Source organism: Janthinobacterium sp. GW823-FHT01H08 (assembly GCF_058797855.1).
Map to the genome: position 1 here is coordinate 1,540,568 of NZ_CM179504.1, position 115,343 is coordinate 1,655,910.

A 115,343-nucleotide genomic window follows, 5' to 3' on the forward strand; every position below is an offset into this window, starting at 1 on the left:
GACGGCTCGCGCGAGGAACAAGAGCATCTGAAATCCTTCGATCCAACAGATAAACAGGCTGAAGTGATGGTGTTTGGCGTGATAGAGCCGCGGTACATCCTTGGTGCTGCTTTCCAGACACAGGCTCTCTTGGATCAATATCGAGATGCTTTTGCCGAGCGTAAACTTTACCATCATCGCGGCGATACAGGACTGTTTGCATCGAGAAGCTACCGCCGCAAGTACCAGTGAGATGTCTGATGGCTGAACGTCCAATTTTTATTCCCGTTCTCGACGGCGATACGCTCGTCCGTACTACCTATGTCTCCTTTCAATGGAGTCCGGGTATGTCTGCAAGTCAACGTCAGAAGTCGTCAGATTCGCTTCAGGAAGCGGCACTATGTTTGCCAGGAATTTCTAGAGTGTTGGAAGTGTCGAGTAAGTCACGCGTGGAGTTAGGTGTTGCACTTAGCGCGTTTAACTTAACGTTTCGGACAGTGAAGAGAAATCAGGTTTTCTGCGTGGAGTGTGCTTATCAGGGAAGTAAGGTATTTGAGTTTGGTGGGCCGTATCGCGATCTATTTTTCATGACGGCAAGGGAAGCCAAGCGTGATTCACGGTTGACTACTTCAGGACGCCTCACCGGCTTTCAGTTTTTTGGAGCGGACTGGAAGCTTGAGCCAAGGACGGCTTTCTACGATTGGTTGTACCTCAATGCTTTGGCAAAACATCCTGAACTAAACGAGAGTCTCACAAGCTATACGGCTTTCACTGACATTGAGTTCAATCCGGAACGATCTGTAAATTGCCAAGCATACTCTGTAGCACTTTATGTCTCCTTGCGGCAGCGAGGGCTGCTTGACGAAGCGCTAGCATCACAGGATGCTTTTCTGACTCATGTGCAGCACCGGTCTGTTAGTAATGCGCGTAGCGAGTTGGTGGCACATCAGGGCCAGCTTTTAGAGAATTCGTAGACATGGGGTTGTACTGATTGTTAAGGTACGCACTGATGTGAATTGTTTGGAGAAGTGCTTTACCTAAAAGCAAGCCAGAACAGCGCCAGTAAGAATCGGTGGCAGGGCTGAAGCAGGAACTTGTGACTGGTCCGCTGAGTCAACGGAAGCAACTAAATGCTCTGACTGCACTAAGGACTTGGTGCTCCAACGCACACGTACTTCAGATTCAGGCTCGACCAGTTGGATGGGCGAGCCTGATGAAGTGCGAAGAACTTAACCCTTAGCTTGCTTGTTTAGAAATTTCTGCAATTTCTTTAGGCGCGAAAGGTATTTCTCTGCGGCGTCTCGAGATAGCCAAGGGGCCGTACCATCGTTATACAAGTACCCGTCGCTCTGAGGGCGATGTGCGATTTCGAGTAACTCGACTTCAGTGAGATGGGTATTGAGATGCTGATACTCTTCGTAATTGACCCACGCGCTGCCACCTTTCCCAACAGGCTTGTAGCGGCGATTCACCAGTATCTGGGTCTCTCCGTTTAGTTCACTGGCCTCATATGGAAGCCAGTGACGCATCTCCCAGTATACGACTGCGGCGGAGTGTACATGGAATCGTGGTACCTGAAGCGCTGAAGTCATGTAGTCGACGGCAAAGTCCACTGCGTTGGATGCCGAGCCGAACTCATCCCATATGTCTATTGCCAGGCGTTCTGCTTCCTCATGGCGGCCGACAAAACGGTCTAGTGGTTCCTTGACCTTTTTAAAGGCGGCACGCATCGCCTCGTTTGTACGGGAGAAGCGGAAGTACTTTGGAGCGGGTGTGGTTTGCTCAGGTAATGCTGCGTGCTTCATTAGCAAGGACCAGTTACTGAATCCGTATGAATGGGCGATGCTATCTAAAGCTTTTGCGCGAACAATGTCGTTGTTTCGGGCAGTGATTTTTGCTTGAAGTTTGAGATGCTCAATCTGAGCAGGGGTAAACGAGGTGGGCATAACGCTCTCCGTAAAAAGTTACAGCTACCAGACTTCAGCGCGCCCACACACCAAAAAAGTAGCAGGGACTTTTTCGGAAAACTCGTACTACACACGTTGCCAGAACTGCGCTTCGCCACGGTGAGCGTGCAAGCCGACGTGTACCGGCTTGGTTTGACTATACGCTATCCGGTTGAGCGATGCAACTTTGGCGGAGCGTGTAGGCATGATGCCGCTGGAAGCGGCGCGTCCGCTTCTTGCAAATGATTAGCATTTTTGAGTGTTGCACGACCGTTGAGCCAGCACTTCGAGTCGCTCCCGGTGGGGACCGTAGTTTCGTTTGTCACCAACAAATTTTCACAGGACGGCTTGGTGCTCTTATAGCAGATGCGTGAGCGAAATATTGTGGAATAATACTGTTTCCATTTTGCATTTCGTCGGTACTTTTTTATGCCAATTTGCAATACGAATTGTACCTAAAGGCCATATGCAAAAGTTCGATTCCGGCAAGCGCCAGTTGGGCTTTGTGCATGCCGACGTTTTTTCTGAAATGTTAGGTCTTATGATGGCTAGGGATTGAACCTCGATGAACGGTAGAGGTCCAACCAGCAGGACAGAGACTATTGGGGCTTCTTAATTGATTTTATGCAAATCGCGAAGACGGACGGATCGATATCGCGGATGAGTTTTGTTATAAAAAATACCATTTTTTAGACCATGCTCCGCTGTATAAATTCGCAGAGAGCCTTTACCTATAAGGGTCTTGCACCGATCCGAATCCCCCTCTCAAAAAAGAAAAAGCTACCTTCGGGTAGCTTTTTCTTTTTTCGTCTATACGCGGGGAGAAGCACTTCGTTCCTCAGGCGCAGGGCAGTGCGCTTCGAATCGACCGACTGCTGTCGCTGCGCTGAAGCCCAGCGCATTAGTGGTTCTAATCAATTTTGTGAATGAGCATGCTTTTACGGCGCCTAGCGTATCAGTTCGTGTCCAAATGGCAGACCTGACCCTGCGTCCTTCGCAGCATGAGCGACGCAACTGCCGAGACAACGCTGACGATGCCTGTCATCAAGAATGCGAACCGGTAACCCGCAAGTTCGGCCGCCTGGGGGAGTTGCCCCGTGGCCAATTGCGTCGCCATTACTGAATGGGCGACGGCACCTAGTACTGCTATGCCCACGGCTCCACCTAGCTGGCGTGCAGTGTTCTTTAGTCCTGCTGCAAGACCCGAGTCTTTCCGTGGAACGCCTGCAAGAACTGCTTGCGTGGCACTCATCATCACCAAGCCGTTGCCAGCGCCGACCAGCAATGTAGGCAGCAGAAATTCGCTGACCTGTAATGGATGAACAGGTAGCCAATTGAGCCAGATCAGCCCTGTTGCCGACACGAGGCTGCCAATGAAGGGCAAATGTTTAAAGCCAGCGTCCCGCAAATAGCGTGATGCGATCGATGCGATAGCCAGCGCCGAAGCCATTGGCAGTAAAGCCAGTCCGGTGTCGAGCGGACTGCGCCCGTCGATCCGCTGCAGCGCCTGCGACAGAAAGAACATCGACACCGTGAGAACCGCGCCGAGGCTCAACACCATAGCCATTCCGATCGTTACGTTTCGCAGGCGAAATATTTCGAAATTGATCAGGGGCTGGGCCGAACGGCGTTCAGCTGCGATGAAGGCGACGAACATGATCAGCGCGGTAGCCAAGGCACTGAGCACGGTACTGGATGTCCAGCCTGCATGTACCGATTCTGATATCGCATAGAGAAACGAGGCCAACGCCAGGGTGACAGTGGACGCTCCCAGAACATCGAGCTTCGCCCGGGCGTCGTCCGTGAGCTGTGGTCGCAGACAGCCGGCAACAACCGCAGCCAGGACGATACCGACAGGTATGTTGACGAACATCACCCAGCGCCAGCTGGCTAGGCTCGTCAGCAAGCCGCCAATGACCACGCCAAAGGCGGAGCCCATCGCGGCGCAGGCCGCCCACAGGCCGATCGCTCGTTCCTGACTCGACCCCTTGGGATGGGCGGCGACGATGACTGCCAGCGGTGAGGTCGCCAGTACCGACGCGCCCAAACCCTGCATTGCGCGCGATGCCAGCAGCATGCTCCCGGAAGTCGCAAAGCCACCTGCCAGGCTGGCTCCAGTGAACAGCGTCAAACCCCACAACAGAAGGCGCCGGCGCCCATAGATGTCGCTGGCGCGTGCAGCGAGCAACATGAAGCCACCCAGCAACAGCAGGTAGATGTCGACTACCCACTGCAATTGGACAGGTGACAGACCCAGGTCATCGCGCATCGCCGGTAGCGCGACGTTCACGATGGCACCGTCCACCACGACCATGAAGGCACACACGCAGGCGACGAAGGTAGCAATCCAGGTCGATACGCCACTGCGCAGCAGCGGTGGCGGCATCGCCGGTACGGAAGATATAGACATTTGTTGACCTTTCAGCACGATGACGGCGGCGACTGCCGCCTAAAAGTTTGGTAGGAGCCAAGTATGCTGAACAGCATGAAAAGTCATATAACGGTAAATGGACTTAAAATGGTGATAAATGGCCAAACTGAATCCTGAGCATGAGCAACCGGAAGACGACTTCAGCGAGTGGTCGGATGGCCCTCGTCTGATCGCCTTGTTGGGGAATGACGATCAGGCCAGCGAGTACCGCCTCGGAACACGCGAGTACGGTTTGCATCACCATCATCGAGGGCAGGTGTTCTGCGTAGAAGCCGGGCTCATCCATGTGCGGACAGCTCACGGGTCGTGGTTGCTCCCGCCGAACCGGGCCGGCTGGATGCCCCCAGGGGTACCGCATCAAGTACGTGTCAGCGGTGCTCTTGCCGGCTGGAGCGTGTTCATCACGCCGAAATCCAGTGCGTGCTTGCCGAGCCAGCCTTGCGTGATCGGCATCACCGAGGTGTTGCGCGCATTGGTGCGCCGGGCCGCCGAATGGGACCAGTCCGCTCAGCTGGCACTGGACCAAGAGCACATCGTTACCGTCATCCTTGACGAAATCCGTCGCGCGCCGCATGAGTCGCTGCACTTGCCAATGCCGACAAATGCTCGGCTGGAGCGCATCGCTCGGGCGATCCTGGACGATCCCGGTTCGATTCGAACATTGGAAGCTTGGGCAGATTGGGGCGCGATGTCGGCTCGAACGCTGCGCCGTCAGATGCAGGCTGAAACAGGCCTGAGCTTTGCCCAATGGCGCCAGCAGGCACAACTCACGCACGCCCTGGAAATGCTGGCGCGTGGAGACTCGGTCACGCATGTTGCCGACACGCTGGGCTATGCCTCACCGAGCAACTTCATCGCCATGTTTCGCCGTTCCTTCGGCGACTCCCCGGCACGATACTTTGCGGCGCGTTCTGTTGGCGGCAGTTGAAGCACTGACATCAATCGGCTGCCTCCCATCATTGAGATCGGGCAGGCACGCGCTTGGACGATGCGTACACGCTGGCAGCATCTTTAAAAATGACAGCGGGGATATTCATGCCTGTTTTCTCATGCAATATTGGTCGAACTCGGCAGCTCGGAGGAGAGGTGCTGCTCTCTGCAACATCGGTCCAGGCCGCATGAAGCATGGGTTGTTGAATTAGGTAAGTCCGTTTCTATTGACCTATCACATACCTTGCCGCGGGTGTTGAGCATACCTTTCAGTGTATGAATTGTGCTGCGCCCACGTAGCAGTACTCATTGCCATTTCCCTTATTTGCAAGAAGAATTCTATTTTAGTTATGTGGGGTAGACGTCGGTGATCTATCCCTGTTTGTGATGTGGGAGGGCCTTCTTGATGTCATCGTTGATGATGCCGAGGTTCGAACACATAACAACAAGGAACGGGTGCAGCCATGGATGTATGGAAAGCGATAACCTATGTGAGTTCGCCTCTGACGCTCGTAGCATTCCTTGCTGCCGTTGTGGCATGGGTTTATGTCACCCAGCTTAAACGTACTGAGGTACTAATCAATAGCGCCAAAGAATCTGACAGGCGCATATTGCTCGAAGGCGTGCTGGAGGTGCTTCGTGTCAATGTGGACAAATTACCTCTGGCGCGGCGATTTGAGATTGCTACACAGCTTCTGCACGGAAGGGCACTTAAACTCAAACTGGCATTTGCTGCGTTCATGGTGGTGGCGTTTGGAATGCTTGCTTTGTCAGCTTTCGCCATTTATCAATTACCAGCGGAACAATCTATCAAGGATCTGCTGGAGGGGCAGCAAAAGCTAGAGGCAGTGGCTGCACTGAAGAGACATCAGATATATCCTATTTCTGATACTGATTTGCCTCGTGCCCTGAGCGAGCTAGTAAAACTTGACAAGAATGAGTTGAAGTTGGGGATACTTGAGAGAACGCAGAAAATGCAGGAAAAAATTGACGCAGCTCCATCTGTCGCCGAACTACGGAGACGGGCGGAGCGAACGGAGGCTCCCTTTGAACGTCTGGGCCTCAAGCTATGGGCAGGCGTTCCCAAAATAGGTCCAGATCAGCCACGTCGGTTTTATGTCAATGTACCAATAGGTGCAGACTATGCATGGAAAAGGCTGAGGATTATCAATCCAGCCACAAATGAGGAAATCAGGGTGATTGCACGCCCAGTGATAGATGATCAGATTCGAGACGTTGATATTCACCTTAATTATCAACAAGCCGCACAGCTTTTTGGTACGCAGATTTCTGAAAGAAAGAAGGAATTATGGGCGCAGGTGCTGGGGCCGGGTCAGCTTTATGATCCAAGTTGTGAACCAGCTCGCAAGCCGGCGGAAAAGAGGCGGTTGGCACAATGTGATCCTGAAGAGTCACCTGACTATTTTGTTATGTTAAAGTCCCGGCCATAAGCATGTCGTGCTGAGTCTGCTCGAGCGTGACACTACAGCCATATCTTCGGGAGCAAGGTACGCGCAAATACATAATCTGTTTTGTCGACGATATGCGGCTTACCGAAGTCCTGTACAACCCATGTACTGCACAGCGACGCGGGATGCGTAATTCACGGACGCTGTCACCACTGTGATTCCCCCGCAAACCTTATCCCATCTCAAACCCCGCACAGTTTCCCGCATGTATCGTAAGCCTCTCCCCGCCCCCCCCCCCCCCGGAGAGTCCCGTGCCCTATGCCTACACCAAAGTCGACGATCTGGAAAAAACCACCATGGTTGGCAACCACCAATGCGTCGCGCTGGTCCGCCACTACGCGGGTGCGCCTGCCACATTGGCCTGGAAGCAGGGCGAGGCAGTGCTGGGAAATCGTTTGCTGCGCAAGGGCACGGCCATTGCCATATTCGTCAACGGCAAGCATGCGAATCATCAACAAGGCAATCACGCGGCCCTGTATATGGGACAGACGCTGGACGGTATCCTCGTCATGGACCAGTGGGCGGGCAAGCGCCCGGGCATCGTGACGTCGCGCACCTTGCTTGCCAAAGGCCAGTACAAGAATGGCTTGCATATCGACCCCAGCAACAATCCGATGCTTTTTTCGTCATCGAATAAGGGAGCATCGATGCAACATCGACGTTTGTTGACCGGCGCCGCCTGCTGCCTATTCCCTGTGTTCGCGCAGGCTGCGATGCCCGCCGCTCATGCCTGCCCGGACAGCGTGCCCGAGGCGTCGATCAGCCTGAACGCCGTGCCGGCCGGCTGGACGCCGTATATCGGCGGCCCCCTCTACCTGAGCGCCGCAGCGCCGATTGACGGCGTGCCGGCGCGCAGGGGGCAGCTCGTGCCCAGCGGGGAGCGCACAAAGCAAGGGAGAACGACGCTCAGCTACCGGCTGGAAGGCCCCTACCCAGACGGCAAGTGGCTGCAATGCAGCTATGGCGTGCATGGTGAAGTCACGCTGTCGCGGAGGATGGACGACAGTGTCAGCCTGTGCGAGTTCACCTACAGGAAAGGCCGCAAGGCCGGGCAGAACGAGATCGATATCGATTGCCGGTAAGTGAGTTGGTATCAGCGGTACTGCCGGGTGAATCGCAGGCCGTTGCAATCAGTGCCTGCGCCTGTGCATGTCGGCTTACGCGTTCCGCTAAGCCGACCTACGCAACTGCCGCCCGCCGGCGGGCCAGACGCAAAAAAGCCCGCCGAAGCGGGCCTTGTCACTCTACAGTCAAGCCAAAAGCTCAGAACTGGTTCATGGTGTTGTCTTTACCAGCCGCCTTGAGCGCCGCTTCGCCGCTGAAGTAATCCTTGTGATCGTCGCCGATGTCCGAGCCGGACATGTTTTGATGTTTCACGCAGGCGATGCCCTGGCGGATTTCCTTGCGCTGCACGCCGGCTACGTAGCCCAGCATGCCCTGGTCGCCGAAGTATTCCTTGGCCAGGTTGTCGGTCGACAAGGCGGCCGTGTGGTAGGTCGGCAGGGTGATCAGGTGGTGGAAGATGCCGGCTTCGCGAGCCGAGTCGGCCTGGAAGGTGCGGATCTTCTCGTCGGCCTGGACTGCCAGTTCCGTCTGGTCGTATTCCACGCTCATCAGCTGGGCACGGTCGTAGGCGGACACGTCCTTGCCTGCGGCTTTCATGCCATCGAAGATTTGCTGGCGGAAGTTCAGGGTCCAGTTGAACGACGGGCTGTTGTTGTACACCAGCTTGGCGTTCGGGATGACCTTGCGGATTTCGCTGACCATGCCGCCGATTTGTGCGATATGCGGTTTTTCCGTTTCGATCCACAGCAGGTCGGCGCCGTTTTGCAGCGAGGTGATGCAATCGAGCACGCAACGCTCTTCGCCGGAACCGGCGCGGAACTGGAACAGGTTGCTCGGCAGGCGTTTTGGACGCAGCAGCTTGCCTTCGCGCTTGATGATGACGTCGCCATTGCCCAGCGCGTCGGCCGACACTTCTTCGCAGTCGAGGAAGGAGTTGTATTGGTCGCCCAGGTCGCCTGGTTCAGTCGTCACGGCGATCTGCTTGGTCAAGCCGGCGCCCAGCGAGTCGGTGCGGGCGACGATGATGCCGTCGTCCACGCCCAGTTCCAGGAAGGCGTAGCGGATGGCGCGGATCTTGGCCAGGAAGTCTTCGTGCGGTACCGTGACTTTACCGTCCTGGTGGCCGCATTGTTTCTCGTCGGACACCTGGTTTTCGATCTGGATGCAGCAGGCGCCCGCTTCGATGAATTGTTTCGCCAGCAAATAGGTGGCTTCGGCATTGCCGAAACCGGCGTCGATGTCGGCGATGATGGGCACGACGTGGGTGACATGGCCGTCGATCTTGGCCTGGATCGCTTGCTTTTCAGCACCTTGGGCCGCATCCAGCTGGCGGAACAGGCCGCCCAGTTCGCGGGCATCGGCCTGGCGCAGGAAGGTGTAGAGTTCGCGGATCAAGCTGGTGACGGCGGTTTTTTCATGCATCGACTGGTCTGGCAGCGGGCCGAACTCGGAGCGCAGGGCGGCGACCATCCAGCCGGACAGGTAGAGGTAGCGGCGGTCGGTGCTGTTGAAGTGTTTCTTGATCGAGATCATCTTCTGTTGACCGATGAAACCGTGCCAGCAACCGAGCGACTGGGTGTACTTGGATGGGTCCGCATCGTAGGCAGCCATGTCGTTGCGCATGATCTTCGCCGTGTACTTGGCGATGTCCAGGCCGGTCTTGAACTTGTTCTGGGCGCGCATGCGGGCGGCGGACTCGGGATTGATGGCGTTCCATGCGCTGCCTTGTTGGTCTTTCAAACCAGCAACAGCTTTGATGTCGTCTTGATATTGGGACATGTGAATCTCCTAAAAAGAAAAGCTATGTTTGAGAAAATCGCCGAGTGCGCCACAACGTCTTGTCGAAGCAAACTGCATGACTAAATAGTAGGCCGATTCGCGCCGATCTTCAAGTCTTATATAAGACATATAACTTAAATTAAGTCTTTGTTTTTCAACGGCTTAATTATTATTTTTCATGATGTGAAATGAATTTTCAAAAAGTGAGAGGATTTATTGCTGAGTCTGCTGTTCGGAATTCCGCGATGTGAAACGTCTTTTCAGAATTTGGTGCAGCGCGACAAAATCTGGGCGAAAAAAAAGCCACCCGAAGGTGGCCTTGGCCGCTGGCGGTTGATTTAGCGTCCCACGGTCTGCCGCTGATCCTTGATGAACAGCGCCGTCAACATGCCGATCACGCACACGCCGATCACGTAATAGGCGGGACCCAGTACATTGTTCTTCAGCATCAGGGTCACGACCACGGGCGTCAGGCCGCCGAAAATCGCATACGACAAGTTGTAGGAAAACGACAGTCCCGAGAAGCGCACCTGGGCCGGGAACGCCTGCACCAGCACGTAGGGCACGGCGCCGACGACGCCGACGAACAGGCCCGTCATCGCGTACAGGGGCAGCAGCAGGTCGGGGCGGCTGCCGACGGTGGTGTAGAAGATATAGGTACTGATGGCCAGCAGCACGGAACCGGTGAAGATCACGCGCTTGCCGCCCAGGCGGTCGGCCAGCATGCCGGCGATGATGCAGCCGAAGGCCAGGCACAGGGTGGCCACGGTATTGGCGACCAGGGTGGTGCGCGGGGCGATGTGGTGGATCTTTTGCAGCAGGGCAGGCGTCATCAAGATGACGACGACGATGCCGGCCGACAGCATCCACGTCAGCAGCATCGACACGGCGACGGCGCCGCGGTGGCTGCGCAGCACGGATTTCAGGGGCATTTCCGTGGCCAGCGCCTTGCGCTGCTGCATTTCCGCAAAAACAGGGGTTTCATGCAGCCAGCGGCGCAAATACATGGCGCCGAAGCCGAAGATGCCGCCCAGCAAGAACGGATAGCGCCAGGCGCCCTCGGCGATTTCTGCCGGCGTGTAGACGGTATTCAATCCCGTCGCGACGAGCGAGCCGAGCAGGATGCCCACCGTCAGGCCGGCCGTCAGCACGCCGCAGGCAAAGCCCGTGTAGCGGCTCGGCACGTGTTCCGAGACAAACACCCAGGCGCCCGGCACTTCGCCGCCCACGGCCGCGCCCTGGAAGATGCGCATCAGGAGCAGCAGCAGCGGCGCGGCCAGGCCGATGCTGGCGTAGGTCGGCAGCAGGCCGATCAGCAGGGTCGGCACGGCCATCATCAGGATGGACAAGGTGAACATGCGCTTGCGGCCGAGCAAGTCGCCGAAGTGGGCCATGACGATGCCGCCCAGCGGACGCACGACGTAGCCGGCGGCGAAGATGCCGAAGGTTTGCAGCAAGCGCAGCCATTCTGGCATTTCCGGCGGGAAGAACAACTGGCCGATGGCGTTGGCAAAGAAGACGAAGATGATGAAATCGTAAAATTCCAGCGCGCCGCCGAGGGCGGCCAGCGACAGGGTTTTGTAGTCTTGTTTGGTGAGGGGACGGCTTGCGGCGTGGATGGCGGCGGTGTTGGAAGTAGGCATGTGTCTCGTTCTTGTGTGTTATCGGAGATTGCCAGATCTAGCATACGCATTTCCGCCGCGTGAGTAAACGCGGGGCGTACGGGGACCAGCCTCAGCTGTGCTTAATACAACGCCGCTATCATCGGCGTTGACTTCATTGGAAAGGACACAGTATGCATATCATGATCGTGGGCGCCAGCCGGGGCCTGGGACGCGCACTGGTGGACGGTTTGCTTGCTGACGGCCACGCCGTCATTGGCGTATCGCGCCAGCAACCCGCCGACTTGCCTGCCGGCCAGGGCACGCGGCTGCAATGGATCGCGGCGGACCTGGCCGCACCCGCGGAGGCCGTCGAACGCATCGCCCGCGAAGCGCCCGCTGTGTTGGACGCGGTGATCTATAACCTGGGCGTGTGGGAAGAAAAAGCCTTCAGCGATGACTACGCTTTCCTCGGCGATGCGGACGATACTATCGTCGACATGGTCAATACCAACATCACGTCAACGATATTGCTGCTCAAGCGGCTGGTGCCGCGCTTGCTGCCCAGCAGCAAGCCGCAGCTGATCCTCACGGGATCGACGTCAGGCTTGCGCCAGAGCGGCCGCCCGGAAGTGACGTTCAGCGCCTCGAAATTCGCCCTGAACGGCATCGCCGATGCCTTGCGCGAAGGTTTCCGTGCACAGGGACTGGCCGTGACGGCGCTGCAGCTCGGCTATCTGAATACCTACGATGGCTTGTCCGTGCCGCTGGCGGACGCCGCCGCGCGGGGCGAAGGCGAGCTGATCCCCGTGCATGACGTCGTCGCCGTCGTGCGCATGCTGCTGAACCTGTCGAGTGCCTCGTTCGTGCGCGAACTGGTGCTGCCGGCGCTGCGCGACGAGCGTTTTTAGCCGCTAGGCATCGTCGCCGTAGACTTCGGACCAGCCGAGACGCTCTTCCAGCCACTCGTCCGCTTCGGACGAGTCCATGTGCAGCAGCAGGGCGCCCAGCCGCAAGTTGCCCTTGGCCAGGGCCAGCACGGCGAACACGGATTCCAGCATGACGGGGTCCAGCTGGCCCTGCAGGTCGCGCGCGGCGATGGCGGGCAACTGCGCCCAGGCCGCCTGATAGCTGGCGGCCAGCCAGTCCGGCAGCGGCGGATTGTGCTTGCGGTGGCGTTCCAGCTCGATCAGGGTGATGAGCGCATAGAAATCTTCCGCGCGGGACGGTGCGTTGCCCAGCAGGTGGACGAGCTGGGGCACGGCCGCATACGAGGCGACGCCCACGTCGCCCTGGTGGTGCAGCTCTTCCCACAGCTCATGCCAGACGTCCTCGCCTGCCTGCATGGCCTTGAGCGCCCCGGCCACGTCGTAGGGCATGCGGTAGCCGCCTTCCAGGGTGGGCCAGATGGGATCGTCGAGTGATAACAGCATGGGTTTCCTTGATGATTGGGGAACGCTCGCCTGAGCAAACGCGCACTATACAAGCACTAAGCAAGCACCCGGCGCACGCAGCGCGCGTAGCCGTCAAACGCGCGCGCGTTCTGGTAGGCGACGCCCGTGTCGAAATCCTTGCACCAGGCTTCGTCCTCGATGTCGCCAGGCTCGCTTGACCAGTGCCAGTTCGGCCGGAACACCTCTTTCAATGTCGCATACAGCAAGGTCTGCTCGCGCCGATCCGGCAGGCTGTGGCCCAGGCTGGCAGCCCAGTTGGATGCGGCTTGCCAGGAATGGTTCTCCTGCTCGTACTCGTCCGGCAGCAGCACCAGGTGGTAATCGGGCGCGCCATCCCAGCCGAGGATCAGGCCGGCATAGCGTTCGCCCGGCTGCAGGGCGATGGGCGCGTCGGCCGATGGCGCCAATGTGACCCGGCGCACGGCGCAGGCGCGGCCTGAATAAGTCTTGCGATAGTTGTACTGGGTGCCGTTGTCGAAATCGTGGCTCCACGCCATGCGGGGCAGGATGGCGTCCGCTTCCGACGACCAGTACCAGGCATCCGGGAAGGCGTGGCCCAGGTTGGCGTGCAGCAAGGCCAGTTCGCTGCGCGTCGGCAGGCAGGCGCCGCGCGCCGCGGCCCAGTCCAGCGCGGCTTGCCAGGGCAGGGCATCGGCCTCGCCGGGCAGCAGGAACAACTGGTAGCCGGCGGCACCGTCCTGGCCAGGCATCACGCCCGCGTAGTGCTCGCCTGCAGCGGCGCCCAGCACGCCCGGGCAATGCTCAAACCAGCCATCGTCTTCTTCCGTGGCAATAAATGCCGCGATCAGCGCTTGCTGCGCGGGCGGCGCGGCGGCCAGCAGGGTGTTGAAGCAGGTGATGGCCGAGGCGTTGGGCGTGCCGGCGCCGTTGGCGATACCGACGAGAAAGTCACCGGCCCAGTCGGGCAGGGTGGCGATCAGGCGCGGCAGTTCGTGCAGCAGGGCGGTGCAATACGCCGTCTCGCCGAAACGCCAGGCGGCGCGGTTGGCCGTCTGGTAGGCGCCGTAATCGTGCTCGGCCTGCACGGATTGCACAATCGCCAGCGCGTAGTGCGCGCCTTCCTTGCCCGTCAGCGCATCGAGCATGGCGCAGTAGCGCTGGAAGCGCCGCTGCGCTTCATCGGACGGTGTGGAGGTATCGTCATCCTGGATAATGTTGCCCACAATTAGTAATTCGGCTTTCCAGAGTTCAAAGGCAGTTGGCATGGCTGTGGCTGGCGAGAGTGGCGTCGGCCATGATTATGCCCCGACCATTGGTGTTTCAGCGTGCTGATTGAACATGCTACAGTCCGCCTTTGCCGCCAGCCTGGTGCGGCTTTGCCTGGATCATGATTGATGCCCACCTGGACTTCCCCGCCCCAACTCGTCGCCCTTGCCGCCTTGTATGCGCAGGCGCAGGCCCATCCTGAAACGATCAGCGACGCGGCCTTCCTCGAGGCCGTCAAGGCTGCCCACTGGCCCACCAATTGCTGGAGTTACGTGGAAGCATCGTTTGCCATCATCGCGCCAGCCTGCCTGCTGCGTCCGCATCTGAGCGCCGGGCTGATCGTATTCCCCATCGATGCCATGATCGCGGGCGGCCTGGACGATGCGGGGCAAGTCATCGCGATTGGCCGGGCCTGCGCGACGCGCGACGCGCCGTACGTGGAGGTGAGCGAGGAGGGCAAGCGCTGGCTGACGCAGGTGTGGCCGGGACTGGGGGCGGTGGTCGAGAACGTGTTCCAGTCCAGGCTGCAGGCGGCGCTGGCCGATGACGATGATGATGAATAAGCGATGAACAAGCGATCAACAAACGCCGACGCTTGACGCCGAAAGCCCGTTTACGTTAGGGTATACGTAACTACTTACCTATATTCTGCTAACATGTCCTCCAACCTGCAAACCTATGGCTCGCTGATGCTGGCCAGCCGCCTGCGCCGTCTTTCCGATCAATTGTATGCGGGCGTTGATACCAGCTATCTGGCGGCCGGCGTCGAGCTGACGTCGCGTTGTTTTCCCTTGTTATTGCTGCTGCGCGACAATGGCCCCACGGCGATCACGGCCCTGGCCGCGCAGATCGGGCAGACACATCCGGTGGTGGTGCAGCTGGGACGCAAGCTGCTCGATGCCGGCGTGGTGGCGGAGCTGCCGGATGCCAAGGACGAGCGGCGCCGCCTGCTGGCGCTGTCCGACGCGGGGCAAGCCTTGCTGCGCGACATGGCGCCCCTGTGGGACGACGTGCGCGCCGCCGTCGATACGGTATTCGAGCAAGGCACGCCGCAGCTGATGGCCAGCCTGGACCGGGCCGAAGCGTGCTTGCAGGCGCAGGGTTTCGGCGAGACGATCGCCGCGTGCCGGCGCCAGCGCGAGCGGGCGGCCGTGGAAATCATCGACTACGACGCCGATTACGCGGCCGACTTCAAGCGCCTGAATATCGCCTGGCTGGAACGCTACTTTTATGTCGAGGCGCTCGACGACAAGGTGCTGTCCGATCCGCAACGCTCGATCCTCGACGATGGCGGGCAGATTTTCCTCGCGCGTTTGGACGGCAAGATCGTCGGCACCTGCGCCCTGATCCGTGCCGGCGGAGACAGCATCGAGCTGTCGAAGATGGCCGTCACGCCCGAATGCCAGGGCCTGGGCATTGCGCGCCGGCTGATCGAACGGGCCTTCGACGCCTTCGAGGCCAGCGGCGCCAAGCTGCTGTTCCTCGAGTCGAACAGCAAGCTGGCGCCCGCCATCCGCCTGTACGAAAGCAGCGGTTTTACCCATGTGGCGCGGCCCGCCGGCGACGCGCATTACCAGCGCGCCGACGTCTACATGGAGTGGCAAGGCAGGTAGCACACGCCAGGGCGCCACGCGGCGCTCCCCATCGGCCGTCTCCCGCGTTACAATACGTGCTCCCATAACGGAACCACGGTTCCACTATCGAGAGACGCCGACGCCGCATGCCTTCCTTTCCGATGCCCTTCCCGCAGATGATCGTTCCCCCGGAGCCCACTCAGGCGCGCAGCAAGCAGGCGTTCGAGCGCCTGCTGCTGGTGGGCGAACAGTTGCTGGCGGAAAACCGTTTCGATGAAATCGGCGTGGCCGACCTGGCCCGGTTGGCGGAAACCTCGGTCGGTACCTTTTACCGTTTATTGGGCGACAAGGACACCCTGAGCCGCTTGCTGCTGCAGCGCTTTTTTTCCGACATGGTGGAAAAGGTCGAGACCCTGACGGAACTGCGCCAGTGGGAAGGGCGCAGCCTGGAAGACTTCATCCGCGCCATGGTGGCCATGTTCGTGGCCGTGAATGGCGGGCGCAGCGGCGTCTTGCGGGCCTTGATCACGCGTGCGTCGCAGGATGCGCAATTTCGCGACAGGGTGCACCAGATCAATCATCTGATCTCGCAACGCACGGTCGCCGTGCTGGCCAGCAAGTCGTCCAGCATCCGCCACCCGAACCCCACGCAGGCGATGATGGTCGTGCCGCCCGTGCTGCTGGGCATCCTGAACCAGCATACCTTGACGGGTTCGCTGTCCTTTTTGTCGGGCGCGGCACTCGAGGATGAGCTGGTGCGTGTTGCTTTAAATTACCTGACCTAAGATATTTAGCGATTTAACTTGAAATCGGAATTCGGATTCCGTATTATGTTTTCCAACAGCAGGAAAACATATTCCTGCACCTGAACACAAAGCATGTTCAACAGCAAGGAGACAGAATGCGGCGTCACACGACATCCGATGTTCCATTGCATTACCTCGACCTGGGCAGGGAGCAGGGCGATCCTGCGCAGTCAGAGCCTATTTTTCTGTTGCACGGTCTCGGTTCTTGCGCCGAAGACTGGCGTCCGCAGATCGATGCCCTCGGCAGCAGCTTTCGCCTGATCGTGCCCGACCTGCGTGGCCATGGCGCCAGTCCCGCGCCAAACGGCGACTGGCAGATCGGCGACTTCGCCAACGACCTTTTCAATTTGATGGACCAGCTCGACGTGCCGCGCGCGCACATCGTCGGCTTTTCCCTGGGCGGCATGGTGGGCCTGGAAATGGCCAACCGCGCCCCGGGCCGGGTGGCCAGCTTGTGCCTGATCAATTCTCAACCATTTCAGGGCAGCAAGCCGGCAGCGCTGCTGTTTGCCTACTGGCTGCGGCGCACGGTGATCGCCACCTTCGGCCTGAAAGCCATGGGCAAGATCATCGGCAAGAAACTGTTCCCCGAGCCGGCCCAGCAAGCGTTGGTCGAGCGCTTCGCCACGCAGATGGCGGGCATGGACAAGCGTGCCTACCTGGCCGCGCTCGATGCCATTTTCCACTGGGATATCGACATCCATTTCCAGGCCCTGGCCATGCCCGTCTTCATCATGGCGGCCGACCAGGATTACACGCCCGTCGCCAGCAAGCGGGCCTTTGCCGCACAGTTTCAGCAGTGCGAGATCGAGATCATCGCGAACTCGCGCCATGCCACGCCCCTGGACCAGGCGCAGCGTGTGAATACCTTGTTGCAGTCCTTCCTCGCCACACATTCAAAATAAACAGGCCACTCGCCGCACGGGCAGGGGCCGGGAAACAGTCATCGCAGGGCAGGTGCACGCTTCACGCGCGCGGGTACCGTGACGTCTTGCGATCCTGATATCCGGCCGTCTTCCCTGGTGGTAAGCAAGCCTGACATTGGAGACGCTATGAAACTTGCTTTGAAATTGATGCCCGCCGCCCTCGCCGTTGCCGGCGCCTTTGCCACCCAGGCCCAGGCGCAGGAGGCCACCCAGGCCACTGCCGCCAGCGCCCAGGAAGCCAGCGACGCAAAAGAACGCATGGAAACCGTGACGGTCTCTGCCCGCCGCCGCGAAGAACGGCTGCAGGACGTGCCGCTGGCCGTCACGGCGTTTTCCGCCAAGGCCCTGGAACGGGCGAATATCCAGAACCTGGCCGACTTGCAGGAGCGCGTGCCGAACCTGACCGTGTACGCTTCGCGCGGCACGAATACCACCCTGACCGCGTTTATCCGCGGCGTGGGCCAGGCCGACCCCGTCTGGGGCGTGGACCCGGGCGTGGGCATTTATTTTGACGACGTCTACATGGCCCGTCCGCAAGGCGCGCTGCTCGACGTGTTCGACGTGCAGCGCATCGAAGTGCTGCGCGGCCCGCAAGGCACCTTATACGGCAAGAACACCATCGGCGGCGCCATCAAGTACATTTCGCGCCCCCTGGCGAAGGAAAACGGTGCCTCGGCGGAAGTGGGCATCGGTAATTACAACCAGCGCAACTTCAAGGCTGCCTTCAACCTGGCCAACGAGAGCGGCACCTGGCGCGCGCGCCTGGCCGCTGCCAAGCTGGACCGCGACGGTTTCGGCCGCAACACCTTTAACGGCGAACAGGTCAGCGACCAGGACAGCACGGCCGCGCGCCTGTCCGTCGGCTACTTTCCGCAGGACATACCGCTCACCGTCGTGCTGAGCCTGGACGCCACGGACGATAAGTCCGGTGTGCGCGGCTTCCAGCGCATGGGCGTGAGCGCGTTTGACCCGCTCAAGCGTCCCGCCAGCACCAGTGCGTACGATATCCAGAGCGGCATGCCGGGCAACAACTTCACGCACAACCGGGGCGGTTCGCTGGTGGCCAACTACACCTTGTCGAACGACTGGTCCGTGAAAGTGATCGGCGCCAAGCGGCGCAGCACGTCCGAGCAAACCATCGACTTCGACGGCTTGCCGCAGCCGATTGCCGACGTGTTCGGCGATTCGCGCGACGAACAGAAAAGCCTGGAATTGCAGGCCTCGTACAGCGGCGACTACGGCGCCGGCGTGATCGGCCTGTACCGCTTCGAAGGCACGGCCGGCGGCGGCATCTACAACAACTTCCTGGGGCGCCAGTTTACGACCGCCGTCAGCACGGTGGAGACGGACAGCACGGCGCTGTACACGGACTGGACCTGGCCGTTGGGCAAGGTGTGGAGCATCAATGCGGGCTTGCGCCACACGCGCGAGGAAAAGCGCGCCATCGTGCTCAACCGCGCTTTTGCCGATGTGGGCTTCACGCGGCCCATCCAGACGGCGGCCGACTTCGACAAGTCCTTGTCCGTCAGCAATACCTCGCCGAAAATTTCCGTGCGCTATGAAGCGTCGAAGACGACGAATTTCTACAGCAACCTGTCGCGCGGCTTCAAGTCGGGCGGCTACAACGTGCGCGCCAACAACCTGGTGGTGCCCGATTCCGCGCGGCCCTACAAGGATGAAAAACTCGACGCGCTGGAGGTGGGCATGAAGTATGCGGCGCCCGACGACACCTTCGACGCCAACGTGGCCTTGTTCTACAACCGCTACAAGGATATTCAATTGTCCGTCTTCACCAGCTATGTGCAGCCGGGCGGCGTGCCGGGCTTCTATGGCGACTTCACGAATGCGGGCAAGGGCACCGTGAAAGGCGCGGAGTTCGAATTCTCGTGGCGGCCGAACCGCCAGTGGGAAGTCAACGGTTTTCTCGCCCTGCTTGATGCCAACTATGACGAGTTCATGAGCGGCGGCAAGAACATTGCGGATACGCAAAAGTTCAGCAATACGCCAGCCCGGCAAGTGGGCTTGAACGTGACGCGCACGGACCGCGACGTGTTCGGCGGTGCCTTGCGCAGCATGGTCGGCTATGGCTATCGCAGCAAGGTCTACCCGACGACGGACTTGAGCGAAACCCTGGCGCAGGGCGGCTACAGCATCTGGACGGCCGGCGTCGTGTGGGAAGCGCCAAAGAACTGGACCTTCAGCTTGCATGGCAGCAACCTGGGCAACAAGCGCTACCGCACGGATGGCTACAACATTCCCGCCGTGTTCATCCTCGACGGTTTCTATGGACCGCCGCGCCAGATCATCGCCAAGGCCGGTTACAAATTTTAGAGTTCTTCACTGCCGGGGCTGGACCCGCTGGGTCCGGCCTCGCGGGTCGGAAGTGCCGGCTTGACGGGCGTCAAGCCGGGTCGTTGTCGCTGTTTTCGTCGTGAATAATAATCAGGAGACTGGCATGGCACATCTGCATCAGCAACTGCGTCACTTGTTATCTGCACTCATCGCCGCCTGCGGCTTGCTGGCCGCGCTGCCGGCTTCCGCCGGGCAGTGGGACTTCGGCCTGTACGCGAGCCTGTGGGGCTCGCGCGAATACCAGGTCTGGCTGCCGAGCAATTACAATCCGAACACGCCGCTGCCCGTGGTGCTGATGCTGCACGGCTGCGGTTCGGAACCGAACAGCATGGCTGCCGTCAGCCGCTACAACCAGCTGGCCGACAGTGAAAACTTCATCGTCGTCTATCCGCGCCAGAACGTCACGGCCAACCCCATGCGCTGCTGGAACTTCATGTTGCCCTTGAACCAGGAGCGGGGCACGGGCGAGCCGGCCGTGCTGATGGGTATCTTGAACAAGGTCAAGAGCAAATATGCGGTGCAGGACAGCCGCGTGTACGTGACGGGCATCTCGGCCGGCGGCGCCATGGCGTCCATCATGGCCGCCTGTTATTCCGACGTGTTCGCTGCCGTGATGGTGCATTCGGGCGGCATGTACAAGGGCGCCACCGGCCTGGTCACGGCGGCTGATTCGCTGTTCAACGGCAGCTCCTTCGACCCGAAAGTGCGCGGCAAGGATGCCTGGCGCTGCTCCGGTTCGCCGCGCCGGCTGATGCCGACGATGGTGTTCCACGGCACTTCCGACATCGTCGTCAATCCCGTCAACGGCGAACAGACCATCGAGCAATTCCTGCAGACCAGCGATTACGGCGACGATGGCCTCGACAATGACAGCGTGCGCTACCGTGCCGACAGCATCGTGCGCCAGACGGTGCCGTACGGCCGCAGCTATTCCATCGACACCTACCTGCACAACGGCGCCGTCATCGCGCAAAAGTACACGATCGAGGGCATGAACCACGCGTGGAGCGGCGGTCCTCCCGGCTGGCCATTCAGCGACGAGCTGGGCCCGGACGCCACCGTGATCAGCTGGAATTTCTTCAAGAATTACCAGCGCTGATGCTGTAAGGAACTAGCAGCTTGTACAATGGGGCGCAGCAATTGCGCCCCATTTTTATGCCCGTGAAAGATCCCATGCCTGCTTGCCGCCTGCCGTCCTGTCTTGCCGTTGTATTGCTGTCCGCTTGCGCCGGCACCGGCCCGTCCGCGCCATCGGCGGCCGACCTGCAAGCGTTCGAGCGTGCCGCCCAGCAAGACAGCATGCGCAGCGAGTTCGACTGGAACGTGCGTTATGCGCCCATCGCGCCCAGGGACGCCAGCGTGGCGCAACTGCAGGCCATCGCCACGGCGCGCCTGGCGGCCCTGCAGCTGGCGCCCGCCTGGACTCTGGCCATGCCCGGCAGCGAGGCGCACGCCTTTACGGACTCGGCGCAGGACCGTGCCGGGCTGCAATTGTTGCTCAGCATCGTCTTGCCGGCCATGGAGCGCTACCCGGCCGGCGTCTTCGCGCGCACGGGCTTGCGCCACGTCGTGCTGGTGAAGGACTTGAGCGTGGACGGCCAGCGCCGCCTGGCCATGCCGGCGCCGGACATCGACAGCGTCGTCTACGCCGACAACCTGCTGGCCGCCCTGTGTCCATCCGGCATGGAGCTGCGCGTGCACCACGAGTATTACCACTTCATCGAATACCGGCTGTTCAACGATTTCTATTACCGCGACCCCGCCTGGCTGGCCCTGAACCCGCCCGGCACAGCCTATGGCCAGGGCGGCGCCACGGCCTACGGCAAGGGTTTCCAGAACCTGGGCCACCCGCAGCCCGGGCTGGTGAGCCTGTACGCCGCCTACGGCCCCGAGGAAGACAAGGCGGAGGTGTTCGGCTGGATGATGGCGCCGGCGTATGCGTTGCGGCTGGAACAGTGGACGGCGTTTGATCCCACCCTGCTGGCGAAGCGGCAAAGATTGATGGAAGTATTGGGAACCTTGGAGAATTCTTACTAAATATCAAGTATTTCCTTGCCGTCCCATGGCATTGTCGTTTCTCCAGCTTGATTAAATGCAAGTAAGAATGAGGAGAACGCCATGGACGGTGATGAGTCGATATCGGGTGGCGAACGTCCCTTGCGCCTGCGCCTGGGCGTATCCCCAAAGGTGCCCGCCGGTGCGCTGATACCGCAGCGCGTCGCCGGAAGCGAGGCCATCTGTGGCGGGATCGAATACCGTGTGCTGTGCGTCTCGACGCATGCGGATTTGCCGCTGAGCAGTTTCATCGCCTTGCCCGCCGCTATCGATATCGTCACCGACCAGGGGAAGTTGCGCAGCATCTGCGGCCTCGTCACGCAAGCGAGTGCCGGTGACAGCGATGGCGCGCTGGCCAGCTATCAGCTGGTGCTGACGGACGCCTTCGCCATCATGGAAAAGCGCAGCAATACGCGTGTTTTCCGGCGCCTGACGGATATCGAGATCATCAAGATCCTGCTCGACGAATGGATACGCAGCAATTCCGTGCTGGGGCATGCCTTCCAGTATGTGTTTGCCGATTTCTTCGAGGCACAGACGTATCCACAGCGCGAATTTGTCATGCAGCACAATGAGTCCGATGCGGCCTTCGTCCGGCGCCTGCTCAAGCGCAGCGGCGTCGCCTGGTTTTTTCGAGCGGAAGGCAATGCGGATGCGCATGCCGAGCCGGCACATACCCTGGTGCTGTTCAACCATGCCGATGGCTTGCGGAAAAACATGGCCGATACCGTGCGCTATCACGCGGACCGCGCGACGGAACAGCGCGACACCCTGACGTCGTGGAACGAAGTCCGCAAGTTGCAGGCGGGCAAGGTGACGCGCCATAGCTGGAATGAGGAACATCCACGCGCGCGGCCGTTCATGACTGCCGACGCCATGGGGCAGGGCCGGCAAGGCATGCATGGCAATGCCGTTGCCGCCAGCCTCGATGATTACCGCGTGCTGCCGCCACGTGCGGGGAGCGATCATGATGCCTTGTGCCAGTTGGGCATGCTAGCCATGCAGCAGCATGACTACGAAAGCCATTGTTTTCATGCCGAGGGCAGCGTGCGCGACCTGTGTCCGGGCGAATACTTTAGCCTGGCCGAACATCCCGATATCGACGCACTTCCGCCGGCCGAGCGCGATTTTGTCGTGACGGCGCTACAGGTGGCGGCGCAGAATAATTTACCCCGGGAACTGGCCGCCAGGGTGGCGCGTTTGTTCGCGCGCAATCGCTGGCTGGCCGATGATGCATCGCTGCCGCAGCGCGAACTGGCGACGGCGGTGGACGATGGCCCCTTGCGCATGCATATCGAATTGAGCGCTGTGCGGCGCGGCGTGGCCATCGTTCCGGCCTACGACACGCGCATCGACCTGCCGCCAGTTACCATGCAAAGCGCCGTGGTGGTGGGGCCGGCGAATGAAGAGGTTCATTGCGACGCCATGGGCCGGGTCAAGGTGCGCTTTCCCGCCACGCGCAAGGTGGACCATGAGCATGCAGGCGGCACGGGCGCTTCCGACACGGATGCCGATTCGGCCTGGGTAAGAGTCGCGTCGAGCTGGGCGGGAAGCGGGCCTGGCAGCATGCAGCAGTGCGGCTATCTGGGCTTGCCCCGCGTGGGCAGCGAAGTCCTGCTGGCTTTCCTCGGCGGCGACCCGGACCGGCCCATCATCGTGGGACAGCTGTACAACCACAGTGCGTTGCCGATCGCATTGAGCAAGGCGGGCGACTTGCCCGGCAACCGTTATTTGTCCGGCATCAAGAGCCGCGAGATCAAGGGCACACGTGGCAACCAGCTGCGTTTCGATGATGTGCATGGGCAAATCAATGCCCAGCTTGCCAGCGACCATGGCTCCACCCAGCTCAACCTGGGCTGGCTGACGCAGGACCGGCGCAATGGCCAGGGAGAGGCGCGCGGCGAGGGCGCCGAGCTGCGTACCGATGAGCAACTGGCGATGCGGGCGGGCAAGGGCATGCTGATTTCGGCCTGGAAGCGCCTGAACGGCGACGGCGGGCACATGGCACGCAGCGAATATCTGGGGCTGATGGAAAATTGCCTGGAATTGTTTCGCTCGCTGGGCAGCTATGCTGCCACGCATCAGGCGCTGGAGAATACGGATGAAGCGCAGCAGGAGCTGCAGCACAGCTTGAAAAGCTGGGAAGGCGGCAGCAATACGCAGCCCCGTGCCGAGCTGGGCGGTGCGGCGGCGATTGCCGTCACGGCGCCGGCCGGCATCAGCTTTGCCAGTTCGAAGGCCATCATCAGCTATGCCGTCAGCAATATCGATACGGTGGCGCAGCAGCATCTGCAAGCGGTGGCGGGCCAGCGCTACAGTGTGAACGCAGGCAAGGGCATTTCGCTGTTTGCCCATGCGGACGGCATCCGCGCCATCGCCCACCATGGCAAGTTCCTGCTGCAAAGCCAGCATGACGACATGGACCTCAACGCGGCGAAAAATTTGAAGCTCACCGCCAGCGAGGGCAAGCTGACGGGCATGGCCGATGAAATCGTGCTGATTTCCAAGCATGGTGCTTTCATCCGCATCGCCGATGGCATCACCTTCGGCAGCAAGTCACCGCTGAACTTCAATGCGCCCAACTTCGTCTTCAATGACCCGCAAAGCATGGTAGTGCAATTACCAAGCTTTGCCGAGGGCAAGGCCGACCAGCAATTCATTTTTCAATATGAGGGCGACGACAGTCCCGCCGATGGCGTGCCGCCAGCTCCCCAGCTGGCGCCGCAAGCCCAGTTTGCCGTGAAGCTGGAAGATGGCTCGTCGGCCGATGGCCGCAGCGACGGGGACGGCAAGACGGAGGTGCTGGAGCGCGCGGCCATGCACCTGGCCGCCATCGAAGTGTTCAACAACAAGGATTGATGACGCCAGGAGAATGCAATGGGCAGCTATCCGAAAGTGCCGTACGTGGTGGGCGAAGACGTGACGCTCCTGCATTGCGAACGCAGCGTCTGCAAGAAGGTGAAAATACGCCGCAACTTGCCGGGCAATATCATCGTTATTCACGGCGTCAACGATGTGGGCGTCAGCTACAAGGCGGTGGAGCATGGCTTGTGCGAGGGATTGACGCAAAGGCTGGGCCGCGGCTTTACGCCAGCTTCTTACCGCATGCCTGTGGCGGCGGACAAGGACAGGCTGGAAGACGATCCCGACGCCGTGTTCTTCAAGCGCACTATCGCCAAGGATACCAACAGCCCCGTGATCCCGTTTTACTGGGGCTACCGTGAAGTGGGAGTGAAATGCAAAACGATCAACGGCCAGTTTGTTGACCGCTACGGCAACCGCCTCGACAAGGACCTGTCCAAGGAAGGCGGTCCCTTCGGCAACGCCACCAGCAGCTTGCCCGACATGTGGCGTCCGGGTATCTATGCGCCTGCGGATCCCATGGGCGATGCCTTGCGTCCATTGAGGACGGCGCCTGGCCGCATGTACATGGTATTGGCGGCCCAGCGTCTGGCCGCGCTCATTTCCATGATCCGCGATTATGATGCTGACGATACTGTCAGCATCGTCGCGCACAGCCAGGGTTGCCTGCTGTCGCTGCTGGCCCAAGCCATGCTGATGGAAAAGGGGCTGGCGCCGGCCGATAATTTGATACTCACGCATCCGCCGTACAGCCTGGTGGACAGCCTGCCTCTGCTGATGCGAGGCGCGGCCTGGTTCGACGGCGGCGAGGATGCGGCGATGAAGCCTTATTACCATTTGCTCAGTGGTGCGCAGACCATGGGAGCGCGCCTGAAGACTTTGGCGAATATCGTGGCCGGTGTGGCAAAGGGCACTGGCCAGGCCTGCCAGCCGCCGTTTGCCGACTTGAAGAAGGACGAACATCGTGGCATGGTCGGCAGCCGCTGGCAGAGTGCCGACGACCGCGACAATCGCCGCAAAGTTTATCTGTATTTTTGTCCCGAAGACATGACGGTGGCACTGGATAATATCCAGGGCATGGGGTGGGATGGCGTACCGGATTATGCATCGGGAAGTGAACTCATGGAGGAAGAGGAAACTTCCAGCATTGATGGAAACAGCGTTTTTACTGGACATACCCGCATCGTGGAACGCGAGCAGGTACGCAATGCGCTGGCGGAACTGGGCGGCAGATTTTATCAGCGGATATTCAGCAACAAGACCAGGCTGGATCCGGCCACTGGAAAGACCACGGTGTCGTTGGTAGGCAAGCCGCCGCCTTTTGACTTTCCACTGCGTCTTACAACAGAAAGCGAACAGGCACACGTTGATGTTTCATTACGAAAATATCGTGCGCAACACAAGGCGGTGGCTTGGCCTATCAATACCAGGTTGAGCAAGACGGAACAGCGTAATGGCATACGCACCATCACTGGCGAAGCATTGAAACAGCCGGTGCCGGCCGATTTGCGCGGCACCTCGCAAATCGATTCGCCCAATATTCCCAAAACTTCGATGATGCGAAACCGTAAACCTGAAGATCAGGGACCTGTGGAAGAAGTCGATCCCTGCGATGCATCAGTAGCACTTACCAGCGGAAGCGGCCTGTACACAAGCGTCGAGGATCGCCCGGATCCGGCCGGCTATCGCCGCTTTCCAGAGCGCGATGAAGCCATACGCGGGGCCGAATTAGCCTTGATGACGACTGCCTATAACAAGGAAAAGAAACTCGATGGCAAAGGGCCGCTCGATCAACGCAACGTCATTGCAGCCACCCGCTACACGGACGGAAATGTCTTGGCAACCATCCAGGAAAGCCCGAATGAGGCCCGCTTGCGCTGGCAGCGGGAGGTCAGCGCCAAGTCTTTTCATAGTTCTATTATCGGTAGCGCGAAGAATCATAGTCAAGTGACCGCGTATGACGTGGCGATTGGCAGCGGCAAGGCTAGTTCGGATCCGCAGTTTTATGCGTATTTATGTGCGGTGGCGGATTGGCGGGTGAAGAGATTACAGACGAAAGAAAAACCTAGAAAGGGAATACTTCTGGAGGAGATCTTTCTTGCTGATTTTGCAGCATATTTAAGTGCTGAATCACCGTGGCGACGAACAGTTATTGACGGCAATATCAAGTATTACAACACGGGAATTTTGCCTGCAGGATTGCCCTTGCTAACAGGGGCGTTGTGGAAAATTGTAGTGTCACAAACCAAAAACATAAAAGTAGTGAGCGAAAAAAAAGCAAAATAAATGGTTGTCGAACTTCGCCAGTAGCAATTTTCTCGGATCGACTACCGTTTCTCCAGAACTGCATACCCATAGGTGATAGATATGATGACGCTTCGGTGGTTGGGAATATCGATAGTTATTGTCGTTTTATTTTTTGGTTTGTTATGGCTCAGTGCCTTATCGAAGAGCCAGGCACGTGAAATTGCGTTACAGGTGACGGCGCAACAGCTAAAAATACCTGTGGAATCAGAGCGAGAATATGTGTTGGAAGTGATCGGATTTGGTGTGACGCTCGATAAATACCGGCAGGGTAAATTATGGGAAGCCTTGCGAAAGGGAAGTGCTTATACCAGCATACGTGAGCAAGATCCGAAAAAATATCCCTGGACTGGATATGACAAGGATGGAGATGGCGGTAGTAGGGCCTGCGATGCATTGGAAAACGGTGCAAATCTCACTCCCTTGTATTGGGGCTTGCCATCGTTTTATGCTGGCTCGCCGATACTTAATCCCGCCGCGCAACCCAGTGCGGATGAACCGATGGCCGGTCTGGTAGCGGGCGCAAGCACGACGGGTTTATCCTTTCATTTTTTTTCAATTGCACCTTGGAAGTTAGACGAGAGACCGGATCGTTTGTTGATAGATGTTTTTGATTTTTTTGATCGTCATCCTGACGTCCCCTATGTGTTGGTGCATTCCGAAGACAGCCCAGGAACCCGCGATGGCGGGCGCAAGCCAGGAGATAAGAAGACGCTGGTTGATGGCTACTATATCCCCGAAATGCCTGATGCCACAACCGTGTTTATCCTGGCTCGTAGGAAGAGGGTGGAATTTTTGCGTCCATATGTGTGGGAAGACCCCGAGAATAAGTTTGTGCAAGAGAAATTCAGGTCTATGTACTATGATTTGAAAAATTCTCTGGCAAAACAGGACAAAAAACTGGATGAAAACTCCTTTTCTATGCCCCGCCAACCCACCGTCGCCGAATGGCTCGGCGCTGCCGCCTCTTTCGCCCAGCGGCCCGATATCCGTGGCGTCGGCTTGCACACCTTCGATAAACTCAATCCCTGGGAAAATCGTCCGCCGCGCGACTGGAAGCCGACGCCGTGGTTCCCCATTCCGTGGAACCGGGAACAGATGGAAACCTTCGACCGATTGCCTTCGTTTGGATTCGTGCACAGGCCCGTGTTCGTCAAGTTCGCGGATGAGGAAGGCAAGCCCGTCACGCGGCGCGATGCGCGCCAGAATATTTTTAACGCCGGCTGGCGGCAAGCGCTGCAGACCTTGCCGGAAGCCGAGCGCGGCAAGGGGCCTGCGCGCATCGTGGCCGGCACGGGAAACCAGCCGGAGCAGTTACTGATGTTGGAAAGCATGCTGCATGACTATGCGGCACAGGGTGGCCCCGAAATCGACAGCAGCAAGAGCGCGCAGTTCATCAATACTGATCTTCGCCTGGGCAACACGGGCGCGGCCACGTGGTTCATGCAGATGGCCATCGGCGTGATGGGCAGCTACCGCGATGGCGGCGCCAGTGCGGCGATTAATTTACGCGACAGTAACGAGGCCAGCATTATTTTTATTACGCCACCATCGGATGCCAAACGTCAGCAGCAGGATGCCAATGTTGATATCTTCCGCAGCCGCATCACGCCGGCCGTCGATCCGGCCAACTACGTGGCGCCATCGGTGGAAGCCATCCTGGAAAGCTCGGCGGGCAAGTAGAACGGGAGGTAGCATGCGCAAAGTCATCCGTTTGGGCGACGCAACGTCGCATGGCGGCAAGGTGCTCAGTTGTGCCGCCACGCACTTCACGGTCAATGGTATCGCTGTCGCCTGCGTCGGGGACTTGTGCAGTTGCCCCATCAAGGGGCACCAAGGCTGCAAGATTGCCAGCGGCTCGTCCCGGCATAGCATCAACGGCATCGCCATCGCCTTCGAAGGCGACACCACCACCTGCGGCGCCAAGCTGCTGGCTGGCGGCGTCAACTTCCACACGTCCTGATGCCGCGTCCTCCCGGTATTTCCTGCTAACTATATAATCGGCGCTTGGGCGATACCCGCCTCTGAACGTCGATTGAAGGAATGCCATGCCAGGATATTTCGTGCGCCCCTTGGCGCTGTGTGTAATGTCGGCCGCGTGCCTCTCTGCCAGTGCCGCCGAGGCGGTGGCGGTGGATGCGCAGCAGCGCGCGTCCTTGCTGGAGTTTTATGCGCAGCAATATCCGGGCGAGCCGGCCACGCGCACCGTGTTCGAGAGCGTGCCCGTGGTCGGCGGCCGCGGCCGCGAAGTGGTGGGCAGCGTGGAAACGCCGCCGTATCGCGGCCATGGCGTGCTGTGCCGGACGCAGCGTACCAAGTTCGTGCTGCACGGCGAAGGCAAGCAGGCGCGCTGGCAGGAGGCGGGCATGGAGTATTACGCCTGGCTCGACCGTGGCACCTGCCGCGCGGTGGCCGAACCCGTGCGCATGCTGCAACGGATTCCCGATGTGGAACTGGAAGGCGTGTTGCTGTACCAGAAGCCGTTGCTGGAGCGGGCGCGATTATTGATGGCGGGTAACACGGCCTGCGCGCCGCTACGGGCGCTGAAATTTACGCTGGCAGCCGTCGACGTGGGCGCCGCCACGCCGCGCGCCGAAGAGCGCTACGCGCTGGTGTTCAAGAGCGACCGCGACAGCTACACCCGCGTCTGGCTGCGCAAGAGCGGCGCCCAGTATGACGCCTGGAATGTGACTTGCCCGCCGGTGCTGTAAGCTGCGCTCCCTCGATTTATTTTTTGACTATTGCAACCATGAACGAAAATTCCACTTCCGCCCGCAGCTGGGGCACCATCGTCACGCATAGCGACGAGATGGCCATCATCTACCGCTATGTCGACACCTTCCATGACGACTGGGACCTGTCGTCGCAGCCGGACCGCATCATCATCGCCTGGCGTTATGAAGATGAAACGGGCATGCCCGCGCCGAACGAGCGCGAGCACATGGAGGAGCTGGAAGCGGCGCTGGCGCCCGTGGTGGAAGAAGACGGCTTCGCCACCCTGGCGCTGGTGTCGACGGGCGAAAACTTGCGTGAATGGATTTATTACACGCAGTCGGGCGAAGAATTCTTCAATCGCCTGAACACGGCGCTGGCGCCGCGTCCAAAGTTCCCGATTGAAATCCGCAGCGCGGCCGATCCGGCCTGGTCGACGTATGCCGGCTTTATGGCCGCCCTGCCCAAGTAATTACACCAATGCGGCCGTCACGATGCGCGTGGCGGCCGTGATGATGTCCTGATTCGTGTCCGCGTTTTTCTGTTCGCGGGTGTAGTACACGGCGATGAGCAGCGGCGCGCCGCTGGGCGGGTAGGCCACGCCGATGTCGTTGACGCTGCCATAGGCGCCCGAGCCCGTTTTATCGGCCACTTGCCAGCCGGCCGGCACGCCGGCGCGGATGCGCTTGTCGCCCGTCGTGTTGCCGCGCATCCAGGTGTCCAGTTGCTGGCGCTGCGGCGCCGGCAAGCTATTTTCCAATAACACTTGTTGCAAGCTGTGCGCCATCGACGCAGGGCTGGCCGTGTCGCGCACTTCGCCGGGGATGGCGCTATTGAGTTCCGTTTCCCAGCGTTCCAGCTGGAATACCGTGTTGCCGATGCTGCGTGCAAACGCCGTCACGGCTTGTGGCCCGCCCAATATTTTCATCAGGAAATTGGCCGCGCTATTGTCGCTGTACTGCAAGGTGGCGGCGCACAGGTCGGCCACGCTCATGCCGTTGGCCAGATGTTTTTCCGTGATGGGCGAATAGGTGACCAGTTCCTTTTTCTCGTAACGCACGTGCTGGTCGAGCAAGCCCGGCTGGCTGACGCTGCGGGCCAGCACGGCGGCCGCCAGCATGGCCTTGAAGGTGCTGGCCAGGGGGAAGCGTTCGTCGGCGCGGTAGGCAACGCGCAGCTCGCTGCCCTGGCGCCAGGCGGCAACGCCGAGGCGTCCGCCTGCGGCCTGTTCCAGCGCGGCCAGCTGCGTGTGGGCGCTGGCGATGCTGGTGGCGGGTGCGGCGAACAGTAGCGGTGCCGGGCACAGCAGGGTAGTGCCGGCGGCCAGCAGGAGGGTGCGGCGGACGTGGTTCGGGGAGTCAGTCATGGTCTGTAGGTATTTTCGGAGTGGAAAGGGCGGCCAGCAGTTCGCCGATGGCGAGCAGGTTGGCCGGTTTGGTCAGATGGTGGTCGAAGCCGGCTGCGCTCGACTGGCTGCGGTCGTTTTCGGCACCCCAGCCCGTCAATGCGACGAGCACGACGTTGGCGCCGGCCGGTATCCGGCGCAGCGCGCGCGCCACTTCGTAGCCGTTCATGCCGGGCAAGCCGATGTCGAGGAAGATAACGTCAGGCAAGAATTGCGGCGCCACGGCCAGGGCCTGCGCGCCATCGTGGGCCACTTGCGTGGCATGGCCCATCATGTCGAGCACGGCCGCCAGGGTATCGGCCGCATCGACATTGTCGTCGACCACCAGCACGCGGAAATGGCGGGCGCTGGCGGCGTGGGCGGGCGCGTCCGGTGCGGCGGGGGCGTTGGCTTCTTCCTTCAGCAGCGGCAGGCGCACGGTAAATGTGCTGCCCAGGCCGGCGCCGGGACTGGCCGCCGTGGCGCTGCCGCCATGCAACTCGGCCAGGCGCCGCACCAGCGACAGGCCGATGCCCAGGCCGCCCTGGGCGCGGCCCATGTTTTGCCCCACCTGGGTAAACATGTCGAAGACGGTGGCGATCGATTCGGCGGGGATGCCCACGCCGCTGTCCCTGACTTCGATCAAGGCCTTATTGCCATCGCGTACCGCGCGCAAGGCGATGTGGCCGCCGGCGGGCGTGTACTTGGCGGCGTTGTTGAGCAAATTGCCCAGTACTTGCGCCAGCCGCGTGGGGTCTGCCTCGAGCGGCAGCGGTTCTTCAGCGACTTGTATCTGCAACTGGTGGCGGCCCGCTTCGATCAGCGGCATGCTCGTTTCCACGGCGCTGGCGATGATGGTTTTCAAGTCCGCGCGTTCGAGCTTGAGCTCGATCTGGCCCCGCGTGATGCGGGCCACGTCCAGCAAGTCGTTGACCAGGTGCACCATCTGATTGACTTGCCGCTCCATCACGTCGCGCACGCGCGACACGGTGGCGGGCTTGTCGGCGGCCAGGCGCATGATTTGCAAGCCGTTGCGGATCGGTGCGAGCGGGTTGCGCAGTTCGTGCGCCAGGGTGGCCAGGAATTCCGTCTTGCGCCGGTCCATCTCGGACAGGTTGTCGGCCAGCTGGCGCAATTGCTGTTCCGAGCGCTTGCGCTCGCTGATGTCGCTGAACAGCACCGTCAGCAGGCGGCTGCCGGGGCCGCCCAGGCGCGCGGCGAAGACTTCGAACCAGCGCTCCATGGCCACGGCTTCGTTTTCGTAGCGCACGGGTTCGCCCGTCTTGACTACCTGGTCGTACAGGTCGAACCAGTGCTGATCATGGTCGGGCACGAAGCTGCGGATGGTCTTGCCGATGGCATTGTCGAGGCCCGACTGCTTGACGAAGGCGGCGTTGCCTTCCAGGTAGCGGAAGTCCACGGGGCGGCCCTGCTCGTCGTACAGCATTTCAATGACGCAAAAGGCCTGGTCCATCAGCTCGATCAGAGTGCGATAGCGTTCCTCGCTGCGCCGCAGCGCATCTTCCACCTGTTTCTGGCGCGTGATGTCGAGCAGCACGCCGGGAAATTGCAAGGGTGTGCCATCGGGCGCGTATTCCGCGCGGCCCCGCGCGATGACCGAGCGGTACTGTCCATCGCCGGCAGCGACGCGGTAGCTGGCCTCGAACGGCGCGTGCGCGTGCAGCGCCTGGGCAATTTGAGCGCTGACTTGCTCGCGGTCATCGGGATGGATGATGTCCAGGTAGCGCGCCAACGGCGCCGCCGTGGTCGCATCGGCATTGACGGGGAACAGGCGCGCCATATTGCTGTCGGCCGTCACGCGGTCGGCAACGATGTCCCAGTTCCAGGTGGCCACTTCGCCGGCCGCCAGGGTCAGGCGCAGGGTTTCCTCGTTCTGCTTGCTGGCCGTCAGGTCGAGCGAGATGCCGGACAGGGCGATCACGTTGCCGGCGCCGTCGCTGGCGCAGGTGCCGCGCATGTGCGCCCAGTGCAGTGCGCCATCTGGCCAGCGCACGCGGATATCGATCTCGAAATCGCTGGCGCTGGCAATGGCTGCATGCACCACCGCTTGCCATTGCTGCAGATCGCCGTCGAGCATGGCACCCGTCAGCTGCGCATAATCGATGTGGCTGTCAGGTGGCAGGCCCAGATTGGCCTTGAACGCATCGGAGCCGGCCATACTGCCGCTGCCCAGGTCGATCTCCCACGTGCCCATGCGGCCGCCCTGCATGGCCAGGCGCAGCCGCTGTTCCGTCTGCCGCTGCTGCGTCACGTCGCAATGCGAGCCCAGCCATTCAACGATGCTGCCGTCGGGCGCCAGCACGGGCAGCATGCGCACGAGCATGTTGCGGTAGCTGCCGCTGACGTGGCGCAGCCGGTATTCCGCCTCGAACACGGTCGTCAGATGCGACGGCATGACGTAAGGCAAGTTGCGGTCGTCCGGATGCAGGGCATTGAGCCAGCCGCGGCCCCGCAGTTCGGCTTCCGTCTGGCCCGTGAAGGCGCGCCAGGACGGCTGGTCGGTATCGAACTGGCCGAAGGTTTTCGTGCTCCAGACGATGTCGCAATGGGCGCCCAGCAGCCTATGCGCGGCCTGCGCGGCGGCGGGGGAGGAAATGATGTCGTGGCTGTGCTGGCTCGGTTCTGGCATGGATAAGGTCGGCAATGGTGCGGCGCGCCGCCGCTGCACTGGGATGGGGCAGCACGGCAAGGTCAAGTATGGCGATATTACAGTCAAATACCGGCCGGAGCCTGTCTTGCAGGCAGCATTTCGCCGCCGCGGCGCAACGGCGGCGCCAGGGCCGGAAAATGGGCAAAACAGCAAGCTCCTGAGCGTATTGTGGCTGAATAACCACTAGTCAGGCTTTTATGTTGGTGAATAAATATTTTACATAACAATATTCTTGCAGCGCATAAGCCGCTTGAATTAAATTGGCGCCTTACTTAAAAGTTGGTGTTCATCAGACATCCGAGAGATGCGGCCGGAACCGCTGTCAACTTGAGTGACAGCCAGGACAGAGCCAGTGACGCCGAGAGCGGGGGAACATCCGCTCGCGCTGCTGCACCGTGATGGTGCAAACGATCGTCCAGCGCCGTATATAACCCGGAGACAGGTTGCAAGAAAGACAGATTTCGCAATTCTTTTTTTAAACTTCTGGGAAACCACATGATCAAGATGTCCAAGATGCACAAGCGTTTGTGCGCCAAAAGCGCTGCTATGCTGGCACTGTCCGCTGCCTTGCCTATCGGCTCGGCTTATGCTGATGAAGTCGCTGCTGATACGACCCCTGCCGCCAGCCAGCTGGAAACCGTGACCGTGACGGCACAGCGCCGCAAGGAAAATATCCGCGACGTGCCCGTTTCCGTGTCGCTGCTGCGCGACGAGAAGCTCGACGTGCTCGTGTCCAGCGGCCAGGATATCCGCGTGCTGGCCGGCAAAGTGCCGAGCCTGAACGTGGAATCGTCGAATGGCCGCACCTTCCCCCGCTTCTACATCCGCGGCTACGGCAATACCGACTTCAACATCTTTGCATCGCAACCTGTTTCCCTGATTTACGACGATGTCGTGCAAGAAAATCCCATCCTCAAGGGCTATCCGATTTTCGACGTGGCTGGCGTGGAAGTACTGCGCGGCCCGCAAGGCACCTTGTTCGGCCGCAATACGCCGGCCGGCGTGGTCAAGTTCGAATCCGTCAAGCCGAAGCTGGACAAGGTTGAAGGCTATTACAACGTTTCCGCCGCCACGCACAACACGACCAACTTCGACGGCGCCGTCAACGTGCCGCTGAGCAAAGAATGGGCGCTGCGCTTCTCGACCCTGCGCCAGCACCGCGACGATTACGTCGACAACACATTTACGGGCCAGAAAAACGCGCTGGACGGCTACAACGAACATGCTGAACGCGTGCAATTGCTGTACGCACCGAACACCACGTTCAACGCCCTGTTCAATGTGCACCAGCGCAACACCACGGGCAGCGCGCGCGTCTTCTACGCCAACCTGATCAAGCAGGGCACGAACGACATCGTCGACGGTTTCGACCCGAACAAGTCGTTCACGAATGCGCCGAATTTCCAGCGTCTGCGCACCAACGGCGCCAGCGCCCGCCTGAGCTGGGACCTGGACGGCGTCAAGTTGTACTCGATCACCGGCTTTGAACAGGTCGGCAGTTATGTGTCGCATGGCGACATCGACGGCGGCACGCCGACGGGCCCCGGCTTCATTCCTTTCCAAGTTGAAACGGCCGGCGGCATCACCAGCGTGAAGCAATACTCGCAGGAGTTCCGCGCCGAATCGAAAAATGCCGGTCCGCTGAACTGGCAGGCAGGCGTGTACTACTTCAACGAAGATGCCAACGGTTTCACCGACAACTTCGATACCAGCACGCACGTGCTGACCACGCACCTGGCCAGCCGCCAGAAGAACTCGGCCTGGGCCACGTTCGGTTCCGTCAACTACGCCGTCAACGATGACTTCATGCTGCGCGCCGGTTTGCGCTACACCAAGGACAAGAAGGATTTCAACACGGTGGAAGCGACCAACATCGTGCAGGTCAACCCGACCAGCGCCGATGTCAGCAAAGCCAAGGTCAACTGGGACTTGAGCGGTACCTATAAATACAACAAGGACGTGAACTTCTACGCGCGTATCGCCACTGGTTTCCGCGCGCCAAGTATCGCCCCGGCCAGCGACAAGGTGTCCGTGACAGTTGCCGATGCGGAAACTATCACTTCGTACGAAGCCGGTATCAAGGCCGATTTGTTCAACCGCCGCGCCCGCGTCGCGTTCAGCGTGTATGACTACCAGGTGAAAAACCAGCAACTGACGGTGGTGGGCGGCACGTCGAATATCACGCGCCTGATCAATGCAGCCAAGACGAACGGCCGCGGCGCCGAGCTGGAACTGGAAGGCTTTGTCACGCCGAGCCTGAAGATGTCGCTGGGCGGCAGCTACAACTTCACGGAAATCAAGGACCCGAGCCTGTCGATCGCCACCTGCGCGCAAACGCGTTGCACCGTGACGGACCCGCTGACCACCGGCAACCGTGCCATCATCGACGGCAATCCATTGCCGCAAGCGCCGAAGTGGACGATCACCGCCACGGGCCGCTATTCGATCCCGATGGAAAACGGCGAATTCTTCGTCTTCACAGACTGGGCTTACCGCAGCAAGATCAACTTCTTCCTGTATGAGGCAACCGAGTTCACCGGCAAGCCGATGGTCGAAGGCGGCTTGCGCGTGGGTTACACCTGGGATGCCGGCAAGTATGAAGTGGCCGCGTTCGGCCGCAACATCACCGACACCCAGCGTATCACGGGTGCCATCGACTTCAACAACCGCACGGGCTTCATCAATGAGCCACGTCAATTTGGGGTGCAATTCAAAGGCAACTTCTAAGAACACATAAGCAAACCTGCTGCGCGCCGTGATTTGCGGCCGCTCGCTACGGTTTTCTTAAGTGTTCGGTTCCAGGCGCCGGCCATGTGCTGGCGCCTGCATTGCTACCCGCCCGGCTCGCGCCGCGGCGGGTTTTTTTATGCGTGCCCGGGAAGGCGCGCCAGCCGCTGCGCCCAGGCGGGAATGGCTTGCCGCCAGAAATCTTCCACGTCGTCGGCGCGCACGTCGAGACCGAGGAAGCGGGCCGCCGGCAGCAGCGCCGACGCCAGCAGTTCGGCCGCATCGGTGCCCGTATCGAAGGCGAGGGCGCCTGTCTGTTTCGACAGTTTCTCGCCGCTGTCATTGGTGACGACAGGCACGTGCAAGAAGCCGGGATGAGGCAAGCCCAGCACATCCTGCAGATACAGCTGGCGCGGCGTGGAGTCGAGCAAGTCCGCCCCACGCACCACCTGCGTGATGCCCTGTGCGCCATCGTCGACCACCACGGCCAGCTGATACGCCCAAAAGCCATCGCCGCGCAGCACGATGAAGTCACCCACTTCGCTGGCAAGGTCTTGCCGCTGCGGACCCGCCCAGCGGTCCGTAAAGCCGTACACGGCTTGCGGCCCCTGCGGCACGCGCAGCCGCCAGGCCCGCGCCGCCTTGCCCGGCGCCAAGCCATGGCGGCAGGTACCCGGATACACGGCGGCGCCAATCTTTGGTCCGCCCGCCTGCAGCACCGAATCCTGAATCTCCTTGCGCGAACAGCCGCACGCATACACGAGGCCATCGTCCTGCAACTGCTTCAGCGCCGCCTCGTACAACGGCAGCCGCCGGCTCTGCCACGTCGCCTCGCCATCCCACGCCATGCCGCAGCGCTGCAAGGTGGCCAGGATCGCCATATCGGCACCCTCGACGTTGCGGTCGTAGTCCAGGTCCTCGATACGCAGCAGCCATGTGCCCTGATGCACCTTGGCATCGAGATAACTGGCCATGGCGGCAACAAGCGAGCCCATGTGCAGGGGACCGGAGGGGGAGGGGGCGAAGCGGCCGATGTAGGGAGCGGTGGGGGAGTTCGGAGACGGCATGCTGTAAGTGTAGGCGGTGGTGACAGGCACTGATGGTTTATTGCGCAGGATCGGTAGCTTGGCGACAGCGGCAAGTATCGTGCAGGGCGATGGGCAAGTCAAATCCTGGGTTGTTCCAGGTGCTGCCTAATTGATAATCAAGTGTGTAACGTTATCTTCAACATATGAAATTTCTTCATTGCAGTAATGCGGGTCATTCAGCTCTCGGAAATGTAAATCCTTGTCGAGTTTCTTCGTTCTGAACTTGTTACTCAGCAGTGCTACAACGCTCCCCTCATCTGGCCAGTTTGAAGAATATGTTGCTATCAATGCATTTTCAAAAGAAATTTCATTGAGAAGACAGATTTTTAATCTTCGAGGTAGCTTCTTCAATAAATTCAGCCATTGTATCTCACTTGTTTTTGGGAAAAAAGTATCACTATTTTTTATGGATTCCATTATTCGTTGCTGCACTTTTATCGATTTATCTATATTGATATGCGATTCACAATTATCATTCATTTTCAATCGGATGGGTGATTTTCTGGCTATTTTGTACTGCAAGATTATGCATGATGAGGATGTTCTTATGTCATGTTGTACGATAACGCTTCCCCACGGAAATTGAAATATTATTTCTGATAACCCTTTCATTTTTCCGGGAATGCCAGACTTTCTTTGAATTTTTTTGACTAACGATGATTCACTCACGCCGTTGCCTACAGAATTATTTTCAAAGTAATGCATTATTACGTAATCTATTTCGGGGAAATTTTCTTTTACAATAATCAACTCGACAACGTAATCGCCTACCCATCCATTGATATCAAAAATATACATTCCAGCCCCTGTTGTTGTGGGTTTGGTGTGGAATGTATTGATAATGCTATTTATGAAATAGTTTGCTGGAGTTTTTTTCGATAATGCAATCTCTCCATTGACGAGCAGTAATCCATCAATGAAATCAAAAATATAGCTTGGGATTTCAAATTTTTTCATTCTGTTATGCGGAATTTTGAATGAGGCATCTCGTATGAATTATTACAGTGATTCAGCACGGTTGGTAGAGGCAAATATTGTTCCCCATCGGATCTTCGACGTTCAGAAAACTTGCGTAGGGAGCCTCTACATAATTGACGAAAAAACAGTTTTTTCCAGTCGCTCCTTGAGCGTGTCAATATTTTTCGTTCGTAAAGTGATAGATTGATCGTGCCACCTTTGCTACCTACGCGATGTGCTTGCTCAATTTTTGAAGGATGCATGAATTCTATTGAGAATTTTTTGTTGGACTCGTGTGTCATTGTCAGACGGCGACTGGTGCCTGAATTACACTGAATGATGCTATCCATCGTAATAAAAAATCCGAGATTATCAATGTAAAATTCTTTTGCTTCGTCAAAATTCAGGCAGAGTATTCCTATATTGATAGTGTCTAAAATGTGACTTTTTATGGGTCTCATGGTTATTCTTGTAATAGAGGATAAATACGAAAAATATTATTTTCAAATTACATAAGCCAGGATTTTATTGTGAATAAAAAATTTTCACAGACTTCATGTTCTTCTTTGAAAAAGCGAAGCCCTGTTTTTATTCCTCGTTCATAATAAAAAACCTCCCAATATCCATTTTTTTCTCTGATGCACAGACTCTCATCCTGAGTCGGATCGCCAATCGAGAAAGCATTTGATGGTATGTTTAAAATTGCCATCTCGTGTCCTATATCGGAAATACTCATATATATGGTAATCTGAATTTAATATTGGTTTTATTGATAGGCGCAAAAAACTGATGTGGTTTGATTATGTGGGTCGTGGCAGGCGTCTATTTTCCCCCACGGCCCTGATTGCGGCAGAACGATGCCAAAATCATCCAGAAACCAGCGTCTCACTCTTCTTGTATATTTTCCTTCTGGTTTAGACTGAAAACCATCCATGCAATTTTCCGGACCAAAATCCCAGCATTTTATGGGGCCATCATCTTTCTCAAAAAAACAAATAACGATTATTCTCAATTTCTTTAGTTTGAAACTTGTTTTGTAGGCGATTACCTCTTCTTCATGCATTACCCATGCTTCCCAGTCTTGATCCATCGAGTGTAGATTTTTTCTTTTCATCCCTCTAAATAGAATGATTGATTCGTTTGCAGAAAAATATCCATCTTCAAATTTGACATCACGAATTATATCCATTGTCAATAATTTTAATTTTGTGAATTTTTATCAGTTTATTATTTTCATCAACCAGGCTTATCTTATAGTTTTCTGATTTGGCATAAAAGTAAGCGGAGAAGAAACTTGAATTTAGAAAAATGCAAACAACATATTTCCAACTCTTTTTATATGAATTTTCATTGATCAGTAGATTAATTATTTCTGGCGTGATTAGTTTGGCATTCCAAGCCTTGGATAGCTTAATGTGCATATCAGCTCCCTTGTTAATTTCAAACTTCATGCTTGACAAAAAATCCTTATGTGGATAAATAAGAATTTTCATTTTTGTCCTTTGATTTATTGTGTATGAAAATAGTGCATATTCCAGGATATTCCAATTGATGCCATCGCGGATTGAATAGATGCTGAAGCTGAAATGCTGCCCCATGGAAAGTTGAATGCGGAGAAAGATTTTTTTACTTCGTCAGGATTTTTTTCCAACACTTTAGCAAGTAATCTGGCCAGGTTGTTCTTGTCGGATATCAACTGATTTTCCGTTGAGTTGTATCCATATTTTTTGGTATTTCCTCCATCCCACGATAGCCATACACTCTTCATGCAATAATTTTCAAAGATAAAATTTATGCCAAACTCAAATTCATTCAAGCTTCCGCACGTTGATAAATTGTGCACGAAAGTATTGGTTTTGTTGTCTTCTATTTCAATGTCATTTTCTTTTGCAATTTTAATAAAATCAGATTCGTTAAGTGGCGCCATCATGATGCCGTCCAATAGGAGATAACCATTTTTTGTGTCAAATGATACTTTTTTCATTTTTTAAAACCTTGCCGGATGCCCTGGTTAAGGAGTGATAATATGATAATTCCCAACCTGACACTACACCATGAGCGCTAGCGGATTAGATTTTCGCATATCCACTCTAGAGTTTTTGCATAGGAAATATTTCCTTTTTCCGTTCTTGAGTCGCATCATGAAGAAAAGAGTTCTTTAGTTCCAAAGTTCCATTTTGCGTGACCCACATGCAGATTGAATCAGAGATAGCATGATCTGTATTGGCTTCATCAAGTATTTTTGCCATCATGTGGAAACCTTTCAAAATATGATTTTTTAACATATGGAATTCGGCCACAATCATGCGCAATCTCAGGGATTTGCTTTTTTCGAAGCTATCGAGAATTTTCTCTTGTTCGTGGCTTGGTGAGTTGTGTAGGTAGTAACTAAATACAGGTTCAATATGGCCATTGAAAACGTTGTCGTCGTCGGCAGATACATTGATGGTGATGATGTTTTTTGCAATTTTCAACATGGCTGCGTTTGGCGGACTTTGCCATGCTATATCCCAGATAATCCGATGTAGTTCCGCGCAATAAAATTGGTGTTCGAGCGAGCGAGCAAAAAAATCAAGCTCGTTGCTTGTAAGTGGAGCAGTTTTCTTTGCGATAATTTTTTTTCGCAAGCTTTTAAGATATTTTTCTTCCAGACGCAATTTTTTCATAGTTAATTATAATGAATTCTAATTCATTGATAGTCTCGTTTTATCTATGATAGTTTGAACTGATGATTTTTATCGTCTTTTTTGAAATGGTATAAGTGATGGATCTTCCCAATGATGTTTTTCCACCTAGTATTTTTTCGACGGATGCAAAATTTGGTACGAAAGTTATTTTAATATCTTCGTTGTTGTTTTGAATATATATTTCAAAATCTGAAATATTTCTTTGTTCTTTTTTGAATTCATCCAAAACCACGAGCAATTTTTCAAGATTTTTTCCGGAAATTTTTTCTTCTAAGTTTTCTATGTTGGGTGTATGTTTTTCCATATCTCTATCGGAATAGGAAAGGTTTATTGGAGTACTCTGTTAATTAATATTTATTCTCTATCATATGTTTGTATTTTTGCCATATATTATCATTGTTGAGCAAAGTGATGATTTTTGATCTGCTTTGACTATTATGTATCCCCACGAGAAAGAAAAAAAATCCTCGTACTTAGTCGATGTTTCAGCTGGTTGATCTAGTGATTTTGAAATTAACTTACTTAGATATTTTTTTTCATTGATCATGTCCGAGTGACTGGAGTCATAGCCAAGTCTATTGGTGATTCCATCTGTCCAGATTATTTCAATAATATAAAGAATTCCATTTTTAAATCTGAGATTTACTCTTGTTTCCAGATTGAGAAATTGAATATTTTGCATGCTATATGTTTCAAATTCATTTATTTTTCCAAAGCTTTCAAGAAAATTTATGTTTTTTATTTCTTTGATTGATGTGTTTTTGTTTACGTGAAAATTCTCATTTATTTCAATATCTCCAGTATTTTTATTTATATTCATTTACGGCCTCGGAAATTTAAATATTTTTGCGTTGGCTTTGAGTTTTGGTATATCTGAATCATCAATAAAGTATTGGTTTCCTCCTCCTGCGCCTAGTAATGTATTTGCCAATGCTTTTCCCGTGCCTGCACAGATATCTTCCGATAGTTTGAATGCTTGAACCTGATCTCTCATCGGTCGCGCCCCTGGAGTGTTTCCGGAATGTGAGATTTGCGTTAAATTATTGTATGCCAATGCGCTTCCATTTGCGGAAATAAGTGTCATTCTGTCGCTGTAATAATTTCCGGGTTTGGGACCGTACGGATAAAGGGAATATAAGATAGTCCCTTTTTTTAAAACAATATTTGTATATGCATCGACTCCTGGGTAGGGCGGCTTACCTTGCCATTTTGTTGCTGAAGCTGATGGATTTTTACCAATACAAGGATTGCATGGTGTGTTTTTTGCACATTTCTTTGCTAACCCTAATGGGTCACTCCAGCCAGTGGGATTTGGTGCATATGTATATGTATTTAATCCACCAAGCAAGCCAACTGGATCTTGGGTCACGTACCTGGCTACATCCGGATCATAGTAGCGGTAACGGTTATAAAACAGCCCCGTTTCCCCATCCTCATACTGCCCCTGAAACCGCAGCGGCTGCTTGATTTCTCCCTCGACGTGCAGCAAGCGTCCCCATGCCTTGTAGCGTCCGCTCCAGACCACGTTCCCTTGCGCATCCGTCAGTTCGCGCGGCGTGCCCAGGTGGTCGCAGTGGTAGTAGGTGATGCGGTCGTGCGCTACCGCGCCGTCGGCTGCCGCCAAGGTATGCTGCAATGCCGAGGCATGCAGCGCTTCACTGTCCGCCTGTTCTTGCGCAATTGCCGCTTGCAGTTCGGCATCGTGCCGGGTAGCGGGTAAATCCCACTGCGCCACGCGTGGCAGATGTACGGCGCTTGCCTGGCGGCAGGCTGGCGAAGCGATCCTGGCCATCGGCACGAAGCTGTCCGGCTCGTACAGGTATGTGACCGTCTCTTCGTGTCCAAGTTCCTGCGCCAGCGTGTCGCCGTCCCAGACGAAGAAGGTGGTGGTGGCGCTCGTGCGGGCGGGCTGGTCTTTGCTGATGTCTTGCTGCTTGCTCCAGCGTGCTTCTTCTACCCGCTTGGCGATGCGACGGCTGAAGGCGTCATAAAAGTAGCGGGCGCGGTGGTGCGACTGGCGCTCCATCCTGCTGGCGTGGCTGAGGCGGTTCTCGGCGTCGTAGTGCAGTTCCAGGTCGCTCCAGGTCGACTCCCTGCCTGGAGGATGGAAGCGTTTGCCGGCGGCGTTGCCTTGCTCGTCGTAATCGTAGTCGGTATCGCCATAGTTGTTCAGGACGTTGCCGGGCGCGGGAGCCTTGTCGAGCAGATTGCCTGCGGGGGCGAAGGCGAAGCGTTCTGCCAGGCCCGGCTGCACGGCGGCCAGCAGTTGGCCGACGGGATCGTAGGTATAGCTGAGTTTGCCAAGCGGGCCGGCAGCGGTGGCGCCTGTCTGAAAAATGGTTGTCAGGTTGCCTTGCGCATCGTATTCGAAGCGGCGTTCGCGCACGGGGGCGGGTGCGTCGGCGCCGCGCGCCAGGGTCAGCTGGGTGAGCCGCGATTGCGGGTCGTACTGGCGCGTGGCGAGCAGGCCGCTGTTGCCCAGGGTGCGCTGTTTTTCGCGGTGCAGTTTGTCGCGCTCCACGTCGACCACGGCTTTGCCTTGCCACAGCACGCCATGCCATTGGCCGGAACCGTAACGCAGGGTATCGACGCGGCGTCCGTTCGGCAGGACCGTCTGGATGCGGTTGCCCAGCTCATCATAGGCGTGCGTCATGACGAAACTGGCGTCCGGCGCGCGCGGGACGTTGGGCAGCCTGCCGGCGTCGGGCAGGGATTGCAGGAAATATGCGCTGCGCTCTTCGGTCAGCTGGCCCAGCGCATCGTGGAAGAAACGCTGTTCGGCTTGCGGCGCGGACACGCCCGTCAGCCGCCCCAGCGCATCGTAGGCGTAGCGCACCACGCCATCCGACGTGGTCTTGACTGATAACAAACCGAGCGCGTCGCGCAGCAGTTCCGTGCGTTGCTTGCCGCACTCGGTGGCGCTCAGGTTGCCGGCCTGGTCGTAGCTGTATTGCGTGCGCTTGCCGTCGAAGCCCGTTTCCGACGTCAGCCAGCCTTCCGTGTGATACGCGAGCCGGTAGCTTTCACCCTTGGCGTTGATCAATTCCGTCAGTTGCAGTGCGGCATCGTAGCGGTACTGCACCGTCTGGCCGATGGCGTCCGTGCGTTCCACGGGCAAGCCCTGGCCGCTGTAGCGGTAGCGCGTCTGCTGGCCGGCGCCATCCTCGTGCAAGACCAGATTGCCGTCCGCATCGTAGGCGTACTGTTCCCGCGTTTGATCGGGCGCCGTGAGGCGGATCAGCCGGCCCAGCGCGTCATACTCGTAGCGGGTGGCATGGCCCAGCGCATCGCGCGTCGTTTCCAGCCGACCCAGTGCATCGTAGGCATATTCGCTGGTGTGGCCGGAGCAATCTGTATAGGCGGTCAGCCAGCCCTGGCGGTTGTACTGAAAATGCTTGCTGCCGCCTCTGGCGTCGATCAGTTCCACCAGCTGGCCGCGCTGGTCGTAGCGGTAGCGCGTGACGTGGCCCAGCGCATCGGTGATGCTGACGGGACGGCCTGCCGCATCGTATTCGCGGCGTGTGATATTGCCCAGCGCATCCGTGAAGGCGACGGGCTGGTTCTGGCCGTCGTAGTCGATGTTGCTGCTGTGCCCCTTGGCATCGGTGCTGCGGGTCAGGTTGCCGGCCGCATCGTAGGCGTAGCGCGTGGCGGCGCCGTTGGCGTCGATATCGGCCAGCAGCATGCCATCGCGGTCCCATTCGCGCCGGCCCAGCGAGGCTGCCTTGCCGTCGATCACGCGGCGCACTTCGGTGACCAGCCAGTTGGCGTCGAAGGTGTATTCGAGGACGCCGCCGTTTTCCGTGACGCGGCTCGTGTCGTTGTCCACGTAATCGATGCGCGTGTGCTCGCTGCCATCCCGGGCGCGCGTGGCGATGGCGCGCGCCTGGTAGCTGTTGGCCAAGCTGACGGGATGGCGCTGCGCCAGTTCCTGTTCGCTTAATGGCGAGCCGCGCCAGCGGGCGCGCAGCGCGTCCAGGCTGATCCATTCCAGCTCGTACGTAAAACCCGTGTAGCTGCTGCACGACGTGAGCAGGTGGTGACGATAGCTGTAGCGGCGCGTGTCGCCCAGCGCATTCGACTGGCTGACCAGGTTGTGGCGGGGCGCGAAGGGTGGCTGGGCATCGTCCGTTTCGCTGGCATAGGCGTAGCGGACATGGCACAGGCGGCTGCCGTCCGCCAGCACTTCGTCAACCCGGCCGATGCGGGGGGACTGTTCCGTCTCCCCGCGCATGGCTTCGAGCACGCCGCCATCGTCGCTGCGCAGGCGCAGCAGCACTTCGCCCGGTTTGGCCTCCATGAAACGGTCGATGCTGATGCCGCGTCCATCGCGCCCTTCGCTGCGCACGAGCGCAAAACGCTGTGTGGCAATCGGCGCGGACGGGGCCAGCATGGCGTTGACGCCGTCGTAGCCGTGCGGCAGCCAGCCGCCTTCAGCGCGCGCGTAGCGGTCGCTGCTGCCGTCGCGCCACAGCACGGTAAAGGTGTCGGCGCCGTCGCGCGTCAGCGTAAAACCTTCCTTGCGGCTATCGTGCTGCTGGCCCGCTTCCAGGCCAGGCAGGCGCAGGGCGCGGCCGCTGTCGTCGTGCAACACGATGCCGGCGTCGCTCAGCGACAGGCTGGTGGTGTAGGGCGTGGACCAGCGCGCGCCCAGCAAGCCCCAGTCTTCGCATTCGGCGCCGGAGCGGTAGCAGCGCGTCCAAGTGATGGGGATGCTGCGCTCGAGCGCGAAATCCGTCTGGTACAGGATTTCCTGGCCCGTACCGAAATGCACGGGCTTGCGGCCCTTGACGGGTTTTTTCGCGGGGCCGCTATCTTTCGGGCAGCAGTCGGAGGGCGGCTCCGATTTCGGTTCTTTCTTGCCACGGCTCTTGCCGTCGTCGCCGCCGTTTTTCGGTGGCGGTTTGTCGAACTTTTGGGGCGGCTTGTCCGGTTTCTTGCCGACCAGCTTGTCCTTGACCTTGTTGATGGTCGGCGCCGCCTTTTTGCCCAGGAACTTGCTCAGTATTTTTCCGCCTGGAGCCTTGCTGAATACTGCCGCCTGCAATACGTTGCCGGCGACATTCATGCCGATGTCCGCAGCGGTGCTCAGTAGATCTGGTGTCTTGCCTGTCAATATGTAATCGGCCGCCTGGTCGAGCACCGTGGCAGAGGCTTCCAGTGCCGTTCCACTGGCAACGGTCGCCGTGCCGGCAACGGCGCCTGCTGCCGCCCCCGCTTCCATCGCGGCGGCAACGGGGGCGCCCACTCCCGTTGCCGCCACGCCAACGCCAGCCACGCCCAGCACGGCGCTGCCTGTCAGGACGGCGCCGCCCGCGTCCACCAGGTCTTCGGCGGCGCCATGCATTTTCTTGGAACCATGATCCTTGTAATCGTGTGCCGCCTCCCGTATCGCCGCCTTCAGTTCCTTGAGCACGGGCTTGGCCGCTTCCGCACCCCGCTCGTAAATCTTGCCCACGGTATTGCGCGAATTCATCCATACTTCGCGTCCCATCTGCACCAGGCTGGCGCCGTTGGCGCGGTGGATGGGGCTGGCGACCTTGGTGTCGACCTGCTTGCCGACGGTGCCGCTCTTGACGCCGCCCGCCTTGCCGGCCGCGTCGCCCTTGACGGTGGGAATGGTGCTGCGCTGGTGCAGGATGACGGGTTCGCTGTGCGACTTGACGTTGGGCGAGGCGTTCTGCGCTTCCGCAAACTCGCCGATGATGTTGTAGGGAATAGGCGGCGTGCTGGAGCCGACGGGCGTCTTGCAAATGTCGGGGCTGAGGCTGACGCAATAGAAGCGCGAGGCTTTGGTGACGGTTTCATTCGTCATTTGTCTTTACCTTGTTCGGCCGCCTTGCCCAGTGCTTCCTGGGCCTGTTCCAGCAGTTCGATGCGTGCGATCTGCGCCGGCTCCATCACGTGCAGCAGGCGCGACTCCACCTGGCCCGCATCGGCCGGCACAATGGCGCGCCACACCAGTTCCACGCTGGCCGCTTCAGGGGCGATCAGCACCGTATCGATGGCCAGGCGCCAGACGAGCAACTGGTCGTTCTTGTCCGCCAGTAGCAGGCACAGTACTTGTTGGGGCAGGGCGAAGCGCAGCACGGTGTTGCCGCGCGGGTCGATGCGGGCCGACGGATGGTCGTGGCGGCACAGGTTGGTCAGCGTAAATTGCTCCAGTCCCGCCAGGTACGGACATTGCTGGTCGGGAGGCGTGCTGTTCCAGTACGCGAAATCGAAGTCTTCCGGTAACAAGGGGACTTCGTCGGCACCCCATGTGTCTTTTTCCACGATGTTTCCGGCCAGTGCGCGGCGCGGCAGCCAACCACGGCCGATAACGGCCAGCCCCGCCGGCGCGGGCAGCTCTTTGCCGCCCGCGCCTTGCCAGAACTGGGCGGCCGTACATGGCTGCGACGGCTGCGTGATGCGCGGTGCTGGCACCTCATTGATCTGTTTCGCATCCAGGTACCAGTGCCGCGCAAAGCCGCGCCCCAGCGGATTGGCCTGGCAGGAATCGTGCTTCGCCGCGTTGCAGTCGTCGGCCTCGATGCGGCATTGCCCGCCATACGCATAGGCATAGTGCAGCGGCAATTGCAGGAACGGTTCCGGCGTGGACAAGTGCCACGGATTGGGCCGCAGCAAGCCCGCCGTGGCGACGCGGGCGCAGCCTTGGGCCAGGCGGGTGAGGATGGCTTTCTTGCGGAAGGCGCGCTCGCCGCACACCTGCAAGGTCTTGTCGATCAGGGTCTTCTTTTTTGACTGTACTTTCAAATTGACGAGAAATTGCAGCATCGCCTGCCCGCGCGGCGCGTGCGCCACGCCATTGACGATCAGGTCGCAGCGCGGCTTGTAGGGCGCGAAGTCGCTCTCCTGCACCGTGCCCGCCTGCGTGTCGTCGTGCAGGTGCCGGTCTTCCGTGGCCAGCGGCGACTGGCGTGCCATGGGCAGCAGGCTGGCCACGCCATCGGCGCCGCACGGGCCCAGGGTGTAGCCCATGCGTGCCACCACCACATGAAAGGCCTCGCCGAATTGATCAACCATGTCGAACTGGCTGGCCGCGTGCGGCGTGCGGTTGTCGAAGAGCAGGTTGGGAACGTTGAAATGGGCGGTGCCGGCGTCGTTCATCGTCAGCCCGGATTATTGTCGATGTCGTCGCCGTGAATCTGCACCTTGGACCTGCCGCGGATGATGATTTCATCGGCAACCAGTTCAATGCGTCCCGGCGTGATGGTGATGCTGGACGTACCTACCGTCATCGTGTGCGAATCGGCGGCCGTGAGTGTGCTGTCGGCGCCGACGATGACGCTTTTCGCCAGGCCGATCTGCTCCGCCTGCGCCAGCACCACGGTGGTGTTCATGGCGCCGATGACGGTGGTCTGGTAGGCGGCGCCGATGGTCAGCACCTTGGCCAGGCCGATCGTTTCGTCCTTGGCCAGGGTCACCCGTTCCGAGCGGTGGCCGTCGATCTGCACCTGCTCGTTGCCGCCCACGTGTTCGCGGCGGTTGTCGCCGATGTCGATGTGTTCGTCGTGGTCCACACGCTCCCTGCGGTTGTTGTGCACGGTGATGTCTTCATCGTGGTCCACCGTCTCCGTGCGGTCGCGCTTGACGTGCACGGTTTCATCGCGGTCGACGGTTTTGCGCCGGTCGTTGCCGACCCAGTGCGATTCGTCATGCTCGACTTCGATGCGCTGGTCCTTTTCCGCATGCAGCCACAGCTCTTCCGCATCCTTGCGGTCTTCGAAGCGCAGGGCGTTGGCGTGCGCGGCGGAACCTTTTTTTGACGAGCGGCTCAGCATGCCGCTTTGCGTCTTGTTGGCCGGTAGCTCCCATGGCGGCATGTTGCGCGCGTTGTAGACGCAGCCGATGATGATGGGCATGGCGACGTTACCGTCGAGAAATTGGACGGCCACTTCCATGCCCACCCGGGGCAGGCTGATGTGGCCGAAATTCGGGCCGGCCCAGTTCGATATCACCCGTATCCAGGGTGAACTCTTGTCGTCGAAGGTACCGAGTCGGTCCCAGTGGAATTGCACCTTTACCCGTCCGTAACCATCCGTGTGGATTTCCTCGCCGGGCGGCCCGACCACGGTGGCCGTCTGCACGCCGTAGATCTTCGGTTCGCGGCTATGGAAGTTGCGGCCGGGGCGCCAGGGGATGTCACGGGCGATGCAGGTGAATGTGTTGCTGTAGTGAGAGGTGGCGCCGTGTCCCTGCTGATAGTTGTTGCTGGCGTAGTGGTGCACGGACAGGATGAGGTATTCGCTGGCTGCGCTGTCGAAATGCCCGCCCAGGGTGAACCAGCGTCCCGGTTGCGCCGTGCGGTCGTTGCCCTGCGCCTCGAACAGCTGGCCCTGGGCATCGCGCTCTTCCATGCGGCGCTGGGCCAGCTGCTCGCCATCATCGATGTTTTTAAAACCGTAGCTGCCCGTGTTTTCATATACCTCCAGGGCGGGCACGGCGCCTTGCCGGTTCAATGAGTCGCGGCTGGCGCGGGCGCTGCGCGGAATCTTGAAATTGAAGCTGGCTACCGTCATTTGGCTTGGGGCCATGCGCCGCATCGTGCTCCATTGATGCACGCCATCGTCTTCCAGGGAACCGGCCTGGTGCTGGAAGGGCATTTCGCTCAGATCGCCATCGATGGGCTTGCCGGTGGTGCTGTCGTCGGACAGCCACAAGGTGTGGCCGTCAAAGCGGTGTTCGTAGCGGTAGTGCCATCCCAGCTGCTCCCAGTGGCGGTGCAGCAGGTTGTGGTCGCTCTCGTTGTGCTGGCATGTATAGGTGATGGCGGGGTCCAGGCCGCTGGCGGCCAGCTTGTAGTCGCGCATCAGGTAGTCATCGAAGACCTTGTCCGTCAGCGCCGCCACCGTCAAGCCGTGGAAGGCGACATTGTTTTGCCGCAAGTGCAGGTGCGACAGCCATGGTTCCAGCACCATTTCATAGAAAGCAAAACCGCCGTCCGTGCGCAGGAAGCGGAATTCGAACACATAGCCATTGAAGTAGCGCAAGGTGCCGTCTTCGCGCACCAGTTCGATGCTCACCATCTTGCCCATCACTTTGTCGAGGGCGATGTAGGCGTCGTCGGACAATACTTCCACCACATAGGAAAAATCGCGCGACAGGCTTTCGCTGGCGGCCAGGCTGTTGGCCAGGAACTGGACGCCGGCAGGGCCGTCGCCATGCGGAAAGTGCAGGCGCAGCAGGCGCTGGCCCTGCATGTCGCCCATTAATGCCGTCCATGCCGCCGTCGTATCGGGGAACTGGCTCATCGTGCATCGCTTCACGTTAGGAATCGTTGGCCGACTGTAGCAATAGCGAACACAAGCGTTTTTGCGCGGCAACAAGATTCAATCGTTGAGTGAGGGCATCAATTGCATGTCGCAATGCATGTCATCGCGGTGGCGCGGCGTTGTTGCATCGCCGAGGAAACTGTTGCGGCCGAGGCCAGCTTGCCCGGTGGCCGTCAACGCCATTCCCCGCACATCGCTGGCGCGCAGTACCAGCACGATGTCGTAGCGCACGAGCGGCTGGCGGAACAGCATCAGCATGTGCCGCAGCGCCGCGCTGGCCGGGGCGCGCGGCAGGAAGCCGGCGTGCTGTTCCGCGGTGAGCGGGCCGAGGCGCAGGCGCACGGCCAGGTCGGGCCGGCGGCAGCGCTCGCCGACGGTGGCGCGCTGGCCCAGCACTGCGTTTGCCATGCCCAGCGCCGTTTGTTCGCGCGGCGCCAGCACGTCCATGGCGCCCGTCGCCTCGTCGATATGGCAGGGCACGCCGAAGTGGTCGGCGAGAATGCGCGCCATGACGACGGACGAGATGTTGCGCTGCTGGAGCAAGCCGCTGTACAGGCCGGCGGCGGCCTCGTCCTGGCTTGGGCGGCATGCGGCCAGGGCCAGCAGGCGCGTCAGGAAGTCCCCGCTGTGGCCGGCTTGCTCGATGCGGTATTTTTGCCAGGCCTGGTAAAACAGAACGACGGTGCGGCTGGAAAACAGGTCGAGAAAAGCGCGCGGGCTATTCTCGCGTTCGCTGTACTGGTGGGCGGCAATGCGCTCCGAGTAGTGGCTGGGCAAGCTGCCCTGGCAACCCAGCAGGCCCATGAAGGCGGGCGTGATGTGGATATGGTGTACATGACCCGACAGCAGCGCTTGCAGCAAGGCATCCGCATCGGCGATCCCGCTTGTCGTGAGCGTCTCGACCTGGCTGGCTGGAAAGCGCAGCGAGACGCTATTGTCGAAGCGCATGACCTTCGCCAGCGCCGCGTGTTCATCGATGCCGTGTTCGGCCAGCCAGGCCAGCAGCAGGCGCAGCACCTGGAAGCACTCGAAGCGCTGCGGCGCGTCGAGCAATTGCTGGATCACGCTGGCGTGGCGTCGGCGCTGCGTTCTGGGCATCGTAGGATTTCCTCGCCGCTGCGATGGGACAGCAGCGTCAGTTGGCTAAAGCAGTTGAGCTGGCTGTTCAGGGCGAAGTAGCGCTGCAGCACCTGCGCGAAGATGTACACGCTGCTGCCGACAAACGCTTGCTCGTCAATGCCCAGGCGGATGGCGATGCCGGGCATCAGGGTGGGAAACGGTACGGTTGGCATCCACGCGCGCGTGCTGCCGTGCTCGAGCGTGACGATGCCCTGGATCAGCCGTTGCGTGGTGGGCGAGCGGGGCAGGTCGTACAGGCTCAGCATTTTCTGGAAGTCGCCCAGGCCAGCCTGCGTCAGGCTCGAGTAATTGAGCGACAGGTGCGCGATCAGGCGCCAGTGCGTGTCCGCCGGGAAACGCATGCTGGGTGTGGGCTTGCGCAGGAAGCGCGCGGGTATGCCGTCGGGCACGTCCTCGGCCAGCAGGTCGCCGCTGGGCGAGCCATAGTGCAGTTGCGTGGGCAAATCGCGGTTGCTGCACAGCAGCTGCGTCGAAACGGTGGCGCAGGCCGCACTGCCCGGCGAAAACTGCGGGTCGATCAGGCTCAGGCGCATTTCATGGCCGGGGCTGACGTCCGCCACGGCTTCGTCGCGGCGCGCCAGCCAGTATTGGCCATGCTCAGTCCGAGAACCTTGCAGCGTGGCATACAGCGGCAAGAAGGTGCTCAGACGCTCGCCGGCCTCGTCCTTGCGCACCAGGGTGACGGTCTCGATGCTGTGGATGTCGTAGGCAAACGCATGCGTGGCATCGGCCACCAGCGCGTAGTCGGGCTCCGTGTGCGTGATGCGGATCGGCACGCCGGACTTGGCAAACAGGTTGACGACGGGCGTGCAGCCGGGCAGCAGGTTGTCGCGGCTGACGCCGGACAGGAGCCGCGCCTCGTGGCTGTCGCTGCGCACGCCTTCGAGCGGCAGGTGCAAGGTGAACTGGCGGCACTGTTTCGGCAGCAAGGCGGCCAGCAGGGACCAGGCGACATCGATGAAATGGAATTTTTCCGGGAAGGCGAAATACTCGGTCAGCAGGCGCAGGGGCGGGTGCGAGCGGGCGGAAACGGGGATCAGCGCATCGTCGTCGGCATAGCCGGCCGGCGCCAGCGGCATACCGTCGACGGCCAGCCACGGACTGTGTTCGTCCAGCGCTACATACGCGCCCGTGCTGCGCAGGAACAGGGCGTCGAGCAGGGCCGCGCGCACGGACGGTTCGCCATCGGCAAACAGGCGCAGGCTGGACAAGCCGGCCTGGTCCAGGTGGTAGTTGTCGCTGCTGCTGGTGAACTGAATGCTGAGCAGGGCGCTGGCGCCGGCGGGCAGGCGCAGGCCGGGCGGCGCGTCGATGAGCGGCGAAAAATGCAGGCGAGAAATAGCCAGCGGCGCCAGGGTCACGTCATACGCGCTGGTGAATTTGCAGGCCACGCCCTGCACCGGCTGCGAGCGCAGCACGGTGCCGCGCGCCACATGCGCCACCTGGGACAGCTGGCCGCCGCCCGGCGCTTCGTCTGCCGCGATGCGCACGATGGAGCATGAGGGAAAGGGCCGCAGATAGTGCGGGTACAAAGTTTCCAGCAGAGAGTTGGTGAATTGCGGATAGGCGTCGTCGAGGCGCTTGGCGACTCTGGCCGTGAGCAGGGCGACGGACTGGATCAGGCGCTCGACGTGCGGGTCTTCGCACGTCTCGCCGGCGATCAGCAGGCGCCCGGCCGCTTTCGGATAGCGGCTGGAAAACTCGCGCGTGTACTGGCGGAACAGGCCCAGCTCACGCTCATAATACGGCAGCAGTTGTTCCACGGTCGCGCTCTCCGCCAGCAGGAAAGCTTCATGCTGGCATCAGGCGCGACGGTGGGTGTTGATGAGAAACAATGATTCTTAGAAATGGTATTCCGCGCGTATCATCGGCGTCTTCGCCGTCTGGCCCACGTTGCCCGTGGTGGCGGGCGAGTTGCCGAACTTGTTCTTCCAGTACTGGTATTCCAGGCCCACGCGGAAGGTGTTCTTGGCGCTGCCCAGGGCCGCGCCCACGTCGTACATCACTTGCATGTCGATATTTGTTTCCACGGCCGTGTCGCGCCCCACTTCATCCTTGCCTTTGGAATCGATGAGGTTGAAGAAACCTTCGAACGAGAACAGCGGCGACAAGGGGATGGCCCAGGCGCCCGTCAGCATGGCGTGCGTTTTATACGTGTAGCGGCCCGTCACTTGCGAGATGGGCGGGAAGGCGCCGCTGGGGGCGTTGCTTTCGCGCAGCAACAGCAGGCTGGTGTTGAAGAAGCCGGGCACGTCCCACATCAGGGTCGGGCCGGCCACCAGCATGCGCTTGCGCGAGTTGTAGCCGACGTCATTCTTCGTGTTGACGTCGAAGCCCAGGGTCACGCCCACGCCGCGCACGGGGCCGAACTTGATGTCGCTGCCGCGCACCTTGCCGATGTCGATGGTGTTGCGGTACACCAGGTAGGCCTCTTGCGCGCCGGACGTTTTACCGAGTGCGCCGGGGTCCTTGCTGTCGGACATCAGGAAGTCGAGATTGACGAAGTTGCTGCCGTATTTGTAGCCGCTGGCGTGCGTGATGGCAAAGATGTTTTTCTTGATGTCGTCCGGGTTGAACGGCTCGCGGTAGTCATTGCCGGCGCGCCAGCTCAGCGCGGTATCGCTCCATTCGGCAGCCTGGACGGTCGCGCCCACGCCGAGGGTGGTAGTGAGGCAGAGCAACAGACAAGGTAGGGTTTTTGGCACTTTCGGCTCCTGATGGCGGTGTTGGAAAACGGGAACTGGGATGGCTGGGTGCAGGGGGGAACCCACTGGCGCGCATGTCGCGCTGCGGTGTGGCATTGCGCGCCGTTCAATCCATGATGCGAGAAGCGCCGCGCTGGGCGATATGTCTTATCTGCATACTTACTATCAGTTCTTGCATATAATCATCGCACCTTCTCGTCCTTGCGGGGCAAGGCGGCCGCTGTAAAGCTGATAATTTTTTTCAAAATTGTATACAGGTGTTGTTTTTTTGTGGAAATAGAAATGCGCGCCGCCACACCATCCCCCAAGCGCCGCGGATGCCGATACGATAGAGACAAGAGCTTGAATTTTTCCACCGGCGACGATGCCGGCGACCCCGCAGCGAGGCACGAAAAAAACAATGACGGCACGCCTGGAATTACACGACATCAGCAAGCGCTATCCGGCCGTGGTGGCCAATGACGGCATCGACCTCACCGTCGCGCCCGGACAAATTCACGCCGTGCTCGGCGAGAACGGTGCCGGCAAATCGACCTTGATGAAAATCATCTACGGCGCTGTGCAGCCCGATGGCGGCCGCATCCTGTGGAATGGCCGCGAGGTCGAGATCGCCAACCCGTCGGCCGCGCGCGCGCTGGGCATCGCCATGGTGTTCCAGCACTTTTCCCTGTTCGATACCTTGACGGTCACGGAAAACATCGCCCTCGGTTTGCCCGCCGGCACCAACATGGCGGAGCTGGCCCAGCGCATCGAAGACACTGCGCGCCAGTACGGCCTGGACCTGGAACCGCAGCGCCACGTGCACACGCTATCCGTCGGTGAATGCCAGCGCGTGGAAATCGTGCGCGCCTTGCTGGCCAAGCCGCAACTGCTGATCCTCGATGAACCGACGTCCGTGCTGACGCCGGGCGCCGTGGAAAAACTGTTTGGCACGTTGCGCCAGCTGGCGGCCGAAGGTTGCAGCATCCTGTACATCAGCCACAAGCTCGACGAGATCCGCGCCCTGTGCCATACGTGCACCGTGGTGCGCGCCGGCAAGAACGCGGGCGTGTGCGACCCTTCGCAAGAGTCGGCGGCCAGCCTGTCGCGCATGATGATCGGCGCGGAGCCGCCCGCCGTCACGCGCGTGGCGCGCACGCCCGGCGCGGCCATGTTGAGCGTGCGCAATCTGGATTTGCCGAAGAGCCATCCGTTCGCCACGCAATTGATCGATATCAATTTCGACGTGCGCGCGGGCGAGATCGTCGGCATCGCTGGCGTGTCCGGCAATGGCCAGCAGGAATTGCTGGCGGCCCTGTCGGGCGAGGACATGCGCACGGCTCCGGCCAGCATCGTGCTCAACGGCACGCCTGCCGGGCGCTTGCCGCCGGGACGCCGGCGCGCCCTCGGCTTCGGTTTCGTGCCGGAAGAGCGGCTGGGACGCGGCGCCGTGCCCGACATGGGGCTGGCCGACAACGTCTTATTGAGCTTGCAGACTCCCGCCACCATCCGCCACGGCTTCCTGCGCCGCAAGGTCATCGCGCAGCGGGCGGCCGCCATCATTGCGCGCTTCCAGGTGAAGGCAGGCGGGCCGCAGGCGCTGGCGCGCAGCCTGTCGGGCGGCAACTTGCAGAAATACATAGTCGGACGCGAAGTCATGCGCGAACCCACGGTGCTGGTGGTGGCGCAGCCGACCTGGGGCGTGGACGTGGGCGCGGCCGCGCAAATTCGCGCCGAACTGCTGGCGCTGCGCGACGCTGGCTGTGCCTTGCTCATCGTGTCGGAGGAACTCGATGAGTTATTCGACATCAGCGACCGCCTGCTGGTGATGGCAAAAGGAAAAATTTCACCGTCGCTGGACGTGGGCGAGGCCAGCGTCGATCTCGTTGGGCAATGGATGAGCGGGCTGTGGCCGCAGGAGGCTGCCCATGGCTAAGTTTGCCTTGCGCCTGGAAGCCCGTCCTGCACCGTCGCGCCTGATGTCGTGGCTGTCGCCCGTGCTGGCCGTGCTGCTCACGGTACTGTGCGGCGCGCTGCTGTTTATGGCGCTGGGCCACGATCCCTTGGCGGGCCTGGCCGTGTTCTTCGTCGAACCCTTGCGCGACGCGCACGGCTGGTCCGAGCTGGGCATTAAAGTCGCCCCTTTGCTGCTGATCGCCGTCGGCCTGGCCATCTGCTTTCGCGCCAACATCTATAACATCGGCGCGGAAGGCCAACTGACCCTGGGCGCCATCTGCGGCGGCGCGGCCGCCTTGTACCTGGACGATGGCGTGGGCGGCGCGGCCCTCATCGGCATTTCCCTGCTGGCCGGCATGGCGGGCGGCATGGCGTGGGCGGGCCTGGTGGCCTGGCTGCGCGACCGCTACAACGCCAGCGAAATCCTCGTCTCGCTGATGCTCGTCTACATCGCGCAATTGCTGCTCAGCTATCTCGTGTACGGCGTGCTGCGCGATCCGGAAGGCTTCAATTTCCCCCAGTCGAAACTGCTGTCGGACGGCTTGCTGTTGCCGATGGTGATCAGCGACACGCGCTTGCACGTAGGCATCGTGTTTGCCTTGCTGGCCTCGCTGGGCGGCTGGCTGTATCTGTCGCGCAGCATTGCCGGTTTCCGCCTGCGCGTGGGCGGCATGGCGCCTGCCGCCGCCCGGTATGCGGGCTTTTCCTCGCGCAAGACTTTATGGTCGTCGCTGCTGATCTGCGGCGCCCTGTCCGGCCTGGCGGGCGCGTGCGAGGTGCTGGGACCGATGGGGCAGCTCACGCCCACGGTCTCGCCCGGCTACGGCTTTGCCGCCATCATCGTCGCCTTCGTGGGGCGGCTGCATCCGGTCGGCGTGATTTTTTCCAGCTTCGTCATGGCCCTGTTCTATATCGGCGGCGAACTGGCGCAATCGCGCCTGGGCTTGCCCAGCGCCATCACGGGCGTGTTCCAGGGCATCTTGCTGTTTGCCTTGCTCGCTTGCGATGTGTTGATCCAATACAAACTGCGCTGGAGGAAACATGGATAACCTGGCCCTGACGATAGCGCCTTTGATTGCCGCCAGCATCAATGCGGGCACGCCGCTGATGCTCGCCGCGCTGGGGCTGCTCGTCAATGAAAAGGCGGGCGTGGTGAACCTGGGCGCGGAAGGCATGATGCTGGTGTCGGCCATTACGGGCTTTGCCGTGGCCGTCAACACGGGCAGCCCCACCCTGGGCTTTCTGGCGGGGGCGGGCGCCAGCATGGTCCTGTCCGGCTTCTTTGCCTGGCTGACCGTGTGGCTGGGCACGAACCAGTACGCGACGGGCCTGGCCTTGTCTCTGTTCGGCGCGGGTGCGTCCACGTACATCGGCTTGAAGTATGTGGGCAACAGCTTGCAGAACGGCCGCTTCGGCATCCCTTTATTAGAAGACATTCCCGTGCTGGGGCCGGCCCTGTTCCGCCAGCATCCGATGGTGTATCTGTCGCTCTTGCTGTGCGTGGCCATCGCCTGGTTTCTGTACCGCACGCGGGCAGGATTGGTGCTGCGCGCCGTGGGCGAGTCACCGTCTTCCGCGCATGCGCTCGGCTATCCCGTGCGGCGTATCCGCCTGGCGGCCGTGCTGTTCGGCGGCGCCTGCTGCGGCCTGGCCGGCGCGTTTTTATCGCTCGTGTACACGCCGCTGTGGGTCGAGGGCATGGTGGCGGGACGCGGCTGGATCGCGCTGGCGCTGACGACCTTTGCCACCTGGCGTCCGGCGCGCGTGGTGGGCGGCGCCTACCTGTTCGGCGGCATCACGATATTGACGTTCCACGCGCAGGCGATGGGCGTGCCCATCGCGTCGCAGCTGCTGTCGATGCTGCCGTATGTGGCAGCCATCGTCGTGCTCGTGCTCATTTCCAGCAATGCCAATTACATCAAGCTCAACATGCCCGCTTCGCTGGGGAAAAATTTCAATCCCGGAAATTAATCACTGACCACAAGGAAAATCATGTCCAAGAAACTATTGTGCGCCGCCGTCTGCAGTGCCACGCTGATGTCCGTCATGCCCGCCATGGCCGCCGCCCCCGCGACTGCGCCGCTGAATGTCGGTTTTGTTTACATCAGCCCCATCGGCGACGCGGGCTGGACCACCCAGCACGATCAGGCGCGCAAGGAAATGGAAAAGGCGCTGGGCAACAAGATCAGCACCAGGTTTGTGGAAAACGTGCCGGAGAGCGCCGATGCGGAACGGGTGATCCGCGACCTGGCGCAGACGGGCAGCAAGCTGGTCATCACGACCTCGTTCGGCTACATGAATCCCACCTTGAAAGTGGCGAAACAATTTCCTAATGTGAAGTTCATTCATCTGACTGGCTACAAGACGGCCGTCAACGTGGCCAACACGAATGCCCGTTTCTACGAGGGCCGCTACCTGGCCGGCGTATTGGCGGGCAAGATGAGCAAGACCCACGTGGCCGGTTATGTGGCGGCGTTCCCCATCCCGGAAGTGTTGCAGGGAGTGAACGCCTTCACGCGCGGCATGCGCAGCGTCGACCCGAAGGCGGAAGTGAAAGTGGTGTGGGTTAATAGCTGGTTCGATCCGGGCAAGGAACGCGACGCGGCCATCACCCTGATCGGCCAGGGCGCCGACGTGGTCACCCACCACACGGACTCGACCGCCGTGGTGCAGGCGGCGGAAGAGAAGGGCAAGTATGCGATCGCCTACCACTCGGACATGAAAAAGTACGGGCCGAAGGCGCAGCTGGCCGCCGTCACCCACCATTGGGGCGACTACTACACGAAGCAGGCGCAGGCCGTGCTGGACGGCACGTGGAAGTCCAGCAGCACCTGGGGCGGCATCAAGGATGGCATGGTCAAGCTGGAAGGCATCAATGCGGCCGTGCCCGCCGACGTGAAACAGTTTGTATTGGCGCGCGAGAAAGACTTGGTTGCTGGTAAGCTCAATCCTTTCAGCGCGCCGATCAAGGATAACGATGGCAAGGTGCGCCTGGACAAAGGCGTGCTCGACGATGCGGCGCTGACGAAGATGGATTATTTTGTCGAAGGCGTGGCAGGGAAAGTTTCCGGAAAGTAATAGGGTTGCGTATAAACTTGCTGTAATATTGCCGGAAACGGGAGCAGGGCCGGGGATACATGCGCGTTCCCGGCCCACCCACACAGCAGAGCCTAATAGGCCCGTACCGGAGATTGACCCATGGACAGACTGGAAGTATTCAAGATTATCGCGTTGCAAGCGAGCAAGGGCGAGCTGACGTTCCCCGCCAACGTCAAGGCCACCTTGAAGCTGCAGGAAGCGCTGGACGACCCCGATTGCCATATCGAAGCGGCCGCCCGCATGGTCATGGCCGAGCCGCTGCTGTCGGCGCGGGTCGTGGCATTGGCCAACTCGGCCGCCTACAACCGTTCCGGCAATGAAATCGCCAATGTGCGCGCAGCCGTTTCGCGCCTGGGCTTTGCCACCTTGAAATCGATGGTGGCATCCGTCATCGTGCGCCAGCTGGGCAGCCAGATCACGGACCCGCAATTGCGCGCCAAGGCGGCCAGGCTGTGGGAACATACGGCCCACGTGGCCGCGCTGAGCCAGGTCATCGCCCGGAAAGTCACGCATGTGGATGTTGAAACGGCCATGTTCGCCGCCATCGTGCACGAAGTGGGCGGCTTTTATCTGCTGTCGCGCGCCGAGGAATATCCGGGCCTGCTCGACGACAATACCGAAGACTGGATCGAATACGGCGAAAAGCTGATCGGCCGCGGCGTGCTGCGCCAGCTGCAAGTGCCGGACATGGTCTTGCAGGCCGTGGAAGGCATGTGGCACGGCGGCAGCACGTTTCCGCCCCGCACCCTGGGCGCGACCCTGGTGCTGGCCAACGATCTGTCGCCCGTCGGCTCGCCCCTGCACCCGCCGGAAAGCGCCGCGCGGCGCCAGGCGGCGGCGAAGATCGACTTCGGCATCGGCGGCAGCACTCTGCACACGATACTCGAGGAATCGGCCGAAGAGATCGAATCGCTGGCGGCCGCCTTGCTCGTGTAATTTACTCGGCCATGACATCCCCGCCTTGCCGCGGGGATTTTTTTCGTCCGCATTTTGCCGCGCCTGCCCCATGGCATACAATCGCCGGCCCGGCCATCCGCCGGACTGAATGTCTCCTCTTATCCAAAGGATCTTATGCAGAAGCTGTTTTCTTCCCTGGCCTTGACGGCGCTGGCGTTTTCCGCCCAGGCCGCTACCGGTTTGCCCGTGGTGCAGGAAGCGCCCTTGCGCGCCCACCTGGCCTTCCTGTCCAACGATTTGCTCGAAGGCCGGGGCACGGGCCAGCGCGGCGCCGACCTGACGGTGGCGTACCTGGAAACCCAGGCGCAGATGGCCGGCCTGCAACCCGTGCGCGGCAACAGCTACCGCCAGAGCGTGCGGATCGCCGGCGTGAAGTCGCTGCCTGCCGAGAGCAGCCTGCAGGCGGTGGCCGGCGGCAAGGCCGTGCCGCTGGCGTTCGGCCCCGACTGGGTCTGGGCCACGGGCGACTCCGTTGCCGCCCACACCTTCGACGCGCCGCTCGTCTTCGTCGGCTACGGCATCACGGCGCCGGAAGAGGGCTGGAATGATTTCAAGGGCGTCGATGTCAAAAACAAGATCGTCGTCATGATGGTCAACGACCCGCAGCCGACCGCGCTTGATCCGAACCGCTTTGCCGGCAAGGCGCTGACCTATTACGGCCGCTGGACGTATAAATTCGAGGAAGCCAAACGCCAGGGCGCGGCGGGCGTATTGCTGATCCACACGAAACCATCGGCATCGTACGACTGGAGCGTGGTGCAGAACAGCTGGAGCGGCAGTGAACGCTTCCAGTTGGCGGACCGCACGGCCGGCACCCCGCTGCAGGGCTGGATCGCGGAAGACGCGGCGCGCCGCTTGTTTGCTGCGGGCGGGCAAGATCTGGACGCCTTGCGCGCGCAAGCGGAAAGCAAGGACTTCCAGGCCGTCGCATTGAACGCCAAGCTGTCGGGCGAAATGAAGTCCGTCGTGCGCAAGGTGGAACAGTTCAATATCGCCGGCATGGTGCCGGGCACCGACCCGGTATTGAAAGATGAAGCCGTCATCTACAGCGGTCACTGGGACCACCTGGGCAAGCAAGGTGACGCTGGAGACACGATTTACAACGGCGCCGTCGACAATGCCTCGGGCACGGCCGGCTTGCTGGCCATGGCGCAGGAAGCCGTGAAAAAGCCGGCGAAGCGCACGCAGATCTTCCTGTGGGTGGCGGCCGAGGAACAGGGGCTATTGGGCAGCGCCGCCTACGCGGCCGACCCGCTGTGGCCGCTGGACAAGACGGCCGCCGCGCTGAACCTGGACAGCCTGAATTTCGTCGGCGCCACGCACGACATCGGCGCGCAGGGCAGCGAGCGCACGGAACTGGGCGCGATTGCCGCCACGGTGGCCAAAGCCATGGGCATGCACATTGCTGCCGCGCGTCCCGACCTGGCCGGCGGTTATTTCCGCAGCGACCATTTCAGTTTTGCCAAGGCGGGCGTGCCCGCGTTTTCCATCAATGGCGGACGCGAGTACATCAAGGACGTGGCAGCGTCGAAAGCCAAGGCGGCCGCCTACGGCCCCCGCTACCATCAAGTCACCGATGAGTACGATGCCAGCTGGGATTTGTCCGGCATGACGCAGCAGGCGCAATTCACCTTGAACCTGGGGCAGGCCGTGGCAAATGGCGCGAAGATGCCGGCCTGGAAGGCGGGCGATGCGTTCGGCAAGGCGCGCGGGCCGGCCGCGAAATAAGACGTGGTCCGTGCAAACAACGTTGTCGGATTACGCGCGGCCTCGCCGCGCCTCGGCGGCCCCGCTAATCCGACCTTGTATTATTCCCCTCATGCCGTTCGTGGTATTGCGAACGGTATCGACCGCTGTCAAAATCTTGGTAGGCATATCAAGACCGGGTAACTGGATGCCGTATCCGCCCTTAGGCCCCGAGCCAGCTCCGTAGATCTCGCACCAGTTACCCATCCTCCATGTCAAGATCGGACAGTATCTTTGGCACCGGCATGCCGGTTAGCCCGCATTTGCAAGGTAGATCGCAAGAGGACCACAGCATGTTTAATTTAGGAATCGACGTTGCCAAGGCCAAGCTCGACTGCGCGCTGCGCCTGCCCAACGGCAAGCATCGTAACAAGGTTGTCGAGAACAACCGTCAAGGATTCACCGCGCTCCACGCATGGCTGCTGAAGCATGCTGCCGGCAGCCCCAGGGTGTGCATGGAAGCGACGGGCACGTATTGGGAAGGGGTTGCCGAATATCTCGCTGGACTTGGCATGGTGGTCAGTGTCATCAATCCAGCCCAGATCAAGGCCTTCAGCGCTTCACGCCTGGTGCGCACCAAGACCGACAAGGTCGACGCACAGCTGATCGCCGACTTCGCCCATGAACGCCAGCCAGAGCCCTGGCAGGCGCCATCGCCGGCCGAGCAATCGCTGCGCGCGCTGGTGCTGCGCCTCGATGCCTTGCAAGCGATGCGCCAGCAGGAAAGCAACCGGCTTGAAGTGGCGCGCGCGGCGGTACGCCAGGGTATCGAGGATCATATTGCCTGGCTCGACGCCGAGATCAAGGCGCTGATCCTGGCGATCCGCCGTCATATCGATGACGACCCGGATTTACGCGGCAAGCGCGAATTGCTCGATAGCATCCCTGGCCTGGGCGAGCGCACGATTCCCGTGCTGCTGTCCTACTACGCCAATCCTGAGCGCTTCGACAGCGCCAAGCAGGCGGTGGCGTTTGCGGGCCTCGATCCGCGCCAGCACGAGTCAGGTTCCAGCGTGCGTGGCAAGCCACGCATGTCGAAGGTCGGCCACAGTTTCCTGCGCAAGGCACTGTACATGCCGGCCATGGTGGCAGTGCATAAGACGCCTTGGGGCAAGCGCTTCGGTCAGCGTCTGCGTGACGCCGGCAAAGCGCCCAAGCTGATCATCGGCGCCATGATGCGCAAGCTGGTGCACGTGGCATTCGGCGTGCTCAGGTCGGGAAAAATATTTGATCCGGCCTTGCACGCCGCTTGACGGGGATAACAGTATCTACGCCTGTTCGCTTGGAGCAAGTGCGTAGGTCGGGTTAGCGCGCCAGCGCGTAACCCGACAACATTGTTGGCCCCGCAGCGCCGGATCAAGCCGCCCGTTCCAGCCTGCGCTGCGTATGCCGGTACTTGCTCCACACGATCAGCAGCAACAGCGGCATGGCGCCGCCGACCGTGCACAGGGCTGGCCAGCCGCCGGCGGCAAAGCTGGCGCTGGCCAGCGCGGAGCCAGCCGAGGCGCCGATGAAGCCGCCCGCGATGAAGACGGTGGTGACCCTGGCCCGCGCATGGGGCGCCAGTTTATAGATGATGGACTGGTGCGTCACTTGCAAACCCATCACGCCCATGTCCAGCAGCACGATACCGATCAACAGCAGCGCCAGCGAATGGGCGCCGAAGCCGATCAGGGCCCAGCCCGCGATCGAGGCGACGGCCAGTAGCCACGTGGCCTGGCGCGCATAGCCGCGGTCGGCCATGCGGCCCGCCGTATTCGCGGCAAAGGCGCCCGTGGCGCCCGCCAGGCCGAACAGGCCGATCTGCATTTCCGAATAGTGGTACGGCGCGCCGCTGAGCAGGAAGGTCAGGCCCGTCCAGAACACGCTGAAGGTGCCCAGGCCCAGGCCCGAGAACAGGGCGCGCTGGCGCAGCAACGGTTCCTGGCGGATGATGTCGGCCAGGGAGGCCATCAGCTTGCCGTATTGCAGCGTGCCACGCGGCGCCTCGTTGGGCAGGATGCGGCGCAGCATGACGAGCAGGGCGGCCACGACGATGGCGGCCAGCACGTAGACGGTGCGCCAGCCACCGCTGATCTGCGACACGGTACCGGAGACGGTACGCGCGAGCAAGATGCCCAACAACAAGCCAGTCATGACGGTGCCCACCATGCGGCCCCGGCTGTGGTCGGGCGCATACGAAGCCACCATGGCCGTGACCACCATCAAGGCGCTGGCCGTGATCCCCATCAGGACGCTGGCGATGGCAAAGACGATGATGTTCTGACTGGTAGCGGCCAGCAGCAGGGCACCGATCTTGGCAATCAGCATCCACGTCAGCAATTGGCGGCGGTTCAGTACGTCACTGAGGGGGACCAAAAACACGATGCCCAGCACATAGCCGATCTGCGTGGCCGTGACCAGGTAGCCCGCTTGCGGCACGCTCACGCCAAACGAGGCGGCCAGCATGGACGTGAGCGGCTGCACATAGTACAGGCTGGCGACGAGCACGCCGGCGGACAGGGCGAACAACAGGATGCGGGTGGAGCTCAGCAGGGTGCTGGCGTCGACATTCGATGGTGCGGATTTCATGCGGTACAACTTTCTTGGAATGATGCTTTTGGATGAGCATGATAGCGGGGCTGCGCATTTCTTGCCGGGCGCGGCCGATTTTGTGACTGGACGCGAGCAAAAAAATCCCGGCGATCGTTGCCGACGGCCGGGAAAAGGGTATTTGGGGAAATACCGAGGAAGACAGTGAAGTTACTGCGCGCGCGCCAGCTCCGCATGCACTTGCGCCGTGATTTCATACGAGCGTAGGCGGTGCTGGTGCTCGAAGATTTGCGAGGTGATCATCAGTTCGTCGGCGCCCGTTTCGGCGATGAAGGCGGCCATCTTCGCCTTCACCGTGTCCGGCGCGCCGATGGCCGTGCAGGACAGGACGGAATCGAGCATGGCGCGTTCCTGCGGGCCCAGCTGTTCCAGGTAACCGGGCACGGGCGGCTGCAAGCGCGACGGGCGGCCCGTGCGCAGGTTGACGAATGCCTGTTGCATCGACGTGGCGCGCAGGTGCGCCTCGGCATCCGTGTCGGCGGCAAAGACGTTAAAGCCCAGCATCACGTACGGTTTCGCCAATTGCTTCGACGGCTTGAAGTGTTCGCGGTAATAGGCCACGGCTTGCATCAGCATTTGTGGCGCGAAGTGCGAGGCGAACGCATACGGCAAGCCCAGGTGGGCGGCCAGCTGGGCGCCAAACAGGCTCGAGCCCAGTATCCACACGGGCACTTTCGCGCCCCTGCCGGGCACGGCCAGCACGCGCTGGCGCGGTTCGTCGGACATATAGTCGATCAATTCCAGCACGTCCTGCGGAAACTGTTCCGCGTCGGACTGCAGGTCGCGGCGCAGGGCGCGCGCCGTCGTCTGGTCGGAGCCGGGCGCGCGGCCCAGGCCCAGGTCGATGCGGCCCGGGTGCAGCGCTTCCAGCGTGCCGAACTGTTCCGCGATGACGAGCGGCGAGTGGTTCGGCAGCATCACGCCGCCCGCGCCCACGCGGATGGTCTTGGTGCCGGCCGCCACATGGGCGATGACGACGGCCGTGGCGGCGCTGGCGATACCGGGCATGCCGTGGTGTTCGGCCAGCCAGTAGCGGTTGTAGCCCCAGCGTTCGCCGTGCTGCGCCAGGTCCAGCGTGTTCTTGAACGACTGGCTGGCGTTGCTGCCTTCGGCGATGGGCGCGAGGTCGAGTATGGAAAATGGAATCATGGTAGCGATATCGGGACGTGGTGGAAAATCACAATGGACGATTTGTCTATCCCCTGACGACAACAGGGTCGGCCTTGAAAGCGGCAGGGATGACAGGCTGTGCACATGATAATGCGAATCGGGAATTTGCGTACTGATCGGTAAAAAACTCGTCTCGACGGGAAACCGGTGTTGAGCGACCCTGGAAAATATTTGCAGACTGTGGAACTTTTGTTGCCAGTGCCAGTCTTAAGAATTCGTGTCTTAAGAATGCGAAACATCATGTATTGCAAGCAACTTGCCAAGCCCGACGGGCGCCAGCTGACTCTGTACAGCCGGCGTCCCATCGTCGTCGCCGGCGTTGCACCGAGTCCGTTCCCCGAGCCGCAGGAGGCCAATCCGCACTTGCGCTGGCATCCCTTGCGCGGCGAATGGGTGGCGTATGCGGCTTACCGCCAGGGCCGCCCCTTCCTGCCGCCGGCCCGGTACAACCCGCTGGCGCCCACGCGCGATCCCGCGCAGCCGACGGAATTGCCTGCCGGCGACTACGATATCGCCGTCTTCGACAACCGCTTTCCCACCCTGGCGCCGCACGCGCATGATCCGCCCGACCTGACGGTCGCCACGGCGCCCGCCTGCGGCCATTGCGAAGTGGTGGTGTTCGCGCAGGATGCCGGCGCCTCGCTGGGCACGCTGGCGCCCGGCCACATCGCCTTGTTGCTGCAGGTGTGGGGGGAGCGCACGGCACAGTTGGCCAGCCGGCCAGGCATCGCGTACGTGCTGCCGTTCGAGAACCGCGGCGCGGAAGTGGGCGTGACCCTGCACCATCCGCATGGCCAGATCTATGCCTACCCCTTTGTGCCGCCCGTGCCGGCGCGCATGCTGGAGCAGGAACACGCATATTTCGCCAGCCATGGCCAGGCCATGCTGGTGGACATGGCGCGGCGCGAAGCCGATGGCGGCGCGCGCCTGCTGTACCTGGGACCGGAGGCGATCGCCTTTGTGCCCGCCTGCGCCCGCTATCCGTATGAAGCGTGGGTGATGCCGCTGCGGCAGACGGACAGCTTCGCGGCCTTGTCGGCATTGCAGCGCGCCGACCTGGCGCGCGCCCTCAAGACCGTGCTGCTGAAATACGACGGCTTGTGGCAGCGCGCCATGCCTTATCTGATGGCCTGGTACCAGGCGCCGCCGGACGGCCGCGCGCATCCGGAAACGCAGCTGCACGCACAGTTTTATCCGCCGTACCGCACGCGCGAACGGCTCAAATATCTGGCCGGCACCGAGCTGGCCGCCGGCATGTACGCCATGGATGCCCTGCCCGAGGAATCGGCGCGGCAGCTGCAGCAAGTGCGCGTGGCATGGGAAATGGCAGAGGAAATCGCATGAACTGGAATGTCGAACTGGAAATTGCGCACAAACTGGCGCAGATGCGTGGCTGGCTGGAACAGGAAAAGGCCGGCGCGTTGCGCCTGCGCGGCGTGGACTGGTTCGCCTGGGCCACGGCCGGCGCGTCGGGCAGCACCTGCCAGACGGCCGAGTGCGGCTGTGCAGAGGTGCTCGTCACGCGCGATGCGGCCTACATCCTGACCGATGCGGCCGAGGCGCAGCGGCTGCGCCAGGAAGAGGTGCGCGGCTGCTGGACCTGGCAAGTGACGCCGTGGATGCAACCCCGGCTGGCCGAATTGCGCGAGCATTTCGTGCAGCATGCGGCGCAGGGGCGGCCCGTGCTGTGCGACCGGCCCGGCCTGCACGAGCGCTGCCTGCCCGTCGCCCTGCGCGAGGAGCGCCTGCCCTTGCTGGCGCCGGAACAGGCGCGCTACCGCGAAGTGGGCCGGCTGGCCTCCGCTGCCGCCAGCGAGGCGCTGCGCGCCGCGCGGCCCGATTGGAGCGAGCAGGAGCTGGCCGGCGCCTGCGCCCGCGCCCTGTGGTCGCGCGGCCTGCATGCCGTGTACGTGCTGGCGGCCGGCGCCGAGCGCTTCGAGCGCTACCGGCGCGCGCCGCCCGCCGCGTCGCCGCTGGGCGAACGGGCCGTGCTGGCGCTGTGCGCGCAAGGTTTCGGCCTGTGCGCCAGCCTGAGCCGCCAGCGCCGTTTCCGTCCCGCGCGCGACGGCATCGGCGAAGCCGACGCGGCCATCCTGGCGCTCGAAGCGGTGGCGCTCGATGCCTGCGTGGCGGGGCATGCGCTGAGCATGGTGTATCACGCGCTCGACAGCGCCTATGCCTATGCGGGGCAGCCCGATACGGTGCAGGAATTCCGGCAGGGCGGCATCGCCGGCTACCGCGCGCCCGAGGTGGCCGCCGGCGCGCATACGGAAATCGCCCTGAAGGACGGCATGGCCGTGGCCTTCCATCCCAGCCTGCCCGGCAGCATGGTGGAAGACACTTTCCTGCTCAGCGGCGGGCGCCTGCACAACCTGACTTGCGATCCCGACTGGCCGGCGGCAACGGTGCAGGGACGGCGGCGTCCGCTGACACTGGAAGTGCAATGATCACCCCCGACGCGTATTTCGGCGCCGTCCCCGTGGTGGCGGCCTCGGCGCCCGGACGGGTCAACCTGCTGGGCGAGCATACGGACTACAACGATGGCTACATGCTGCCGTGCGCCACGCCGCAGCGCACGCGGGTGATGCTGGCGCTGGCCGCCGACGGGCATCACCAGTTCTATTCCGCCACTCTTGACGAACTCGTGCGTTTCGAGCGCCAGAGCGCCGCACCGCCCGGCTTTGGCCGCTACCTGGAAGGCTGCATACGCCTGCTCGAGGAGCGCGGCGTCGCGGTGCCGGCCGTGCGCGGCCATATCGATTCGGACGTGCCGCTGGGCGCCGGCCTGTCGAGCAGCGCCGCGCTGGAGATCGCCATGCTGCGCGCGCTGCGCCAGTTGCTGGGACTGCAGATCGATGACGTGTCGCTGGCGCTGATGGGGCAGCAGGCGGAAATCCGCTACGCGCAGGTCAATTGCGGCGTGATGGACCAGATGGCATGCAGTCTGGCCGACGAACATCACATGCTGCTGCTCGACGCACGCACCCTGCGCCATGAACTGCTGGCGCTGCCCCATGACAGCGAGGTGCTGGTCATCGACAGCGGCGTGCCGCGCACTCTGGCCGGCAGCGCCTATAACGTGCGGCGCGCCGAGTGCGAACAGGCGGCGCGCCTGCTGGGCGTGGCGGCACTGCGCGACGTGCGCGAGCCGCCCGTGGTGGAAGGCTTGCCCGAGCCGTACCGCCGCCGCGCGCGCCACGTGGTCAGCGAAAACCTGCGCGTGCTGCAGGCTTGCGGCCAGCATGGTCCCGTGCGCTTCGGCCAGCTGATGGCGCAGTCGCACGCCAGCCTGCGCGACGATTACGAGGTATCGCTGCCGGTGCTCGATGCGCTGGTGGCGCTGCTGTCGGCGCAGTCGGCCGTGTACGGCGCGCGCCTGACGGGCGCCGGTTTTGGCGGCGCTTGCGTGGCCCTGTGCCGCAAGCAATGCGCGGCCAGCGCGGGGCGTACGGTGGTACAGCGCTTTAACGCTTTGGGACGCCACGCACGCATGCTGGTTCCGCTCGACTGAGCATGGTTTGATCCTGCTCATGCATCACCGCCCAAGCCCCATACGGCGGAACTTGCCCCATGCCGCATGCATCCAATTGGCATGCTCGATGACCATCTCTCCCCACCCCATACGGATGACGGCCTGGCCGGTACTGCCCTGCCTGGCGCGGGCGGCTTTGCCTATCCCCGCCCGCAGATGGTGCGCGAGAACTGGCAATCGCTGAACGGCGCCTGGCGTTTCACCTTCGACAATGAACGGCGCTACCGCCTGCCCGACGGCGGCATCGGCTGGACGCACGAGATCATCGTGCCGTTTCCGCCGGAATCGCAGGCCAGCGGCGTGGGCGACCGCGGTTTTCACCGCATATGCTGGTATCAGCGCGACTTCCTGCTGCAGCCGGGCGGACCCTGCGTGCTGCTGCATTTCGGCGCCGTCGACTACCATGCCAAGGTCTGGCTGAACGGTCACGTGGTGGCCGAGCATGAGGGAGGCCACACGCCGTTTGTTGCCAACATCAGCCATGCCCTGCTGGCCGACGGGCCGCAGGTGCTGACGGTGCGCGTCGAGGACGATCCGCACGACCTGGCCAAGCCGCGCGGCAAGCAGGACTGGCAACTGCTGCCCCATTCCATCTGGTATCCGCGCACCACGGGCATCTGGCAAAGCGTGTGGATCGAGCGCGTGGCCACCACCTATATCGGCAAGCTGCGCTGGACGCCCGTGTTCGAGGGCTATGAAATCGGCTGCGACGTGTTCGCCATGGGCGAGCTGCACGACGATCTCATCGTGGGCGTGCGCATCTGGCATGGCGACAATCTGCTGGCCGACGACCAGTACAAGCTGATCGAAAACGAAGCGAGCCGCAAGATCGCCCTGTCCGATCCCGGCATCGACGATTCGCGCAACGAACTGCTGTGGAGCCCGGAGCGGCCCATCCTGCTCGATGCCGAAGTCACGCTGCGGCATGGCGACGCCTTGCTCGACACGGTCAGGTCGTACACGGCGCTGCGCTCGGTGGCGATCAACCGCGACCGCTTCATGCTCAATGGCCGGCCGTATCCGCTGCGCCTGGTGCTGGACCAGGGGTACTGGCCCGACACCCTGCTGGCGGCGCCTTCCGATGCGGCCTTGCGGCACGACGTGGAACTGGCCAAGGCCATGGGTTTCAACGGCGTGCGCAAGCACCAGAAGATCGAGGACCCGCGCTACCTGTACTGGGCCGACCGCCTGGGCTTGCTGGTGTGGGAAGAAATGCCGTCCACTTACCGTTTTTCCGGCAAGGCCATCACGCGCATGGTGCGCGAATGGACGGACGTGATCGAACGCGACTACAGCCACCCGTGCATTCTCGTCTGGGTGCCGTTCAACGAATCGTGGGGCGTGCCCAACCTGACGGCCATCCAGGCCCACCGCAACGCCGTCGAGGCGCTGTACCACCTGACGCGCACGCTCGATCCCACGCGGCCCGTGATCGGCAACGACGGCTGGGAAGCGTCGGCCACCGACATCCTCGGCATCCACGACTACGACTGCGATCCGGAACGCCTGCAGGCACGCTATGCGATCAGCGATTCGGCCCGCACCACCTTGTTCGACCAGCGCCGCCCGGGCGGACGCATCCTCACGCTCGACGGTTTTCCGCACCGGGGCCAGCCCATCGTCCTCACGGAATTTGGCGGCATCGCCTTTGACCGGGAGCAGGGGGAAACCGATACCTGGGGCTATGCGCGCGTGGGGAACGAGGCGGCCTTCCTCGACCTGTACCGGCGCCTGATGACGGTCGTCAATACGGCGCAAATGTTCAGCGGCTTTTGCTACACGCAGTTCGCCGACACGTTCCAGGAAACCAATGGCCTGCTGACGGCGGACCGAACGCCAAAGGCCGCGCTGGAACTGCTCAGCGCGGCCACCCGCAATATCCGGCTCAATTGAACGCAAGCCGGGCCTGACAAGTTTCATCTGGTCCCTACATTAACAGGAGCAGGCATGGCCGATACCGATGGCGCGGCAGCGCCGTTTCTGACTTACTGGCAGGCGGGCTACGAGGGCGCCGACCACGTCACGCACGGCGGCCAGGCGCTGGACATGAACCGCGCCACGGGCCACCTGGACAGGGTGCGCGAAGACTACCTGCTGCTGCGCCAGTTCGGCATCCGCAGCGTGCGCGAAAGCATAGGCTGGCGCCTGGCCGAACGCGATGGCCGTTTCGATTTTTCCTGCATCGAGGAGCGCGCCGCCGTGGCGCGGGAACTGGGGCTGCAGGTCAACTGGACCTTCTGCCACTACGGCTGGCCGCCCGACGTCGACCTGTTCTCGCCGGACTTCGTGCCGCGCTTTGCCCGCTACTGCAGGGCGGCGGCGCAGTTTCTCGCGCCCTATGCGGGCAGCAAGCCCGTGTATTCGCCCGTCAACGAAATCTCGTTTACCAGCTGGGGTTTGTCGGTGCACATGTTCCAGTGCCTGAACATGCAGCGGCCGGACGCGGGTCATGAAGGCAAGCGGCAGCTGGTGCGCGCCACCGTGGCCGGCTGCGACGCCATCCGCGCCGTCAGCCCGCATGCGCGTTTCCTGCAATGCGATCCCCTGATCCACGTGATCGCGCCGCCGGGACGGCCGGACTGGGTCGACCAGGCGGCCGCCTGGCGCGCTTCGCAGTTCGAGGCCTGGGACATGCTGTGCGGCCGCCGGGCGCCGGAATTGGGCGGCGCGCCGCGCTACCTGGACTTGATCGGCCTGAACTATTACCACAGCAACCAGTGGGAAAGCGGCAGCAACCTGCGCCTGTGGTGGCACCTGGGCGAGCCGCGCCGCATGCCCCTGTACCAGCTATTGCTGGAAGTGGGGCGGCGCTATGGGCGGCCGCTGCTGCTGGCGGAAACGAGCCACGTGGGCAGCGGGCGCGGCGCCTGGATACGCGACGTGGCCGCCGAGGCGGCGCTGGCCGTCCAGCACGGCGCGGATCTGCGCGGCATCTGCATCTATCCCGTCATCGACCGCCCCGACTGGGACGATGCCAGCCACTGGCACCGCAGCGGCTTGTGGGATGTCAGCCTGGAAGAGGCGGGAGGGGAGCGGCTGCGGCGCATCCTTTCGCCGCCTTACGCGGCGGCACTACGGCAGGCCCAGCGCCTGACCGCACACCTTTGTTCAACGTTTGCCCCGGCGGGGCAGAAAGGAACTGACATGCGAACCATTATCGTCTTTTCACACCTGCGCTGGAATTTCGTGTATCAGCGGCCGCAACAGCTGCTGTCGCGGCTGGCGCAGTTCTACCGCGTGGTCTTCATCGAGGAACCTGTTTGGCACGACGGGCCGGGTACGCTGGAGCTGTCGACCCCGGCGCCGAACGTGACCGTGTGCCAGCCCCGCACGGCCGTGCGGGCGCCCGGTTTTCACGACGACCAGCTGGCCGTGCTGCAACCGCTGCTGGCCCAGATCACGCCCGCCGACGACCCCATCGTCTGGTTCTATACGCCGATGGCGCTGCCGCTGCTGCCGGCCCTGCACGCGGGCCTGGTGGTGTATGACTGCATGGATGAACTGGCCGCATTCAAAAATGCTCCACGACAATTACTGCAGCGCGAAACGGCCCTGCTGGCGCGCGCCGAACTGGTGTTCGCGGGCGGCCCCAGCCTGTTCGAGGCGAAACGCACGCGCCATGCGAACGTCCATTGCTTCGCCAGCAGCGTCGATACCGTGCACTTCGAACAGGCGCTGGACCGCCACAACGGCCATCCCGCGCAAGCGGAGATCGGACGGCCCAGGCTGGGCTATTACGGCGTGATCGACGAGCGTTTCGAGCCTGCCCTGGTGGCGGCGCTGGCCGATGCCCATCCCGACTGGCAAATCGTGCTCGTCGGCCCCATCCTCAAGATCGATCCGGCCAGCCTGCCGCAGCGGCAAAATATCCATTACCTGGGCCAGCAGCCGTACCAGGCGCTGCCGCACTTCCTGGCCGGCTGGGACGTGTGCCTGCTGCCCTTCGCCCGGAACGAGGCGACCCGCTTCATCAGTCCTACCAAGGTGCTCGAATACATGGCGGCGCAGTTGCCCATCGTTAGCACCTCGATCACCGACGTGGCCGTGCCGTATGGCGGCATCGTGGCCATCGCCGACACGCCCGATGCCTTTGTTGCCGCCTGCGAGGCGGCGCTGGCCGCGACGCCGGAGCAGCGCGCGGCCATGGCCGCCGGCATGCGCGCCATCGTCGAGGCCACCTCCTGGGATGCCACGGTGGAACAGATGCGCCAGTTGCTCGACACGACGCCGCCGGCGCAGGGGGCCCGCCAGGCGGCGCCCGCCGTCAGTACGGTACAGACTGCCGCACCGGGCGCCGGCGTCAACCTCCTGCATCCGCCCGGTGCGCCGCAAGCCGTGGCCTGCGCCATCATCGGTGCGGGTCCGACGGGCTTGAGCGCCGCCTATCACCTGGGCGCCGATACCTTGTTGCTGGACAAAAATGCCACGGTGGGCGGCTGGTGCCGCTCCATCGTCGACCGCGGTTTTACTTTCGACCATGCGGGCCACATCATGTTTTCCAACGATGACTATGTGCTCGACATGTACCGCACCTTGCTGGGCACCAACCTGCACTGGCAAAACCGCGAAGCCTGGGTGTACAGCAAGCAGGTCTACACGCGCTATCCTTTCCAGGGCGCGCTGTACGGCTTGCCGCCGGCCGTCATCAAGGAATGCATCATGGGAGCCATCGAGGCGCGCTACGGCAAGGCGCCTGCCGTGTCGGGCCATGCGGCGGCGGGGGCCTGCGCCGTGGAAGACTGCTGCGCCGACGGCGGCACGGGGCTGGAACAGGCGCACGATGCCGTGGCGGCACCGCCCCAGGCGGGGCTCAATTTCGAGCAGTTCATCCATCAGGTATGGGGCAGCGGCATCGCCCGCCATTTCGCCATTCCCTACAACAAGAAATTATGGACTGTACCGCTGGCCGAGATGGAAACGTCGTGGCTGGGCGGGCGGGTACCGTTGCCGAACCTGGAAGACATCATCGAGGGCGCGCTCGAACCGGTGGGCAGGCCGATGGGTCCGAATGCCCGTTTCGGCTATCCCTTGCGCGGTGGTTTCCAGGCATTGATGTCGGGCTTCCTGCCGCATCTGCAAGGCCAGCTGGAGCTCAACGCCGAGGTGGTGCAGATCCTGCCGCGCCAGCATGTAATCGTGCTGGCCGACGGCCGCCGCTTCCGCTACCAGCACTTGCTGAGCACCATGCCCTTGCCGGAACTGGTGCGCCTGAGCGGCGAGCAGGCGCCGCAGCAGGTACGGGCGGCGGCGCACGCCTTGCGGCATATTTCCGTGCGCTGCGTCAACCTGGGCGTGGCACGTGAAAACATCAGCGAGAAACACTGGATTTACTACCCGGAAGAGACGATATTCCACCGCATTTTCCTGCAAGGTAACGCCAGCCCCCACTGCAATGCGCCGGGCGGCTTTGGCTTGACGTGCGAGATCAGTTATTCGCCCTGGAAACCGTTGCCGCTGGATGGGCAAGCCCTGATCGACCGTTGCATGGCCGATTGCATCGCCGTGGGCTTGCTGCGCGACGACGACCGGCTGCTGGCTGCCAACCAGGTGGACATGCCTTACGCCTATGTCGTGTACGACCACGCGCGGGCCGCCAATGTGGCGCTGGTGAAGGCCTGGCTGGCCACGCAGGATATCGTGCTGGCGGGGCGCTACAGCGAATGGGAATACTACAATTCCGACCATGCCTTCCTGGCCGGGAAAAAAGCGGCGGAACAGATCGCCGGGCTGGCGGCCAGCCGGCGCAAGGTGAGCATGGTGGAATAGGCGCTTGCGCCGGGGGAGCCTGGAACGGCGCTCCCGGCGCAGGATGGATAGGCAAATAGGGAAAAGGCGCAAACAGGGAAAAGGCGCAAATGGGGAAAGGCAGGGAAAGGCGTAGACAAGAAAAGGCAACACGCAACAGGCGCAACACGCAACAGGCAACAGGCAAGGCAGATGAAATTCAACAGGCAAGGCAGATGAAATACCGGCCTTGCCTGTGTCAGCACGCTGGCGGCGCGGTGTCGCGCTGGCGTTCAGCGTCCGGGAACGCCAGTCCCGGATGCTATCGCGCATGGCGACGCGGTATGCCTAGTAGCGCTGCAGCAAGCCGTTGACCACCTTGACGTGATCGCCGATCTGGTAGCTGGGCTGGGAGTTTTGCATGAGGGTTTGTGTGCTGCCGTCGTCCAGGCGCAGGGTGACCCGGTACTGCGTATTGCCCGAGGTGCTGCCCGCTGTGCCGGAACTGCCGGATTGCATGTCGCCGCTGCGCTGATCCATTCCGCGCGGCACTGGCTCGATCGACTGTACCGTGGCAGAGGCGATGCTGACACCCGTCTGGCTGCCGTCCATGTTCGTGGCGTTATTGGCCGAGGAGGTACGCGTGTCGGCGCTGCCGGTGCCGGCATTGCTCATCGTGCTGCTGGTGCTGGTCCCGGTCCCGGTTCCGGTCGAAGTGCTGCCCGTCCCGGCCGTATTGCTGTAGCTTTCACCGCTGCGGCCATTCGTACTGCTCATGCCGGTGTTGTTCGGATTCGAATTGCAGGCGGCCAGCGTACACAGCAGGCCGGCCAGCGCCATGGTTTTTTTTGCTCTCATCTTGTTCTCCTCTTGGTCTGACAAAGTGGTAACCCGGTTTTCAGGGTGTGGCGGAGGTCAGCGTCAATGGCGCATGCCAGGCATGGCCGTAACTACTGCTAGTAAGAGAGCAGGGAAGGAAAGATGTTCGATCCTTGTTATTTCACATTGAGATACATCAAGCGCTTCAATTGTCGAGCTTGGTATAAAAGACATTCTTGTGCGAATGTGCACAGCGTCAGCGCTGTCCCGCTGTCCTTCCCGCTGCTTATCTCAGGAGAATAAATGGCTTCCGATTCCACTAGCGTCAAGCTGATCAATGAGTTGGTGATTGCGGTGTATGGTGCGCCGGGCACGGCGAACGATATGCGCGCCCGCCATGCGCTGACCCAGGCCCTGCATGCCTTGACGAGGTTGTCACGGTCCGAGCAGTTGATGGAAATGCGGCGCGATGCGGCGCGCGCGGCGGGAGCGCACAGCCGGCGCGAGATGCACGCGGCCTTGCGCCGCATCGCCGGCCGGGCCGCGGCCGGGCAAGGCCAGTTGCCCCTGGCGCTGAGCGCCGGCGACGGCGCGGCGCCCTGATCAGCCGCGCGCCTTCTTCAGCGCGGCGGCGGCCATGCCGGGCCAGAGGAAGTACAGCGGCAGCACCACGGCCGTGGCGGCCGTGATATCGACCACCCAGTCGCTGACGGCGCCATGGCGGTAAGGCAGGAAACTCTGGATAAATTCGTCCAGCGCGCCCATGGCTGCCACCATCAGCACCGACAGCAGCGCCCGGCGGGCCATGCCGCCGGCCGTGCCGCTGAACAGGATCAGGGCCAGCACGCCATAGCCGAACGAGTGCAGCACGCCGCCCGATGCATATTGGCCCACGTCCGCGCGCACGCCGGGGATGTCGCCGATCAAAATCACCAGCACATACAACAGCAGGGCTGTGCGGTAGCGCAGGCGTTCGTAGCGGTCGGCAAAACAAAGTTCGGACAAGGCTGCAGGCATGATGCGTCAGGATGGGTGGAAAGGCAGTCACAATATCATGTGCGTGGCGGGGCACCGTGTTTTTGCGCAAGAGCTTGCCGGACAGGAAAAAAAAAGGCCCGCGGGGGCGCGGGCCAAAAACCCAAATGAAAGGGTCAAGAGTTGAGAGTTGCTCGGTACTTACCCTGTCGCGCGCCTTGCCGGCGCCCGCCACGGTCATGAAAGGGGAGTGGTGTGCCATGGCGGCACACCTGTCTGTAGTCAGGCATATCGGTTGCCTGTACAGCAGATGAAGCAAGTATAGGGGGCGAAAATGACGGGCTGATGACACGCCGCAACATTTTTTTGCGGCAGACAGAATGAACGGGTAGATTGTGAGAAATGGCAAGAATGGCCATGTTGCAGCAGCAATAGCAAAAAAAAGCCCGCTGGTGAAAGCGGGCTTAAAACTATTTTCTTGGAGGAGAATAGTGGAGACAGGTGCATTATGCTGCGTCGCACGATATGTGTCTAATGATCTTTTTAGATATGCATTATTCTTTTTTGATATAACTCGCCTGTTTCACTCTTTCACGGCCACCGTGTAGTTGAGCGCCATGCGTCCGCCATCGACGTAGATGGTCTGGCCCGTCATGTAGGTGGCGTCGTCGCTGGCCAGGAAGGCGGCGATGCCGGCCACTTCTTCCGGCTCGCCGCAGCGGCCCAGCGGCGTGCGCGACAAAATCGTGTGGCGCGCCTGCGGGCTCGACAGCACTGCCTGCTTGGCCAGTTCCGTCAGGATGGTGCCCGGCCCGATGCCGTTCACGCGCACGCCGTGCGGCGCCAGGTTCAGGGCCATGACCTTGGTCAGCTGGTTGATGGCGCCTTTCGACACCACATATGGCACCTGGTTCGGGATCGCCAGCTCCGCATTCACGCTGGACATATTGATGATGCAGCCGCTGTTGCGCTTGACCATCTCGCGCGCCACGGCCTGGCCGCACAGGAACATCGATTTCAGGTTGATGCGCATGACGCGGTCGAAATCATCTTCGCACACGTCGAGGAAGTCGGCCGCGTGCGTGACGCCCGCATTGTTGACGAGGATATCGATGTGGCCGAACTGCGCCAAGGTTTCCTTCAGCATGGCATCGACGTCCGCTTTCTGGCTGACGTCGGCGCAAAAGAAGCGTGCCTGCGGGCCGAGGGCGGCCGCCGCCTGCGCGCCTTCTTCCTTGATGTCGACCAGCATCACTTGCGCCCCTTCGGCGATCAGGCGGGTGGCGCAAGCCAGGCCGATGCCTTGCGTGGCGCCCGTGACGATGGCGGTTTTATTGACTAATTTCATGTGTGCTCCTCGGCGGGTGGGGGCGCCGCCATGCTGCGGGGCCATGGCGGATTGTAATCCCTGGGCAGGAATCAGAGGAGGATGGGTTCGTTCGGCAACTGGTTGCCGCGCGTCCCATTGGCGGGGAAGTGGCTTTGCAGCAAGGTATTCAGCTGCTGCAAGGCATCGAGCGTGCTGTCGTGGTAATTGCCGTCCTTGAACCCTTTGGTCATGGTGCGGCACACGGCTTGCCACTGCTCCGGCGTCACGCGCCGGCCCACGTTGCGGTCGGCCACGATATCGACCTGGTGTTCGGCCAGGTTGATATAGATCAGCACGCCAACGTTGTCTTCCGTATCCCACACGCCATATTGGGCGAACAGTTCGCGCGCCCGTTCGCGGTTGCTCACGCCGTGATAGGCCATGCCCGGCGTCAGGGCCGCTTCGACGATCAGGCGCACTTCCGCCCGGTGCAGCGTTTCACCGTCGGCAATCGCCGTTTCGATGGCTTTCAAGGTGCGCTCAGGAAAGGCCTGGCGCGCCGTCGCCGGCGTGCCCCGCAAATGTTTTAAAGCGCGTCCGCAGCGTTGTCCGAATGTCAGTTGTTTCGTCATTACCAATCTCCCGAGGCGCCGCCGCCGTCAAAACCGCCGCCGCCGCCACCGAAACCACCGCCGCCACCGCCACCGCCACCGCCAAATCCGCCACCGCCGCCGAAGCCGCCACCGCGGTTGTTCAGCGCCTGGTTCAAGATGCTGCCCAGCACGACGCCCGTGGCGCCGCTGGACCAGTTGCTGCCGCGCTGCAGCCGGTTCGGCCCGCCACGCGAGCGGAACACGGTCACGAGCACAAGAAAGCCGAAGAACAGCAGCGGCAGCCAGAAGGTCAGGCCGCCCGCTTCCACGGTCGCCGGGGCCTGTTTTTGCGCCGGTGCGGGAAATTGCTCCTGGTTCAGCAAGGTAGCGATGGCGCCAATGCCGGCCACCAGGCCGCCGTAATAGTCCTTTTGCTTGAAATGGGGGGCGATCACGTCTTGCAGGATGCGTTTCGATTGCGCATCGGTCAGCACGCCCTGCACGCCACGGCCCGCCTCGATGCGCAGGCGGCGCAAGGACGATGGGTTGTCCTTCGCCACCATCAGCAGCACGCCGTCATCGACGCCCTTGCGGCCCAGCTTCCAGGCATCCGTCACGCGGATGCTGTATTGCTCGATGGCTTCCGGTTCCGTGCTCTTGACCAGCAGCACGGCGATCTGGCTGCCCGTCTTGGCTTCGTAGTCGGCCAGCACGCCTTCCAGCGCCGCTTTCTGCTTGTCATCGAGCATGCCGGCGTTGTCCGTCACGCGCGCCGCCAGCGGCGGCACAGGCTGCAAGCCCTGCGCGCTGGCGGGCAAGGCTGTCCACAGCAGCAGCGCCGTCGCCAGCGCCGCCAGATAAGACCAGGCTTTCATCTTATTTGCCGAAGTTGACGGTCGGCGCGGTCGAAATGGCTTTTTCGTTTTCCACCGTGAACGAAGGCTTGACCTTGTAGCCGAAGACCATGGCCGTCAGGTTGTTCGGGAAGCTGCGCGCATGCACGTTGTAATCTTGCACGGCGGCGATGTAACGCTGGCGCGCCACGGTGATGCGGTTTTCCGTGCCTTCCAGCTGCGACTGCAAGTCGCGGAAGCTGGTGTCGGCCTTCAAATCCGGGTATTTCTCGGACACCACCATCAGGCGCGACAGGGCCGACGACAGCTGGCCCTGCACCTGCTGGAACTTTTCAAAGGCGGCCGGGTCGTTCAGCACTTCGGGCGTGATCTGGAAACTGGTGGCGGCGGCGCGCGCCTTGGTCACCGCTTCCAGCGTTTCGCGCTCGTGCGTGGCATAGCCCTTGACGGTGTTGACCAGGTTGGGGATCAGGTCGGCGCGGCGCTGGTACTGGTTGACCACTTCGCCCCAGGCGGCCTTGGTGGCTTCGTCCTTGCTCTGGAAGTCGTTATAGCCGCAGCCCGTCAGGATGCCGGCCAGGACGGTGACGCTCAGGGCCAGGCGCAGCCATTTGGTGAATTGATTGGTGATTTGCATGATGGGTTCCGTGCAGAGTAAAGGAGGTGGGGCAAATATACCTGAAACGGCCCGCCATGTCGGTTTAATAAGCGCCGGCCGCCGCCTCAGCCTGCCTTCCCTGGCCTGCGCCGCGTTACAATACGGGGTTTGCAACTGAATATAGAGAAGGTGTGCCGTGAATTTCATCAATAAATTATCCGCCGCATGGACGGCCAATAATTCCCTGCTGTGCGTGGGTCTGGACCCCGACCTGGCGAAACTGCCGGCCGAGCTGCGCGACTTGCCCGATGGAATCACCACCTTTTGCACGCGCATCATCGATGCCACGGCCGACCTGGCCTGCGCCTTCAAGCCGCAGATCGCCTATTTTGCCGCGCTGGGCGCGGAAAAGCAGCTGGAAGACATCTGCCGCTACGTGCGCGAAAATTACCCGCACATCCCGCTGATCCTCGACGCGAAACGGGGCGACATCGGCGCGACAGCCACGCAATACGCGCGCGAAGCGTTCGAACGCTACGGTGCCGACGCCGTCACCGTGAACCCCTACATGGGCGAGGACTCGCTCGATCCCTACCTGGCGTGGAAAGACCGCGGCGTGATCATCCTGTGCCGCACCTCGAACCCGGGCGGCTCGGACCTGCAATTCCTCGATACGGACGGCGTGCCTCTGTACCAGCGCGTGGCGCGCCTGGTGGCCGAGAAATGGAACAAGAACGGCCAGTGCGCGCTCGTCGTCGGCGCCACGTTCCCTGAAGAACTGGCGCAAGTGCGCGCCATCGTGGGCGACATGCCGCTGCTGGTGCCCGGCATCGGTGCCCAGGGCGGAGATATTGCCGCCACCGTCGGCGCTGGCCAGACGGCGAACGGCATGGGCATGATGATCAGCTCCTCGCGCGCCATCATCTACGCCACGCCGCAGGACGGCGAAGACTGGGCCGACGCGGCGCGCCGCGTGGCCATTGAAACGCGCGATGCGATCAATCAACACCGCGCAGCGTAGGTCGGATTAGCGGCGACGCCGCGTAATCCGACACCACCACGCTCGGGCCAACAATGTTGTCGGATTACGCTCTACGAGCTAATCCGACCTACGGCTGTATTGGGGTTTCAATGAGTAGGTCGCCTGGTCCTTCAGTCGCGCATGGGCGCCACCATCTCCGCGTAATCGTACAGCTCGCCCAGAATCTCTTCCCCCCGCTCATCGACCGACTCCGACAGCACGTCGATTTCCGTAAACAGCATCTCGATGGTGCGGGCGCCGCCGTCGCCGTCGAACAATCGGGCGGCGCGGTGCTGTTCCCAGCGCAGGTTTTCCGCTTCGCTCAGGGTTTGCGGGAAATTGCGGGCGCGGTAGCGGAACAGCAATTCCTGCAGGCGCTCGTCGGCAAACGAAGGACGGGCCGTGGCCAGCTTGGCCGGCGTTTCGCGGCGCAAGGATTCGAGCAGGCGGCGGTCGTCGTTGCTGACGAAACCGTTGTACAAATCTTCATCCACGTCCAGCGCGGCAGCCGCACCCGGGCGCTGGAACACTTCGGCCCAGATGGCGTCCATGTTCGGCGCCGCAGCGGCCAGCTGGGCGTTGATCTTCGCCGCATCCACGTCGATGCCCCATTGCGCGGCCATGGCCGGCGACAAGGTCTTTAAATTGCCCACCAGCATGGGCGACTTGTTCAAATGGACGCTTTTCACGGGCAGGCGCGTCATCCCTTCGGGCATCGCTTCCTTGCGCGTGAACAAACGCGTGCGGATTGTGTCGGCGTCCAGCTCGAACAGTTCGCGCGGGTCGTAGGCGCAATCCCAGACGAGGATCTCGTTCTTGTTGCTCGGATGCGTGGCCAGCGGCCAGACGACGCCCAGGCAACCGCGTTCGGCGGGGAACATGCCCGACACGTGCAGGAAGGGCTGGCGCTCGCCGGCGGCCAGGTGCATGCCCATTTCGCTGGCGACCCGGTCCTTCTTGTGCAGGGCCAGGCAGAATTCGAACAGTTTCGGCTGCTTTTCGCGGATCAATCGTGCCAGGGCGATGGTGGCGCGCACGTCGGACAGCGCATCATGTGCCGCTTCGTGGGCCAGGCCATTGGCCTTGCTCAAGTGTTCCAGTTTGAAACTGGTCTGGCCATCGTCGCGCTTCGGCCATTGAATACCTTCCGGGCGCAGCGCGTGCGTCATGCGCACCACGTCGAGGATGTCCCAGCGGCCGCAATGGTTCTTCCATTCGCGCGCATACGGGTCGATCAGGTTGCGCCAGAACAGGAAGCGCGTGACTTCATCGTCGAAACGGATGGTGTTGTAGCCGACGCCGATGGTGCCCGGTTCCGAAAAGGCCGCTTCGATGGTGGCGGCGAACTGGTGTTCGGGCACGCCCAGCTGCAGACATTGCTGCGGCGTGATGCCCGTGATCAGGCACGATTGCGGGTCGGGCAGGAAATCATTTGCAGGCTGGCAATACAACATGATCGGTTCGCCGATCTCGTTGAGTTCGGCATCCGTGCGGATCGCGGCGAACTGGGCCGGGCGGTCGCGGCGCGGCTGGGCGCCAAAGGTTTCGTAGTCGTGCCAAAGAAAGGTCTGGTTAGTCATTGATGGTCGTAACTTAATGTTGCTGAATGGGTTATCCGGGCCGCTAAAAACAAGCCGCCGCTTCAGTTTTCTGAAAACCTGCCGATACTACACGAGAGGATGGTCATCATCGCGTTTCCCGCATGGTGGCATACATTGTCCGTTCAAGGAGGTCTATCGTGTCAATTCCCATCGCCGCAGGCGGCAATTCCACCCCTTCCGTGACTTCCGTCAGTCCGGGCGTTGCCGGCAAGGACGATAAAGTCCAGCACGGCGTCAACGCTGAAATGAGCGTGAATGACCGCAGCAAGCTGCAATTGAACGCGTCCATCATGCAGGCGTCGCTGAACGTGTCCATCGGTTCCGAGAACGAACCGCTGGCGCTGCTGTACAAGACGGCCATCACCAACATCAATGAAGCGCTGAAAGGCCAGTACGGCGACGATGCGATCCAGAACGCGGCGTCGCAGGACAACAGCGCCGAAGCGACGGCGAGCCGCATCGTCTCGCTGTCGACGGGTTTTTTTGACGCGTTCAAGAAACAGAATCCCGGCATGGACGACGATACGGCGCTGACCAAGTTCATGGACACCATCAGCGGCGGCATGGAAAAAGGCTTCAAGGAAGCGCGCGACATCCTGGGCGGCTTGAAAGTGCTGAACGGCGATATCGCCGGCAATATCGACAAGACGTATGAGCTGGTGCAGAAGGGCTATGCGGATTTCATCGCCGCGCACAGCAGCAAGAAGGATGATGCGGCCAAGCCGGATGCTGCCAAGCCGGCCGACAGCAAGGCTGCCTGAGCTACAGCATGACCCGGTTGCGGCCGCCGGCCTTCGCGCGATACAAAGCCGCGTCGGCCGCCGCGATCAGCGCTTCGTCGTCCTGTCCGGTCGCCAGGCTGGCCACGCCGAAGGAACCCGTGATGTGCGGCAGCGCGCTGCGCATATCGGCGAAGATGACGGCTTGCTGCATGCGTTCGCACAAGCGTTCGGCGACCCGCAAGGCCACGTTTTCGCTGGTATCGGGCAAGATCACCATCATTTCCTCGCCACCATAGCGCACGGCAAAATCCGTGGGCCGCAGGGCCGCGCCCAGCACTTGCGCGGCAATGCGCAGCGCCTGGTCGCCCGCCTGGTGGCCGTGCGTGTCGTTGAAACGCTTGAAATGGTCGAGGTCTATCATCACCAGCGACATCGGCGAGCCGCTGGCATGGGCCGTGACTATCATGGTCGGCAATAAATCGGTGAGCCAGGCGCGGTTGTACAAGCCCGTCAGGCTGTCGACCATCGACATCTGGCGGTAGAACTCGCCTAGTTTCTGCCGGCGGCGCAGCAGGGCGTTGGCGGCGCGGATGCGGAAAGACAGCAGCCGCAGCAGGTTGCGCGCCAGGCCGTTCGATTGTTCGATCAATTCCCAGACGACGGCCGCGTCGATCACCAGCAAGTCGGTTTCTTCCAGGGCGGAAATGGCGGCCAGGTTGCTCGCTTCATCGAGCACCGATTGTTCGCCCACGCTTTCGCCGGGCAAGACCTTGCTGACGGTGCCGTCATCCATGCCCGTGTGGATGTCGGCGGCCACGGCCAGCGAACCGCGCAAGACGATATACAGGCTGGTGCCCTGTGTGTCGGCAATGGCTTCGCCCGCTTCGAGGCGCATGACGGGGCAGGGCGCCAGCATGGCGGCCGTCTGGCTATCCGCCCCATCGCGAAATAGCTGTAAATCGCCGATGTTGCAGCCTGAAGCGCCGAAGTTGCCGATCTGTTCCACAATCACACTTTCAAAAAGCCGGCGCGCGCGAGCAGGGGGCCGGTAGCTTCATGATAGCGTAAAGCGGCCTTGGCTGTAACGGCAAAGGCTTGCTTGGTGTCACTTTCTGTGGGAAATACGACAATTATTTCATTGCCGTGTTAATAAGTTGAAATGCTTGCTGTTCTACTATGGATGTTGTCGCGCAGGAAGGTGGCTCCAGATGTGCAAAGGCAGCCTTGAACGGCTGCCTCAGTCTCTGGAAATCCTGCAGGAGGGGAGTTACTCGGCGGTTTCTTCCGCTTCGGCCGTATCGATCACGGCATTCTTGCCGGTGGCGTGGCGCTTGCTGTCTTGCAGGCGGCCCAGGGCGCTATCGATGGCGCGTTTCAGTTTGTCGGTGGCGCCGGCAACGGATTGATGCACGGTGGCGTTCTGTTCGGTCACGGCAATCGGTTGATAGCCAGCAACGCGTGCTTCCATGACGCAGCGGATATCGTCGGCGCCGCCTTTCGGGCCATTCGTGTCGCTGATATGGACTTCGATGCGGGTCAGGTTGTCGCGGAAGCGGCTCAGTGCGCTTTCAAGTACGGATTGCACATGTTCGTTCAGTCCAGCGGTGTTGGCGATGGTGCTGTCGGTATGAATATTGATTTGCATATGCTTACTCCTGTCAATTCAAAAAAAACCCATCTCAGGCGTGCTGCGGCCTGGTTGCTGCCTCATGCACATGACGTCTGTGCATGGAACTTATCTTACTCCTCTTTCCAGTATTTCAAGAGGGTGCGCACGATTAAGATGAGCTTAACCCTACACCCAGGTCAAGTTTCCTCGCGGAATCTTTTCAAGCCGGCGCCAGCTTTATCCATTGATGAGGCCGGCCGCGATATTGATCGACAGCCCCAGCACGACCAGGTTGAAGAAAAAGCTCAGCACGGATTGCCCCAGCACGATCTGCCGCATCAGCCGCGTCTGTACGGAAACGTCCGACGTTTGCACGGCCACGGCGATGGTGAAGGCGAAATACAGAAAATCCCAGTAATCGGGGTTTTGCTCGTCGTCGGGAAACTTCAGGGGGCGTACTGCGGGGTCGGCCTGGTAATACAGGTGGGCATAGTGGAAGCAGAACAGGGTGCCGACGAGGAACCAGGAACCGACCAGTGTCAGGATCGTCAAGCCGTAATGCAGCGCGCGCTCGTCGGGCGCCATGTCTTTCATCGAAGACAGTTGCGAGACGATGGCCACCAGGCTCATCACGGATGCGACGGACAGGGCCGACAGCACCGTGGTGGCCCGCTCATCCTGGCGCGCCGCCATCACCTTGACCTTGTGATGGTTGGCGCGCATCATCATCCAGGCCATCGTTGCCAGGTAGAACCAGACGGCGACATTCCACGCCGTCAGCAAACGCGTCATCTGTTGCCAGGAAGAGGGCAACAGCAGGCCGACCGCCACGCCGATGGCCGTGGCCATGCTCAGGTGGGGGCGGCTGCGGATGAAGCCGTGCAAGGGAAGCGTGATTTTCATGGTGCAAGTTCGTCAGTGGCAATAGCGCATCTTAGCCTTTAGTTTGCGGTCGCGGTGGGCGTCCTGGCGGCCGCTTCCTTTTCGTGGTGGGGGAAGCGGTCCATGCGCGACAGCACGGGGAACAGCACGGCCCACACGCCCGTCACGGCCAGGGTGGCGGCGCCCCCGAAGAGCACGGCGCGCACCAGGCCGAACCAGCCGGCCGTCAAGCCCGATTCGAATTCGCCCAGCTCGTTCGAGGCGCCGATGAAGACGGCGTTGACGGCGCTGACACGGCCGCGAATCTCGTCCGGCGTCTCGAACTGCACCAGCAGGTGGCGAATGTAGACGCTGACCATGTCGCCGGCGCCCATCAGGAACAGCGCCGCCAGGGCCAGCGGGAAATAGCTGGTGCTGCCCAGCACCAGGGTGCCCAGGCCGAAGACGGCCACACCGCCGAACATCCAGGCGCCCACCCGCCGCGTGATGGGAAAGAGGGCCAGCGCGATCGAGCACAGGGCGGCGCCGGCGCCCGGCGCCGTGCGCAGCAAGCCCAGTCCGCTGGGGCCGATATGCAGCACGTCGTGCGCGAGCGCCGGCAGCAGGGCCGTGGCGCCGCCGAACAGCACGGCGAACAGGTCGAGCGAAATGGCGCCCAGCACGATGGGTTTCGACCAGACGAAGCGCAAGCCTTCGAGCAAGGTATGCCAGCTGACGGGCTCGCGCTTGACCACTTGCGGCGCCGGCGTGGTGGCGCGCATCAGCAGCACGGACAGCACCAGCAAGGCCGACGAGATCAAATACACGACCTTGGGGCCGAAGTAATACAGCAGGCCGCCCAAGGTCGGTCCCAGGATGATGGCCACGTGCGAGCTCGACGAACTGAGCGCGAGGGCGCGGCTGAAGTGTTGCGTGGGCACCATGTTGACCAGCACGGCTTGCGTGGCCGGCATCATGAAGGCGCGCGCGCTGCCGAACAGCACCAGCACGGCGAACACGGGCCAGACGATGGAAATATTGCTTAACGTAAACGCCAGCAGGGCCAGCGCGCAGGCGAGCTGCGCCGTCAGGCACCAGGCGATGATGTTGCGGCGGTTGTAGCGGTCGGCCACGTGGCCGGCCGGCAAAATCAAGACGAGGAAGGGGGCGAACTGCGCCAGGCCGATCAGGCCCAGGTCGAACAGGCTGCCCGTGATCTGGTACACCTGCCAGCCGATGGCCACGCTTTGCATCTGCACGGCGACCGTGCCCAGCACGCGGGCGGACAGGTAACAGGCGAAGTTGCGGTGACGCAGGATACTGAAGCCGTTGCCGGCAGAAGCGAGAGACATGACATTTCCAGGAAACAGCGGGGTGGGGCGGGTGACGGCAGCGGATGCCGCGCCAGCAGCACCCCGCTGTCTGGATGCTTACTTGGCCAGGTCGGCTTCCGTCGTGAAAGCGTCGGCGTAGAACTCGTCGGCTGGCAGCCGGCACAATTGCACGAAATCGCGGTGGGCCGCATCGACCATCACGGGCGCGCCGCAGGCATACACCTGATATGCGGACATGTCGGGCAAGTCGGCGATGACGGCCTGGTGCACGAAGCCCGTGCGGCCGCGCCATTCGTCTTCCGGCAAGGCTTCCGAGACGACGGGCACATAGGTGAACTGCGGCAAGTCGGCGGCCCACTGGCGGCACAGCGCGTCCATGTACAGGTCGTGCGGACGGCGGCCGCCCCAGTACAGGGTGATCGGGCGCGGGGAGCGCTCGCTGATCATGTGCTCGACGATGGCTTTCAGCGGGGCAAAGCCCGTGCCCGAGGCCAGCAGCACGACGGGCTTGTCGGAGTCTTCGCGCAGGAAGAAGGTGCCCATCGGGCCTTCGAAGCGCAGGATGTCGCGCTCCTTCATCGTGCCGAACACCTGGTCGGTGAACAGGCCGCCCGGCAGGTGGCGGATGTGCAGGGTCACGGGACCGCCTTCGGCGGGCGCGCTGGCCATGCTGTAGCTGCGGCGTTTGTTGTCACGCAACATGATTTCGATATACTGTCCGGCGCGGTAGTTGAGGCGCTCGCTGGCCGGCAACTGCAGGGTCAGCACGACGACGTCGGGGGCGACCTTCTCGATGGTGGTCACGCGCGACGGCATTTTCTTGATCGGGTAGTCGCTGCTGCCCGCCACTTCGCGCGCTTCGATGACGAGGTCGGCTTCCGTGGTGGCGCAGCAGAACAGGGAAAAGCCGGCAGCTTCCTCTTCCGGCGTCAGGGCGCGCTGCTGGTGCGCCTTGTGCTGGACGGTGCCGGCAAGCACTTTGCCCTTGCACGAGCCGCAGGCGCCATTTTTACAGCCATACGGCAAGCCCACGCCGGCGCGTATCGCCGCCGCCAGCACGGTTTCGTCCGCTTCGCAGCTGAACTGGTGGCCGCTGGGCTGAACAGTAACTTGAAAAGTCATACAATCCTTGAGATGAAAAATATGTTAATGCACTCTTTGCGCAAGCCGGTGGGCCTGCCGCGCCTGCTGATCCTCGGTTGCGGCGACGTCGGCATGCGGCTGCTGCCCCTGCTGCGCGCGCGTTTTCGCGTCTTTGCCGTCACCAGCCAGCCGGCCCGCTGCGCGCAGCTGCGCGCGGCCGGCGCCGTGCCCATCGTGGCCAATCTCGACGACCGCGCCAGCCTGAAACGGCTGGCGGGACTGGCGCCGTACGTGGTGCACCTGGCGCCGCCCCTGTCGTCGGGCTTGCTGGACCGGCGCACGCGCAATCTGGCCGCCATTTTACCCGAGCATGCCCGCATGGTGTATGTGAGTACCAGCGGCGTGTACGGCGATTGCGGCGGCGCCTGGGTCGATGAAACGCGGCCTGTGGCGCCCGCCAATGCGCGCGCGAAGCGGCGCGTCGACGCCGAACAGGTCTTGCGTGGCTGGGGCGCGCGCCGCGGCGCCACGGTGGCCATCCTGCGCGTGCCGGGCATCTATGCGGAAGACCGCCTGCCCCTGAAACGTTTGCGCGAAGGCACGCCGGCCCTGGCCGCGGATGACGACGTGTACACCAACCATATCCATGCCGATGACCTGGCGCGCATCATCGAACGGGCCTTGTGGCATGGCAAGCCGGGACGCGTGTATCACGCCAGCGATGACAGCGAACTCAAAATGGCCGAGTATTTCGATGCCGTGGCCGATACGTTTGGGCTGCCGCGCCCGCCGCGCCTGCCCCGTGCCGAGCTGCGGCAAGTGGTCACGCCGATGCTGCTGTCGTTCATGTCCGAATCGCGCCGCCTGCACAATACGCGCATCAAGCGCGAGCTGGGCGTGCGCCTGCGCTACGCGCGCGTGGCCGATGCCTTGCAGGCGCTGGCAGCCGGCGGGGGCCGCATCGGGTAAAATGGCCGGTTATCTGCGCACTTTGCTGGGCCGGCGCGCAGCGCGCCGTTCCCGCGTTGCGCCACTCACTTAAGGAAGACAGCATGAGCACCCTCACTTACGAAGCATACCTGGACGAGGTCACCACCGTCCTGACGGAATTGTACGACCTCGATGACGATGCCGCCATCAAGCTGGTCGTGGCGGCGCAGGACGCCGAATTTTTTGTCCCGCACGATGCGCATGAGGAAATGCGTACCGTGGAGCAAGCCAAGAAAGATGCGGTCGCCCTGTTCGAGCGCAAGCAGAACCGTCAGCAAACGCAGGAAAAACAACAACAGCGCGTGCGTCAGCAAAAGAAATAAAAATGGCGTGCTGTGCCTCTGGCCGTCAGGTCGCGGGGCAGCACGGGCTGCGGCGCAACGCCGGGACCGTGCGATTTGATGCAGCGCAAACGTGTCATGGCGCGCTGGCGATATGGTGAGCAATGTCGTCACGCGTCCGGGCTCTTGTGGCGGGCTCGGCATCTACAATTAGCGCGACGCTGTTTCCCGTCAGCAGGAGCGAGCCATGCGAGCTACGAGTCACCCCAGCAAGGAGCAGGTCCGCGCGTATATGCGCCGGCGCGAACGTGCGCTGCAGCCGCCGCCGCCGCCCGATGAAATTCGCCGGCAACTGGCCTGGTGCCGCATCGACGATTTTTCATGCAACTGCCTTTTGGCCACCCCGGCCGGCGTGGTCGCGCAAGGCTGGCATTTATCGACGGAAATCGCTCGCCTGGGCGCCCTCATGGCGATTGCCTGGCTCATGCGCAGCGGCGTTCCTCATTGTAAAAATTGATGACTTGCAGCAAATTTTTCCGATTTGGGTTATCCTCTAGCACATTCCAAGTGCGTCAATTCTCTTCAATTATCACAATTTTGCTTTAAGTTACGCAAAAATCAACAATAGCGTGTATTATATTGTTTGTGGCGTAAAAGCCGCATAAGTGATGGCGCTTTTTAGTGTGTTTACCCTGAATTATAGCGAAAGAGGCATTCGGCTTCTTTTTGCTCTAATACAACAAGTACGGATTTTTGATCATGTCTCTCAAACAAATTACTTCTTTGCCTACCTACAACCCGAATCGCGTCCTCGATGCGATCATCGACAAGCTGCAACTGAAAAACGATGCCGCCTTGTCGCGAGCTCTGGAAGTGGCGCCACCTGTTATCAGCAAGATTCGTCACAACACCTTGCCGATCGGCGCCACGATCCTCATCCGCATGCATGAAATCAGCGATTTCAGCATTCGTGAACTGCGCGAGTTGATGGCTGCCTAAGAGCGCCTGACAGACGGCAAACTGAGAGGTGCCGTCTGGGTAAGTCAGGCTTGCCGCGTGCGGCAGCCACATCTGTTTTCCGCCGTTCTATTGCGGGTCGCGGTTCAGTACCGGACGATCGACATAGAAGCGCCCCAGTTCCAGGCCAGTCGAAGACGATTTGACCACCGCTGCGGTCAGAGAGGCCGGCGCGCTGGAAAACGCGGTGCTGGCAGCGCCCGTCGCGCGGCCCGAATACGCCGTCGCCTGCACGGCCGCACTGGAAAACGCCGTCTGCACGGCCCGGCCCGAGTAAGCGGTGGCCTGTACCGCGGCACTGGAAAATGCTGTTTGTACCGCGCGTCCCGAATACGCTGCCTGTACCGCACGTCCCGAATACGCCGCCTGTACGGCGCGCCCCGAATACGCCGTTTCTGCGCGGATATAATCTTCTCCGAACGTCTGCTCATACAACTGCTTCATGCGCTCGCCCACGCGATGGTGCGCCGCTTCGTCGTCTTCGCCGCGCAAGCCGATGTACGGAAAGTGATGGAGGAAGTAACCGAACACCTGCTCGCAGTCCGCCGCATATTTCAGGGTGTCGAGGATGTGGTAGTGCCAGAAAGTATCGACATCCATCAGTGGCGCCGTTTCTTCCTCCGGAAACTGTTTCATCAGGATCAGGAAGCGGCGGTATTCAAATTCCACCGCATTTGCCTTTTCCAGGCTCCATCCTTCGCCTGACTCCCGGTGCATCAGCTTGACCTTGATCGCGTCCAAATTCAAATCGGCAATTGCTTTGAAACTGTCGTTCGTATCCATGAATGTCCTTTTGTAAAGAGCGTTGTGGGAAATACGGTGAAACAAGGGAAGGCGGCGGGTGTGTACTCCTGGCAAGTAGTCGAGGAATGCCTGCCCATGGCGGGCGGGCGCTGAGTTGTTCAACATCAATATTGCATCTAATTACGAAATATGCAAGCTGAGCTTGCTTCATGCGGGCGGGCGCCGATCAACTGCTGGCCCGGCTTTCTTCCTGGTAGGGAAACGCGGTGGCGTCCGCGCCCAGCGGTACGCTCACGTGTACGCTCATGCCGGCGCCGGGGCTGCTTTCGATGTAGAAAGTGCCGCCCAGCAACTTGATGCGTTCCTCGATGCCCACCAGGCCAAACGAGCCCAGCTTGTTGCGCCCGTCGATGGCCGCGCCCACGCCGTTGTCGCTGATGCTCATCGATACCGTATCGCGGCACTTTTCCAGCTTGACATGCACGCGGCTGGCATTCGCATGCTGGGAAATATTGCTGAGCGACTCTTGCAGGATACGGAACAGGGCCGTCGCGCACTGGTCGCTGAGGCAAATGTCGCCATGGCTTTCATGCACTTCGCAGGCGATGCCCGTGCGCTGGCGAAATTGCGCCACCTGCCATTCGACGGCCGCATTCACGCCCAGGTCCAGCACGGTAGGGCGCAAGTCGTTGATGATCTGCCGCACGCTCTTGATGGTGGCGTCGATCTGCTCCAGGGTCGAGCGGGCGCGCGCGTTCAGGCGCGGGTGGCGGCGCTGCGTGCGCGAGGCCAGCATGTCCGCATCGATGCGCAGCACCAGCAGGTTTTGTCCCAGGTCGTCGTGGATTTCGCGCGCGATGCGCTTGCGCTCTTCTTCCTTGATCTGGTCGGCGTGGGCCGCCAGCCGGCGCAGTTTCTGGTGCGACAGCTGCAGGCGGATCTGGCTGGCGCGCAATTCCTCCGTCATGCCCGTCGCCATCTGGATGGCGCGCCGGCGCGACGACGCCAGCGTGTGGAACAGCATGTACAGCAGCATGGCGCTGGCAAAGCCGATCAGCAGGGCCAGCCATGGCAAGAAGGCGTCGAAGCGCGTATACAGGTCGCTCTTGCGCACGCTGAACAGCGCTTGCCAGACGCGGCCATTGTGTTCGATCAGCATCGTGCTGCTCAGGTAGCGGCCCGAACTGCCGGGCAGCCACCACGGCGCATGCATGCCCGCCGTCGTGCTGTCGAAGATGGGACGCATGTCGTGCGGCAAGTTCAGTGCTTCGCGCGCCTGGGGGCCGATATCGAACAGGGTCAGGCGCACGTTACGCACCGGCATGTCGGCCAGCGCGCTGCGCATCATTGTCACCAGGTCGTAGCCGATGCCGACGGAACCCTGGTAAGCGGCGCGCCGCTGCTCCACCGTATCGACCGGCATGCCGTAGCGGTACACGGGCAGGCGCATGGCCATGCCTGTCAATTGGGGCCGGCCTTCCATCGGCACGGGCACGCCGGAATTGCTGACCTGCCCGGAATCGCGCGACTGCGCCAGCATTTCCGCGATCAGTGGGCGCGCGGCGATGTCATTGCCATACTTTTCCGGGGCGCTGGCAATCGGCTCGATGTACACCAGCACGGAATAGTGGGCGCGCGGGGCGGGCGGATGGATGGCAAACGCCGGATAGCCGTCGCGCCCGGGCGGATAGTCGCGCTGCATGGCCGCTTCGAAGGCGCCGCGCTGCGCGTCGTCGAGTTCCTGGCTGTAATTGAGATTCATCACGCCCGGGTAGTTCTGTTGAAGGGCAATGTTTGCCACGTAGCGGTGGAATTGCTCGCGGCTCACGTGTGCGTTGGCGTGGAACAGGCTGGCCGTGCCGCGCAGCAGGTTGGCATACGACTTGACGCGCGATTCGATGTTTTTCCGCGTATTGCGGGCCAGATTGTCGAACAGGTCGCTGGCGTCGTTTTCGATCGACAGCGAGGCAGCCATGTAGAACAGCAAGCCCACCACCATCGACATCACGAAGCCGAGCAGCCAGAGCGGTTTTTTTTCAGCAGATAAGGGGTGTTCGCTGGCAGTAGAAGACATCGCCATCCGCATCAGGAAGAGGAATCGGGGGCCGCCTGGGCGACAGTGTTATACAAGCGCTATTGAAATTGCAAATTGCTCAATAGCTGCCTAATATACAAAATTATCGTGAATGTAGTCAACAGGCAATATTCTGGTGTGATATATGTTCTTGAAACGAAAAAAAACCGCCGCAGCGGTTTTTTTGTGGGTCGTCCGGCGCCTTATTTTGCGGGCTGCCAGCTGTCTTTCAGTGTGACGATGCGGTTGAAGACGGGCTTGCCAGGCTGGCTGTCGACCCGGTCGGCCGCGAAGTAGCCGTGGCGCTCGAACTGGAAGCGTTGTTCCGGCTGGGCCAGTTCCGCGCCCGGTTCCAGCCACGCCTGCACCACTTCCTTGGCCAGCGGGTTCAAGGCCAGCTTGAAGTCCTTGCCGCCCGCGTCCGGCTGCGGGTCCGTAAACAGGCGGTCGTACAGGCGTACTTCGGCGGGAATCGCCGTCGGCGCGCTGACCCAGTGCATATTGCCCTTGACCTTGTAGTTGGCGCTGCCTTCCGTGCCAGACTTGCTGTCCGGGAAATAGTTGCAATGCACGGCGATGACCTTGCCTTCGGCATCCTTGTCAAAGCCCGTGCACTCGATCACATAGCCGTAGCGCAGGCGAACCTTGCTGCCCGGCTTGTCGTCGATGGGCGGATACAGGCGGAAATAGCCCTTGTTCGGCACTTCCATGAAGTCGTCTTCCTCGATCCACAGCTCGCGCGAGATGGGGAAGGTGCGCAAGCCCCGTTCCGGGAAGTGCGGGTGCACGGGCGCCGTGCACTCGACGCTCTCGTTTTCGGGGAAGTTGTCAATAATCAACTTCAGCGGACGCAGCACGGCCACCGTGCGCGGCGCCTTCGGGTCCAGGTCTTCGCGCAAACAGCCTTCGAGCACGCTATAGTCGATCCAGCCGTCCGATTTCGTCACGCCCGTGCGTTCGCACATCAGTTGAATCGCTTCCGGCGTGTAGCCGCGGCGGCGCATGCCCACCAGGGTCGGCATGCGCGGGTCGTCCCAGCCGTCGACGATGTGTTCTTCCACCAGCTGGCGCAGCTTGCGCTTGCTGGTGACGATGTACGTCAGGTTCAGGCGCGAGAACTCGAACTGGCGCGGCACCGGTTGCTGGAAGAAGCCGCCGGCCGACAGGGTTTCCAGCAGCCAGTCGTAGAACGGGCGGTGATCCTGGAATTCCAGCGTGCAGATCGAATGCGTGATGTTTTCCAGCGCGTCCGAGATCGGGTGCGTGTAGTCGTACATCGGATAGATGCACCAGGCGTCGCCCGTGCGGTGGTGGTGCGCGTGGCGGATGCGGTAGATGGCCGGGTCGCGCAAGTTCATGTTCGGCGAACTCATGGCATCTTCGCTCATCTTTGCGCGCAGGATGTGCTCGCCATCCTTGAACTGGCCCGCCTTCATGGCGCGGAACAGGGCCAGCGATTCGTCGCGCGGACGGTCGCGGAACGGCGAATTCTTGCCGGCCTGGCCGAAATTGCCGCGGTTGGCGGCCATGTCTTCGGCGCTCTGGCTGTCCACGTAGGCAAAGCCGGCCGTGATCAGGTACTCGGCCATCGCGTACAGCTGGTCGAAATAATCGCTCGCGTAGTGCAGGTGGCTCTGGCCATCGGCAGTCTTCGGCTCCCAGTCAAAGCCCAGCCATTTCACGCTGTCCATGATGGTGTCGACGTATTCCTGCTCTTCCTTGGCCGGATTGGTGTCGTCGAAGCGCAGGTTGCACTGGCCGGCGTAATCGCGCGCCAGGCCGAAGTTGACGCAGATCGACTTGGCGTGGCCCACGTGCAGGTAGCCGTTAGGCTCCGGCGGGAAACGCGTGATCACCTGGGGCAGGCCGGGACGCACGTGCGCGCCGGCAGCCAGGTCGGCTTCGATGATGTTACGCAAGAAATTGGGCGCCAGCGCTGGCGCGGCGGTATTCGGTTTATCGTTGCTCATTGATCAATGCGGAAGAGTGACAGTAAAAAGCATTTTACCGTACCGCAAGCGCTTTATAAGCACGTATTTGGCCCCATATCCCAGCATGCAAGCGACGCGGGCGCCGTTCTATAGGATAATTCGCCTTTAATTAGCAAACAAAACGTGACCCCGGAGCCATTTATGGAAAATTTGTATAACGTCCTCGGTGTCGCGCCCAATGCCAGCGACGATGAAATCAAGAAGGTTTACCGTTCGCTGGCCATGCGCTTCCACCCCGACCGCAACCAGGCCCCCGGCGCCGAGGCGCGCTTCAAGAGCGTCACCAAGGCGTATGAAATCCTGGCCGACCCGGCCAAGCGCGCCGAATACGACCAGAGCGTGAACCACCGCATCATCATCGATCCGGAAGCGGAAGCCTATGCCCTGTGGTGCGGCGTGTTCCGCCTTCACGGCACCGTGCTACCGGCCGATTGAGGGCGTCTCACATAACCTACTGCGCGTCGTGATTTGCGGCCTGCGATTGCTCACCGTACTAAAGTACGGTTGCGCTTCTTAGGCCAACGGGGGCGCCGAGCCTCACTGCCGCTCGCTACGGTTCTGTGAGACGCGGTACAGTCCGGATGATTTTAAAAACAACAACAACGGCGCTTTTAATGTAACAGCGCCGCGCATCACATTGGAAAGCACAGCATGAGAAGAGTACACCCTGAATTCGCGTACCAGTCGCGCGAGCTGGAAGGCCAGATCGACGGCATCCTTGGCGACCCGCCGAACCGCAAGAACTACAAAAGCATGGTCGACGCGCTGGTGAGCGAGTACGCGAGCGGCGGCGGCATCGAAGACGTGAACATGCTGGCCTTCGCGCTGGTCGATCACATCACCTTCAGCGACCCGAAGGGCTTGCTGGCCGAAAGCGAAGACTACGAGTTCGGCGACCCGGCCCGCGTGTTTTCCATGGCTGCCTGCGCCGCGCCGGAAGCGGCGAAGATGTACGCCGCCATCGAAGAAAGCTTCCCCGACCTGGCGCGTCAGGCCATCATCACGGCCTTCCTGCACAAGAATCCGCGCCTGTGGGACGACGACGACCAGTCGCTCGACCAGCTGGCTGCCAATGACGACGGCGACGACGATCACGACGAAGACGAAGCCACCGACGATTTCGCCCAGATGTTTGACCAGGATGGAGATGACCATGGCCGATAATGAACAAAAAAGCAACCTGCCCGCGCTGACGAAGCAGGTCACGGAATTGGTGCTGTCCGGTTCGCTGGGCCACGCCGAGCAGGCGTTTGCGGACGCGGCCGACCAGTACGGCGACCTGGCCGTGGTGGAAGTGCTCAATTCCATCCCGCCGCAGGTGACGGCCCTGCACCTGGCCGGTTTCGACGGCGGCAAGATGTCGCTGGCCACCCTGCTGGTGCCGCCGAAAGCGTGGGCCGACAGCCTGGCCTTCATCGCCGCCACCTGGAGCGACGACCAGATCGAGGATGATCCGGAGCGCATCGCCGAAGCGCTGTTCGCGCACATCCACGGCGTGGTGTTTTCCACCGACGACGCCGAGCGCCGCCGCGAGCTGCTGCTCGAAGCATCCGCCACCGACTGGGGCGCCACGGCGTTCGCCATTTTGTTCTCGATGGCGCCGAAGGAAATCCTCGAAGTGGCGGGCGAAATCGTCATCAAGGGACCGTACGTGACGGGCGTGACGTCGTCCGACAACGATATCGTGCCGCTGGCCATCGAACTGGCGCAAGCGAATGAAGACGGCTGGGACCGCTCGCTGTTCGAACTGTTCCCCGACTTCCGCCACAGCGCCGACCTGGCCGACGCGGAATACTCGGACGATCCGGACGAAGAACCGACCATGTTGCAGCGCAGTACCAAGGAATTGCTGTACCGTCTGCGCAAGCAAGTGCCGAGCACGCGCAGCGCGCCGCGTTCCAGCACGCGCCGCAGCCTGGGCACGGGCATCTTCTCGTAATGAAAGCAGGGAATCACTAATGCTGCCAGCAATTGTTGTAGAGAATCTTCCGCGCCTGGTGCGCGCCATCAAGCTGTTGCCGGGCGACCCGCGCGAAGACGCGGCGCTGAACCTGGCCGACGAATTGACGGGCATCACGGCCATGGTGGCCGAGAAGTTCACGAATGAACGCACGGCCGACGGCATCCAGAAGGCGCTGTACCTGACTGTGGGCGGCGTGTCGCTGGGCCTGGAGCAGGCCGTCACGCATGAGGGCGACCAGGCCGCGCTCGACTTCCTTGTCGAGCACGGCGCCGAGCACGCGTTCCAGGTCGGCTTTCGCCTGATCAAGGACCTGTCGCAGTTGCCGGAAGACGCCCTCGTCGGCGAATACGACCAGGACCCCGTCTACCTGCAGCGGCGCCTGCGCGAGCTGTTCATCGATATTTGCCAGGCCGATCCGAACCAGAACTGGGCCGGCTATGAAAAGTATGCGTTGCAGTTGCAACAGCGCAAGGAAGTGCAAGCCGTCGTGCGCCTGGCCGGCTGGCTGCGCCGCCACCACGACAACGGCCCCGTCAGCGACAGCGATTTGAATGCCGAGGGCGTCATCGCTCTGGCCATCATCTTCGCCATCGAAGGCGGCGGGCGCATCGTGGCGCGCACGGGGCAGAAGGAGTTTGAACGCTTCGTGCGTTCCGTGCGCAAGAACAAGCCCGACTTCGAGGAAGGCTGGGCCGCCCTGGTGGCCAAGGTGCCCGTGCAGCATCACCCGGTGTTGCTCGACCGCATCGCGTCCTACCGCCGCAGCTGCACCGTCGTGCAGAAAATCCTCACGCGGGCCAGCATGAAGAGCCTGTTCGAGGACCTGGAGAATTACGCGGGTTCGGAGCTGGACGCGGATTATTCGTGACCGCTGGTGTCGGATGACGCGGCGGCTTCGCCACCGCTAATCCGACCTACGCCGGCGTGCGTCCCGTAGGTCGGCTTAGCTGCGGCACAGCCGCAGCGTAAGCCGACACGCCGGCCTACGCTCCCCCTTCCAGCGCCGCTTCCTCGGCCAGCTTGACGAATGCCGCCACCAGCGGCGACGTCTCTTCTTCCCGTTGTGCCAATAACAGACTGGTGGTCGCCTGCGGGTCGGCGATTGGGCGGTAGCACACGCCATCCATGCGGATGCGGTCGAACGAGGCGGGCAGCACGGAAATGCCGCAGCCGGCCGCCACCAGGCCGATGATGGTCGACGCCTCGCCCGCTTCCTGCGTCACCTGGGGCACGAAGCCGGCGGCCTTGCACAGGCGGAAGATCTGCGGATAAATCCCCGTGCCCGCATCCTTGGGGTACATCACAAAGCCTTCGCCCGCCATGTCGGCAATCGCGATGCTGTCCTTGGCCGCCAGCGCGTGGGCGACGGGCAGCACGAGGAACAGCGGGTCCTGGCGCAATTCGGTCAGGCGGATGTCGTCCGGGTACGTCGTTTCCGGCGGGCGCACGAAACCCAGGTCCATCGTCCTGCCCGAGATCGCTTCCAGTTGATGCAATGTCGCCATTTCATGCAAGGTCAAGGTGACGTGCGGGAATTGCTGGCGGTAGCGGTTGATGACGGTCGCGAAGTAGGGTGTGAACGGCGTGGAAAAGGTAAAACCGATGCGCAATTCGCCCGCTTCGCCCCGCTGGGCCCGGCGCGCCGTGACGGCCGCCTGTTCCGACAGGGCCAGGATGCGCCGCGCATCGTCGAGAAACAGCGCGCCTGCCTGCGTCAGCCGCACGGAGCGCTTGTTGCGCTCGAACAACTGCGCACCGAGTTCCGCCTCCAGCGCCTGGATCTGCTGGCTCAGCGGCGGTTGGCCGATGTGCAGGCGCTCGGCCGCGCGCGTGAAGTGCAGCTCTTCGGCAACGGCGACAAAGTAACGGAGGTGGCGCAGTTCCATATAAGTAATATTTTAAAAGTATGAGTTGGGCCTTGAATATATATTGGACGATATGAGTTGGCAATCCTAAGATGAAGACTCGCTTCCTTTCCGAAACACGGCCATGTCTGATTCATCGCTTGCCTTTGCCCCCGCCACCTCGTCTGCCATCCCGGTTTCTCCCGCCGCACACGCGCCCCGCACGGCCATCGCCAAGGGCTCGATCGAATTCAAGCGCAGCAACCGCGCCCTGTTCTTTGGCGGCTTTTCCACCTTCAGCCTGCTGTATTGCATACAACCGCTGTTTCCGCTGCTGTCGCAGCAGTTTCATTTGACGCCCGCGCAAAGCAGCTGGTCGTTGTCCGTGTCGAGCGGCTTGCTGGCCATCTCCTTGGTGCTGCTGAGCGCCGTCTCGGACCGGGTGGGACGCAAGCCGCTGATGGTGGCGTCGATGTTTTCCGCCGCGATATTGACGATCTTGTCCGCCTTCGCCCAGGATTATGCGCAACTGCTGGCCATCCGCGCGGCGCTGGGCATCGCCTTGGGCGGCATGCCGGCCGTGGCCATGGCTTACCTGGGCGAGGAAATCGAGGGGCCGTCGCTGGGATTGTCGATGGGGCTATATATTGCAGGCAGCGCGTTTGGCGGCATGTCGGGACGGCTGATCGCTTCCATGCTCAGCGATTTCCTGTCGTGGCGCTGGGCCCTGGGCGTGCTGGGCGTGGCCGGCGTGCTGGCGGCGGCGGAATTCTGGCGCAGCCTGCCTGCGTCGAAAAATTTCGTGCCCAGTACCAAAGGCTGGAATGCATTGCCGCACGCGATCAAGCAACATTTTTCCGATCAGGGCTTGCCATGGCTGTTCTGTCTGGCGTTCGTGCTGATGGGCTGTTTCGTCAGCCTGTATAACTACATCGGCTACCGCTTGCTGGCCGCACCATTTGGCTTGCGCCAGAGCACCGTCGGTTTGCTGGCCTTTCTGTACCTGATCGGCATCTTCAGTTCCGTCTGGGCGGGCCGCCTGGTGGACCGGCTGGGGCGCCGGGGCGTGCTGTGGATCATGCTGTCGGTGATGCTCAGTGGCATTGTATTGACCCTGTTCGACTCGCTGCCGCTGATCGTCATCGGCATGGCGCTGGCCACGTTCGGTTTCTTTGCCTCGCATTCGATCGCCAGCAGCTGGGTCAGCCGCCGCGCCCGCGCGCCGCAGGCGCTGGCCTCGGCCTTCTATCTGCTGTTCTATTATTTGGGGTCAAGCCTGATCGGTTCCGCCTCGGGCATGATGTGGGGCTTCGACGGCTGGACGGGCGTCATCATCATGCTGGGCGTATGCCTGAGCGGCGGCGTGCTGATCGCCTTGCGCCTGCGCCATCTGCAGCCGCTGGGCGCGCGCGAAGCGGTGGGCTGAGCCCGGCTATTTGGGGCAGTTGCCGATCATCGTTTCCCCCTGCTTGCCCGCGCGCGTGGTCACGCACAAGGTGCCCAGCGCGCTGGTGATTTTATACGTGCGGCTGCCCCTGGCCTCATTCGCGCCCACTTCCTCGATTTTCGATGCCTCGTACCATTTCGGCGGCACGGCTGCGTAGGCTTCGGCAAAGCCTTGCTGCATGCGCTTGAAGGCGGTGTCGTCCAGTTTCTGTTCTCCCCGCTTCGGGAATTCCTTGCGTAAATCCTTGTCGATCTTGCCCACGTCGCGCTTGGCTTGCGCCAGGATATCGGCGGCGCTGGGCGCTGGCGGCGCCGTGATCGCTTCCGCCATTGCCGGTGCTGGCGCCGGCTCGGCGGCGGGCGGGGGCAGGGGGCGGCTGACGGGTGCCGGTATGGTTCGGCGCGGCACATGTTCAGCGGCCGGTTTTGCGCTGCGCAAGGCTATCGGCTTGGGCGGCGCAGGGGGCGTGTGGCGCAGCCAGGCGATGGCCGGGCCCTGCGGCAAGTGCTCGTCAACGGCAAGGCGGGGGCGCGACTGCAGGATCACATAGGCCAGCCCCGCGTGCAGCAGGACGATCAGCAGCAGGCCGGGAGCGCGGCGGGGCAGGGGTGGCAGCGAGGTCATGGAGGGCATGGTGGTTCAGGTACGCCAATGTATCTGAAGGATTTGATAATTATCTAGAATGTCACAAGCGCTTACAAAAAAGTGCACCATGGAAATTTCAACGCCATGGCGCGTGGCGGGGAACCTTGGGCCGGCCTGACGATCCAACTCTCGATACCATGGGAGGACAGATCATGATGCAGGTAAAGGAAGTGGCACGGCGCTTTGGCGCCATCGAACACGCGATCGGCCAGGCGGCCCAGTTGTGCGGCAAGCAGCAGGGCATGCCGATGGACTTGAAGGATTGCATCAATCAGCTGGACCAGCAAAAGAGCGCCGTGCGGCAAGCCATCGACACGCAGGACGATGCGCGCATCCGCCAAGCCGTCGACCAGATGGAATCGCTGGGCGACCGCGCCAAACGGGCGTGCGGCACGGCGACCAGCGTGACGCCGGAAATGAAGAGCGCCGTGCTCAAGGTCCACGATGAACTATCGGACCTGAAGCATCAGCTCCACTAGAACCTGGCTCCTGCGCGCTACATCTGCCGGAACAGATGGGCATATAAAGGGCTGACACGCAGTTGCGCCGGATGCTGGCGTAGGGTCAGCGACAGCTTGCCCGCCTCGTCGCGCACGGCCGTGGCGATGGCGCTGGCATTGACGATGGTGCCCCGGTGGATTTGCCAGAATTGTTGCGGGTCCAGCTGGGGCAAAAGTTCCTTCAGGCTCGTGCGTATCAGCGCTTCGCTGTCCTGGCACACGACGTTGATGTATTTGTCCAGCGCCTCGAAATACACGACGTCGGCCAGCGCGATCATGCGCACGCTGTTGCCTACGGCCGCCCGTATCATTTGCAGGCGCGGCGCGGGCGGCACCATGGCCTGCAACTGGGCCAGCAGTCGGGCCAGGTTGTCGTCGCTGGGGGCCGCTGTGACGGTTGCCACCACCGGCGCCGCCGCAGTGGCTGCCGCCGCTGCCGCCGCTGGCGTTGCTCTCCCGCTGGCGCCGGCGCTGTCGCGCAGGCGTTGCTGCAAGCGTTCCACCGTCTTGGCCAGGCGCGCATCGTTGACGGGTTTTAAGACGTAATCGGCGGCCGCGTGCTCAAAGGCGGCCAGCGCATATTCGTCGTAGGCGGTAACAAACACGATATGGGGGAACGCGACGCCGTCCGGCCACTGCTCCGCCAGTTCCTCGGCCGCTTCCAGGCCTGTCTTGCCCGGCATCTTGATGTCGAGAAATAGTATGTCGGGCTGCAGCGCCAGGCCTTGCTGCAAGGCTTCCACGCCATTGGCGCAGGTGGCAACGATGTCGAGTTCCGGCCATAGCCGGCGCAGGGCATGCGCGAGGGCGGCGGCGAGTATGGGTTCGTCTTCGGCGATCAGGGCGCGCGGGGGGGAACTTGTCATGGCGTGGGGCTCGCGGTGGTGGAGTGTATCGGTAATTGAAGGCGGGCGATGACGCCTGCCGGTGTGTTGGGGGCCAGCGACAGGCTGGCGGCATCGCCATGCATGCCGTGCAGCCGTTCACGGATATTCGCCACGCCCAGCTGCGTGCCCTTGGTCTGGCCCGGATGGTCGAGGCCCAGACCATCGTCGCTGACGGTCAGCACCAGCGCGCCGCCGTCCGTGGACGCCTGCACGTGGATATGGCCGCCTTCTATCTTCGGTTCCAGGCCGTGCTGGATGGCATTTTCCACCAGCGGCTGCAGCAGCATGGGCGGCACCTTGATATTGCGCAAGGCCTCGGGCAAGTCCAGCGTAAAGCGTAAGCGCGCACCCATGCGTATCGACATCAGTCCCAGGTAGGCTTGCATCAGGGAAAACTCCTGCGCGAGGGTGGTGGACCCGGCGCGCGAGGAACTCAAGGTGGCGCGCAGATACTGGATCAGCTGGTCGAGCAGCAGCTGGGCGCGGTCCGGATCAAAGCTGATCAGGCCCTGCAGGTTGGCCAAGGTGTTGAACAGCATGTGCGGCTCGATCTGCGCCTGCAGCAGTTGCAGCTGCGCCTGCATGGCCTGGCGCGCCACGGATTCGGCGCGGGCCTTTTCCTCGGCGGCCACCATTTGCAGCCGGGCAATCTTTTCGCGGCTGGAGAAAAACAGCACGGCGCCGCCCGTGGCCAGCAGGGTGAACACGAGCGTGCCCATCATTTGCGTGGGCAACAGCTTGTCGAAGCCGCCCACGTCCACACCCGTCAGCCAGCCGAACAGAACCAGGCCCAGCATTTGCGCCACGGGCACGGATAGCAGGATGATGAGCATGAAGGGCAGGAGTCTGGGCCGCTGGTCCGCACCCCATAAAGTCAGGCGCATGCCGTCGATCAGCAGGAATGCGATCGTGCCGATGCACATCGAGGCGATCAGGTTTTGTCCGAAATGGCTGCCCGGATTGAGGATGAAGGTAATGACCAGCGCGCAGATCGCGTTCAGCACCAGCGCATAGCGAGAGTCGAGCAGCATGCGGTAGTAGGGAAAGCGGCGTCTGGCGGGGGCGTCGGCGGAAGGGGCGTCTGAGTTCATGGAAGTGTCTGCTGGTAGCGATGGGGCATTGTGTGCCAGCGCAGGCCAGGGCGCAACAGGGCTGCGACGAAACGGGGCCGGCGCGTCGCCATTCGCAGCGTCGCGCCGCCAAACGGGGCCGCTTTACTTTTCGCGATGGGCGCGGGATAGTATGGCAAGACAGTCTTTGCTATAAAGGATTCCTCATGTGGCCCTATCCACGCACCCTGGCGCACCGCGGCGGCGGCACCCTGGCGCCTGAAAACACCCTGGCCGCCCTGCGCTGCGGCCTGGCCTACGGCTACCGCGCCGTGGAATTCGACGTCATGCTGGCGTCCGACGGCGTGCCCGTCGTCGTGCACGACCCCGAGCTGGGCCGCACGGTGGCCGGCAGCGGCCACGTCAACGATTACACGGCCGCACAGCTGGGAACGATGGAGGCGGGCGCCTGGTTCGGCCCGCAGTTTGCGGGCGAGGGCGTGCCCACGTTCGAGGCCGTGGCGGCGTATTGCAAGGCGCAGCACATCTGGATGAATATCGAGATCAAGCCGGCGCCCGGCTTCGACGTGCCGACGGGCGAGACGGTGGCGCAGGCCACGCGCGATTATTTTGCAAAGGAAATTGCTGAAGGAGAGTTATTGCCCTTGCTCTCGTCGTTCAGCATCGCCGCCCTGGAAGCGGCGCGCCAGGCGGCACCGGAACTGGCGCGCGGCTGGCTGGTCGAACGGATACCGGACGATTGGGCGCGCACGGTGAAGGAACTGGATGTGGTAGCGCTCCATTGCGACCACACGCAACTGACGCGCGCGCTGGCGCTGGCAGTCAAAGAGGAGGGATTGGGACTGTTCTGCTACACCGTCAACACGCCCGAACGGGCCAGTGAGCTGCTGGCCTGGGGCGTGGATGGGTTTTGCACGGACAGGATAGATTTGATCGGAGCGACGGAATAATGCGATGCATACTCAGCGGAAATCCGGGGGCAGTCCCTTCGGGAGTGGAATTTTCCCCATTGGAAAAAATTCCCCCGGACGGGTCTGACCCCAGCAGTTGTCCGGACCATGGTGTTGTCGGCTTACGCGCTTGCGCGCTAAGCCGACCTACGTTTCAAGCAGCTTAGAAAGTCACACGCATGCCGACGGTGACATTGCGCCCCGTCAAAGGCGCCGCATTCTTGATGAATGAAGTGTGGCTGTACGCCAGTTCGTTCGTCAGGTTGTTCGCCTTGATGTAGAACTGGGCCGGCGTCGTGCCGATGCGCGTGTCGTAGTTGGCGGACAGGTTCAGCATGTTGTAGCCCGGGGTTGCCGTTTCGAACGCGGCCACCTTGTCTTGCTTGCCCACACGGTAGAACTCGGCCACGCCGCTCCATGCCTGCCAGTTGGCATCGACCTTCACGCCAAAACGCTGGGCCGGAATGCGCGGCAAGTTGCCACCATTGTTGGCCAGCTTGGCCCGCACGTAGTCGCCGAACACGCTGGCGCCGAACATGGGGTTCAGTTGCTGGCGCACTTGCCCTTCCACGCCCGTGAACGTGGCGTCGCGCTGGGCGTACTGGATCAGCTGGAAGCCTTCATGGCTGTCCAGCGTGCTGCCGAAGATGTAGTTGTCGACCTTGTTGCGGTAGGCGCTGGCCGAGAAGGTCGTGGCGCCCGCATATTTGCGCAAGGTCAAGTCGATATTGTTCGACGTTTCCTTGCCCAGGTTTTGATTGCCCAGTTCATACGTGGCCGTGGCCATGTGCACGCCGTGCGCATACAGTTCCTCGGCGCTGGGCAGGCGGTGGGTGCGCGAAATGGTCGAACCGAGCGAATACTGGGGCGCGAATTTCCACACGGCGCCCAGCGAGACCGACGTGCCCTTGGCGCTGCGGTCCTGCAAGGTGGCGCTGTCGACCGCGATGTCTTGCCATTCGTGGCGCAAGCCCGCCTCGAAGCGCCATTGGTCGAGCTTGTATTCCTCCACGAGGAAGGCGGCGTGCTTCTTCGTGACCGTCGGCGCCACGTAGGCTTCCTCGCCCAGGGCGGAGAAATCGCGCTTCGACGTTTGCAGGCCGACCACGCCGCGCCAGCCGAAGACGGGATGGTGTTCCATTTCCAGGCGCGCGTCGTGGCCCTTGTTTTTAAATGTGGTGGCGATTTGCCTGCCTTCGATTTCATCGTGCTTGTAATCGGTAAACGACGCGCGCAGGCGCAGCTTGGCGAAGCCGGGCACGGGGTCGCGCAATTCGCCGCGCACATCCCAGCGCTCGCTCTTCAGTTTCACGTAGGGCACGCTTTCATGCTCGTGATCGTGGTCATGTTCCTCTTCGTCGCCGTGGCCGTGGCCTTCATGACCGCCGCAGTGCAGGTGGGTGCCATGCGGGTGGCAGCTCTCGAATTCATGGTTGTGGCCAGGCAAGCCGTATTCCGCATGCTGGCTGGTGAAGGCCAGGCCCAGGAAGCCGCGTTCACCCACCCACGACACGCCCACGCTGCCCGTGTCCGTCTTGTTGTAGCTGCCGGCCACTTTGGAGCCGCCTTCCCAGCCGCTGCCGACCTTGTATTCCTTCGCGTCGCGCTTGACGCCTTCCGCGTGGAAGGCGATGTTGCCGGAGCCGCCAGTCACTTCAAAGGCGCCCGCCTTGTCGCGCGCTGCCGAGTTGGCGCGTACTTCCGCGCTGCCTTCGAAGCCCTTGGCTGGCACGCGCGTGGGGATTTTCTTGTCGATCACATTGACGACGCCGCCGACGGCGCCGCCGCCATAGGCCAATGCGGACGGGCCGCGCAAGACTTCAATCTGTTCCGACAGCATCGGTTCGGCCGCGACGGCATGGTCGGGGCTGATGGTCGAGGCATCCTGCACTTCGGCACCATCGGACAGGATCTTCACACGGGGACCATCCATGCCGCGGATGATGGGGCGGCTGGCGCCGGCGCCGAAATGGCTGGACGTGATGCCGGGCTGGCCTGCCAGGGTTTCGCCCAGGGTCGCTTCGCGGGCGCGCACCAGTTCCTCGCCTTCCAGTACGGTCACGGGCGTGCTCATGTCGTCGCTGCCCAGGGCCAGTGCGCTGGCCGAAACGGTGACGGCAGGCAAGGTGGCGGCCTGTTGCGCCAGGGCGCTGGCGGGGGCGGCAAAGGCCAGCATGATGGCCAGCGCGAGGGGAGTGGGTTGGTGAGGACGGACGGACATGGGCAAGAATTCCTTTATCAGCTATCGGTGTTGGCAGGGTTGGGGCAGCGCATGAACAGGAAATAGCCTGCCCTAAGATAATAATGATAACCCATTATCATTAATGCGTGGCAGTTTTTCCGGGCAGTAGATACAGGCGGATGGTGTATTCTGTCGGCTATGGAACGCACAACACGTCAAAAAACCGCTATTCAAGCCGCCATCGAGTCGGCCCAGCGCCCCCTGTCGGCGCAGGAAATCCTCGAACAGGCCAGCTTGCAGGTGACGCAGCTGGGCATCGCCACCGTTTACCGCAACTTGAAGTCCTTGGTGCTGGAGGAAAAGGTGCACGTGGTGACCTTGCCGGGCGAAAACCCGCGCTACGAGTCGAACACGGCCGCCAATCACCACCATCACCATTTCCAGTGCACCACGTGTCAGCGCGTGTTCGATGTGCATGACTGCCCGGGCGACTTGAAGCGCATGGCGCCGCAAGGCTTTGTCGTCGAGCGCCACGAACTGACCCTGTACGGCCGCTGCGCCGACTGCAATGCGGCCGCCGGCGCCAGTGCGGTCGCCGCCGGTGCCGCCTCGCACGCCTGCGCCAGCGGCCACGACCCGGCCTGAGCGGGCAGGCTGTCGATGTTGGCACGTGCGCAACAATGCCCGTGCCGGCCGTCAATGCCGCACCCCATATCACGTATAATCTTCCCTTTAAAGCTGCCGCCACTCTTTGCCAAAAAAACATGAAATCAACTGAAATCCGCGACAAGTTCCTCAAATTTTTCGAGTCCAAGGGCCATTCCATCGTCCGTTCCAGCTCCCTGGTGCCAGGCAACGATCCGACCTTGCTGTTGACGAACAGCGGCATGGTGCAGTTCAAGGATGTATTTACGGGCACGGACAGCCGTCCGTACACGCGCGCCACCTCGGTGCAGCGCTGCGTGCGCGCCGGCGGCAAGCACAACGATCTGGAAAACGTCGGCTATACGGCGCGCCACCATACGTTCTTTGAAATGCTGGGCAATTTCAGCTTCGGCGACTATTTCAAGCGCGACGCGATCCAGTACGCATGGGAACTGCTGACCAAAGTGTACGGCTTGCCGGCTGACAAGCTGACCGTCACCGTCTACATCGAAGATGACGAAGCGTACGATATCTGGGCCAAGGAAATCGGCGTGCCCGTCGAGCGCATCATCCGCATCGGCGACAACAAGGGTTCGCGCTACGCATCGGACAATTTCTGGCAGATGGCTGACACGGGCCCATGCGGTCCGTGCACGGAAATCTTCTACGACCACGGCGCCGACATTCCTGGCGGCCCGCCGGGCTCGCCTGACGAAGATGGCGACCGCTTCATTGAAATCTGGAATCTCGTGTTCATGCAGTTCAACCGCGACGAAGCGGGCGTCATGCACAAGCTGCCGAAGCCGTGCGTCGACACGGGCATGGGCATGGAGCGCCTGGCCGCCGTGCTGCAGCACGTGCATTCGAACTATGAAATCGACCTGTTCCAGCATTTGATCAAGGCTGCCGCGCGTGAAACGGGTGCCACCGACCTGGAAAACAAGTCGCTGCGCGTGATCGCCGACCACATCCGCGCCGCCGCCTTCATGATCGTCGACGGCATCATTCCGGGCAGCGAAGGCCGCGCGTATGTTCTGCGCCGCATCATCCGCCGCGCCTTGCGCCATGGCCACAAGCTGGGCCAGACGAAACCGTTCTTCTACAAGCTGGTGGCCGATCTGGCCATCGAGATGGGCGGCGCCTATCCCGAGCTGGAAGAAGCGAAAGACAACGTCGCCAACATGCTCAAGGCCGAGGAAGAGCGTTTCGGCGAAACCCTGGAAACGGGCATGAAAGTGCTGGAAGCGCAGCTGGCCAAGGATGCCACGGGCATCGACGGCGCCACCGCTTTTACTTTGTACGAAACCTACGGCTTCCCGCCGGACCTGACGGCCGACATCTGCCGCGAACGCAATATCAGTTTCGACCAGGCTGGCTACGATGCGGCCCTGAAGGAAAGCCAGGAACTGTCGCGCAAGGGCGGCAAGACGCACAAGGACAGCAAGGTCGAGTACACGGGTGAGAAAAACAAATTCGTCGGCTACGACCAGTTGACGTTCAGCAGCAAGGTCGTCGCGCTGTACGCAGCCGGCACGCAGGTAGCTGAACTGAAGGCGGGCCAGGACGGTATCGTCGTGCTCGACACCACGCCGTTCTACGCGGAATCGGGCGGCCAGGTGGGCGACCAGGGCGTGATCGCCTCGGGCGCCGGCAGCTTTGCCGTCAGCGACACCCTGAAAATCCAGGCCGACGTGTTCGGCCACCACGGCGTGCTGGAATCGGGCGTATTGAAAGTGGGCGACGCCGTCTCGGCCGAAGTCGACACGGCCAAGCGCGCGCGCACGATCCGCAACCACTCGGCCACGCACCTGATGCACAAGGCCTTGCGCGAAGTGCTGGGCGGCCACGTGGCGCAAAAGGGTTCGCTGGTCGACCCGGACAAGACCCGCTTCGACTTCAGCCACAATGCGCCGATGACGGCCGAGCAGATCGCCGCCGTGGAAACGATCGTCAACAAGGAAATCCTGGAAAACCGCGCCACGCAAGCCCATTTGATGTCGTTTGACGATGCCGTCAAGCATGGCGCGATGGCACTGTTTGGCGAGAAGTACGGCGACGAAGTGCGCGTGCTCGACATCGGCAGCTCGAAAGAGCTGTGCGGCGGCGTCCACGTGCAGCGCACGGGCGACATTGGCTTGTTCAAGATCATTGGCGAAAGCGGCGTAGCCGCTGGCATCCGCCGCGTGGAAGCGGTGACGGGCGAGGGCGCGCTGGCGCTGGTGCAAACCATCAACCGCCGCCTCGTCGAAGCAGCCAGCGCCCTGAAGGCGCAGCCGGAAGAACTGACGGCCCGCATCGTCCAGGTGCAGGACCACGTGAAGGCGCTGGAAAAGGAACTGGCCGCGCTGAAATCGAAACTGGCGTCGGGCCAGGGCGATGAGCTGGTCACGCAAGCCGTCGATGTCAACGGCATCAAGGTGCTGGCTGCCGTGCTGGACGGCGCCGACGTGGCCCGTCTGCGCGAAACCATGGACAAGCTGAAGGATAAGCTGAAAACGGCCGCCATCGTGCTGGCCAGCGTGGCCGACGGCAAGGTCAGCCTGATCGCCGGCGTGACGGCGGACGCGACTTCCAAGGTCAAGGCGGGCGAGCTGGTGAACTTCGTTGCACAGCAAGTGGGCGGAAAAGGCGGCGGACGCCCCGATATGGCGCAGGCTGGCGGCACCGATCCGAGCGGCCTGGCGGACGCCCTGGCCGGCGTACCGGCCTGGGTCGGCGAACGCGCAAAATAAGGCGTAAGCTAGAAGGCATGCGGGGTTTTCGCCCCACAGCCCCTTGAAAACGGCCCGCAGACGGTGTTTGCGGGCCGTTTTGCCGTGTGGAATCTCGTTGTGACACCACAACAGCCGATGAACTATTTTGGTGCAGCGCGTCAATGCCCCTGATTTAGAGTAGTATGTCGAAAATCAGTACAACAAAACAATGGTGGGATATTGATGATGAGCGACACACTACTTGATACCGAGATTATGGAATTTCACAAAGAACTCGACGCGCGGGGCTTGAATTGCCCGTTGCCGATTCTGAAGGCGAAAAAGGCTTTGTCAGAGCTGCAGAGCGGGGAAGTGCTGCGCATCATGGCAACCGATCCCGGTTCCGTGCGCGACTTCCAGGCTTTCGCCAAGCAAACGGGCAATGCCCTGCTGTCGCACGTGCAGACGGGTACCGAATTCGTCTTCCTGATGCAACGCAAATAATTCTGCCAGCCGGGGCCGCCGTGGCGCGGCCTGGTTTTCCTTCCCGAACCAGCCCTTTTGCTGCCCTGCAGCGTAGCGGCGGACCCCCTTGAAATTCCCGAAGCTGGACAGTTTAGATGGATTGCTCTAACAAAAAATCGCACGATCGTGCTTAAATTCGGTTCAGGATTCAAATTTCTCTTATAATCGAACGCACAATCAGCACTTGATCCGTCATTTTTATAATTTCCCAAAGGCATAGCTATGAAAGTCTTGGTACCCGTCAAACGCGTGGTCGACTATAACGTCAAAGTCCGCGTCAAGAGTGACGGCACTGGCGTCGATACCGCCAACGTCAAAATGTCGATGAACCCTTTCGATGAGATCGCGCTGGAAGAAGCGATGCGCCTGAAAGAAGCCGGCAAGGTCACTGAAGTGGTCGCCATCTCCTGCGGCGTGACGCAGTGCCAGGAAACCCTGCGCACGGCCATGGCCATCGGCGCCGACCGCGGCATCCTGGTGGAAACGACGACCGACCTGGAACCGCTGGCCGTCGCCAAGTTGGTCAAGTCCCTGGCCGAGAAAGAACAGCCGCAACTGATCATCCTGGGCAAGCAGGCGATCGATGACGACAGCAACCAGACGGGCCAGATGCTCGCTGCCCTGCTGGGTTGGCCGCAAGCCACGTTCGCTTCGAAAGTCGTGCTGGAAGACGGCAAAGTCACCGTCACGCGCGAAGTCGACGGCGGCCTGGAAACCCTGGCATTGACCTTGCCAGCGATCATCACCACCGACCTGCGTTTGAACGAGCCACGCTATGTGACCTTGCCGAACATCATGAAGGCAAAGAAAAAGCCGCTCGAGACCGTCAAGCCGGAAGACCTGGGCGTCGACGTTGCGCCACGCCTGAAGACCCTGAAAGTCGTCGAGCCAGCCAAGCGCTCGGCCGGCATCAAGGTGCCGGACGTCGCCACCCTGGTCGCCAAGCTGCGTACCGAAGCCAAAGTCATCTAAGCGGCTTTGCCGTCACTCCAGAACAATTACAGGACATATCATGGTCGCATTAGTTATTGCTGAACACGACAACGCTACCTTAAAGGGCAGCACCCACCACACCGTGACCGCGGCTGCCCAGTGCGGCGGCGACGTGCACGTACTGGTCGCAGGTTCGAACGCCTCGGCTGCCGCCGCTGCCGCCGCGCAAATCGCCGGCGTGACGAAAGTCATCGTGGCCGACGCGCCATACTTTGCCGACGGCCTGGCCGAAAACGTGGCCGAGCAAGTGCTGGCCATCGCCGGCAACTACAGCCACATCCTGGCGCCAGCCACCGCCTACGGCAAGAACATCCTGCCGCGCGTGGCCGCCAAGCTTGACGTGGCGCAAATCTCGGAAATCACCAAGGTCGACTCGCCTGACACCTTCGAGCGCCCGATCTACGCCGGTAACGCCATTGCCACCGTGCAATCTGGCGACAAGGTCAAGGTCATCACCGTGCGCACCACCGGCTTCGACGCTGCTGCCGCCACCGGCGGTTCGGCTGCCACCGAAACCGTCGCCGCCGTTGGCGACAATGGCAAGTCCGCCTTCGTGGGCCGCGAACTGGCCAAGTCCGACCGTCCTGAACTGACCGCCGCGAAAATCATCGTGTCGGGCGGCCGTGGCATGGGTTCGGCCGAGAACTTCCACATCCTGGAACCGCTGGCCGACAAGCTGGGCGCCGCCATGGGTGCTTCGCGCGCCGCCGTCGACGCCGGCTTCGTGCCAAACGACTGGCAAGTGGGCCAGACGGGCAAGATCGTCGCCCCATCGCTGTACATCGCCGTCGGCATCTCGGGCGCGATCCAGCATCTGGCCGGCATGAAAGACTCGAAGACCATCGTCGCCATCAACAAGGATCCGGAAGCGCCGATCTTTGCCGTGGCCGACTACGGCATCGTGGGCGATCTGTTCGAGATCGTGCCGCAACTGGTCAAAGAACTGGGTTAATTTAAACCCATCAGGTTTTGTATATCACGAAGCCACGCCGGCCCGCCCCACACGGCGAGCCGCGCGTGGCTTTTTTCTTGGAGAAATAGATGAGCTATCAAGCCCCGCTGAAAGACATGTTGTTCGTCATGAACGAACTGGCCGGCCTGGCCGAAATCCATACTTTGCCTGGCTGCGAAGACGCGACACCCGACACGGCCGAAGCCGTGCTGGAAGAGAACGCCAAGTTCTGCGGCGGCGTGGTGGCCCCGCTGAACGGCCCCAGCGATAAGGAACCGAGCTTCTGGCACGACGGCCAAGTGACGACCTCGAAAGGCTTCAAGGAAGCGTTCAAGGCGTATGGCGAAGCGGGCTGGCAGGGCGTGCAGCATCCGACCGAGTTTGGCGGCCAGGGCTTGCCCAAGCTCTTGGCCACGCCCTGCATCGAAATGCTCAATTCGGCCAGCATCTCGTTTGCCCTGGTGGCCCTGCTGTCGGACGGCGCCATCGAAGCGCTGCTGACGGCCGGCAGTGACGCGCAAAAGGCCACGTATCTGGAAAACCTGGTCTCCGGCAAGTGGACGGGCACCATGAACCTGACTGAGCCGCAAGCGGGGTCCGACCTGGCCGCCGTGCGCACGCGCGCCGTGCCGCAGGACGATGGCACCTATAAAGTCTTTGGCACGAAGATTTTCATCACGTACGGCGAACACGACATGGCGGAAAACATCGTCCACCTGGTGCTGGCCCGCACGCCGGACGCACCGGCCGGCGTAAAAGGCATTTCGCTGTTCATCGTGCCAAAATTCCTCGTCAATGCGGACGGCAGCCTCGGTGCGCGCAACGACGCGCACTGCGTGTCCATCGAGCACAAACTCGGCATCAAGGCCAGCCCCACGGCCGTGCTGCAGTTCGGCGACCATGGCGGCGCCATCGGCACCCTGGTGGGCGAGGAAAACCGCGGCCTCGAATACATGTTCATCATGATGAACGCGGCCCGCTTCGGCGTGGGCTTGCAAGGCATCGGCCTGGCCGAGCGCGCCTATCAGCAGGCCGTGGCGTTCGCCAAGGACCGCGTGCAGTCGCGCGACCTGGCCGGTTCCGCCGGCCCGGTCTCCATCATCCACCACCCGGACGTGCGCCGCATGCTGATGTCCATGCGCTCGCAGACGGAGGCGGCGCGCGCGCTGGCCTACGTGGGCGCGGCCATCAGCGACGTGGCGCACCACCATCCGGACGCCGACGTGCGCGCGGAAAGCCTGGCGACGTATGAATACCTGGTGCCCGTGATCAAGGGCTGGGCCACGGAAATGTCGCAGGACGTCACGCGCGACGGCGTGCAAGTGCACGGCGGCATGGGTTTCATCGAAGAGACGGGAGCCGCCCAGCATTACCGTGACGCCAAGATCCTGACGATCTACGAAGGCACGACGGCCATCCAGGCCAACGACCTCGTGGGCCGCAAGACGGTGCGCGACGGCGGCGCCGTGGCAAAAGCCATCATCGCCCAAGTGCGCGCCACGGAAGCCCAGCTGGGCGAGCTCTCCGGCGCCGACTTCCAGGCCATGCAGCGCCACCTGGCCGAAGGCAGCGCCGCGCTGGAAGCGGTCGTGGAATATGTGGTGGCGAACATGAAGACGGACATCAAGGCCGTGTTCGCGGGCAGCGTGCCGTATCTGAAACTGGCCGGCATCGTGCTGGGCGGCTGGCAAATGGCCCGCGCGGCCATCGTGGCGCAGCAAAAGCTGGGCGAGGGCAGCGGCGACGCTTCGTTCTACAAGGCAAAAATCGCCACGGCCCGCTTCTTTGCCGATCACATCCTGTCGCAGGCACCGGGCTTGCGCGCCACCATCATCGACGGCAGCGCCGGCGTGATGGCCTTGTCGGAAGAGCAGTTTTAAGCGGGGTCAGACCCCCTCATCCGCTAACGCCGAGTTTGACGTTGGCATTGTTGAGGGTCTGACCCCAGCAGTGTGCTGAAGGCCCGCAGAAGGCAAAAAAAGCGCTGGAGATCACTCTCCAGCGCTTTTTTTAACCACAAAGACAAATGCCGGGGTCAGACCCGCCGGGGGAATGTGCGCCAATGGCGCGCATTCCGATCCCACAGGGACTGACCCCAGATTTACTCTGCATTCTTAACGGCGGGCGATGCCGTTGCCGGAATTGCGTACCAAGTCGCCAGCCGCCAAGCCAGGGTCCTGGTCAAACGCGAAATCGGCCTTGGCGCCCGTTTCGTATTGCACGGTGACGGTCCAGGTCTTGGCGTTCTTCATGTGGCCTTCGACTTGCTTGCCCGCGTAGGCGCCGCCAGCGGCGCCGGCCAGGGTGGCCAGGTCCTTGCCGCGTCCGCCGCCGACCTGGCGGCCCAGCAGGGCGCCGGCCACGCCGCCGCCGATCATGCCCAGTGCGCCGCCTTCACCGGCTTTTTCAGTGACGTTGACTGCCAGCACCTTGCCGCAATCGGCGCAAATCTGATGCTGCGGCTGCTTGGAGGGCTGGCTGGCGTAGGAGTTGCCCGCCTTTTGCGCAGCCTTGGCATTGATGATGGCCTGGTCGTATTCGCCCTTGGCGTCGCGCAGGCATTGCATGCGGGCTTTCGAGCTGCTTTCTTCTGCGCACAATTTCTTGTCGTCCGCATAGCGGGTGTTGGCTTGCTTCGTGTCGTACGCGTATTGCGCCTTCGGCGACAGGTTTTGCGCGAAGGCGGATGTGCTGAACAGGGCCGTGACGG

The 115,343-nt window shown here is 61.4% G+C and carries 99 protein-coding genes (2 of these 99 running past the window's edge); 53 read left to right on the top strand and 46 right to left on the bottom strand.

The genetic code is table 11. The features are described 5' to 3' along the window. Together AC3RCG_RS06810 and AC3RCG_RS06815 are read left to right on the top strand one after the other, a co-directional pair. Positions 1 to 231, top strand: partial view of a DarT ssDNA thymidine ADP-ribosyltransferase family protein gene (locus AC3RCG_RS06810; RefSeq protein ID WP_492405286.1) — the 3' end only. It extends 408 nt beyond the left edge of the window; only the last 231 of its 639 coding nucleotides appear in the window; its start codon lies off the left edge, out of view; its stop codon occupies positions 229 to 231. Positions 232 to 239: 8 nt separating this feature from the next. Beyond that, a complete protein-coding gene (locus AC3RCG_RS06815) occupies positions 240 to 953 on the top strand; it encodes a DarT1-associated NADAR antitoxin family protein (protein ID WP_230503554.1) in 714 nt (237 codons plus the stop codon). A 255-nt stretch (positions 954 to 1,208) separates the two neighbouring features. Here the strand turns inward: AC3RCG_RS06815 and AC3RCG_RS06820 are convergent, their stop codons facing one another. Continuing rightward, positions 1,209 to 1,925, bottom strand: a complete 717-nt coding sequence (locus tag AC3RCG_RS06820; protein ID WP_230503556.1) for a P-loop NTPase family protein — start codon at positions 1,923 to 1,925, stop codon at positions 1,209 to 1,211. Positions 1,926 to 2,880: 955 nt separating this feature from the next. Next, the gene (locus AC3RCG_RS06825) at positions 2,881 to 4,335 is read right to left on the bottom strand and encodes an MFS transporter (RefSeq protein WP_492405283.1); all 1,455 of its coding nucleotides are present in this window, start codon (positions 4,333 to 4,335) and stop codon (positions 2,881 to 2,883) included. A gap of 118 nt (positions 4,336 to 4,453) precedes the next feature. Here AC3RCG_RS06825 and AC3RCG_RS06830 point away from each other — a divergent pair, with 118 nt between their 5' ends. The 3 genes from AC3RCG_RS06830 to AC3RCG_RS06840 all read left to right on the top strand — a co-directional run bounded on the left by AC3RCG_RS06830 (position 4,454) and on the right by AC3RCG_RS06840 (position 7,837). After that, positions 4,454 to 5,284: an AraC family transcriptional regulator gene (locus tag AC3RCG_RS06830; protein ID WP_492405281.1), complete on the top strand. Its 831-nt coding sequence runs from the start codon at positions 4,454 to 4,456 to the stop codon at positions 5,282 to 5,284. A gap of 466 nt (positions 5,285 to 5,750) precedes the next feature. After that, positions 5,751 to 6,737: a hypothetical protein gene (locus AC3RCG_RS06835; protein WP_070291185.1), complete on the top strand. Its 987-nt coding sequence runs from the start codon at positions 5,751 to 5,753 to the stop codon at positions 6,735 to 6,737. A 269-nt stretch (positions 6,738 to 7,006) separates the two neighbouring features. Beyond that, positions 7,007 to 7,837 carry a BPSL0067 family protein gene (locus AC3RCG_RS06840; RefSeq protein ID WP_492405279.1) on the top strand — a complete coding sequence of 277 codons (831 nt, stop codon included), beginning with the start codon at positions 7,007 to 7,009 and terminating at the stop codon, positions 7,835 to 7,837. Between the two features lie 181 nt (positions 7,838 to 8,018). Here the strand turns inward: AC3RCG_RS06840 and AC3RCG_RS06845 are convergent, their stop codons facing one another. Both AC3RCG_RS06845 and AC3RCG_RS06850 read right to left on the bottom strand, forming a co-directional pair. Beyond that, positions 8,019 to 9,599 (bottom strand): isocitrate lyase, encoded by a 1,581-nt coding sequence (locus AC3RCG_RS06845; RefSeq protein WP_492405277.1) that lies wholly within the window; start codon positions 9,597 to 9,599, stop codon positions 8,019 to 8,021. Between the two features lie 338 nt (positions 9,600 to 9,937). Continuing rightward, positions 9,938 to 11,242: an MFS transporter gene (locus AC3RCG_RS06850; RefSeq protein ID WP_492405275.1), complete on the bottom strand. Its 1,305-nt coding sequence runs from the start codon at positions 11,240 to 11,242 to the stop codon at positions 9,938 to 9,940. Between the two features lie 152 nt (positions 11,243 to 11,394). Here AC3RCG_RS06850 and AC3RCG_RS06855 point away from each other — a divergent pair, with 152 nt between their 5' ends. Further along, positions 11,395 to 12,111, top strand: a complete 717-nt coding sequence (locus AC3RCG_RS06855) for an SDR family oxidoreductase (protein ID WP_492405273.1) — start codon at positions 11,395 to 11,397, stop codon at positions 12,109 to 12,111. A gap of 3 nt (positions 12,112 to 12,114) precedes the next feature. On the opposite strand, the gene AC3RCG_RS06860 is transcribed toward AC3RCG_RS06855, so the two are convergent. Both AC3RCG_RS06860 and AC3RCG_RS06865 read right to left on the bottom strand, forming a co-directional pair. Continuing rightward, on the bottom strand, positions 12,115 to 12,633 hold the full coding sequence (locus AC3RCG_RS06860; protein WP_070291190.1) for a hypothetical protein: 519 nt from the start codon (positions 12,631 to 12,633) through the stop codon (positions 12,115 to 12,117). 56 nt (positions 12,634 to 12,689) lie between these two features. Further along, entirely contained in the window at positions 12,690 to 13,880 is a 1,191-nt protein-coding gene (locus AC3RCG_RS06865; RefSeq protein ID WP_139143108.1) for an Lcl C-terminal domain-containing protein, read from the bottom strand. A 129-nt stretch (positions 13,881 to 14,009) separates the two neighbouring features. Between AC3RCG_RS06865 and AC3RCG_RS06870 the strand changes: the two genes are divergently transcribed. The 13 genes from AC3RCG_RS06870 to AC3RCG_RS06930 all read left to right on the top strand — a co-directional run bounded on the left by AC3RCG_RS06870 (position 14,010) and on the right by AC3RCG_RS06930 (position 29,944). After that, positions 14,010 to 14,444: a hypothetical protein gene (locus tag AC3RCG_RS06870; RefSeq protein WP_139143109.1), complete on the top strand. Its 435-nt coding sequence runs from the start codon at positions 14,010 to 14,012 to the stop codon at positions 14,442 to 14,444. 93 nt (positions 14,445 to 14,537) lie between these two features. Further along, positions 14,538 to 15,494, top strand: coding sequence for a bifunctional helix-turn-helix transcriptional regulator/GNAT family N-acetyltransferase (locus AC3RCG_RS06875; RefSeq protein WP_070291192.1), 957 nt, complete (start codon positions 14,538 to 14,540; stop codon positions 15,492 to 15,494). A 107-nt stretch (positions 15,495 to 15,601) separates the two neighbouring features. Beyond that, complete coding sequence (locus AC3RCG_RS06880; RefSeq protein ID WP_205704526.1) at positions 15,602 to 16,240, top strand: TetR/AcrR family transcriptional regulator; 639 nt, start codon at positions 15,602 to 15,604, stop codon at positions 16,238 to 16,240. Positions 16,241 to 16,356: 116 nt separating this feature from the next. Continuing rightward, the gene (locus AC3RCG_RS06885; RefSeq protein ID WP_083287264.1) at positions 16,357 to 17,166 is read left to right on the top strand and encodes an alpha/beta fold hydrolase; all 810 of its coding nucleotides are present in this window, start codon (positions 16,357 to 16,359) and stop codon (positions 17,164 to 17,166) included. A gap of 147 nt (positions 17,167 to 17,313) precedes the next feature. Beyond that, positions 17,314 to 19,518, top strand: coding sequence for a TonB-dependent receptor (locus AC3RCG_RS06890; protein ID WP_492405269.1), 2,205 nt, complete (start codon positions 17,314 to 17,316; stop codon positions 19,516 to 19,518). A 124-nt stretch (positions 19,519 to 19,642) separates the two neighbouring features. Beyond that, a complete protein-coding gene (locus tag AC3RCG_RS06895) occupies positions 19,643 to 20,638 on the top strand; it encodes an extracellular catalytic domain type 1 short-chain-length polyhydroxyalkanoate depolymerase (RefSeq protein WP_409027090.1) in 996 nt (331 codons plus the stop codon). A gap of 74 nt (positions 20,639 to 20,712) precedes the next feature. Further along, complete coding sequence (locus AC3RCG_RS06900; RefSeq protein ID WP_492405266.1) at positions 20,713 to 21,576, top strand: hypothetical protein; 864 nt, start codon at positions 20,713 to 20,715, stop codon at positions 21,574 to 21,576. Positions 21,577 to 21,657: 81 nt separating this feature from the next. Further along, positions 21,658 to 24,453: a type VI secretion system Vgr family protein gene (locus AC3RCG_RS06905; protein ID WP_492405264.1), complete on the top strand. Its 2,796-nt coding sequence runs from the start codon at positions 21,658 to 21,660 to the stop codon at positions 24,451 to 24,453. Between the two features lie 18 nt (positions 24,454 to 24,471). Next, a complete protein-coding gene (locus AC3RCG_RS06910; RefSeq protein ID WP_492405262.1) occupies positions 24,472 to 26,742 on the top strand; it encodes a T6SS effector phospholipase Tle3 domain-containing protein in 2,271 nt (756 codons plus the stop codon). 81 nt (positions 26,743 to 26,823) lie between these two features. Next, a complete protein-coding gene (locus tag AC3RCG_RS06915; RefSeq protein ID WP_492405260.1) occupies positions 26,824 to 28,443 on the top strand; it encodes a type VI lipase adapter Tla3 domain-containing protein in 1,620 nt (539 codons plus the stop codon). A 13-nt stretch (positions 28,444 to 28,456) separates the two neighbouring features. Continuing rightward, the gene (locus AC3RCG_RS06920; protein ID WP_070310542.1) at positions 28,457 to 28,723 is read left to right on the top strand and encodes a PAAR domain-containing protein; all 267 of its coding nucleotides are present in this window, start codon (positions 28,457 to 28,459) and stop codon (positions 28,721 to 28,723) included. An 85-nt stretch (positions 28,724 to 28,808) separates the two neighbouring features. Beyond that, the gene (locus tag AC3RCG_RS06925; RefSeq protein WP_492405258.1) at positions 28,809 to 29,471 is read left to right on the top strand and encodes a hypothetical protein; all 663 of its coding nucleotides are present in this window, start codon (positions 28,809 to 28,811) and stop codon (positions 29,469 to 29,471) included. A gap of 38 nt (positions 29,472 to 29,509) precedes the next feature. Next, positions 29,510 to 29,944, top strand: a complete 435-nt coding sequence (locus AC3RCG_RS06930) for a DUF695 domain-containing protein (protein WP_052755885.1) — start codon at positions 29,510 to 29,512, stop codon at positions 29,942 to 29,944. Here the strand turns inward: AC3RCG_RS06930 and bla are convergent, their stop codons facing one another. Together bla and AC3RCG_RS06940 are read right to left on the bottom strand one after the other, a co-directional pair. Beyond that, positions 29,945 to 30,838, bottom strand: a complete 894-nt coding sequence (gene bla, locus AC3RCG_RS06935) for a class A beta-lactamase (protein WP_492405256.1) — start codon at positions 30,836 to 30,838, stop codon at positions 29,945 to 29,947. Further along, a complete protein-coding gene (locus AC3RCG_RS06940) occupies positions 30,831 to 33,506 on the bottom strand; it encodes a hybrid sensor histidine kinase/response regulator (RefSeq protein WP_492405254.1) in 2,676 nt (891 codons plus the stop codon). The genes bla and AC3RCG_RS06940 overlap by 8 nt, the downstream gene beginning before the upstream one ends. Between AC3RCG_RS06940 and AC3RCG_RS06945 the strand changes: the two genes are divergently transcribed. Beyond that, on the top strand, positions 33,505 to 33,714 hold the full coding sequence (locus tag AC3RCG_RS06945; protein ID WP_070310055.1) for a hypothetical protein: 210 nt from the start codon (positions 33,505 to 33,507) through the stop codon (positions 33,712 to 33,714). The genes AC3RCG_RS06940 and AC3RCG_RS06945 overlap by 2 nt on opposite strands. A gap of 308 nt (positions 33,715 to 34,022) precedes the next feature. Then, positions 34,023 to 36,254, top strand: a complete 2,232-nt coding sequence (locus AC3RCG_RS06950; protein ID WP_121668615.1) for a TonB-dependent receptor — start codon at positions 34,023 to 34,025, stop codon at positions 36,252 to 36,254. A gap of 137 nt (positions 36,255 to 36,391) precedes the next feature. Here the strand turns inward: AC3RCG_RS06950 and gluQRS are convergent, their stop codons facing one another. The 15 genes from gluQRS to AC3RCG_RS07025 all read right to left on the bottom strand — a co-directional run bounded on the left by gluQRS (position 36,392) and on the right by AC3RCG_RS07025 (position 54,055). After that, on the bottom strand, positions 36,392 to 37,321 hold the full coding sequence (gluQRS, locus tag AC3RCG_RS06955; protein ID WP_492405308.1) for a tRNA glutamyl-Q(34) synthetase GluQRS: 930 nt from the start codon (positions 37,319 to 37,321) through the stop codon (positions 36,392 to 36,394). A 126-nt stretch (positions 37,322 to 37,447) separates the two neighbouring features. Next, the gene (locus AC3RCG_RS06960; protein ID WP_492405251.1) at positions 37,448 to 38,299 is read right to left on the bottom strand and encodes a hypothetical protein; all 852 of its coding nucleotides are present in this window, start codon (positions 38,297 to 38,299) and stop codon (positions 37,448 to 37,450) included. Between the two features lie 508 nt (positions 38,300 to 38,807). Then, on the bottom strand, positions 38,808 to 39,008 hold the full coding sequence (locus tag AC3RCG_RS06965; protein ID WP_492405249.1) for a hypothetical protein: 201 nt from the start codon (positions 39,006 to 39,008) through the stop codon (positions 38,808 to 38,810). A 57-nt stretch (positions 39,009 to 39,065) separates the two neighbouring features. After that, positions 39,066 to 39,488, bottom strand: coding sequence for a hypothetical protein (locus AC3RCG_RS06970; RefSeq protein WP_139143860.1), 423 nt, complete (start codon positions 39,486 to 39,488; stop codon positions 39,066 to 39,068). Then, positions 39,472 to 39,792 (bottom strand): hypothetical protein, encoded by a 321-nt coding sequence (locus AC3RCG_RS06975; RefSeq protein WP_492405247.1) that lies wholly within the window; start codon positions 39,790 to 39,792, stop codon positions 39,472 to 39,474. Before AC3RCG_RS06975 ends, AC3RCG_RS06970 begins: the two co-directional genes overlap by 17 nt. Positions 39,793 to 39,806: 14 nt before the next feature. Continuing rightward, positions 39,807 to 40,283, bottom strand: a complete 477-nt coding sequence (locus AC3RCG_RS06980) for a hypothetical protein (protein ID WP_492405245.1) — start codon at positions 40,281 to 40,283, stop codon at positions 39,807 to 39,809. A gap of 106 nt (positions 40,284 to 40,389) precedes the next feature. Further along, positions 40,390 to 40,965, bottom strand: a complete 576-nt coding sequence (locus AC3RCG_RS06985; protein ID WP_492405243.1) for a hypothetical protein — start codon at positions 40,963 to 40,965, stop codon at positions 40,390 to 40,392. Positions 40,966 to 41,005: 40 nt separating this feature from the next. Beyond that, entirely contained in the window at positions 41,006 to 41,290 is a 285-nt protein-coding gene (locus tag AC3RCG_RS06990; protein WP_141749852.1) for a hypothetical protein, read from the bottom strand. A gap of 60 nt (positions 41,291 to 41,350) precedes the next feature. Beyond that, positions 41,351 to 41,806 (bottom strand): hypothetical protein, encoded by a 456-nt coding sequence (locus AC3RCG_RS06995; protein WP_141749853.1) that lies wholly within the window; start codon positions 41,804 to 41,806, stop codon positions 41,351 to 41,353. Then, complete coding sequence (locus AC3RCG_RS07000) at positions 41,807 to 46,801, bottom strand: RHS repeat-associated core domain-containing protein (RefSeq protein ID WP_492405241.1); 4,995 nt, start codon at positions 46,799 to 46,801, stop codon at positions 41,807 to 41,809. Next, positions 46,798 to 48,096, bottom strand: coding sequence for a DUF2169 family type VI secretion system accessory protein (locus AC3RCG_RS07005; RefSeq protein ID WP_492405239.1), 1,299 nt, complete (start codon positions 48,094 to 48,096; stop codon positions 46,798 to 46,800). The genes AC3RCG_RS07000 and AC3RCG_RS07005 overlap by 4 nt, the downstream gene beginning before the upstream one ends. 2 nt (positions 48,097 to 48,098) lie before the next feature. Further along, positions 48,099 to 50,240 (bottom strand): type VI secretion system Vgr family protein, encoded by a 2,142-nt coding sequence (locus tag AC3RCG_RS07010; RefSeq protein WP_492405237.1) that lies wholly within the window; start codon positions 50,238 to 50,240, stop codon positions 48,099 to 48,101. A gap of 78 nt (positions 50,241 to 50,318) precedes the next feature. Continuing rightward, a complete protein-coding gene (gene tssG / locus AC3RCG_RS07015; RefSeq protein WP_492405235.1) occupies positions 50,319 to 51,359 on the bottom strand; it encodes a type VI secretion system baseplate subunit TssG in 1,041 nt (346 codons plus the stop codon). After that, entirely contained in the window at positions 51,323 to 53,164 is a 1,842-nt protein-coding gene (gene tssF, locus AC3RCG_RS07020; RefSeq protein WP_492405233.1) for a type VI secretion system baseplate subunit TssF, read from the bottom strand. The genes tssG and tssF overlap by 37 nt, the downstream gene beginning before the upstream one ends. A 78-nt stretch (positions 53,165 to 53,242) precedes the next feature. Then, positions 53,243 to 54,055, bottom strand: coding sequence for an outer envelope protein (locus AC3RCG_RS07025; protein ID WP_492405306.1), 813 nt, complete (start codon positions 54,053 to 54,055; stop codon positions 53,243 to 53,245). A gap of 451 nt (positions 54,056 to 54,506) precedes the next feature. On the opposite strand from AC3RCG_RS07025, the gene AC3RCG_RS07030 reads away from it, so the two are divergent. The 7 genes from AC3RCG_RS07030 (at position 54,507) to AC3RCG_RS07060 (ending at position 63,096) form a co-directional block, all read left to right on the top strand. Continuing rightward, complete coding sequence (locus AC3RCG_RS07030; protein ID WP_492405231.1) at positions 54,507 to 56,021, top strand: ABC transporter ATP-binding protein; 1,515 nt, start codon at positions 54,507 to 54,509, stop codon at positions 56,019 to 56,021. Further along, a complete protein-coding gene (locus AC3RCG_RS07035) occupies positions 56,014 to 57,090 on the top strand; it encodes an ABC transporter permease (protein ID WP_492405229.1) in 1,077 nt (358 codons plus the stop codon). Before AC3RCG_RS07030 ends, AC3RCG_RS07035 begins: the two co-directional genes overlap by 8 nt. Further along, on the top strand, positions 57,083 to 58,012 hold the full coding sequence (locus AC3RCG_RS07040; protein ID WP_121668623.1) for an ABC transporter permease: 930 nt from the start codon (positions 57,083 to 57,085) through the stop codon (positions 58,010 to 58,012). The genes AC3RCG_RS07035 and AC3RCG_RS07040 overlap by 8 nt, the downstream gene beginning before the upstream one ends. Positions 58,013 to 58,033: 21 nt before the next feature. After that, positions 58,034 to 59,119 (top strand): BMP family ABC transporter substrate-binding protein, encoded by a 1,086-nt coding sequence (locus AC3RCG_RS07045; RefSeq protein ID WP_121668624.1) that lies wholly within the window; start codon positions 58,034 to 58,036, stop codon positions 59,117 to 59,119. Positions 59,120 to 59,239: 120 nt separating this feature from the next. Then, positions 59,240 to 60,076: an HDOD domain-containing protein gene (locus AC3RCG_RS07050; RefSeq protein WP_070218149.1), complete on the top strand. Its 837-nt coding sequence runs from the start codon at positions 59,240 to 59,242 to the stop codon at positions 60,074 to 60,076. 135 nt (positions 60,077 to 60,211) lie between these two features. Beyond that, complete coding sequence (locus AC3RCG_RS07055) at positions 60,212 to 61,825, top strand: M28 family peptidase (protein WP_492405226.1); 1,614 nt, start codon at positions 60,212 to 60,214, stop codon at positions 61,823 to 61,825. A 311-nt stretch (positions 61,826 to 62,136) separates the two neighbouring features. Beyond that, on the top strand, positions 62,137 to 63,096 hold the full coding sequence (locus tag AC3RCG_RS07060; protein WP_083289991.1) for an IS110 family RNA-guided transposase: 960 nt from the start codon (positions 62,137 to 62,139) through the stop codon (positions 63,094 to 63,096). A gap of 103 nt (positions 63,097 to 63,199) precedes the next feature. On the opposite strand, the gene AC3RCG_RS07065 is transcribed toward AC3RCG_RS07060, so the two are convergent. Next, positions 63,200 to 64,414, bottom strand: coding sequence for an MFS transporter (locus AC3RCG_RS07065; protein WP_492405223.1), 1,215 nt, complete (start codon positions 64,412 to 64,414; stop codon positions 63,200 to 63,202). A gap of 171 nt (positions 64,415 to 64,585) precedes the next feature. After that, on the bottom strand, positions 64,586 to 65,584 hold the full coding sequence (locus AC3RCG_RS07070; RefSeq protein WP_492405221.1) for an LLM class flavin-dependent oxidoreductase: 999 nt from the start codon (positions 65,582 to 65,584) through the stop codon (positions 64,586 to 64,588). Between the two features lie 261 nt (positions 65,585 to 65,845). On the opposite strand from AC3RCG_RS07070, the gene galT reads away from it, so the two are divergent. From galT to AC3RCG_RS07095, 5 genes are all read left to right on the top strand, one after another. Beyond that, positions 65,846 to 66,949: a galactose-1-phosphate uridylyltransferase gene (gene galT, locus AC3RCG_RS07075; RefSeq protein ID WP_492405219.1), complete on the top strand. Its 1,104-nt coding sequence runs from the start codon at positions 65,846 to 65,848 to the stop codon at positions 66,947 to 66,949. Continuing rightward, entirely contained in the window at positions 66,946 to 68,052 is a 1,107-nt protein-coding gene (locus tag AC3RCG_RS07080) for a M24 family metallopeptidase (protein WP_070218144.1), read from the top strand. Before galT ends, AC3RCG_RS07080 begins: the two co-directional genes overlap by 4 nt. Next, the gene (gene galK, locus AC3RCG_RS07085; protein ID WP_492405216.1) at positions 68,049 to 69,116 is read left to right on the top strand and encodes a galactokinase; all 1,068 of its coding nucleotides are present in this window, start codon (positions 68,049 to 68,051) and stop codon (positions 69,114 to 69,116) included. The genes AC3RCG_RS07080 and galK overlap by 4 nt, the downstream gene beginning before the upstream one ends. 177 nt (positions 69,117 to 69,293) lie before the next feature. Next, positions 69,294 to 71,030: a glycoside hydrolase family 2 protein gene (locus tag AC3RCG_RS07090; RefSeq protein WP_070310074.1), complete on the top strand. Its 1,737-nt coding sequence runs from the start codon at positions 69,294 to 69,296 to the stop codon at positions 71,028 to 71,030. A 54-nt stretch (positions 71,031 to 71,084) separates the two neighbouring features. Further along, complete coding sequence (locus AC3RCG_RS07095; RefSeq protein WP_492405214.1) at positions 71,085 to 74,903, top strand: NAD(P)-binding protein; 3,819 nt, start codon at positions 71,085 to 71,087, stop codon at positions 74,901 to 74,903. 306 nt (positions 74,904 to 75,209) lie between these two features. Here the strand turns inward: AC3RCG_RS07095 and AC3RCG_RS07100 are convergent, their stop codons facing one another. Beyond that, positions 75,210 to 75,719 carry a hypothetical protein gene (locus AC3RCG_RS07100; RefSeq protein ID WP_141749982.1) on the bottom strand — a complete coding sequence of 170 codons (510 nt, stop codon included), beginning with the start codon at positions 75,717 to 75,719 and terminating at the stop codon, positions 75,210 to 75,212. Between the two features lie 264 nt (positions 75,720 to 75,983). Here AC3RCG_RS07100 and AC3RCG_RS07105 point away from each other — a divergent pair, with 264 nt between their 5' ends. After that, on the top strand, positions 75,984 to 76,283 hold the full coding sequence (locus AC3RCG_RS07105) for a hypothetical protein (RefSeq protein WP_070312035.1): 300 nt from the start codon (positions 75,984 to 75,986) through the stop codon (positions 76,281 to 76,283). Here AC3RCG_RS07105 and AC3RCG_RS07110 read toward each other — a convergent pair whose 3' ends face one another. The 5 genes from AC3RCG_RS07110 to AC3RCG_RS07130 form a co-directional block, all read right to left on the bottom strand. Then, entirely contained in the window at positions 76,284 to 76,697 is a 414-nt protein-coding gene (locus tag AC3RCG_RS07110; protein ID WP_070288585.1) for a VanZ family protein, read from the bottom strand. It abuts the gene before it with no gap. A 541-nt stretch (positions 76,698 to 77,238) separates the two neighbouring features. After that, positions 77,239 to 78,003, bottom strand: coding sequence for an SDR family NAD(P)-dependent oxidoreductase (locus AC3RCG_RS07115; protein ID WP_035825332.1), 765 nt, complete (start codon positions 78,001 to 78,003; stop codon positions 77,239 to 77,241). 71 nt (positions 78,004 to 78,074) lie between these two features. Then, complete coding sequence (locus AC3RCG_RS07120) at positions 78,075 to 78,596, bottom strand: TPM domain-containing protein (protein WP_492405211.1); 522 nt, start codon at positions 78,594 to 78,596, stop codon at positions 78,075 to 78,077. Further along, complete coding sequence (locus AC3RCG_RS07125) at positions 78,596 to 79,432, bottom strand: TPM domain-containing protein (RefSeq protein ID WP_492405209.1); 837 nt, start codon at positions 79,430 to 79,432, stop codon at positions 78,596 to 78,598. The genes AC3RCG_RS07120 and AC3RCG_RS07125 overlap by 1 nt, the downstream gene beginning before the upstream one ends. A gap of 1 nt (position 79,433) precedes the next feature. Then, entirely contained in the window at positions 79,434 to 80,048 is a 615-nt protein-coding gene (locus AC3RCG_RS07130; protein ID WP_070313665.1) for a LemA family protein, read from the bottom strand. 157 nt (positions 80,049 to 80,205) lie between these two features. Here AC3RCG_RS07130 and pyrF point away from each other — a divergent pair, with 157 nt between their 5' ends. Further along, entirely contained in the window at positions 80,206 to 81,030 is an 825-nt protein-coding gene (pyrF, locus tag AC3RCG_RS07135) for an orotidine-5'-phosphate decarboxylase (protein ID WP_099410531.1), read from the top strand. A gap of 131 nt (positions 81,031 to 81,161) precedes the next feature. Here the strand turns inward: pyrF and sbcB are convergent, their stop codons facing one another. Next, the gene (gene sbcB / locus AC3RCG_RS07140) at positions 81,162 to 82,610 is read right to left on the bottom strand and encodes an exodeoxyribonuclease I (protein WP_492405205.1); all 1,449 of its coding nucleotides are present in this window, start codon (positions 82,608 to 82,610) and stop codon (positions 81,162 to 81,164) included. Positions 82,611 to 82,768: 158 nt separating this feature from the next. Between sbcB and AC3RCG_RS07145 the strand changes: the two genes are divergently transcribed. After that, a complete protein-coding gene (locus AC3RCG_RS07145) occupies positions 82,769 to 83,392 on the top strand; it encodes a DUF5610 domain-containing protein (RefSeq protein WP_492405203.1) in 624 nt (207 codons plus the stop codon). A 1-nt stretch (position 83,393) separates the two neighbouring features. Here the strand turns inward: AC3RCG_RS07145 and AC3RCG_RS07150 are convergent, their stop codons facing one another. The 5 genes from AC3RCG_RS07150 to AC3RCG_RS07170 all read right to left on the bottom strand — a co-directional run bounded on the left by AC3RCG_RS07150 (position 83,394) and on the right by AC3RCG_RS07170 (position 88,279). Next, positions 83,394 to 84,359, bottom strand: a complete 966-nt coding sequence (locus AC3RCG_RS07150) for a GGDEF domain-containing protein (protein ID WP_070313668.1) — start codon at positions 84,357 to 84,359, stop codon at positions 83,394 to 83,396. 261 nt (positions 84,360 to 84,620) lie between these two features. Further along, positions 84,621 to 84,998, bottom strand: coding sequence for an HPF/RaiA family ribosome-associated protein (locus AC3RCG_RS07155; protein ID WP_070221366.1), 378 nt, complete (start codon positions 84,996 to 84,998; stop codon positions 84,621 to 84,623). Positions 84,999 to 85,199: 201 nt separating this feature from the next. Next, entirely contained in the window at positions 85,200 to 85,865 is a 666-nt protein-coding gene (locus AC3RCG_RS07160) for a DUF1345 domain-containing protein (RefSeq protein WP_070221367.1), read from the bottom strand. A 38-nt stretch (positions 85,866 to 85,903) separates the two neighbouring features. Beyond that, positions 85,904 to 87,175, bottom strand: a complete 1,272-nt coding sequence (locus tag AC3RCG_RS07165) for an MFS transporter (protein ID WP_070221368.1) — start codon at positions 87,173 to 87,175, stop codon at positions 85,904 to 85,906. A gap of 78 nt (positions 87,176 to 87,253) precedes the next feature. Beyond that, positions 87,254 to 88,279 carry a CDP-6-deoxy-delta-3,4-glucoseen reductase gene (locus AC3RCG_RS07170; protein WP_409027067.1) on the bottom strand — a complete coding sequence of 342 codons (1,026 nt, stop codon included), beginning with the start codon at positions 88,277 to 88,279 and terminating at the stop codon, positions 87,254 to 87,256. A gap of 12 nt (positions 88,280 to 88,291) precedes the next feature. On the opposite strand from AC3RCG_RS07170, the gene AC3RCG_RS07175 reads away from it, so the two are divergent. The 4 genes from AC3RCG_RS07175 to AC3RCG_RS07190 all read left to right on the top strand — a co-directional run bounded on the left by AC3RCG_RS07175 (position 88,292) and on the right by AC3RCG_RS07190 (position 90,510). Then, positions 88,292 to 89,209 (top strand): SDR family oxidoreductase, encoded by a 918-nt coding sequence (locus AC3RCG_RS07175; protein ID WP_070221370.1) that lies wholly within the window; start codon positions 88,292 to 88,294, stop codon positions 89,207 to 89,209. Between the two features lie 83 nt (positions 89,210 to 89,292). After that, on the top strand, positions 89,293 to 89,553 hold the full coding sequence (locus tag AC3RCG_RS07180) for a hypothetical protein (RefSeq protein WP_070221371.1): 261 nt from the start codon (positions 89,293 to 89,295) through the stop codon (positions 89,551 to 89,553). A 250-nt stretch (positions 89,554 to 89,803) separates the two neighbouring features. After that, entirely contained in the window at positions 89,804 to 90,028 is a 225-nt protein-coding gene (locus AC3RCG_RS07185) for a hypothetical protein (RefSeq protein ID WP_492405198.1), read from the top strand. Between the two features lie 242 nt (positions 90,029 to 90,270). Further along, on the top strand, positions 90,271 to 90,510 hold the full coding sequence (locus tag AC3RCG_RS07190; protein WP_029496207.1) for a hypothetical protein: 240 nt from the start codon (positions 90,271 to 90,273) through the stop codon (positions 90,508 to 90,510). A gap of 87 nt (positions 90,511 to 90,597) precedes the next feature. On the opposite strand, the gene AC3RCG_RS07195 is transcribed toward AC3RCG_RS07190, so the two are convergent. The 3 genes from AC3RCG_RS07195 to AC3RCG_RS07205 form a co-directional block, all read right to left on the bottom strand. After that, positions 90,598 to 91,437, bottom strand: coding sequence for a glycine-rich domain-containing protein (locus AC3RCG_RS07195; protein WP_343216245.1), 840 nt, complete (start codon positions 91,435 to 91,437; stop codon positions 90,598 to 90,600). Positions 91,438 to 91,498: 61 nt separating this feature from the next. After that, positions 91,499 to 93,346 (bottom strand): CHASE domain-containing protein, encoded by a 1,848-nt coding sequence (locus AC3RCG_RS07200; protein WP_492405196.1) that lies wholly within the window; start codon positions 93,344 to 93,346, stop codon positions 91,499 to 91,501. 203 nt (positions 93,347 to 93,549) lie between these two features. Next, a complete protein-coding gene (locus tag AC3RCG_RS07205) occupies positions 93,550 to 95,316 on the bottom strand; it encodes a glutamine--tRNA ligase/YqeY domain fusion protein (protein ID WP_070221375.1) in 1,767 nt (588 codons plus the stop codon). A 162-nt stretch (positions 95,317 to 95,478) separates the two neighbouring features. Here AC3RCG_RS07205 and AC3RCG_RS07210 point away from each other — a divergent pair, with 162 nt between their 5' ends. The 4 genes from AC3RCG_RS07210 to AC3RCG_RS07225 all read left to right on the top strand — a co-directional run bounded on the left by AC3RCG_RS07210 (position 95,479) and on the right by AC3RCG_RS07225 (position 98,168). Continuing rightward, positions 95,479 to 95,772 (top strand): DnaJ domain-containing protein, encoded by a 294-nt coding sequence (locus tag AC3RCG_RS07210; protein ID WP_010395442.1) that lies wholly within the window; start codon positions 95,479 to 95,481, stop codon positions 95,770 to 95,772. Positions 95,773 to 95,988: 216 nt separating this feature from the next. Then, entirely contained in the window at positions 95,989 to 96,501 is a 513-nt protein-coding gene (locus AC3RCG_RS07215; protein ID WP_101484147.1) for a hypothetical protein, read from the top strand. Further along, on the top strand, positions 96,491 to 97,276 hold the full coding sequence (locus AC3RCG_RS07220) for a hypothetical protein (RefSeq protein WP_070288595.1): 786 nt from the start codon (positions 96,491 to 96,493) through the stop codon (positions 97,274 to 97,276). The genes AC3RCG_RS07215 and AC3RCG_RS07220 overlap by 11 nt, the downstream gene beginning before the upstream one ends. A gap of 19 nt (positions 97,277 to 97,295) precedes the next feature. Continuing rightward, entirely contained in the window at positions 97,296 to 98,168 is an 873-nt protein-coding gene (locus AC3RCG_RS07225; protein ID WP_070288596.1) for a hypothetical protein, read from the top strand. 115 nt (positions 98,169 to 98,283) lie between these two features. Here AC3RCG_RS07225 and AC3RCG_RS07230 read toward each other — a convergent pair whose 3' ends face one another. Beyond that, entirely contained in the window at positions 98,284 to 99,186 is a 903-nt protein-coding gene (locus AC3RCG_RS07230) for a LysR family transcriptional regulator (protein ID WP_492405192.1), read from the bottom strand. A 103-nt stretch (positions 99,187 to 99,289) separates the two neighbouring features. Here AC3RCG_RS07230 and AC3RCG_RS07235 point away from each other — a divergent pair, with 103 nt between their 5' ends. Further along, positions 99,290 to 100,570: an MFS transporter gene (locus AC3RCG_RS07235; RefSeq protein ID WP_492405190.1), complete on the top strand. Its 1,281-nt coding sequence runs from the start codon at positions 99,290 to 99,292 to the stop codon at positions 100,568 to 100,570. A gap of 6 nt (positions 100,571 to 100,576) precedes the next feature. On the opposite strand, the gene AC3RCG_RS07240 is transcribed toward AC3RCG_RS07235, so the two are convergent. Continuing rightward, on the bottom strand, positions 100,577 to 101,224 hold the full coding sequence (locus AC3RCG_RS07240; RefSeq protein WP_121668643.1) for a hypothetical protein: 648 nt from the start codon (positions 101,222 to 101,224) through the stop codon (positions 100,577 to 100,579). Positions 101,225 to 101,388: 164 nt separating this feature from the next. Between AC3RCG_RS07240 and AC3RCG_RS07245 the strand changes: the two genes are divergently transcribed. Further along, positions 101,389 to 101,715 (top strand): hypothetical protein, encoded by a 327-nt coding sequence (locus tag AC3RCG_RS07245; protein WP_070221866.1) that lies wholly within the window; start codon positions 101,389 to 101,391, stop codon positions 101,713 to 101,715. 17 nt (positions 101,716 to 101,732) lie between these two features. On the opposite strand, the gene AC3RCG_RS07250 is transcribed toward AC3RCG_RS07245, so the two are convergent. Together AC3RCG_RS07250 and AC3RCG_RS07255 are read right to left on the bottom strand one after the other, a co-directional pair. Continuing rightward, on the bottom strand, positions 101,733 to 102,602 hold the full coding sequence (locus AC3RCG_RS07250; RefSeq protein WP_492405188.1) for a LytR/AlgR family response regulator transcription factor: 870 nt from the start codon (positions 102,600 to 102,602) through the stop codon (positions 101,733 to 101,735). Continuing rightward, positions 102,599 to 103,714, bottom strand: coding sequence for a sensor histidine kinase (locus AC3RCG_RS07255; protein ID WP_070221864.1), 1,116 nt, complete (start codon positions 103,712 to 103,714; stop codon positions 102,599 to 102,601). The genes AC3RCG_RS07250 and AC3RCG_RS07255 overlap by 4 nt, the downstream gene beginning before the upstream one ends. Before the next feature lie 185 nt (positions 103,715 to 103,899). Between AC3RCG_RS07255 and ugpQ the strand changes: the two genes are divergently transcribed. After that, positions 103,900 to 104,643: a glycerophosphodiester phosphodiesterase gene (ugpQ, locus tag AC3RCG_RS07260; RefSeq protein WP_070221863.1), complete on the top strand. Its 744-nt coding sequence runs from the start codon at positions 103,900 to 103,902 to the stop codon at positions 104,641 to 104,643. Positions 104,644 to 104,806: 163 nt separating this feature from the next. Here ugpQ and AC3RCG_RS07265 read toward each other — a convergent pair whose 3' ends face one another. Beyond that, a complete protein-coding gene (locus tag AC3RCG_RS07265; RefSeq protein ID WP_070221862.1) occupies positions 104,807 to 106,864 on the bottom strand; it encodes a TonB-dependent receptor domain-containing protein in 2,058 nt (685 codons plus the stop codon). Between the two features lie 159 nt (positions 106,865 to 107,023). On the opposite strand from AC3RCG_RS07265, the gene AC3RCG_RS07270 reads away from it, so the two are divergent. The 6 genes from AC3RCG_RS07270 (at position 107,024) to AC3RCG_RS07295 (ending at position 114,513) form a co-directional block, all read left to right on the top strand. After that, on the top strand, positions 107,024 to 107,470 hold the full coding sequence (locus AC3RCG_RS07270) for a Fur family transcriptional regulator (RefSeq protein ID WP_492405185.1): 447 nt from the start codon (positions 107,024 to 107,026) through the stop codon (positions 107,468 to 107,470). Between the two features lie 119 nt (positions 107,471 to 107,589). Continuing rightward, positions 107,590 to 110,202: an alanine--tRNA ligase gene (alaS, locus tag AC3RCG_RS07275; protein WP_492405183.1), complete on the top strand. Its 2,613-nt coding sequence runs from the start codon at positions 107,590 to 107,592 to the stop codon at positions 110,200 to 110,202. Positions 110,203 to 110,439: 237 nt separating this feature from the next. Next, on the top strand, positions 110,440 to 110,667 hold the full coding sequence (locus tag AC3RCG_RS07280) for a sulfurtransferase TusA family protein (RefSeq protein ID WP_010395510.1): 228 nt from the start codon (positions 110,440 to 110,442) through the stop codon (positions 110,665 to 110,667). 243 nt (positions 110,668 to 110,910) lie between these two features. Beyond that, positions 110,911 to 111,660, top strand: coding sequence for an electron transfer flavoprotein subunit beta/FixA family protein (locus tag AC3RCG_RS07285; protein ID WP_070221859.1), 750 nt, complete (start codon positions 110,911 to 110,913; stop codon positions 111,658 to 111,660). A gap of 40 nt (positions 111,661 to 111,700) precedes the next feature. Further along, entirely contained in the window at positions 111,701 to 112,633 is a 933-nt protein-coding gene (locus tag AC3RCG_RS07290) for an electron transfer flavoprotein subunit alpha/FixB family protein (RefSeq protein ID WP_070221858.1), read from the top strand. Between the two features lie 89 nt (positions 112,634 to 112,722). Next, positions 112,723 to 114,513, top strand: coding sequence for an acyl-CoA dehydrogenase (locus tag AC3RCG_RS07295; protein ID WP_492405180.1), 1,791 nt, complete (start codon positions 112,723 to 112,725; stop codon positions 114,511 to 114,513). Positions 114,514 to 114,747: 234 nt separating this feature from the next. Here the strand turns inward: AC3RCG_RS07295 and AC3RCG_RS07300 are convergent, their stop codons facing one another. Beyond that, positions 114,748 to 115,343, bottom strand: the 3' portion of a protein-coding gene (locus AC3RCG_RS07300; RefSeq protein ID WP_070221856.1) for a glycine zipper 2TM domain-containing protein. 31 nt of this gene lie beyond the right edge of the window; the window shows 596 of its 627 coding nt (coding positions 32–627); the start codon falls outside the window, past its right edge; it ends in the stop codon at positions 114,748 to 114,750.

Coding starts and splice junctions, on each gene's coding strand:
- AC3RCG_RS07265 (WP_070221862.1), bottom strand. CDS start 106,864: ATGTCCGTCCGTCCTCACCAACCCACTCCCCTCGCGCTGGCCATCATG.
- AC3RCG_RS07070 (WP_492405221.1), bottom strand. CDS start 65,584: ATGATTCCATTTTCCATACTCGACCTCGCGCCCATCGCCGAAGGCAGC.
- AC3RCG_RS07050 (WP_070218149.1), top strand. CDS start 59,240: ATGGACAGACTGGAAGTATTCAAGATTATCGCGTTGCAAGCGAGCAAG.
- AC3RCG_RS07205 (WP_070221375.1), bottom strand. CDS start 95,316: ATGAGCAACGATAAACCGAATACCGCCGCGCCAGCGCTGGCGCCCAAT.
- AC3RCG_RS07280 (WP_010395510.1), top strand. CDS start 110,440: ATGGAATTTCACAAAGAACTCGACGCGCGGGGCTTGAATTGCCCGTTG.
- AC3RCG_RS07090 (WP_070310074.1), top strand. CDS start 69,294: ATGGTGCGCGAGAACTGGCAATCGCTGAACGGCGCCTGGCGTTTCACC.
- AC3RCG_RS07060 (WP_083289991.1), top strand. CDS start 62,137: ATGTTTAATTTAGGAATCGACGTTGCCAAGGCCAAGCTCGACTGCGCG.
- sbcB (WP_492405205.1), bottom strand. CDS start 82,610: ATGACTAACCAGACCTTTCTTTGGCACGACTACGAAACCTTTGGCGCC.
- AC3RCG_RS06845 (WP_492405277.1), bottom strand. CDS start 9,599: ATGTCCCAATATCAAGACGACATCAAAGCTGTTGCTGGTTTGAAAGAC.
- galT (WP_492405219.1), top strand. CDS start 65,846: ATGTATTGCAAGCAACTTGCCAAGCCCGACGGGCGCCAGCTGACTCTG.
- AC3RCG_RS07175 (WP_070221370.1), top strand. CDS start 88,292: ATGAAAAATATGTTAATGCACTCTTTGCGCAAGCCGGTGGGCCTGCCG.
- AC3RCG_RS06975 (WP_492405247.1), bottom strand. CDS start 39,792: ATGAAAATTCTTATTTATCCACATAAGGATTTTTTGTCAAGCATGAAG.
- AC3RCG_RS07240 (WP_121668643.1), bottom strand. CDS start 101,224: ATGCCCTCCATGACCTCGCTGCCACCCCTGCCCCGCCGCGCTCCCGGC.
- AC3RCG_RS07190 (WP_029496207.1), top strand. CDS start 90,271: ATGTCTCTCAAACAAATTACTTCTTTGCCTACCTACAACCCGAATCGC.
- AC3RCG_RS07030 (WP_492405231.1), top strand. CDS start 54,507: ATGACGGCACGCCTGGAATTACACGACATCAGCAAGCGCTATCCGGCC.
- AC3RCG_RS06965 (WP_492405249.1), bottom strand. CDS start 39,008: ATGGCAATTTTAAACATACCATCAAATGCTTTCTCGATTGGCGATCCG.
- AC3RCG_RS07005 (WP_492405239.1), bottom strand. CDS start 48,096: ATGAACGACGCCGGCACCGCCCATTTCAACGTTCCCAACCTGCTCTTC.
- AC3RCG_RS07250 (WP_492405188.1), bottom strand. CDS start 102,602: ATGACAAGTTCCCCCCCGCGCGCCCTGATCGCCGAAGACGAACCCATA.
- AC3RCG_RS07055 (WP_492405226.1), top strand. CDS start 60,212: ATGCAGAAGCTGTTTTCTTCCCTGGCCTTGACGGCGCTGGCGTTTTCC.
- AC3RCG_RS06950 (WP_121668615.1), top strand. CDS start 34,023: ATGATCAAGATGTCCAAGATGCACAAGCGTTTGTGCGCCAAAAGCGCT.
- AC3RCG_RS06930 (WP_052755885.1), top strand. CDS start 29,510: ATGAACGAAAATTCCACTTCCGCCCGCAGCTGGGGCACCATCGTCACG.
- AC3RCG_RS07245 (WP_070221866.1), top strand. CDS start 101,389: ATGATGCAGGTAAAGGAAGTGGCACGGCGCTTTGGCGCCATCGAACAC.
- AC3RCG_RS07125 (WP_492405209.1), bottom strand. CDS start 79,432: ATGAAAGCCTGGTCTTATCTGGCGGCGCTGGCGACGGCGCTGCTGCTG.
- AC3RCG_RS06830 (WP_492405281.1), top strand. CDS start 4,454: ATGGCCAAACTGAATCCTGAGCATGAGCAACCGGAAGACGACTTCAGC.
- AC3RCG_RS07010 (WP_492405237.1), bottom strand. CDS start 50,240: ATGAGCCAGTTCCCCGATACGACGGCGGCATGGACGGCATTAATGGGC.
- AC3RCG_RS07235 (WP_492405190.1), top strand. CDS start 99,290: ATGTCTGATTCATCGCTTGCCTTTGCCCCCGCCACCTCGTCTGCCATC.
- ugpQ (WP_070221863.1), top strand. CDS start 103,900: ATGTGGCCCTATCCACGCACCCTGGCGCACCGCGGCGGCGGCACCCTG.
- AC3RCG_RS06885 (WP_083287264.1), top strand. CDS start 16,357: ATGCGGCGTCACACGACATCCGATGTTCCATTGCATTACCTCGACCTG.
- AC3RCG_RS06860 (WP_070291190.1), bottom strand. CDS start 12,633: ATGCTGTTATCACTCGACGATCCCATCTGGCCCACCCTGGAAGGCGGC.
- AC3RCG_RS06855 (WP_492405273.1), top strand. CDS start 11,395: ATGCATATCATGATCGTGGGCGCCAGCCGGGGCCTGGGACGCGCACTG.
- tssG (WP_492405235.1), bottom strand. CDS start 51,359: ATGCCCAGAACGCAGCGCCGACGCCACGCCAGCGTGATCCAGCAATTG.
- AC3RCG_RS07120 (WP_492405211.1), bottom strand. CDS start 78,596: ATGACGAAACAACTGACATTCGGACAACGCTGCGGACGCGCTTTAAAA.
- AC3RCG_RS07225 (WP_070288596.1), top strand. CDS start 97,296: ATGCTGCCAGCAATTGTTGTAGAGAATCTTCCGCGCCTGGTGCGCGCC.
- AC3RCG_RS07270 (WP_492405185.1), top strand. CDS start 107,024: ATGGAACGCACAACACGTCAAAAAACCGCTATTCAAGCCGCCATCGAG.
- AC3RCG_RS07035 (WP_492405229.1), top strand. CDS start 56,014: ATGGCTAAGTTTGCCTTGCGCCTGGAAGCCCGTCCTGCACCGTCGCGC.
- AC3RCG_RS07100 (WP_141749982.1), bottom strand. CDS start 75,719: ATGAGAGCAAAAAAAACCATGGCGCTGGCCGGCCTGCTGTGTACGCTG.
- AC3RCG_RS07255 (WP_070221864.1), bottom strand. CDS start 103,714: ATGAACTCAGACGCCCCTTCCGCCGACGCCCCCGCCAGACGCCGCTTT.
- AC3RCG_RS07160 (WP_070221367.1), bottom strand. CDS start 85,865: ATGAAAATCACGCTTCCCTTGCACGGCTTCATCCGCAGCCGCCCCCAC.
- AC3RCG_RS07210 (WP_010395442.1), top strand. CDS start 95,479: ATGGAAAATTTGTATAACGTCCTCGGTGTCGCGCCCAATGCCAGCGAC.
- AC3RCG_RS06920 (WP_070310542.1), top strand. CDS start 28,457: ATGCGCAAAGTCATCCGTTTGGGCGACGCAACGTCGCATGGCGGCAAG.
- AC3RCG_RS06985 (WP_492405243.1), bottom strand. CDS start 40,965: ATGAAAAAATTGCGTCTGGAAGAAAAATATCTTAAAAGCTTGCGAAAA.
- AC3RCG_RS07155 (WP_070221366.1), bottom strand. CDS start 84,998: ATGCAAATCAATATTCATACCGACAGCACCATCGCCAACACCGCTGGA.
- alaS (WP_492405183.1), top strand. CDS start 107,590: ATGAAATCAACTGAAATCCGCGACAAGTTCCTCAAATTTTTCGAGTCC.
- gluQRS (WP_492405308.1), bottom strand. CDS start 37,321: ATGCCGTCTCCGAACTCCCCCACCGCTCCCTACATCGGCCGCTTCGCC.
- AC3RCG_RS06825 (WP_492405283.1), bottom strand. CDS start 4,335: ATGTCTATATCTTCCGTACCGGCGATGCCGCCACCGCTGCTGCGCAGT.
- AC3RCG_RS06875 (WP_070291192.1), top strand. CDS start 14,538: ATGTCCTCCAACCTGCAAACCTATGGCTCGCTGATGCTGGCCAGCCGC.
- AC3RCG_RS07165 (WP_070221368.1), bottom strand. CDS start 87,175: ATGTCTCTCGCTTCTGCCGGCAACGGCTTCAGTATCCTGCGTCACCGC.
- AC3RCG_RS07095 (WP_492405214.1), top strand. CDS start 71,085: ATGGCCGATACCGATGGCGCGGCAGCGCCGTTTCTGACTTACTGGCAG.
- AC3RCG_RS07040 (WP_121668623.1), top strand. CDS start 57,083: ATGGATAACCTGGCCCTGACGATAGCGCCTTTGATTGCCGCCAGCATC.
- AC3RCG_RS06895 (WP_409027090.1), top strand. CDS start 19,643: ATGGCACATCTGCATCAGCAACTGCGTCACTTGTTATCTGCACTCATC.
- AC3RCG_RS06850 (WP_492405275.1), bottom strand. CDS start 11,242: ATGCCTACTTCCAACACCGCCGCCATCCACGCCGCAAGCCGTCCCCTC.
- AC3RCG_RS06865 (WP_139143108.1), bottom strand. CDS start 13,880: ATGCCAACTGCCTTTGAACTCTGGAAAGCCGAATTACTAATTGTGGGC.
- AC3RCG_RS06905 (WP_492405264.1), top strand. CDS start 21,658: ATGGACGGTGATGAGTCGATATCGGGTGGCGAACGTCCCTTGCGCCTG.
- AC3RCG_RS06980 (WP_492405245.1), bottom strand. CDS start 40,283: ATGAAAAAAGTATCATTTGACACAAAAAATGGTTATCTCCTATTGGAC.
- AC3RCG_RS07110 (WP_070288585.1), bottom strand. CDS start 76,697: ATGCCTGCAGCCTTGTCCGAACTTTGTTTTGCCGACCGCTACGAACGC.
- AC3RCG_RS07285 (WP_070221859.1), top strand. CDS start 110,911: ATGAAAGTCTTGGTACCCGTCAAACGCGTGGTCGACTATAACGTCAAA.
- AC3RCG_RS07105 (WP_070312035.1), top strand. CDS start 75,984: ATGGCTTCCGATTCCACTAGCGTCAAGCTGATCAATGAGTTGGTGATT.
- AC3RCG_RS06835 (WP_070291185.1), top strand. CDS start 5,751: ATGGATGTATGGAAAGCGATAACCTATGTGAGTTCGCCTCTGACGCTC.
- AC3RCG_RS07185 (WP_492405198.1), top strand. CDS start 89,804: ATGCGCCGGCGCGAACGTGCGCTGCAGCCGCCGCCGCCGCCCGATGAA.
- AC3RCG_RS07000 (WP_492405241.1), bottom strand. CDS start 46,801: ATGACGAATGAAACCGTCACCAAAGCCTCGCGCTTCTATTGCGTCAGC.
- AC3RCG_RS07045 (WP_121668624.1), top strand. CDS start 58,034: ATGTCCAAGAAACTATTGTGCGCCGCCGTCTGCAGTGCCACGCTGATG.
- AC3RCG_RS06915 (WP_492405260.1), top strand. CDS start 26,824: ATGATGACGCTTCGGTGGTTGGGAATATCGATAGTTATTGTCGTTTTA.
- bla (WP_492405256.1), bottom strand. CDS start 30,838: ATGACTGACTCCCCGAACCACGTCCGCCGCACCCTCCTGCTGGCCGCC.
- AC3RCG_RS07170 (WP_409027067.1), bottom strand. CDS start 88,279: ATGACTTTTCAAGTTACTGTTCAGCCCAGCGGCCACCAGTTCAGCTGC.
- AC3RCG_RS07130 (WP_070313665.1), bottom strand. CDS start 80,048: ATGCAAATCACCAATCAATTCACCAAATGGCTGCGCCTGGCCCTGAGC.
- AC3RCG_RS07080 (WP_070218144.1), top strand. CDS start 66,946: ATGAACTGGAATGTCGAACTGGAAATTGCGCACAAACTGGCGCAGATG.
- AC3RCG_RS07215 (WP_101484147.1), top strand. CDS start 95,989: ATGAGAAGAGTACACCCTGAATTCGCGTACCAGTCGCGCGAGCTGGAA.
- AC3RCG_RS06945 (WP_070310055.1), top strand. CDS start 33,505: ATGGATAAGGTCGGCAATGGTGCGGCGCGCCGCCGCTGCACTGGGATG.
- AC3RCG_RS07290 (WP_070221858.1), top strand. CDS start 111,701: ATGGTCGCATTAGTTATTGCTGAACACGACAACGCTACCTTAAAGGGC.
- AC3RCG_RS07180 (WP_070221371.1), top strand. CDS start 89,293: ATGAGCACCCTCACTTACGAAGCATACCTGGACGAGGTCACCACCGTC.
- AC3RCG_RS06815 (WP_230503554.1), top strand. CDS start 240: ATGGCTGAACGTCCAATTTTTATTCCCGTTCTCGACGGCGATACGCTC.
- AC3RCG_RS06990 (WP_141749852.1), bottom strand. CDS start 41,290: ATGGAAAAACATACACCCAACATAGAAAACTTAGAAGAAAAAATTTCC.
- AC3RCG_RS06870 (WP_139143109.1), top strand. CDS start 14,010: ATGCCCACCTGGACTTCCCCGCCCCAACTCGTCGCCCTTGCCGCCTTG.
- AC3RCG_RS06960 (WP_492405251.1), bottom strand. CDS start 38,299: ATGAAAAAATTTGAAATCCCAAGCTATATTTTTGATTTCATTGATGGA.
- AC3RCG_RS06970 (WP_139143860.1), bottom strand. CDS start 39,488: ATGGATATAATTCGTGATGTCAAATTTGAAGATGGATATTTTTCTGCA.
- AC3RCG_RS07230 (WP_492405192.1), bottom strand. CDS start 99,186: ATGGAACTGCGCCACCTCCGTTACTTTGTCGCCGTTGCCGAAGAGCTG.
- AC3RCG_RS06995 (WP_141749853.1), bottom strand. CDS start 41,806: ATGAATATAAATAAAAATACTGGAGATATTGAAATAAATGAGAATTTT.
- AC3RCG_RS06820 (WP_230503556.1), bottom strand. CDS start 1,925: ATGCCCACCTCGTTTACCCCTGCTCAGATTGAGCATCTCAAACTTCAA.
- galK (WP_492405216.1), top strand. CDS start 68,049: ATGATCACCCCCGACGCGTATTTCGGCGCCGTCCCCGTGGTGGCGGCC.
- AC3RCG_RS06900 (WP_492405266.1), top strand. CDS start 20,713: ATGCCTGCTTGCCGCCTGCCGTCCTGTCTTGCCGTTGTATTGCTGTCC.
- AC3RCG_RS07220 (WP_070288595.1), top strand. CDS start 96,491: ATGGCCGATAATGAACAAAAAAGCAACCTGCCCGCGCTGACGAAGCAG.
- AC3RCG_RS06880 (WP_205704526.1), top strand. CDS start 15,602: ATGCCTTCCTTTCCGATGCCCTTCCCGCAGATGATCGTTCCCCCGGAG.
- AC3RCG_RS06890 (WP_492405269.1), top strand. CDS start 17,314: ATGAAACTTGCTTTGAAATTGATGCCCGCCGCCCTCGCCGTTGCCGGC.
- AC3RCG_RS06940 (WP_492405254.1), bottom strand. CDS start 33,506: ATGCCAGAACCGAGCCAGCACAGCCACGACATCATTTCCTCCCCCGCC.
- AC3RCG_RS07195 (WP_343216245.1), bottom strand. CDS start 91,437: ATGTTGAACAACTCAGCGCCCGCCCGCCATGGGCAGGCATTCCTCGAC.
- AC3RCG_RS06910 (WP_492405262.1), top strand. CDS start 24,472: ATGGGCAGCTATCCGAAAGTGCCGTACGTGGTGGGCGAAGACGTGACG.
- AC3RCG_RS07115 (WP_035825332.1), bottom strand. CDS start 78,003: ATGAAATTAGTCAATAAAACCGCCATCGTCACGGGCGCCACGCAAGGC.
- AC3RCG_RS07200 (WP_492405196.1), bottom strand. CDS start 93,346: ATGTCTTCTACTGCCAGCGAACACCCCTTATCTGCTGAAAAAAAACCG.
- AC3RCG_RS07065 (WP_492405223.1), bottom strand. CDS start 64,414: ATGAAATCCGCACCATCGAATGTCGACGCCAGCACCCTGCTGAGCTCC.
- AC3RCG_RS06925 (WP_492405258.1), top strand. CDS start 28,809: ATGCCAGGATATTTCGTGCGCCCCTTGGCGCTGTGTGTAATGTCGGCC.
- AC3RCG_RS07295 (WP_492405180.1), top strand. CDS start 112,723: ATGAGCTATCAAGCCCCGCTGAAAGACATGTTGTTCGTCATGAACGAA.